This window comes from Thalassotalea euphylliae (assembly GCF_003390335.1).
In the GTDB taxonomy this organism is placed as follows: Bacteria; Pseudomonadota; Gammaproteobacteria; order Enterobacterales; family Alteromonadaceae; genus Thalassotalea_F; species Thalassotalea_F euphylliae_B.
In genome coordinates this window covers 4,036,143-4,151,485 of record NZ_QUOU01000001.1, presented here as the reverse complement: position 1 = coordinate 4,151,485, position 115,343 = coordinate 4,036,143, and the positions used below count along the sequence as shown (strand labels likewise).

At 43.0% G+C, this 115,343-nt stretch carries 93 protein-coding genes and 1 tRNA gene (2 of these 94 cut by a window edge); 50 read left to right on the top strand and 44 right to left on the bottom strand.

Features of this window, described 5'->3' with window-relative positions; genetic code table 11:
• The 5 genes from DXX93_RS18035 to DXX93_RS18015 all read right to left on the bottom strand — a co-directional run.
• Positions 1 to 840: the 5' portion of an aldose epimerase family protein gene (locus DXX93_RS18035; RefSeq protein WP_116009323.1), read on the bottom strand. It extends 303 nt beyond the left edge of the window; 840 of the gene's 1,143 nt are visible here — the first part of the coding sequence; the start codon lies at positions 838 to 840; its stop codon lies beyond the left edge, outside the window.
• Positions 841 to 843: 3 nt separating this feature from the next.
• The gene (locus tag DXX93_RS18030) at positions 844 to 2,337 is read right to left on the bottom strand and encodes a sulfatase family protein (protein ID WP_258872775.1); all 1,494 of its coding nucleotides are present in this window, start codon (positions 2,335 to 2,337) and stop codon (positions 844 to 846) included.
• Between the two features lie 150 nt (positions 2,338 to 2,487).
• The gene (locus tag DXX93_RS18025; protein WP_258872706.1) at positions 2,488 to 3,987 is read right to left on the bottom strand and encodes a sulfatase-like hydrolase/transferase; all 1,500 of its coding nucleotides are present in this window, start codon (positions 3,985 to 3,987) and stop codon (positions 2,488 to 2,490) included.
• A 129-nt stretch (positions 3,988 to 4,116) separates the two neighbouring features.
• Complete coding sequence (locus tag DXX93_RS18020) at positions 4,117 to 7,245, bottom strand: TonB-dependent receptor (RefSeq protein WP_181902262.1); 3,129 nt, start codon at positions 7,243 to 7,245, stop codon at positions 4,117 to 4,119.
• A gap of 132 nt (positions 7,246 to 7,377) precedes the next feature.
• The gene (locus DXX93_RS18015; RefSeq protein WP_116006822.1) at positions 7,378 to 8,346 is read right to left on the bottom strand and encodes an IS30 family transposase; all 969 of its coding nucleotides are present in this window, start codon (positions 8,344 to 8,346) and stop codon (positions 7,378 to 7,380) included.
• 369 nt (positions 8,347 to 8,715) lie between these two features.
• Between DXX93_RS18015 and DXX93_RS18010 the strand changes: the two genes are divergently transcribed.
• A complete protein-coding gene (locus DXX93_RS18010; protein ID WP_116007348.1) occupies positions 8,716 to 9,924 on the top strand; it encodes an IS256 family transposase in 1,209 nt (402 codons plus the stop codon).
• Positions 9,925 to 9,984: 60 nt separating this feature from the next.
• Here the strand turns inward: DXX93_RS18010 and DXX93_RS18005 are convergent, their stop codons facing one another.
• Together DXX93_RS18005 and DXX93_RS18000 are read right to left on the bottom strand one after the other, a co-directional pair.
• A complete protein-coding gene (locus tag DXX93_RS18005; protein WP_116009319.1) occupies positions 9,985 to 11,034 on the bottom strand; it encodes a FecR family protein in 1,050 nt (349 codons plus the stop codon).
• Positions 11,031 to 11,591, bottom strand: a complete 561-nt coding sequence (locus tag DXX93_RS18000) for an RNA polymerase sigma factor (protein WP_116009318.1) — start codon at positions 11,589 to 11,591, stop codon at positions 11,031 to 11,033. Before DXX93_RS18000 ends, DXX93_RS18005 begins: the two co-directional genes overlap by 4 nt.
• A 241-nt stretch (positions 11,592 to 11,832) precedes the next feature.
• Between DXX93_RS18000 and DXX93_RS17995 the strand changes: the two genes are divergently transcribed.
• Together DXX93_RS17995 and DXX93_RS17990 are read left to right on the top strand one after the other, a co-directional pair.
• Positions 11,833 to 12,801 carry an IS30 family transposase gene (locus tag DXX93_RS17995; RefSeq protein ID WP_116006822.1) on the top strand — a complete coding sequence of 323 codons (969 nt, stop codon included), beginning with the start codon at positions 11,833 to 11,835 and terminating at the stop codon, positions 12,799 to 12,801.
• 238 nt (positions 12,802 to 13,039) lie between these two features.
• Complete coding sequence (locus DXX93_RS17990; protein WP_181902261.1) at positions 13,040 to 15,829, top strand: TonB-dependent receptor; 2,790 nt, start codon at positions 13,040 to 13,042, stop codon at positions 15,827 to 15,829.
• 81 nt (positions 15,830 to 15,910) lie between these two features.
• On the opposite strand, the gene DXX93_RS17985 is transcribed toward DXX93_RS17990, so the two are convergent.
• Positions 15,911 to 17,119, bottom strand: a complete 1,209-nt coding sequence (locus DXX93_RS17985; protein ID WP_116007348.1) for an IS256 family transposase — start codon at positions 17,117 to 17,119, stop codon at positions 15,911 to 15,913.
• A gap of 161 nt (positions 17,120 to 17,280) precedes the next feature.
• On the opposite strand from DXX93_RS17985, the gene DXX93_RS17980 reads away from it, so the two are divergent.
• The 7 genes from DXX93_RS17980 (at position 17,281) to DXX93_RS17950 (ending at position 30,126) form a co-directional block, all read left to right on the top strand.
• A complete protein-coding gene (locus DXX93_RS17980) occupies positions 17,281 to 18,843 on the top strand; it encodes a sulfatase family protein (protein WP_116009316.1) in 1,563 nt (520 codons plus the stop codon).
• A complete protein-coding gene (locus DXX93_RS17975) occupies positions 18,843 to 22,055 on the top strand; it encodes a glycoside hydrolase family 2 TIM barrel-domain containing protein (protein WP_116009315.1) in 3,213 nt (1,070 codons plus the stop codon). Before DXX93_RS17980 ends, DXX93_RS17975 begins: the two co-directional genes overlap by 1 nt.
• Positions 22,056 to 22,063: 8 nt before the next feature.
• A complete protein-coding gene (locus DXX93_RS17970; RefSeq protein WP_116009314.1) occupies positions 22,064 to 23,431 on the top strand; it encodes a sulfatase-like hydrolase/transferase in 1,368 nt (455 codons plus the stop codon).
• A gap of 9 nt (positions 23,432 to 23,440) precedes the next feature.
• Positions 23,441 to 25,081 carry a right-handed parallel beta-helix repeat-containing protein gene (locus DXX93_RS17965; RefSeq protein WP_116009313.1) on the top strand — a complete coding sequence of 547 codons (1,641 nt, stop codon included), beginning with the start codon at positions 23,441 to 23,443 and terminating at the stop codon, positions 25,079 to 25,081.
• The gene (locus DXX93_RS17960; protein ID WP_258872705.1) at positions 25,081 to 26,520 is read left to right on the top strand and encodes an arylsulfatase; all 1,440 of its coding nucleotides are present in this window, start codon (positions 25,081 to 25,083) and stop codon (positions 26,518 to 26,520) included. The genes DXX93_RS17965 and DXX93_RS17960 overlap by 1 nt, the downstream gene beginning before the upstream one ends.
• A 546-nt stretch (positions 26,521 to 27,066) precedes the next feature.
• Positions 27,067 to 28,485: a sulfatase gene (locus tag DXX93_RS17955; protein WP_116009312.1), complete on the top strand. Its 1,419-nt coding sequence runs from the start codon at positions 27,067 to 27,069 to the stop codon at positions 28,483 to 28,485.
• Positions 28,486 to 28,563: 78 nt separating this feature from the next.
• Positions 28,564 to 30,126: a sodium/sugar symporter gene (locus DXX93_RS17950; protein ID WP_116009311.1), complete on the top strand. Its 1,563-nt coding sequence runs from the start codon at positions 28,564 to 28,566 to the stop codon at positions 30,124 to 30,126.
• Positions 30,127 to 30,287: 161 nt separating this feature from the next.
• On the opposite strand, the gene DXX93_RS17945 is transcribed toward DXX93_RS17950, so the two are convergent.
• Positions 30,288 to 31,444, bottom strand: a protein-coding gene (locus DXX93_RS17945) for an IS3 family transposase (RefSeq protein WP_116007661.1) whose coding sequence is annotated in 2 segments (ribosomal slippage) — positions 30,288 to 31,201 and positions 31,201 to 31,444 — 1,158 coding nt in all. Because the reading frame shifts where the segments join, the coding sequence is not laid out codon by codon here.
• Positions 31,445 to 31,899: 455 nt separating this feature from the next.
• Here DXX93_RS17945 and DXX93_RS17940 point away from each other — a divergent pair.
• From DXX93_RS17940 to DXX93_RS17925, 4 genes are all read left to right on the top strand, one after another.
• Positions 31,900 to 32,418 (top strand): hypothetical protein, encoded by a 519-nt coding sequence (locus DXX93_RS17940; RefSeq protein WP_147302716.1) that lies wholly within the window; start codon positions 31,900 to 31,902, stop codon positions 32,416 to 32,418.
• Positions 32,419 to 32,438: 20 nt separating this feature from the next.
• Complete coding sequence (locus DXX93_RS17935; RefSeq protein ID WP_116009309.1) at positions 32,439 to 33,152, top strand: hypothetical protein; 714 nt, start codon at positions 32,439 to 32,441, stop codon at positions 33,150 to 33,152.
• A gap of 7 nt (positions 33,153 to 33,159) precedes the next feature.
• Complete coding sequence (locus DXX93_RS17930) at positions 33,160 to 33,558, top strand: hypothetical protein (RefSeq protein WP_116009308.1); 399 nt, start codon at positions 33,160 to 33,162, stop codon at positions 33,556 to 33,558.
• 95 nt (positions 33,559 to 33,653) lie between these two features.
• The gene (locus tag DXX93_RS17925; RefSeq protein WP_116009307.1) at positions 33,654 to 34,418 is read left to right on the top strand and encodes a ParA family protein; all 765 of its coding nucleotides are present in this window, start codon (positions 33,654 to 33,656) and stop codon (positions 34,416 to 34,418) included.
• Positions 34,419 to 34,697: 279 nt separating this feature from the next.
• Here DXX93_RS17925 and DXX93_RS17920 read toward each other — a convergent pair whose 3' ends face one another.
• Entirely contained in the window at positions 34,698 to 34,928 is a 231-nt protein-coding gene (locus DXX93_RS17920) for a hypothetical protein (RefSeq protein WP_116009306.1), read from the bottom strand.
• 32 nt (positions 34,929 to 34,960) lie between these two features.
• Between DXX93_RS17920 and DXX93_RS17915 the strand changes: the two genes are divergently transcribed.
• A complete protein-coding gene (locus tag DXX93_RS17915; RefSeq protein ID WP_116009305.1) occupies positions 34,961 to 36,082 on the top strand; it encodes a DcaP family trimeric outer membrane transporter in 1,122 nt (373 codons plus the stop codon).
• Positions 36,083 to 36,108: 26 nt separating this feature from the next.
• Here DXX93_RS17915 and DXX93_RS21065 read toward each other — a convergent pair whose 3' ends face one another.
• Positions 36,109 to 36,684, bottom strand: coding sequence for a substrate binding domain-containing protein (locus DXX93_RS21065; RefSeq protein ID WP_258872774.1), 576 nt, complete (start codon positions 36,682 to 36,684; stop codon positions 36,109 to 36,111).
• Positions 36,668 to 37,015, bottom strand: a complete 348-nt coding sequence (locus DXX93_RS21060) for a LysR family transcriptional regulator (RefSeq protein WP_258872704.1) — start codon at positions 37,013 to 37,015, stop codon at positions 36,668 to 36,670. Before DXX93_RS21060 ends, DXX93_RS21065 begins: the two co-directional genes overlap by 17 nt.
• Before the next feature lie 193 nt (positions 37,016 to 37,208).
• Between DXX93_RS21060 and DXX93_RS17905 the strand changes: the two genes are divergently transcribed.
• From DXX93_RS17905 to DXX93_RS21155, 5 genes are all read left to right on the top strand, one after another.
• Positions 37,209 to 38,909, top strand: coding sequence for an L-lactate permease (locus DXX93_RS17905; protein ID WP_116009304.1), 1,701 nt, complete (start codon positions 37,209 to 37,211; stop codon positions 38,907 to 38,909).
• Between the two features lie 77 nt (positions 38,910 to 38,986).
• Positions 38,987 to 40,687, top strand: a complete 1,701-nt coding sequence (gene dld, locus DXX93_RS17900) for a D-lactate dehydrogenase (protein ID WP_116010028.1) — start codon at positions 38,987 to 38,989, stop codon at positions 40,685 to 40,687.
• 32 nt (positions 40,688 to 40,719) lie between these two features.
• Complete coding sequence (locus tag DXX93_RS17895) at positions 40,720 to 41,868, top strand: alpha-hydroxy acid oxidase (protein ID WP_116010027.1); 1,149 nt, start codon at positions 40,720 to 40,722, stop codon at positions 41,866 to 41,868.
• A gap of 419 nt (positions 41,869 to 42,287) precedes the next feature.
• On the top strand, positions 42,288 to 43,382 hold the full coding sequence (locus tag DXX93_RS17890) for an ABC transporter substrate-binding protein (RefSeq protein ID WP_181902260.1): 1,095 nt from the start codon (positions 42,288 to 42,290) through the stop codon (positions 43,380 to 43,382).
• A gap of 131 nt (positions 43,383 to 43,513) precedes the next feature.
• Positions 43,514 to 44,068, top strand: coding sequence for a type II secretion system protein (locus DXX93_RS21155; RefSeq protein WP_116009302.1), 555 nt, complete (start codon positions 43,514 to 43,516; stop codon positions 44,066 to 44,068).
• Positions 44,069 to 44,192: 124 nt separating this feature from the next.
• Here the strand turns inward: DXX93_RS21155 and DXX93_RS17880 are convergent, their stop codons facing one another.
• Positions 44,193 to 44,945 (bottom strand): substrate-binding periplasmic protein, encoded by a 753-nt coding sequence (locus DXX93_RS17880; protein WP_116009301.1) that lies wholly within the window; start codon positions 44,943 to 44,945, stop codon positions 44,193 to 44,195.
• 704 nt (positions 44,946 to 45,649) lie between these two features.
• Here DXX93_RS17880 and DXX93_RS17875 point away from each other — a divergent pair.
• On the top strand, positions 45,650 to 46,357 hold the full coding sequence (locus DXX93_RS17875) for a PEP-CTERM sorting domain-containing protein (protein ID WP_116009300.1): 708 nt from the start codon (positions 45,650 to 45,652) through the stop codon (positions 46,355 to 46,357).
• A gap of 443 nt (positions 46,358 to 46,800) precedes the next feature.
• On the opposite strand, the gene DXX93_RS17870 is transcribed toward DXX93_RS17875, so the two are convergent.
• From DXX93_RS17870 to DXX93_RS17855, 4 genes are all read right to left on the bottom strand, one after another.
• Positions 46,801 to 47,658: a spondin domain-containing protein gene (locus DXX93_RS17870; protein WP_116009299.1), complete on the bottom strand. Its 858-nt coding sequence runs from the start codon at positions 47,656 to 47,658 to the stop codon at positions 46,801 to 46,803.
• Between the two features lie 16 nt (positions 47,659 to 47,674).
• Positions 47,675 to 48,484: a spondin domain-containing protein gene (locus tag DXX93_RS17865; protein WP_116009298.1), complete on the bottom strand. Its 810-nt coding sequence runs from the start codon at positions 48,482 to 48,484 to the stop codon at positions 47,675 to 47,677.
• 485 nt (positions 48,485 to 48,969) lie between these two features.
• Positions 48,970 to 50,301 carry a tetratricopeptide repeat-containing diguanylate cyclase gene (locus DXX93_RS17860; protein WP_181902259.1) on the bottom strand — a complete coding sequence of 444 codons (1,332 nt, stop codon included), beginning with the start codon at positions 50,299 to 50,301 and terminating at the stop codon, positions 48,970 to 48,972.
• Between the two features lie 84 nt (positions 50,302 to 50,385).
• On the bottom strand, positions 50,386 to 50,820 hold the full coding sequence (locus tag DXX93_RS17855; protein WP_116009296.1) for a hypothetical protein: 435 nt from the start codon (positions 50,818 to 50,820) through the stop codon (positions 50,386 to 50,388).
• Between the two features lie 468 nt (positions 50,821 to 51,288).
• Here DXX93_RS17855 and DXX93_RS17850 point away from each other — a divergent pair, with 468 nt between their 5' ends.
• From DXX93_RS17850 to DXX93_RS17840, 3 genes are all read left to right on the top strand, one after another.
• Positions 51,289 to 51,846: a TetR/AcrR family transcriptional regulator gene (locus DXX93_RS17850; RefSeq protein WP_116009295.1), complete on the top strand. Its 558-nt coding sequence runs from the start codon at positions 51,289 to 51,291 to the stop codon at positions 51,844 to 51,846.
• Positions 51,847 to 51,898: 52 nt separating this feature from the next.
• Positions 51,899 to 53,326, top strand: a complete 1,428-nt coding sequence (locus DXX93_RS17845) for a coniferyl aldehyde dehydrogenase (RefSeq protein ID WP_116009294.1) — start codon at positions 51,899 to 51,901, stop codon at positions 53,324 to 53,326.
• 150 nt (positions 53,327 to 53,476) lie between these two features.
• On the top strand, positions 53,477 to 56,893 hold the full coding sequence (locus DXX93_RS17840) for an ATP-binding protein (RefSeq protein WP_147302714.1): 3,417 nt from the start codon (positions 53,477 to 53,479) through the stop codon (positions 56,891 to 56,893).
• A 78-nt stretch (positions 56,894 to 56,971) separates the two neighbouring features.
• On the opposite strand, the gene DXX93_RS17835 is transcribed toward DXX93_RS17840, so the two are convergent.
• Positions 56,972 to 57,913, bottom strand: a complete 942-nt coding sequence (locus DXX93_RS17835; RefSeq protein ID WP_258872703.1) for a hypothetical protein — start codon at positions 57,911 to 57,913, stop codon at positions 56,972 to 56,974.
• A gap of 164 nt (positions 57,914 to 58,077) precedes the next feature.
• Here DXX93_RS17835 and DXX93_RS17830 point away from each other — a divergent pair, with 164 nt between their 5' ends.
• Complete coding sequence (locus tag DXX93_RS17830) at positions 58,078 to 59,859, top strand: acyl-CoA dehydrogenase C-terminal domain-containing protein (RefSeq protein ID WP_116009292.1); 1,782 nt, start codon at positions 58,078 to 58,080, stop codon at positions 59,857 to 59,859.
• Between the two features lie 284 nt (positions 59,860 to 60,143).
• Positions 60,144 to 61,208: a response regulator gene (locus tag DXX93_RS17825; RefSeq protein ID WP_116009291.1), complete on the top strand. Its 1,065-nt coding sequence runs from the start codon at positions 60,144 to 60,146 to the stop codon at positions 61,206 to 61,208.
• A gap of 280 nt (positions 61,209 to 61,488) precedes the next feature.
• Here the strand turns inward: DXX93_RS17825 and DXX93_RS17820 are convergent, their stop codons facing one another.
• Positions 61,489 to 62,160 carry a MipA/OmpV family protein gene (locus DXX93_RS17820; protein WP_116009290.1) on the bottom strand — a complete coding sequence of 224 codons (672 nt, stop codon included), beginning with the start codon at positions 62,158 to 62,160 and terminating at the stop codon, positions 61,489 to 61,491.
• Positions 62,161 to 62,445: 285 nt separating this feature from the next.
• Here DXX93_RS17820 and DXX93_RS17815 point away from each other — a divergent pair, with 285 nt between their 5' ends.
• The 5 genes from DXX93_RS17815 (at position 62,446) to DXX93_RS20825 (ending at position 66,043) form a co-directional block, all read left to right on the top strand.
• On the top strand, positions 62,446 to 63,759 hold the full coding sequence (locus tag DXX93_RS17815) for an alpha/beta hydrolase (RefSeq protein WP_116009289.1): 1,314 nt from the start codon (positions 62,446 to 62,448) through the stop codon (positions 63,757 to 63,759).
• Positions 63,760 to 63,761: 2 nt separating this feature from the next.
• Positions 63,762 to 64,544 carry an MlaA family lipoprotein gene (locus tag DXX93_RS17810; RefSeq protein ID WP_116009288.1) on the top strand — a complete coding sequence of 261 codons (783 nt, stop codon included), beginning with the start codon at positions 63,762 to 63,764 and terminating at the stop codon, positions 64,542 to 64,544.
• A 144-nt stretch (positions 64,545 to 64,688) separates the two neighbouring features.
• Complete coding sequence (locus DXX93_RS17805) at positions 64,689 to 65,462, top strand: 1-acylglycerol-3-phosphate O-acyltransferase (RefSeq protein ID WP_116009287.1); 774 nt, start codon at positions 64,689 to 64,691, stop codon at positions 65,460 to 65,462.
• A 19-nt stretch (positions 65,463 to 65,481) separates the two neighbouring features.
• The gene (gene rraB / locus DXX93_RS17800) at positions 65,482 to 65,832 is read left to right on the top strand and encodes a ribonuclease E inhibitor RraB (RefSeq protein ID WP_116009286.1); all 351 of its coding nucleotides are present in this window, start codon (positions 65,482 to 65,484) and stop codon (positions 65,830 to 65,832) included.
• A 52-nt stretch (positions 65,833 to 65,884) separates the two neighbouring features.
• On the top strand, positions 65,885 to 66,043 hold the full coding sequence (locus DXX93_RS20825) for a hypothetical protein (RefSeq protein WP_181902258.1): 159 nt from the start codon (positions 65,885 to 65,887) through the stop codon (positions 66,041 to 66,043).
• Between the two features lie 161 nt (positions 66,044 to 66,204).
• Here the strand turns inward: DXX93_RS20825 and DXX93_RS17795 are convergent, their stop codons facing one another.
• Positions 66,205 to 69,303, bottom strand: coding sequence for an efflux RND transporter permease subunit (locus tag DXX93_RS17795; protein ID WP_116009285.1), 3,099 nt, complete (start codon positions 69,301 to 69,303; stop codon positions 66,205 to 66,207).
• Positions 69,300 to 70,439 carry an efflux RND transporter periplasmic adaptor subunit gene (locus DXX93_RS17790; protein WP_116009284.1) on the bottom strand — a complete coding sequence of 380 codons (1,140 nt, stop codon included), beginning with the start codon at positions 70,437 to 70,439 and terminating at the stop codon, positions 69,300 to 69,302. The genes DXX93_RS17795 and DXX93_RS17790 overlap by 4 nt, the downstream gene beginning before the upstream one ends.
• 177 nt (positions 70,440 to 70,616) lie before the next feature.
• Here DXX93_RS17790 and DXX93_RS17785 point away from each other — a divergent pair, with 177 nt between their 5' ends.
• Complete coding sequence (locus tag DXX93_RS17785) at positions 70,617 to 71,225, top strand: TetR/AcrR family transcriptional regulator (RefSeq protein WP_116009283.1); 609 nt, start codon at positions 70,617 to 70,619, stop codon at positions 71,223 to 71,225.
• A 127-nt stretch (positions 71,226 to 71,352) separates the two neighbouring features.
• The gene (locus tag DXX93_RS17780) at positions 71,353 to 72,057 is read left to right on the top strand and encodes a SapC family protein (protein WP_116009282.1); all 705 of its coding nucleotides are present in this window, start codon (positions 71,353 to 71,355) and stop codon (positions 72,055 to 72,057) included.
• A gap of 104 nt (positions 72,058 to 72,161) precedes the next feature.
• On the opposite strand, the gene ccmE is transcribed toward DXX93_RS17780, so the two are convergent.
• The 5 genes from ccmE to ccmA are packed head-to-tail and all read right to left on the bottom strand — an operon-like array spanning position 72,162 to position 75,135.
• On the bottom strand, positions 72,162 to 72,674 hold the full coding sequence (gene ccmE, locus DXX93_RS17775) for a cytochrome c maturation protein CcmE (protein ID WP_116009281.1): 513 nt from the start codon (positions 72,672 to 72,674) through the stop codon (positions 72,162 to 72,164).
• A complete protein-coding gene (gene ccmD / locus DXX93_RS17770) occupies positions 72,664 to 72,936 on the bottom strand; it encodes a heme exporter protein CcmD (RefSeq protein ID WP_116009280.1) in 273 nt (90 codons plus the stop codon). Before ccmD ends, ccmE begins: the two co-directional genes overlap by 11 nt.
• Positions 72,936 to 73,712: a heme ABC transporter permease gene (locus tag DXX93_RS17765; protein ID WP_116009279.1), complete on the bottom strand. Its 777-nt coding sequence runs from the start codon at positions 73,710 to 73,712 to the stop codon at positions 72,936 to 72,938. The genes ccmD and DXX93_RS17765 overlap by 1 nt, the downstream gene beginning before the upstream one ends.
• Entirely contained in the window at positions 73,713 to 74,420 is a 708-nt protein-coding gene (gene ccmB, locus DXX93_RS17760) for a heme exporter protein CcmB (RefSeq protein ID WP_116009278.1), read from the bottom strand.
• 1 nt (position 74,421) lies between these two features.
• Positions 74,422 to 75,135 (bottom strand): cytochrome c biogenesis heme-transporting ATPase CcmA, encoded by a 714-nt coding sequence (gene ccmA, locus DXX93_RS17755; protein ID WP_116009277.1) that lies wholly within the window; start codon positions 75,133 to 75,135, stop codon positions 74,422 to 74,424.
• 257 nt (positions 75,136 to 75,392) lie between these two features.
• On the opposite strand from ccmA, the gene DXX93_RS17750 reads away from it, so the two are divergent.
• The 6 genes from DXX93_RS17750 (at position 75,393) to hemH (ending at position 81,590) form a co-directional block, all read left to right on the top strand.
• Positions 75,393 to 77,363, top strand: a complete 1,971-nt coding sequence (locus tag DXX93_RS17750; protein ID WP_116009276.1) for a heme lyase CcmF/NrfE family subunit — start codon at positions 75,393 to 75,395, stop codon at positions 77,361 to 77,363.
• A 24-nt stretch (positions 77,364 to 77,387) separates the two neighbouring features.
• Positions 77,388 to 77,936 carry a DsbE family thiol:disulfide interchange protein gene (locus tag DXX93_RS17745; protein WP_116009275.1) on the top strand — a complete coding sequence of 183 codons (549 nt, stop codon included), beginning with the start codon at positions 77,388 to 77,390 and terminating at the stop codon, positions 77,934 to 77,936.
• Between the two features lies 1 nt (position 77,937).
• Positions 77,938 to 78,405, top strand: a complete 468-nt coding sequence (locus DXX93_RS17740; RefSeq protein ID WP_116009274.1) for a cytochrome c-type biogenesis protein — start codon at positions 77,938 to 77,940, stop codon at positions 78,403 to 78,405.
• A 3-nt stretch (positions 78,406 to 78,408) separates the two neighbouring features.
• A complete protein-coding gene (gene ccmI / locus DXX93_RS17735) occupies positions 78,409 to 79,713 on the top strand; it encodes a c-type cytochrome biogenesis protein CcmI (RefSeq protein WP_116009273.1) in 1,305 nt (434 codons plus the stop codon).
• A gap of 270 nt (positions 79,714 to 79,983) precedes the next feature.
• Positions 79,984 to 80,526 carry a glutathione peroxidase gene (locus DXX93_RS17730; RefSeq protein WP_116010025.1) on the top strand — a complete coding sequence of 181 codons (543 nt, stop codon included), beginning with the start codon at positions 79,984 to 79,986 and terminating at the stop codon, positions 80,524 to 80,526.
• Positions 80,527 to 80,573: 47 nt separating this feature from the next.
• On the top strand, positions 80,574 to 81,590 hold the full coding sequence (hemH, locus tag DXX93_RS17725; RefSeq protein ID WP_116009272.1) for a ferrochelatase: 1,017 nt from the start codon (positions 80,574 to 80,576) through the stop codon (positions 81,588 to 81,590).
• An 80-nt stretch (positions 81,591 to 81,670) separates the two neighbouring features.
• Here hemH and DXX93_RS17720 read toward each other — a convergent pair whose 3' ends face one another.
• The 4 genes from DXX93_RS17720 to pepA all read right to left on the bottom strand — a co-directional run bounded on the left by DXX93_RS17720 (position 81,671) and on the right by pepA (position 87,174).
• Positions 81,671 to 81,880, bottom strand: coding sequence for a cold-shock protein (locus DXX93_RS17720; RefSeq protein WP_116001511.1), 210 nt, complete (start codon positions 81,878 to 81,880; stop codon positions 81,671 to 81,673).
• Positions 81,881 to 82,217: 337 nt separating this feature from the next.
• Entirely contained in the window at positions 82,218 to 85,088 is a 2,871-nt protein-coding gene (locus DXX93_RS17715; RefSeq protein ID WP_116009271.1) for a valine--tRNA ligase, read from the bottom strand.
• A 98-nt stretch (positions 85,089 to 85,186) separates the two neighbouring features.
• Positions 85,187 to 85,621, bottom strand: a complete 435-nt coding sequence (locus tag DXX93_RS17710; protein WP_116009270.1) for a DNA polymerase III subunit chi — start codon at positions 85,619 to 85,621, stop codon at positions 85,187 to 85,189.
• A gap of 44 nt (positions 85,622 to 85,665) precedes the next feature.
• Entirely contained in the window at positions 85,666 to 87,174 is a 1,509-nt protein-coding gene (gene pepA / locus DXX93_RS17705; RefSeq protein WP_116009269.1) for a leucyl aminopeptidase, read from the bottom strand.
• A gap of 322 nt (positions 87,175 to 87,496) precedes the next feature.
• On the opposite strand from pepA, the gene lptF reads away from it, so the two are divergent.
• Both lptF and lptG read left to right on the top strand, forming a co-directional pair.
• The gene (lptF, locus tag DXX93_RS17700; RefSeq protein WP_116009268.1) at positions 87,497 to 88,669 is read left to right on the top strand and encodes an LPS export ABC transporter permease LptF; all 1,173 of its coding nucleotides are present in this window, start codon (positions 87,497 to 87,499) and stop codon (positions 88,667 to 88,669) included.
• A 2-nt stretch (positions 88,670 to 88,671) separates the two neighbouring features.
• Positions 88,672 to 89,736, top strand: a complete 1,065-nt coding sequence (gene lptG / locus DXX93_RS17695; protein WP_116009267.1) for an LPS export ABC transporter permease LptG — start codon at positions 88,672 to 88,674, stop codon at positions 89,734 to 89,736.
• 176 nt (positions 89,737 to 89,912) lie between these two features.
• Here lptG and DXX93_RS17690 read toward each other — a convergent pair whose 3' ends face one another.
• On the bottom strand, positions 89,913 to 90,431 hold the full coding sequence (locus DXX93_RS17690) for an RDD family protein (RefSeq protein ID WP_116009266.1): 519 nt from the start codon (positions 90,429 to 90,431) through the stop codon (positions 89,913 to 89,915).
• A gap of 559 nt (positions 90,432 to 90,990) precedes the next feature.
• On the opposite strand from DXX93_RS17690, the gene DXX93_RS17685 reads away from it, so the two are divergent.
• The 3 genes from DXX93_RS17685 (at position 90,991) to DXX93_RS17675 (ending at position 91,847) form a co-directional block, all read left to right on the top strand.
• Positions 90,991 to 91,077 (top strand) — tRNA-Leu (locus DXX93_RS17685).
• A 78-nt stretch (positions 91,078 to 91,155) separates the two neighbouring features.
• Positions 91,156 to 91,506 (top strand): RidA family protein, encoded by a 351-nt coding sequence (locus DXX93_RS17680; protein WP_116009265.1) that lies wholly within the window; start codon positions 91,156 to 91,158, stop codon positions 91,504 to 91,506.
• Positions 91,507 to 91,520: 14 nt separating this feature from the next.
• Complete coding sequence (locus DXX93_RS17675) at positions 91,521 to 91,847, top strand: hypothetical protein (protein ID WP_116009264.1); 327 nt, start codon at positions 91,521 to 91,523, stop codon at positions 91,845 to 91,847.
• Between the two features lie 8 nt (positions 91,848 to 91,855).
• Here DXX93_RS17675 and DXX93_RS17670 read toward each other — a convergent pair whose 3' ends face one another.
• Positions 91,856 to 92,509 carry a hypothetical protein gene (locus DXX93_RS17670; RefSeq protein ID WP_116009263.1) on the bottom strand — a complete coding sequence of 218 codons (654 nt, stop codon included), beginning with the start codon at positions 92,507 to 92,509 and terminating at the stop codon, positions 91,856 to 91,858.
• A 74-nt stretch (positions 92,510 to 92,583) separates the two neighbouring features.
• On the opposite strand from DXX93_RS17670, the gene DXX93_RS17665 reads away from it, so the two are divergent.
• Positions 92,584 to 93,613 (top strand): IS630 family transposase gene (locus DXX93_RS17665; protein ID WP_441351376.1). Its coding sequence is split into 2 segments (ribosomal slippage): positions 92,584 to 93,042 and positions 93,044 to 93,613, totalling 1,029 coding nucleotides; the frame shifts between segments, so codons are not numbered across the junction.
• Between the two features lie 134 nt (positions 93,614 to 93,747).
• Here the strand turns inward: DXX93_RS17665 and DXX93_RS17660 are convergent.
• Positions 93,748 to 94,904, bottom strand: a protein-coding gene (locus DXX93_RS17660; protein ID WP_116007661.1) for an IS3 family transposase whose coding sequence is annotated in 2 segments (ribosomal slippage) — positions 93,748 to 94,661 and positions 94,661 to 94,904 — 1,158 coding nt in all. Because the reading frame shifts where the segments join, the coding sequence is not laid out codon by codon here.
• 120 nt (positions 94,905 to 95,024) lie between these two features.
• Between DXX93_RS17660 and DXX93_RS17655 the strand changes: the two genes are divergently transcribed.
• Positions 95,025 to 95,450, top strand: coding sequence for a response regulator (locus tag DXX93_RS17655; protein WP_116009262.1), 426 nt, complete (start codon positions 95,025 to 95,027; stop codon positions 95,448 to 95,450).
• A 119-nt stretch (positions 95,451 to 95,569) separates the two neighbouring features.
• Here the strand turns inward: DXX93_RS17655 and DXX93_RS17650 are convergent, their stop codons facing one another.
• The 7 genes from DXX93_RS17650 to DXX93_RS17620 form a co-directional block, all read right to left on the bottom strand.
• Positions 95,570 to 96,469, bottom strand: coding sequence for a hypothetical protein (locus tag DXX93_RS17650; RefSeq protein WP_116009261.1), 900 nt, complete (start codon positions 96,467 to 96,469; stop codon positions 95,570 to 95,572).
• Between the two features lie 90 nt (positions 96,470 to 96,559).
• Positions 96,560 to 97,828, bottom strand: a complete 1,269-nt coding sequence (locus DXX93_RS17645) for a sensor histidine kinase (RefSeq protein WP_181902257.1) — start codon at positions 97,826 to 97,828, stop codon at positions 96,560 to 96,562.
• Between the two features lie 78 nt (positions 97,829 to 97,906).
• Positions 97,907 to 98,578 carry a response regulator transcription factor gene (locus DXX93_RS17640; protein ID WP_116009259.1) on the bottom strand — a complete coding sequence of 224 codons (672 nt, stop codon included), beginning with the start codon at positions 98,576 to 98,578 and terminating at the stop codon, positions 97,907 to 97,909.
• Positions 98,572 to 101,718, bottom strand: a complete 3,147-nt coding sequence (locus DXX93_RS17635) for an efflux RND transporter permease subunit (protein ID WP_116009258.1) — start codon at positions 101,716 to 101,718, stop codon at positions 98,572 to 98,574. The genes DXX93_RS17640 and DXX93_RS17635 overlap by 7 nt, the downstream gene beginning before the upstream one ends.
• Positions 101,715 to 102,917 (bottom strand): efflux RND transporter periplasmic adaptor subunit, encoded by a 1,203-nt coding sequence (locus DXX93_RS17630; protein WP_116009257.1) that lies wholly within the window; start codon positions 102,915 to 102,917, stop codon positions 101,715 to 101,717. The genes DXX93_RS17635 and DXX93_RS17630 overlap by 4 nt, the downstream gene beginning before the upstream one ends.
• A gap of 1 nt (position 102,918) precedes the next feature.
• The gene (locus DXX93_RS17625) at positions 102,919 to 104,328 is read right to left on the bottom strand and encodes a TolC family protein (RefSeq protein WP_116009256.1); all 1,410 of its coding nucleotides are present in this window, start codon (positions 104,326 to 104,328) and stop codon (positions 102,919 to 102,921) included.
• Positions 104,329 to 104,667: 339 nt separating this feature from the next.
• The gene (locus DXX93_RS17620; RefSeq protein ID WP_116009255.1) at positions 104,668 to 105,939 is read right to left on the bottom strand and encodes a tyrosine-type recombinase/integrase; all 1,272 of its coding nucleotides are present in this window, start codon (positions 105,937 to 105,939) and stop codon (positions 104,668 to 104,670) included.
• 401 nt (positions 105,940 to 106,340) lie between these two features.
• Here DXX93_RS17620 and DXX93_RS17615 point away from each other — a divergent pair, with 401 nt between their 5' ends.
• Together DXX93_RS17615 and DXX93_RS17610 are read left to right on the top strand one after the other, a co-directional pair.
• A complete protein-coding gene (locus DXX93_RS17615) occupies positions 106,341 to 106,553 on the top strand; it encodes a helix-turn-helix domain-containing protein (RefSeq protein WP_116009254.1) in 213 nt (70 codons plus the stop codon).
• Positions 106,550 to 107,416, top strand: a complete 867-nt coding sequence (locus DXX93_RS17610) for a hypothetical protein (protein ID WP_181902256.1) — start codon at positions 106,550 to 106,552, stop codon at positions 107,414 to 107,416. Before DXX93_RS17615 ends, DXX93_RS17610 begins: the two co-directional genes overlap by 4 nt.
• A 20-nt stretch (positions 107,417 to 107,436) precedes the next feature.
• On the opposite strand, the gene DXX93_RS17605 is transcribed toward DXX93_RS17610, so the two are convergent.
• A complete protein-coding gene (locus DXX93_RS17605) occupies positions 107,437 to 108,891 on the bottom strand; it encodes an Eco57I restriction-modification methylase domain-containing protein (RefSeq protein WP_181902255.1) in 1,455 nt (484 codons plus the stop codon).
• A 413-nt stretch (positions 108,892 to 109,304) separates the two neighbouring features.
• Here DXX93_RS17605 and DXX93_RS17600 point away from each other — a divergent pair, with 413 nt between their 5' ends.
• Positions 109,305 to 111,854 (top strand): TonB-dependent receptor plug domain-containing protein, encoded by a 2,550-nt coding sequence (locus tag DXX93_RS17600; protein WP_116009251.1) that lies wholly within the window; start codon positions 109,305 to 109,307, stop codon positions 111,852 to 111,854.
• Between the two features lie 119 nt (positions 111,855 to 111,973).
• On the opposite strand, the gene DXX93_RS17595 is transcribed toward DXX93_RS17600, so the two are convergent.
• The 3 genes from DXX93_RS17595 to DXX93_RS17585 form a co-directional block, all read right to left on the bottom strand.
• Positions 111,974 to 112,687: a substrate-binding periplasmic protein gene (locus DXX93_RS17595; protein ID WP_181902254.1), complete on the bottom strand. Its 714-nt coding sequence runs from the start codon at positions 112,685 to 112,687 to the stop codon at positions 111,974 to 111,976.
• Positions 112,688 to 112,876: 189 nt separating this feature from the next.
• Positions 112,877 to 114,115, bottom strand: coding sequence for a sensor histidine kinase (locus DXX93_RS17590; protein WP_116009249.1), 1,239 nt, complete (start codon positions 114,113 to 114,115; stop codon positions 112,877 to 112,879).
• Positions 114,108 to 114,800, bottom strand: coding sequence for a response regulator transcription factor (locus DXX93_RS17585; protein ID WP_116009248.1), 693 nt, complete (start codon positions 114,798 to 114,800; stop codon positions 114,108 to 114,110). The genes DXX93_RS17590 and DXX93_RS17585 overlap by 8 nt, the downstream gene beginning before the upstream one ends.
• 269 nt (positions 114,801 to 115,069) lie before the next feature.
• Between DXX93_RS17585 and DXX93_RS17580 the strand changes: the two genes are divergently transcribed.
• Positions 115,070 to 115,343: the 5' portion of a hypothetical protein gene (locus DXX93_RS17580; protein WP_116009247.1), read on the top strand. It continues 389 nt past the right edge of the window; the window shows 274 of its 663 coding nt (coding positions 1–274); its start codon is at positions 115,070 to 115,072; its stop codon lies beyond the right edge, outside the window.

Below are 115,343 nucleotides of genomic sequence, written 5' to 3'. Positions count from 1 at the left end.
ATGATCTAGTCCGTTCGTATCAACTAGCTCTTTTGGCTCGTTATCAAAAACGCTAGCTAGTTTGGTGGCTACAGAAAAGTCAAAAGGTGTGCCTTTAGTGCTGGAAACTATTCCTAAAGGAATAGATTCTTTGGTTAGAGGTAGATAGTTACTGCTGTTAATAGTTAAAAAATGGTCATCTACTTTATCGCCATGATTGCCGCTTAGATTAAAGTAGCTGTGTTGAGTAGGGTTAAAGATTGTTGATTGATCGGTATTTGCTTGATACTCGACTATAAATTCGTTCTTAGAGGTAACGGTATAAGTGATTGTTACATGTAAATTTCCGGGATACCCCGCTTCACCATCTTTACTTAGATACTTTAGAATTAAGCTTGCGCTTTCATTTGTAACTTTCGGATTGGCGTCCCAAACAACTTTATCAAAACCAATTGAGCCACCGTGTAAATGGTGAGGTTCTCTATTCTTTTCGATCTCGAATACGTTACCGTCTATCATGGCTTTGCCATTTTCTAACCTATTAGCGAACCTCCCTATAATTGCACCAAAATAGCGATTCCTGTGCTCGTAGTCTTGTAGGTGGTCATAACCAAGTACTACGTCATCCATTTGACCGTATTTATCAGGCACTTCAATAGAAGTAATAATACCTCCATAGTTAATTGCAGATAATCTTATCTGCGGTCCTATTAGTGTATATTTTGTTATTACTCGCCCATCATCTAGTTTCCCATAATGTTCCTTTTCCACGGTAAAGTTTGATGCTGATACGAATGGGATAAAAACCGCACTGCATATCAACAACATGCAGTGCAAAAGCCTATTGATTAACTTCGGCATTCGTTAATTACCTTGCCTGATTTCTTCCAGTCGTTTTTGTAAGTTGGATACTATTTCAGGGTGCTTGTCTGCTATATTTACTCGCTCTTTAGGGTCACTTTTCATATTGAACAACTGAGGCTCAGACATCAGTCCGTTCTCAATAGCCGTTTTATTTGCCAACCAAGCTGGTGTTGTTCCGTCAAATGGCTCAATGTACTTCCAATTAGCATTTCGAATAGAGAGCGTAAAAGACTCTTCAAGCATTTCGCTTCGTCCATTTGCTTTAGCATTTAAAAATGCACCAAGAAGGTCTTCACTATCAACTGCCTCTCCTTTATCAAGCTCAGTATTTGTTAATGAAGCTAGTGATTTATATATATCGATATGGCTAATCATTGCGTCACTATCACCAGATTCTTTTATTCCATTGGGGTAAGTTACGATCATAGGAACTCTAGTGCCTGCCTCGTAAGCGCTGTACTTACCACCTCTGAAACCGCCAGATGGATCGTGATTGCCTTTTAACTCCTCAGCTAAATCCGCATAACCATCATCCATTACAGGACCATTATCACTTGAGAAGATAATTAACGTGTTATCATAAACGCCTTGTTTTTTTAACTCGTCTACGATTTTTCCTGTCATCCAATCCATTTGAAGAATTGCATCACCTCTTGGACCCATGCCGGATTTACCCGCAAACATCTCGTGAGGAACTCTAGGAACGTGAATGTCATGAAAAGGAAAAAACAGGAAGAAAGGATCATCTTTTGATTCTTTTATAAACTCAATAGCCTTATTGGTAAATACAAATGGAAAGTCTTCATCAACCCACTCAGCAGCTTTACCACCTTTCATCCAACCGATACGGCTAATACCATTTACAATGGTCGCACTATGTTGAAGATCTGCCGTTTGCTTTAATAATTCTGGATTTTCAGTCCCGACAGGTCTATCACCAATTCTCGCTTTGTAACTCACTTCAATTGGGTCATCAAAGTCTAAACCAACGACATCATGATTTTCTAAATATACCGTTGGCACACGGTCACCAGTTGCAGGCATTAAGAAGCTGTAATCGAAGCCGAGTTCCAATGGTCCCGGTTTAACTGGTTTATTCCAGTCAACGAATCCATCACCAAGTCCTAGATGCCACTTGCCAACAACTGCCGTTTTATAGCCTGCACGCTTAAGCATTTTGGGTAAGGTAGGCTTTGTGTGGTCAATAATTAAAGGCGCATCTCCGGGAAGAATCGCAGCTTCATTTCTAAATGCATATTGCCCCGTTAATAGCGAGTAACGTGACGGAGTACAAGTTGCCGCAGAACTGTGAGCATCAGTGTAACGAATTCCTTGAGCGGCCAAAGCATCAACACTAGGTGTCTGAGTTTTAGTCATGCCGTAGCTGCTTAAGTCACCATAACCCAGATCGTCTACATAGAAAATAACGACGTTGGGTAGCTGAGCATTGCTAGATTCTTTCTGATTATCGATAGTTGGTTGTTGGCACCCCATTAATGTTAATAATGAAAGTGAAGCTAACCATTTTGTGTTTTTTATCATTGGTATAAATCGCCTTTAAACTTCTTATCCTTCTTAAAGACGATTTATATTAAGTTTTCATCTAGTCACGATGAAAATATTTTAGAGTTGCAGTGTTTAAAACTATTCCTGAAGCAAGTCTTGCAAGGGATCATTTGTCTTAATCATTGTGTCGTAAATTATTTGGCTAAATTCTTTAATTTTATTTTTATGTGCTTGTACATCCGATGATATGATGTTGAAACTTTCCTTTGAGTCATTAACCAAGTCATAGAATTCGTCTCGGTTAGGATTTATGAAATCTTTTACTAGTTTATGCTTCCCGTCACTGTACATTCTCATACCAGTAATGGACTGATGCTTCGTAGTGTAAGCTGCATAATAGTCAGTAGAAATCACCTTGTTTGGGTTTAACAAAGCAGGCATCACTGATTTTCCTCGAATATTAGTCGCGTCATATTCAATTCCCGCAACATCCATTAGTGTGGGAAACCAATCTAAATTTGATAACGTTGTTAGATTTACTGAGCTTGGTTGAATCTTTCCTTTCCACACTACTAAAGTTGGAACCTTAATTGAGTTGTCGTACATGTTAGGTTTTTGATCAGTTGGAATGTTTTTGTTGTCGTTCTTAACTTTCGTATTTAACAACCAGTGCCCATTGCCTTTATGCCAAATACCGTTATGTCCCATGTTGTATCCGTGATCAGAGGTAAAAATGATGAGTGTGTTGTCGTATAGGCTCAGAGATTTCAAATGTTCTATCAGAACACCAAGGTTTCTATCAACACTGCGTACACTTGAAAGGTACTCCTTCATGAATCGCTTATTTTTTATAGCATTCAGATTTGGATAATCAGGATCAGGAAGGATTATATCCATATTTTTATATGGAGCTTCATCTTCAGGAGCAACGGGCAACCAACGCGTATGCGGTGCTCTGTAATGAAGAGAAAGTAAGAACGGTTTATCGCTCTTGCGCGATAAGAAGTCTATTGCGTAATCAGTTAGAATATCAGCTGTTAAACCATTAACCTTCTTTTCTATACTATCGATTTCCAAAACTGGGTCTGACGTTTTAGTTCCCCCCTTGGTAAAACCGATAAATTCATCATATCCATGCAATGTTGGGTGATGCTCTGACTGAATACCTAAGTGCCACTTTCCAATTAATCCTGTGTAATAACCATTTTCTTGCAATAACTCCGGCCAAGTTATTTCCTTTTGAGACAAACCTAACTCCGGCTCTAAGCCATTCATCGCAGCAGGTTTATAATGAGTATTGATCCAGTCATCAATGCCAAGTTCAAAACCATATTTAGAAGTTAGTAATCCTGCTCTTGATGGACTGCAAACTGGAGTTGTTGTGTACCCATTTGGAAAAGATATTCCAAGTTTAGCTAACTCATCCATGTTAGGGGTAACAGCTTGTTTGTTCCCAGAACTACCAATAGCCCAAGGAGCCTGATCGTCGGTATAAATAAAAAGTATATTTGGTTTAGGTGCGTTTTCTGAAATATCGATGGAACTATCTTTTGTAGATGAACAACCAACAAGCATTAATGAGAGCGGGAAAAACAAGTACTCCATTATTTTTATGCATTTTATTTTGTTTGTTTTCACGGTCCTGCTCTTTCGATTAAATATGACTTGATTTTAAGACGAATAAAGCGGAATTTTCCTCAATCTATAACAGAGTCTTTAATAAAATAGGATAAGCAGTTCATAATTTTAAAAACGGAAAAATTTGAACTAAAGTTTAACTCTTGCTCCTAGAGCAAAACGAGAACCAGTGTATTGCAAGCGACTTAAACGCTCCTGTACATCAACATATTCATAAAGTCGTTCATTGGTAATATTAATAGCTTCAAATAGAATGGTAACATCTTCAGTCACATCGTAGGAGAAGCTGGCATCCAATTGACCATAAGCTTCAACATGCTCTGGTAATCCACCATTTCTTGTACCAGATCTAGCTAGTAGAAAATCATCCCGCCAGTTGTAAGCAAAACGTGCTTGAATGCGGTCTTTCTCATAGAAAGCGACAACATTGTAGGAGGTTTCTGAAAAGCCTTCTAATGCCACACCCGGATCGTTAATTCCTTCGATACCAATAGGCTCCGCATTTTTATCCTCAGCATCAAGGTAAGTAAAGTTAGCTTGAATACCAAAGCCATCAAATACACTCGGTAAATAATCAAAGTTATGTAAAAACGCTAATTCAACCCCCGTTATGTCTCCTCCTGCTCTATTACTTTTCTGTGTAACCAACTCAACAAGAGGACCAAATTCCGGGATATCAATTGACGCGTCTACTTCTTTTCCATCAATGTATACATTTGGTGTTGTATCAGGGGTTGTTTGAGTAGAAATAAATGAATCAAGAGTCTTGGTAAATAAGTTTAAAGCATATGAATCGCCATTTTCTGAATAATACTCTAGCGACAAATCGAACTGCGTTGCTTCGTAAGGTAACAAGAATGGATTGCCCTTAACTGTACTGAAATTTGACGCTCGTATGTCATTGTAGGTAGCACTAACACTGATATCAGAAATAGTAGGAAGTGATATAACTTTTGAACCTGCAAAACGCAAGTTATAGCCATTCTGAAAATCTAGTTTAAAATTTACGCTTGGCAATACTTCATCGTATCTGTGTTTTTTAGAAATCTGGCTCAACTCGCTGTAAAGAACGTCAATTTGAATACTATTATCATTTTTGTCTACAGCATGCTCGATAGCAATTCTGTTTTGTCCATAACCACTAGAAACTGTTTCTACATCAACATATCTAGCTCCCGCATTCCCGCTCCACGTGTAATCGCCTAGCTCACCTTTAAAGTTGAACTGAACGTAAGCGGATGTTTTTTCTTCTTCTGTTGCTGTTGAGCGTGGCCTACTCAAAAATTTATCTGTCCAATTCGGCTCCTGTCGAAGTGTACCAATTGCATCCAAGTATTTCTGAACATCTGCAACTAAAATAAATTGGCGAGGGAAGTCACCACTTTCTTCTGATAGAAAATGCGAATCATTAGTTTTAAAAAGAGAGTCATCCAAATCAAAAAATGTATTACAAGTGGAAATAGGATTAATAACGTCTTTATTCCCGCATCCACTCTGAATCCTATAATGACCAAGTGTTTTTTCACGACTAGAGTACGCTACACCCGTATCAATTGAAGTCAACGTACCTTCATCAGTTTCATAGCGTGCATCAAATTTAAGTTCAGCGACATCATCTTCAAGGCGTTCATCAAACAAAGTGTTAAAATGAGCACGCACATTTGAAGTATTTGATATATCAATATTGCTCTGGTAATCCAGAAGATTACCACCGCCTACTAAGTCATATTTGATAACATCATTACCTATTTCCTGAGTAGCATCAATTAAATTGGGAACATAGTTGTGAGTAATTATGGTTGCATCAGCTTTTGATTTGAACGCATCAAAATCGAACGTAAAATTTCCTACAACAGCATTTAGATGGTAACCAAATACTATTGTTTCACTCACTTCGCCACTTTCACCAAATTGACCATCAAGTGGGTGATTGCCAAACTTTTCTCCACGGATAGCAGTTAAGTTGTTAGACGCAACAACATTTCTCCATCCAGATCTGTGCAAAGGTATCTGCATACCTTGTCGTAGCTCTTCGCGTTTAAAATCACTGTAGAGGAAATCTACGGTGTGAGCAATGTCATCAGTTTGGGCAAACTCTATGGTTACATTAGCACCAGATCTTTCACGATGCTCCTCAGTCAAGTTAAAACGATATCGCCCCGGGTACCATAGATGTTCAGGAGTAATAACATTGCCATTTAAGTCTTTAATATCTCCCTCGATTGCACTTGCAGTTACTGTAGACCAGCGACTAGTTTCAGCGCTATCAATCCGGTTAGTGTTTTCTTGATGAGTAAAGCCTATTAAAACACCGAATCGGTTATCCATAAAGGTATTACTAACGATACCTGATACTCTTGGACCAATGTCATCTGAAAGCTCACTATATTTTGTATGAATAGAACCAACAGCTTTGAAACCGGGACTGCTTTTGGGACGTGCTGTTTTAACATTAACATAACCACCGATGCTACCTTCTTGTATGCTAGCCATTGGGGCCTTAACAACGTCAGATCCAGCAATCAACTCTGAAGGTAATACTTGAAAATCAAGTGAGCGATCTGTACCCGTAGTTGCTATGGTTCGACCATTAACTTGAACTAAGTTAAATTCTGGGCCAAAGCCACGGATAGTTAGCTTTGAACCTTCTCCATTCTGTCTTGAAATCGCAACTCCCGGCAAGCGCTGTAATGACTCTGCTACGTTCTGGTCTGGAAATTTACCAACATCTTCTGCTGCTATACCGTCCTGAATTGAACCTGCATTTCTTTTGTTTTCCATCGCATGAGCCAAACTACTCCTAATGCCTGTAATTTCGAATACTTCTATTTGAGGTGCTTCTTTTTCTTCGGATACAACTTTTGCCAGATTGTCTGCCCCTAATTCTTCTACAGGTAAAACAGAAGAGTTCGAAGAAATATGATCTTCATCTTTAACTATTGAAATAGCATCTTGCTCAAGACGGATCGCTTTCAGTCCAGTTCCATTTAAAAGTATTACAATACCTTCCAAATATGAAAATCGCCCATGTAAAGAATTAGTTTGTATACCATTTACTAACCGAAATGGCACTAGAAGTGTGAGGTTGGCTTGCTCAGCAAACTCTAAAAGTGCAGTCTCAGCATCAGAAGCGTCAATATCAAACTCCATTGTAACGCTTTCTTTTGAAGCGTTTGCATTACTTGAGAGACTAATAAAAAAGCTACTCAGAACAATTAAAAAAGCAGTCCATTCTAAGGACATTTTTTTTATATTCATTGTGGACAACATATCTAACCCTTTACATCAATACGCCTCAAATCAACTCTATTCGACCTATGCGACTTTGAACCTATAGCAAATTTACCTTATGTATATAGATTCTTGAATTCAACTAATAAGTGCAATCGTTTATGCAGCCACTAATTTCTCTGGCTGACCGGTAAATAATTCATAAGGTGTTTTATAACCTCTTGTCTTTCTTGGGCGGTGATTGAGCTTATCAACTGCCGCCTGAATTTCTTCTTCACTAAGCGCCATAAAGTCTGTGCCTTTGGGAAAGTAACGTCGCAGTAAACCGTTAGTATTCTCATTGATACCTCGCTCCCACGAAGCGTAAGGGTGGGCGAAGTACACATCCGCTTCTAGCGCTTGAGCAATTCGCTCATGTTGAGCAAATTCTTTACCATTATCGAAGGTAATCGTCAGTACCTTTTCTTTGAGTGGCATAACACTATCAATGATAGCGTCTGCTGTAATATCAGCATGTTTGCTCTCAATACGCCTAACAACGGTATAAAGTGTCTTTCGCTCAACCAGTGTGACAAAGGCGTGTTGGCGCCCTTTTCCTATAACAGTATCACCTTCCCAATCACCAAGACGAGATTTTGTGTCAACTACCGCTGGGCGTTCATCAATACCGACACGGTTCACAAGTTGGCCACGCTTACTATAGCGGCCATAGCGTTTTTGGTATTTTTTACCTGCTCTGGTGAGAGATTTATACAGTTGACCACCTTGGGCTTTATCCTGATAAATATAGCGGTAAATACTCTCATGGTGCAGGGAAAGCTTTTCTTCTAATTTAATCCGTCCAGTAATTTGCTCTGGGCTAAAGTCTTGCTCAAGCAACCACTTAATCCAACCTTGGACCTGCTCTGTGATTTTGACTGACTTAGTAGCCGATTGACGTCTTTGTTTAGCCAATTGGTGAGCTTGTTTTGGTCGATAGCCCCTCAATCCTTTATTGCGTCGTATCTCGCGTGAAATGGATGACGGACTGCGCTCTAAAATTTCAGCTATCTCTTTTTGACTATGTTTTGCTTTTAACAAAGCGTAAATCTGGTATCGTTCAGCTTGTGTCAGCTGTTTGTAGTTCATAAGGCTATTTCCTTTGGCGAGAAAGTAGCCGAACTATAACAGCTGGCCACCTAACCTGAGAAATTGCACTTATTATGCGAATCTAAGAATTTAATATCTAAGCGGAGTGTAAATCAACATGCCCGATTGAAAATAGCTCAAATGAAAGTATAGAGAGCCTTCGTTAATACGTTCAACAAGAGCAAAATTATGCTGTAAAGAAGGAAATATATAGTGTTTTTATGGAGATACTTAATTATGCCTAAGCAAGTTATATTTGAACGACAATCTTTGAGAAATTGGAAATGAAAGGCAATCACTTAGACTCTGTAACTAAATCTGTGTAACTGCCTATTATTAATACCCATATAGGGTTTAGGATAGGTAGTTATGAACAAGAAAGAACTTGAAGTCTTTGCCAAGCAAGCGGCTAAATCCATCAAAACGGAAGCAGATTTAACGAACTTTCGTAAAATGCTTACCAAGGTAACGGTTGAAGCTGCGCTTAATGCGGAGCTGGATGAACACCTTGGTTATGTTCGTCATGAGCAATCCATCAACGATAATTCACGCAATGGCTATTCGCCCAAAACTATACGAACAGAAGATGGCGAGATTGATTTAGATACACCTCGTGATAGAGATTCTAGTTTTGAGCCTCAACTGGTTAAAAAGAATCAAACCCGCTTTACGTCAATGGATGACAAGATTTTATATCTGTATTCCAAAGGCATGACGACTCGTGAAATCGTGTCCACATTCAAGGAAATGTACGATGCAGATGTTTCACCAACACTGATTTCTCGTGTGACTGATGCGGTTATCGCTCAAGTCGTCGAGTGGCAAGCCAGGCCGCTTGATGCTGTTTACCCAATCGTCTATCTCGACTGCTTGGTTGTAAAAATACGCCAAGATAAGCAAGTCATCAACAAAGCCATTTACTTAGCCTTAGGCGTGAATATCGAAGGCCATAAAGAACTTCTAGGTATGTGGATATCAGAAAACGAAGGCGCGAAGTTCTGGCTTAACGTATTAACGGAGCTTCAAAACCGTGGCGTCAAAGATATCCTTATCGCCTGTGTCGATGGCCTTAAAGGTTTCCCTGATGCAATTAATACCGTTTATCCTGACACACAAATTCAGCTTTGTATTGTTCATATGGTGCGTAATTCATTGAAGTTTGTGCCGTGGAAAGACTACAAAGCCATCACGGCTGATTTAAAGCGCATATACCAATCGGTAACTGAAGATGAAGCCTTAATGGCCTTAGAGCAGTTTGAGCAACGCTGGGACAGTAAATATCCCAATATCTCTCGCTCATGGCGAAATAACTGGCAAAACGTTAGTACCATCTTCAATTACCCTGAAGATATCAGAAAAGCTATTTACACCACCAACGCTATTGAATCGCTGAACTCAGTTATACGTAAAGCCATTAAGAAACGTAAGCTGTTCCCACATGACGATTCGGCGAAAAAGGTGGTTTACTTAGCTATTGAGCAGGCATCTAAAAAATGGACGATGCCGATAAGAAATTGGAAATCGGCCTTAAATCGATTTATGATCGAATTCGAAGACCGATTAAAAGATGTTATTTAAAACTGGCAGTTACACAAAATGTGTTACAGGGTCATCACTTAACGTAATCGCCTTTTATATTTAGCTTGATTTAAAACTCAATCTTATCTTATTTGTTGAAAGCTGCTTATGTTCAATATTAAATGTCTTTTCTAATATTGCTAGTAGCCCGCGAACATCACCAGTCTTAAATCTTCCTGCGATTTGCATGTTCCGTAACTTCTCATCATGAGCTAACTCTATTTCTAACTCCGTATATCGAGCGATTTCCTTAATGGCTTCTTCAAGCGTATCACCTGTAAACACCAGTTTACCTTGTTGCCAAGAAAGAGCTTTGGTCATCTCATTTCTATTAACTGTTTCTATAGTGAGCCGATAGTCAACAGGTGATGTATCTAGAGATACCTTTTGCCCCTCTGAGACTGACAATGAAACATGAGATAGCTTCTGAATATTCTTTAGACTCCTTTCGTCTATATCTGCAACGAGTACTTTACCATCAGTAACTAACAGCTCTACTTCATGGGTACTGTATTCAACGTTAAATGCAGTACCTACGGCTTGAATCACCTTCTCTCCTGCAACGACACTCAGTGGTCTATTTAAATCATGTGCAACTTCAATATGCATCTCACCTTTTTGCAACTCAATAATTCTCGCAGTATCTGTATAAGCAATGTTTACCAGACTATCAGTATTCAAAATCAGTATACTGTCGTCAGGTAAGTGAATCGTATTTTTTTCACCAATTTGAGTTGAGTACATCTTCTCAATAGCTGCGTATTTCGGTGTTACAGGTATTTCTTCGGTAGGAAAAAAGAAAAGTAAACTAAACATGACCAGCACTGATGCTGCAATAGCACTATGCCAATTGTAAGGTTTTTCTTTCTTAACCAAGTCTTCAGGAACTATTTCTGCAAGTCTATTTAGCTCTTCTAATTTTTCTGAAAATTTCGCAACATCCAACATGGTTTCCATATTGGATGGTTTTTCATAAAGCCATGACTGGAATGTTTGGGTTTCTTCTGAAGTTAAACCTCGATCGATTTTCGCAATCCAATCGCAGGCTACATCTAACGCGTCGTTAGACATCTGTGACGCATTGATAAAATTTACAACATTATTGTTCATTTTGCGTCTCCTTGTTTAGTTTTAACAAAGCTTTTCTCTTCTAGGCTTCTTTGGTTTTTAATAAATTGATAACATCGTTTTGTGCCAGCAGAAACATGTTTTTCTACTGTGCTTTCACTTAACCCGAGACTAGATGCAATTTCTTTTTGGCTGTGGCCATATACTTTTTTAAGCACGAATACTTTTCTACATTGCACTGGAAGCATTCTAATTGCTTCACACAGCTCTTCAAAATCTTTGTTTGAAGTGTATTTTTGAAATTCTTCATCATGAGTAGTATCTGTTAAAAGACTTTCAAAAGCATTCCAGTCATCAACATCGTCAACTAACTTAACTCTCGCTTGTTTAGCGTAATCAAGTGCTAAATTTTTAGCTGTCTTATACATAAAAGATTTAGGTGAAGATATTCCCTTTACGTCCTTTACGCCACACAAACGTACGTAAGTTTCTTGTACAATATCTTCTATATCGCTAGGCGGCACAATTCGTGCCACTAAGCGATTCAGCCCTTCTTTTGAAGAGAGAAATAATTTATGAAACATATTTTCATTAGTCATACATTAGTCATCGAATTATAAAACATTTGGACCTCATTGTGTATGACGAGTCACCATTTGTTTTCCGCTATTAAATTTAGTAACTAGTGAAAATATTTTTGTGTCGGCGCAAAGTTTCATTTTTAAATTGGCAGGTGTAGTGAAATTTTATAATCTTAGATTCGCATAATAAGTGCAATTTCTCAGGTTAGGTGGCCAGCTGTTATAGTTCGGCTACTTTCTCGCCAAAGGAAATAGCCTTATGAACTACAAACAGCTGACACAAGCTGAACGATACCAGATTTACGCTTTGTTAAAAGCAAAACATAGTCAAAAAGAGATAGCTGAAATTTTAGAGCGCAGTCCGTCATCCATTTCACGCGAGATACGACGCAATAAAGGATTGAGGGGCTATCGACCAAAACAAGCTCACCAATTGGCTAAACAAAGACGTCAATCGGCTACTAAGTCAGTCAAAATCACAGAGCAGGTCCAAGGTTGGATTAAGTGGTTGCTTGAGCAAGACTTTAGCCCAGAGCAAATTACTGGACGGATTAAATTAGAAGAAAAGCTTTCCCTGCACCATGAGAGTATTTACCGCTATATTTATCAGGATAAAGCCCAAGGTGGTCAACTGTATAAATCTCTCACCAGAGCAGGTAAAAAATACCAAAAACGCTATGGCCGCTATAGTAAGCGTGGCCAACTTGTGAACCGTGTCGGTATTGATGAACGCCCAGCGGTAGTTGACACAAAATCTCGTCTTGGTGATTGGGAAGGTGATACTGTTATAGGAAAAGGGCGCCAACACGCCTTTGTCACACTGGTTGAGCGAAAGACACTTTATACCGTTGTTAGGCGTATTGAGAGCAAACATGCTGATATTACAGCAGACGCTATCATTGATAGTGTTATGCCACTCAAAGAAAAGGTACTGACGATTACCTTCGATAATGGTAAAGAATTTGCTCAACATGAGCGAATTGCTCAAGCGCTAGAAGCGGATGTGTACTTCGCCCACCCTTACGCTTCGTGGGAGCGAGGTATCAATGAGAATACTAACGGTTTACTGCGACGTTACTTTCCCAAAGGCACAGACTTTATGGCGCTTAGTGAAGAAGAAATTCAGGCGGCAGTTGATAAGCTCAATCACCGCCCAAGAAAGACAAGAGGTTATAAAACACCTTATGAATTATTTACCGGTCAGCCAGAGAAATTAGTGGCTGCATAAACGATTGCACTTATTAGTTGAATTCAAGATTTTAAATTCTTCCCTATACATTCAAAAACTCGAATAGGCTTAATTCAATATATTTAGCAAGGCTATAACTTCCTGTTGTGACCAGTTATATAGATTAAGAAAATTTTTATAACTGGTGGTTTTTTCTACCTCAATCGTCCTACTAAAAACATCCAATGAAAAATCAGACGATGTCTACATAAAATTAAAACAAATGGGGAGAAGAGTTGTGACAAAAGCACCAAACTTAAAGCTTAGCAAAGTTGCTAAAAGCTGCTTTTTAGCATTATCAATTACAAGCATCAATAGTTTCGCTGCCGAAGAAAATTCAGATAAAAGAAAAGATAAAGAAATTGAAGTTATTGAAGTTACAGGTATTAAAGAAAGTTTATCTAGTGCAATGAACATGAAACGTAGCACAGATAATATTGTCGAGGTTATTAATTCTGAAGACGTTGGTAAGTTACCAGATAATAACCTTGCAGAGGTTTTAGAAAATATTACTGGCATACAAATTGATCGTACTTCGGGTGTTGGTAGCTCAGTATCTATTCGCGGTTCAGACCAAAATAGAGTTGAAGTTAATGGTCGAGGCACAGCTCCCGCAGAAGATGCTCGTGGTGGTATTAGCTTCGAAGACTTACCCGCATCGCTTATAGCGTCAGTAGTTGTAACTAAGGTTCCGACAGCTGATATGGTAGAGGGGTCATTAGGTGGAACAATTGACTTAAAAACTTATCGCGGCCTAAGTCTAAGTAAACCTATTCGTTCAATAACAACAAAAGCTGAATACGCTGAAAATAGAGATGAGTGGGGCCCTAGTATCTCAGGAACATTCGGTGATAAGTTTCAAACTGATTTTGGTGAAATAGGAGTTGTATTCTCTGCAAACCATCAAGTTCAGAAAGTTAGAGAGGACTCTTTAAATGTTCGTGTAGGAACACGAGGTGGGATCGATCTCGATCAATTTGGAGGGCCGGGCGACGGCACATCAGCACCAGATACATATTTACGACCAACTTTCGCACAACAGTTTTTCAGTATTGAAGACCGCACTACAGATGCGTTTAGCGGTTCTATTGAATGGCAAGCAAATGATGACTTGAAATTATTTGTCGATGCGACTCTTACTCGTGCAGAAACAGATCGTCGAGGACACGGCGCATTTCTTGGTCAACCGGGAGCAAGGGGGGAACGGGATCATCTCGACTCAGCAACTTTCGACGTATTCACTGCTAACGGTGTGTCTATTCCTATAATATCTTCAACCCAAGTTGATGGAATACAACTACGTTCTACTAATTCTAGCTTAAGCCGCGAAACTGATACAGATTTGTTTGCTTTAGGTGGTGAATGGATCATTAATGACAGTTTAGATATGTCATTTGAATTAAGTGATTCTGAATCAGATACATTCGCACCTCAGTTTAGCTTGGTAACTCAATTTCAAAATCCTGATGCATCCAATATAAACAGTGCGGGAAGTCGCCAAAGAATTAATTTCTATTACGATAACACAGGCGACTTAGCTTACGGGCCTGCCGATGACTTTACAGGTGACCTAAGTGATCCAAATAGTTACGCGGTATTTGTTGCTCGTGATAGAGCTTCATATTTTGAAAACAGTGATTCAGCTCAAAAAATAGATTTTAGTTGGTATTTTAACAATAACGTATTTTCTAATCTGGAGTTCGGTTTGAGAACCAGTCAAAGAGATTCTACTCGCGATCGCATAGTACAATCTTCTGCAAACTTTCCGGGCCTTGCTCAAGGAGACTTAGCACCGTTTTTAAGTCAAACTCCAACTGATTTCTTTGATTTTAATTCAGGTGCTTCTTACTTGGATGGCTTCTTAACAGGTGACCCTTCTCAATTAAAGAATTTAGAAGAAATTAGAAGCGCATTAGGAATTTCATTAGCTCCAGATCCTGACAGAACACAGTACTTTGGTGTTTCAGAAGATACATTGGCTGGTTACGCTAAACTCAACATAGATACTGAAATATTCGGCGATATGCAACTAACAGGTAATGTTGGTGTACGAGTAGTTCAGACTGAACAAACTGCCGATGGCTTCCGCATCAACAACGGAGTTGCTGAAGATATCTCAGAGAAGCAGGACTATACTGAAACCTTACCAAGTATGAGTTTAGTACTTGCTGTTTCTGAAGAAACTTTAGTTAGATTTGGTGCTGCGAAAATACTGAGGCGACCTGACTTTGGCGATTTATCTCCAACAGTTAACTTCCCTTTAAACAGCAACCCGGTACAAGGCGGTAATCCTCAGCTTTCACCCACAACCGCTAAACAATACGATTTGTCTGTTGAACACTATTACGGTGAAGCTAGTTACTTTAGCGCAGGTATTTTCTTTAAAGATATTGATGAAGTAGTTGGTAGTGAAGTAATCGTTGACGGGATTTACAATCCTAACGCTATAGATAGCGAGGCACCTGAAGGTTCAGAACCCGGAAACCTTGTAGATCTAATTCTTCCAGTTAATCAAACAGGTGGAGAAATTAAAGGTATAGAATTAGCAGTACAACACACATTCGATAATTTACCAAGCCCATTAGATGGATTAGGTCTTAGTGCAAATTACACTTACCAAGACGGTGAAAGAGACGCTAGCTTCACTTTACCGGGTTTCCTACAAGGTGAAGGTGAAACAGTTGAGTTGGACTTAAACTTTAGAAATTTGTCTGAAAATTCTTACAATATTACAGTATTTTATGAAAAGCATGGATTTAACGCTCGTGTAAGATATACCTATCGAGATGCTTTTCTTCGTGAAGAAGCAATTGACTTAGCCAATGGATTACCTTTCTATCAAGATGATAGAGGACAATTAAATGCTAGTGTTTCTTATGACATTAATGATAGTTTTTCGGTAACATTATCAGGAGTAAACCTCACCAAAGAAACTTTCGACGAAAGAGCCATTTTTGAAGATGGACCTTTAGTTCAACAACGAGATGCTGATAGAAGATATGTTTTAGGTGTTAGAGCACGCTTTTAAGCATTAATACTGATAAATAAACTAGAAGCCTTGTAATCACTTACAAGGGACCCTGTAACACATTTTGTGTAACTGCCAGTTTTAAATAACATCTTTTAATCGGTCTTCGAATTCGATCATAAATCGATTTAAGGCCGATTTCCAATTTCTTATCGGCATCGTCCATTTTTTAGATGCCTGCTCAATAGCTAAGTAAACCACCTTTTTCGCCGAATCGTCATGTGGGAACAGCTTACGTTTCTTAATGGCTTTACGTATAACTGAGTTCAGCGATTCAATAGCGTTGGTGGTGTAAATAGCTTTTCTGATATCTTCAGGGTAATTGAAGATGGTACTAACGTTTTGCCAGTTATTTCGCCATGAGCGAGAGATATTGGGATATTTACTGTCCCAGCGTTGCTCAAACTGCTCTAAGGCCATTAAGGCTTCATCTTCAGTTACCGATTGGTATATGCGCTTTAAATCAGCCGTGATGGCTTTGTAGTCTTTCCACGGCACAAACTTCAATGAATTACGCACCATATGAACAATACAAAGCTGAATTTGTGTGTCAGGATAAACGGTATTAATTGCATCAGGGAAACCTTTAAGGCCATCGACACAGGCGATAAGGATATCTTTGACGCCACGGTTTTGAAGCTCCGTTAATACGTTAAGCCAGAACTTCGCGCCTTCGTTTTCTGATATCCACATACCTAGAAGTTCTTTATGGCCTTCGATATTCACGCCTAAGGCTAAGTAAATGGCTTTGTTGATGACTTGCTTATCTTGGCGTATTTTTACAACCAAGCAGTCGAGATAGACGATTGGGTAAACAGCATCAAGCGGCCTGGCTTGCCACTCGACGACTTGAGCGATAACCGCATCAGTCACACGAGAAATCAGTGTTGGTGAAACATCTGCATCGTACATTTCCTTGAATGTGGACACGATTTCACGAGTCGTCATGCCTTTGGAATACAGATATAAAATCTTGTCATCCATTGACGTAAAGCGGGTTTGATTCTTTTTAACCAGTTGAGGCTCAAAACTAGAATCTCTATCACGAGGTGTATCTAAATCAATCTCGCCATCTTCTGTTCGTATAGTTTTGGGCGAATAGCCATTGCGTGAATTATCGTTGATGGATTGCTCATGACGAACATAACCAAGGTGTTCATCCAGCTCCGCATTAAGCGCAGCTTCAACCGTTACCTTGGTAAGCATTTTACGAAAGTTCGTTAAATCTGCTTCCGTTTTGATGGATTTAGCCGCTTGCTTGGCAAAGACTTCAAGTTCTTTCTTGTTCATAACTACCTATCCTAAACCCTATATGGGTATTAATAATAGGCAGTTACACAGATTTAGTTACAGAGTCGCTAAAATTTTTTATTTTTCAATATGCGGATATTGTTTTCATAGTCGTCTTACTATTAATCGGTTTTAAACAAAAAATACAACTAGAGTGAACTATGAGACTTTCATCCGCCTTATTAGCAGTATTGCTCGCTAGCAGTATCATTGGCTGTAGCCCAAAAGTTTCTGAAAAACAATCAGAAGAAAATCAATCAATACCTGCCACATCGGTAAAACCAAACTTGGTTATTTTTTATATTGACGATCTAGGTTACGGAGATGTCGGCGCATATGGCGCTAAGGGTGTTGAAACCCCTAATATCGACCAATTAGCGAATAATGGCTTTAAACTTACTGATGCACATAGTTCTGCTGCTACTTGTACACCATCTCGCTATTCTCTGCTGACAGGAGAACATGGATTTAGAAGCAATGCTTCTATTTTACCGGGGGATGCACCTGCATTGATTCGTCCCGGCAAGGCTACACTTCCTTCAATGTTGAAGAAAGCGGGATATGAAACCGCAGTTGTCGGTAAGTGGCACCTTGGCTTAGGTGACGGAAATGTTGACTGGAATGGCGATGTATCTCCCGGTCCATTGGATATTGGATTTGACTACAGCTTTCTTCTACCTGCAACTGGCGATAGAGTACCAACGGTATATCTTGAAAATCGAAATGTTGTAGGTCTGGATAAATCTGATCCAATTCAGGTTAGCTATAAAGAAAAAGTTGGTGATCGCCCAACAAGAAAGGAACGACCTGATTTAGCTCGTGTTGTAGCAGATGAACAACATAGTGACACTATTATCAACGGCGTGAGCCGCATAGGTACTATGGCAGGAGGTGAATCTGCCCTTTGGAAAGATGAGGATTTCCCTGATATATTTACTGAAAAAGCGGTGAACTTTATTCGACAGAATAAAGATAAACCTTTCTTCCTGTTTCATTCTTATCACGATATTCACGTTCCAAGGCTTCCACATCCGCGTTTTCAAGGCAAGAGTTCAATGGGGCCTAGAGGCGATGCGATCGTACAAATGGATTGGATGACTGGACAAGTTGTTAAAGAACTTGAACAGCTTGGTATTGCTGAAAATACAATCATAGTATTCACCAGCGATAACGGTCCTGTTCTAACAGATGGCTATGATGATATGGCAATTGAAATGTTAGGTGAACACAAGCCTGCGGGTCCTTTCAGAGGTGGTAAATACAGTGCTTATGAAGCGGGTACTAGAGTGCCAACTATCATCTACTGGCCAAATACTATTGCTCCTAAAGAGTCAGACGATCTTTTCTCTCAAATGGATATTTACGCTTCAATGGCGAAACTACTAGATATCCAGCTAGAAGATGGTGAAGCAATGGATAGTGTTGAAAACCTAGATTTCATGCTTGGCATGGCACCTTCAAACCGCAAAGAATTAATTGCGGAAGCTGTAGGTAATAGGTTGTCATTACGTATTGATGAAATGAAATACATAAAACCAGTAAAACGCAAAAATGAAGCGCCTTTCCTTATCCGTAAAAATATTGAAGGCGGTTTTTCAGTCGAGCCTCAGTTATATGACTTAAGTAAAGATGTTGGTGAAACTAATAACATTGCAGCCGAGCACTCAGAGTTGGTGACAACTATGGAAAATAAACTTCAGCAAATTATTAAGGAAGGCTACTAATGCTTAAACCGACTTTAATCGCAACAGCAGTTCTTTTATCAATTATTGGCCTTTCTGGGTGTAATTCTAATGAAGTTGATAATGTAATTGCTGAAACGGCTCAAGAATGGAAAAAGCCTGAAATATTTGAAGTAAATCGTCTGCCTGCACGTGCCAGTTTTTTTGCATTTGAAAGCGAAAAATTAGCTAAAAATGGTAATATAGAGCGATCTAAAAACTATTTATCGTTAAACGGAGAATGGCAATTCAATTGGGTAGATCGCCCAGCGCTCGCACCTGAAAATTTTTACACCTCAGAATTTGACGCTTCTAAATGGGGAAAAATTAACGTTCCCGGTAATGTTGAACTACAAGGTCATGGTAAACCCCATTACTTAAACATTGAGTATGTATTTCCTGCAAATCAACCACATATACCAGCAGAATATAATCCGGTAAGTTCTTACTTAAAAACATTTGAGTTGCCTGCTAATTGGGATGGCCAAAAAGTGACACTTCATGTTGGCGCTGCTAATTCGGCTATGTATGTTTGGCTTAATGGAACAAAAATTGGATACAGCGAAGACGCAAAATTGCCGGGAGAATTTGACCTCACACCTTATCTGAATAAGGGCAGTAATAACTTAGCGCTTCAAATTTTCCGTTGGTCAGATGCGAGCTATCTCGAAGATCAAGATGGATGGAGCCTTTCGGGCATTGAACGAGATGTTTACCTTTACGCCACTCCCAAAAGCAATATAGCTGATATTACCGTCGGCTCTAGCCTAGATGACTCATATGAAATTGGTGAGTTCAAACTAGACTTAGATTTGGCTGAACCTGAAGGTATTTCTGAAATTGAAATAGAGCTTAGTTATCAAGATGAAATGGTATTTTCTGACTCTAAGGAGGTTACAAATAAGCAACAAGTAAGTTTTGTTCGCACCGTTTCTGACGTTAATAAGTGGTCAGCAGAAACTCCTGAATTGTATCAGTTATTTGTAACGACAAAGGATAGCGAAGGCCAAATTATTCAAGCTATTAATCAAGATGTAGGCTTCCGACGTTTAGAAATGGCGGACGGGTTGTTCAAGGTGAATGGCCAAGTAGTGACTATTCGCGGTGTAAACCGAGTCGAGCATCATATGCATGGCGGACGCACATTGACAAAAGAGTCGATGCTAGAAGATGTGCTTCTTATGAAGAAGAACAACATTAATGCTGTTCGTACCGCTCATTTCCCTAACGATACTTACTTGTATGAATTAGCGGATAAATACGGTTTGTATGTTATGGGTGAAGCAAACATCGAAGCTCATAAGTACATGCAGATGGGCAATCAGCCAGAAAGAAAACAACAAATTGATGATGAAGATCCAAAAACGCAAAAGCCTAAAGGAAAATTTGATCGAGCTGCCAATCAGCGCAAGTACCATCTAGGTTTTAAACCAGAGTGGCACGGAGCACATATGGCACGAGTAACCCGAATGGTTGAAAGGGATAAGAACCACCCTTCCGTAATTTTTTGGTCTCTGGGTAATGAATCAGGTTTAGGCCCTGTATTTGATGACGCTGCTGCTTGGATAAAAGAAAATGATCCTAGTAGACCTGTTACTTACGGTGGTTGGGGTACGAAAGATGGTCATACTCAACTAGATTATTCTGAAATATATACACCTATGTATGACTTTATATGGGAGCTTAACGACTATGTTGCTGGCAAGCCAGATAGACCCCTTATACTGGCCGAATATGCGCATGCAATGGGGAATAGTGTTGGTAACTTAGATAAGTATTGGAAAACCATTTATGCCCATGAGCAATTACAAGGTGGGTTTATTTGGGACTGGGTCGATCAAACTATCTTAAAAACAAACGATAAAGGTCAGCAATATTGGGCATTCGGTGGCGACTTTGACGAAGGTAAAAGTAACACCAACTTTTTAGCTAACGGTTTAATTCAAGCAGATAGAACGCCTAATCCACATTTGAATGAAGTTAAGAAAATTTACCAACCTATATTATTTGGTGAATTTGATATAGAAAGTAGAAGACTTCAGGTAAGCAATAAATATAACTTTAATTCAACGAATGGTTTGAATTTTAGTTGGCACTTTTTAGAGGATGGAGTCGAAGTTAAATCAGGCTCTATGAAGGGGATAGATGTAGCTGCGAATAGTGACGCTTGGGTCGAATTGGATCTACCTGACTTCGAATTAAATAGTGATAAAGAGTACCACATTAGGTTCAATGCTAAATCAGCTAAAGCGAGCAATGGATTAGAGAAGGAACATCTCGTTGCATGGGAGCAATATGGTTTAAGTGAGCCAATATTTGAGGCGACTACAAACAACCAAAAAATAGTAAATATTGGTAAGGACAAAGGCGCGATTTCAGTCTCAGGAGATAATTTTTCAATTACCTTTGATGATAAATCAGGTTTGATATCAAACTACATGTACAGCAATGTCGAACTTTTTTCCGAAGGGATTAGTGCCAACTTCTGGCGGATACAGACAGATAATGATCGTGGTTTTGGTTGGAGATACAATACCAAGGATTGGCTGAAAGCCAGTCTTAAGCAGGAACTTAAAAGTATTGATTTTGAACGCTTAAATCCACATCAAATTGCGGTTAAAACCATTCATAATTTAGCCAATCAAATAGGAAGCTTTACCACTACATACACAATCAATGGCTCTGGTGAAATAACCGTTAAAGGCAATTTGAATGTCGAAAAAAGTAAATTGAACTTTATGCCTCGAATCGGGATTCATTTTGAAATGCCTGCGGGATTCAACGATCTTTCTTGGTTTGGTCGCGGACCACACGAAAACTATGTTGATAGAAAACAAAGTGCTGCTGTTGCTGTTTATAATTCCACGGTAGATCAACAAGTTCACGACTATACAAGACCACAAGAAACGGGTGGTAAAACTGATACGCGTTGGATGTCGGTGGTTAATCAAGCAGGAGTTGGTATAAAGGTTCAATCAAATCAACTGTTCCATTTTTCTGCTCTCCCTTACGCCAAATTTGATCGCTATGACATTAAATCATTGCCCTTGCATACAGTCGAAGTGCCATTCAAAGACGTCACTAGTGTCCAGCTTGATTATAAACATTTGGGCGTTGGGGGTGACAATAGTTGGGGAGCAAAGCCGCACAAAGAATATCAAATTCCAGCGAAAGACTATGAATTTGAGTTTTTAATTTCACCATTTAAGGGCTAAAAAACACTATGAAAAATATATTATCAGTAGTTTTAGCCGTATTTAGTGGTTTTGTTTGCTCAGCAACAGCTCAGGAAAAACCCAACCTGATTGTTATATTAACAGACGACCAAGGCTATGCTGACGTTGGCTTTAACGGTAGCAAAGATATTAGGACTCCAAATATTGATCGACTAGCACAAAGTGGTGCTCGATTTACAAACGGCTATGTAACTTATGCCGTTTGTGGACCTAGTCGAGCTGGTCTTTTAACCGGACGATATCAAGACCGATTTGGGTTTGGCCGGAATCCAGTGATTGATCCGAATGACGCTACTTCGGGTTTACCTTTAGATGAAAGTATGATTTCCGAAGTACTAGAGCCTGTAGGTTATACATCAGGCATTGTGGGCAAATGGCATATGGGGACGCATCCTAAATTTAGGCCTAACAAACGCGGATTTGATTATTTCTATGGGTTTTTATCTGGCGGTCACAGATATTTCCCAGAAGAGCTAACAGTGGAGGACATCTATCAAGCGGTTGATAATTGGTCTTGGTACAAGACAAAGTTACTTGAAAATGAAACTAAAGTTGAGCTTGATAAATACTTAACTGACAAGTTATCTGACAAAGCAATTGAGTTTGTTGAAAGAGAAAAGGACAACCCATTCTTTTTATATCTGGCATACAACGCTCCTCACACTCCACTACAAGCGACGCAAGAATATCTTGATAGAAACAAGCATATAAAGAATAAAGAAAGACGTACCTATGCGGCTATGGTCACATCTGTAGATGACGGGGTTGGCCGACTCTTGAATAAGTTAGAAGAATTAGACATCTCTGAAAACACTATTGTTTTCTTCCTATCAGACAATGGAGGAGCAGGAAACAATGCATCAGATAATGGGCCATTAAGAGGACACAAGGGTAAATATACAGAAGGAGGGATTCGGGTTCCTTTTGCAGTGTCTTGGCCCGGAACTATACCTTCGGGAGTAGATTATGATAATCCTGTGAGTTCTATGGATATCATGGCGACTATTGCTGAGATTTCTAAAGCCCCTGTTTCAGATAAAAAACCTTTAGATGGCGTAAATTTAATCCCGTTTTTAACTGGTAACAAGCAAGGTCAACCTCATGATGCCTTGTATTGGCGTAACTTCGATAAGAAGGTTTTCGCTAGTCGTGAAGGAAACATTAAAACAATATCATCGCCAAAAAGTGGTATGCAAATGTACAACCTTTCAAATGATCTCGCAGAGCAGCACAATATTTCTCAAAGCAAAATGATGAAATATTTAGAGCAAGATAAGAAAGTTGAAAACTGGAATGAAGGATTAATTGCACCAATTTTTAAACCCCTTCAAAAGTCGAAAAACAAGAAAAATTAGGGTTAAACCGTGACGATTTTTAAATATGCTGTGTTGTTATTAGCTTTTTCGTTAAACGCAATTGGTGCTGACTATTACCTTAGTCCAAATGGCAATAACACCAATAAAGGAAGTGCCCCAAGTTCTGCTTGGAAAGAACTATGGAAATTACGCAAAGTTCAACTTATGCCGGGTGACAATGTGTATTTTGAGGAAGGAGCGTCGTTTACTGGCCAATTGGTTATTGAAGGTGTTAGAGGAACTGAGCAGAGTCCAATATCGATTGGCACTTTCTCTGTAAAAAATGGAAAAACGTCAATCAATTCAGGCATGGCACATATTGATGCTGATAAGCATCTTAGCGCTATAAAAATAGTCGATAGTAGCTATATTAAAGTTTCCAATCTCGAAATTACTGCTAATACCCCAATTTCGGATAATTTGTCTGGGAAGAAAAAGGAAATGAGAGTTGGTGTGTTAATTCGTACTTATTCGACGGGGAGTTACCAATCAATCTCATTAGATAACTTGAACGTACACGATGTGTTCTACTATTCCAAAGGTATAAAACGAAGCAGCAAAGAAACTAAATCTGCAAATGGAACGCAAAACTATGGTTGGGGCATCAGAGTTATAAATAACCTGCCAGACGCAACTATTAATGATTTAAAAATCACAAACTCAATAGTAGAAAATGTAGCGCATACGGGTATTAAATTTACGTCTAAACATAGAAGAATCTTTGACGTAACGGTTCAAGGAAATAAAGTTTATAGAACAGGTGGACCGGGTATCCAATTAAGCGGAGTTATTGGTGGATTGTTTTCTGATAATCAAGTGAATAAATCAGGTAGTCATGATGATCCTAGGAAGTGGGGACGAGGATCTGGTCTGTGGACATGGAGCAGCGAAAAAATAATTATCGAACAAAATCATTTCACTAACGCTAATGGCCCGGGTGATTCGGCTGGAGTGCACATTGATTTCAATTGCAAAGATGTCATTGTTCAATATAACTACAGTGCAAATAACGCAGGCGGTTTTTATGAAGTTTTAGGCAACAACTACAACACTGCTTATCGCTATAACATCAGTTATAACGATGGCCATCGAGTTAAAGGTAAAAATGGCGCTTTTCAAGAAGGAAAAACGTTTTGGTTAAGCGGTTTTAATGGCAAAAAGAAGCGCAAAGGGCCATTTAACAGTTATTTCTACAATAATACTATTTACGTCGATGCATCTATCGTTTCTAAGGTTGCTATAGACAAAGCAACCGATGGAGCATTAGTTGCCAACAATATTTTTCATGTGATCGGCGACGCAGGATATGTATTAGGCGATCAATATACACCTGAAAAAAATGGTAAAAGTAACACTAAGAATTTTGAATTTTCTAATAACTTATTTTTGCATTCAAAAAGTTGGCCTCATGCGGCACCTGTTAGTGATGCTGCGCCAATATTTGGTGATGCTGGCTTTGAATTAAGTGAAACACCAGTGCCTGAAGAGTTTGAGCCGAAAAATACTAATATTGTGAAAGATAAGGGAGTTCTAATTAGCTTTATAGAAGGTGATGTACTGGGATTATATGTTGGAATGGAACCTAGAATGGACTTCTTTGGAAATCCAATTGTTGGTAAGCCTGACTTGGGCGCTATTGAGGTTAACTAATGATTATAATGGTTCGGTTGCTGAGTTGTTTTCTTGTTGTTTTATCTCTTTTTTCAAATGCAGAATTGAATAGTACTGATGCAAGACCTAATATTCTATTGGTGTTAGCTGATGATCTTGGATATGGTGATTTAGGTAGCTACGGGCAAACTAAAATCAGGACGCCTAATATAGATTCATTAGCTGAGTCAGGAGTTCTATTCACACAACATTATGCTGGTTCTACAGTTTGTGGACCATCTCGCGCGAGCCTGCTTACGGGTTTTCATACTGGTCATAGCCCCATTCGAGGTAACCCAAAGTGGACGGCTAGCGGCAATCCAGTAGAAATCTCACCTAGTTATCCCTCTCTGGGGTTAGTGATGCAAAATGCTGGATATCAAACTTCATTGATTGGTAAGTGGGGAATGGCTGACGGTAAGGAATTCAACTTAGACGCTATGCCAAATCAAAATGGCTTTGATTTCTTTTATGGGTATAAAACTCATCTTGCAGCACATCATTTTTACTGGCACGAAATGTATCGGAATAATGACAAGGAAATCATTCAAGGAAATGGTTATTTAACCAATACAGGGGTTTATACGCATGACTTATTCACTGATGAAGCGTTGCACTATTTAGATGGAGTTGATGCTAGCTCGCCCTTTTTTATGATGCTATCTTACACCATTCCTCATAAAGCCATTACGGTGCCTGACGATTCTAAATCACAGTACCTAAATTTAGGTTGGCCAGAAAGAAAGTTGCAAACCAATGGTCATTATAAAAATGATCCAGAAGGTAATGTTAGTTACGCAGGAATGGTCTCTCGACTAGATAGAGATATAGGTAAACTCGTTTCAAAGCTAAAATCTGAAGGGCTTTACGAAAACACGTTGATTATTTTTACCAGTGACAACGGGCATGAGTATGACAATGGTTTTTTTGATAGCAATGGTCCCCTAAAAGGAATGAAAAGAGATCTGTATGAGGGAGGGATCCGGGTTCCAATGATAGTTCTCTGGCCAAATGCTATTAAGCAAGGTAGAAAATCTGAGCATGTTTCAGCGTTCTGGGATTATATGGATACATTTTGTGAAATAGCAAAAACCGCATGCCCTGATTCTGATGGTATTTCTTTTTTACCTACTTTGTTAGGTGATAAAGAGCAGAAAAAACATGAATATTTGTACTGGGAATTCAATGAGGCTAAAGGGCCTACACAGGCATTGCGGGTTGAAGATTACAAATTAGTTAAACGTTACAAGATGCCGATAGAGTTATATGACTTGTCTCGGGATATTAGTGAAGAAAGCAATTTGCTAGCGACTAAAACGGATAGCGAGTACCTTGAAATAGCAATTAATATGGAAAAACAACTGAAAGAAGCACGGACACATAATCCTGAATTTATTCTAAAAAAACTTCCTAATCCTTGGAAAAAAACACCTAAATAAGATGTTGATTGCCAATTATTCGGATTACTGATTTGTTCGAGAAAAATCTAGCCTTTTGTTAGTTTTCTACCTCATCATTGTGTAAATACATTGAGAAAGTGAAGTAACTGCTGCTTTCTCGAATTGAGGGTTTTACGTTGGCACTTATCCATTAGCAAAAAGGTAGTTCCATCTTTTATCAATCCCCAAAATTATCAACTTATTGTTAATTTTCTGGAAGTAAGGGGTGGACTTGCGAGCGATTCAATGTTGGGAGTTTCTATTCCCTTGTAGCTATATAAAGTCAGGTAATCTTTTGAGTTGTCTTTAGATATCAACCAAACAAAATTTGGCTTTGTGGATTCTGCTTGCGCTAAAAAAAACTAGTCATACCAAGTGCCAAAACTGCTAATCGTTTTAGTGTTTTCATTTGCTGTTTCATATCCAAGCTTTTTCATATAGACGAACCAAATGCAAGTTTCCTCAATCATTACTAGCGGAAAAAACTTCCCTAGTCGTCTAACTAAAAAGTTGCCTTGAATTATCAAAAGTCTAAAGAGAGCTAAAATGGGAAAGTTAAAATTTATCTCTGATAAATTTCTGTTGGTTAAATTAAGTGTATTGTTGGGGTGCTTTGCTGCGTCATCAGCATTCGCTAAAGAAAAACCCAATATTTTAGTAATTATGAGTGATGATGCTGGATACTCTGACATTGGTTTCAGTGGCAATAGATTAAATAAAGCCAATTTCCAAACGCCAAATCTAGATAAATTAGCGGCTTCTGGAGTGGTATTTGAACAAGGTTACGTATCAGCTTCAGTTTGTAGTCCGTCAAGAGCAGGAATGCTAACAGGCCGTTACCAACAACGATTTGGTCATGAGTATAATTTGCCTGTAAGGCCAGAACCGGGGGATGTTGAGGAGTATAGTGGGCTAAACGTCGAAGAGTTAACTATAGGCGACCATTTAAAAGCAGCAGGATACAATACTGGTATTATTGGTAAATGGCATCTAGGAAAAGCCTCACAATTTCACCCTAATTCTCGTGGATTTGATCATTTTTATGGATTATTGGGTGGAAGTAGAAGTTACTGGGAAGGCGACGGCCAAGATACAGACTATCGTCGAATTTATAGGAATAAAACCGCAGAGAAATACGAAGGTTACTTAACTGATGTACTAACAGATGAAGCGATTAATTTTATTGATCAAAGTAAAGAAAAGCCTTTCTTTCTATTTCTGTCACACACTGCCGTTCATGCTCCAATGGAAGCAAAGGCAGAATATTTAAAACAGTTTTCTCATATCAAAGACACGCAACGAAGAACACTTGCTGCTATGACACTTTCACTAGATGAATCTGTTGGAAAAGTTATGACTGCACTTAAGGAGAAAAACTTACTCGATAATACCCTTATTGTATTTCTAAATGACAATGGTGGTCCTTCAGATGCAAACTTCTCCAGCAACCTCCCTTTAGTAGGTATTAAAGGTACGTTAGCCGAAGGTGGCGTGCGCGTGCCTTTCACAATGAGTTGGCCGGGTAAAATTAAGCCCGATACTTATTACGACAATCCCATCTCTGCGTTAGATATTTTACCAACAGCGTTAGCGGTCGCTAGTGCAGACAAACAAGGTAACAAGAGGTTAGATGGCGTTAACCTAATGCCATTCATTTCTGGAGAAGAAACAAGCACTCCTCATAAAACACTATATTGGAAACGGGCTGGCTTTGCAGCAGTAAGAGATGGCGACTTCAAATTGATTCGATTTCCAGATCGACCAGCAGTTCTCTACAACATAAAGCAAGACCCATATGAATCGAAGAACCTAGCTGATGATAACCCACCAATCGTAAACAAGCTTCTAAAGAAACTGTTTTCATGGGAAAACGAACTTCAAACTCCTTTGTTCATGACTCATTCAAAGTGGGTTAAACAAAACAGGGAACGATACACCAAGTATACGAATGTAGATAAAGAGTAGCGCTTTAACGCATTCAGTATTTAATCAAATAGATAAGAGAACATAATAATAAATTTGGGGTAAACCCAGAGGAAAGATATGAAGTTAGAAATGTTAGATATAGGTGTGTTTATCGCCTACGTTTTGGGGCTGTTAATTTTAGCCCTTTGGATTTCACGAGAAGATAAGCAAGAAGGAAAGAATACAGAGGATTACTTCTTAGCAAGTAAGGCTCTACCTTGGTGGGCGATAGGAGCTTCACTTATTGCTTCAAATATCTCAGCGGAGCAGATTATCGGTATGTCAGGCTCTGGTTACGCAATTGGTTTAGCAATCGCGTCATATGAATGGATGGCGGCAATTACCTTGATCATTGTTGGTAAGTATATGCTTCCCATTTTCTTGAAAAATGGCATATACACTATGCCTCAATACCTAGAACAACGCTTCGACTCAAAAGTAAAAACAACTCTAGCGCTATTCTGGCTAGCCGTTTACATCTTCGTCAACCTGACGGCTGTTTTGTGGTTAGGTGGCCTAGCAATAGAAACTGTTGCTGGTGTTGACTGGATGTTTGGCATGATTTTCCTTGCTGTGTTCTCAATTGCTTATTCACTTTATGGCGGCCTTAAAGCGGTAGCTTATACAGATATATTACAAGTTGTTTTACTGGTATTTGGTGGATTATTTCTGAGCTACTTAGCGTTAGATGCTGTTTCTGATGGTCAAGGTATATTAGCAGGTTTTGGCGTGCTTACAGAGCATGCCCCCGAACACTTTGACATGATTTTGAGTCCTGAAAATGAGCATTACATGAGCTTACCGGGTATATCAGTATTAATTGGTGGTATGTGGATTATGAACTTCAGCTATTGGGGCTTTAACCAATATATTATCCAGCGTGCATTGGCAGCGAAAGATGTTAAAGAAGCACAGAAAGGTATTGCTTTTGCTGCTTATCTTAAACTATTGATGCCAATAATTGTTGTATTGCCCGGTATTGCGGCTGTTATCTTGTACCCGCAGCTAACTACACCAGACCAAGCGTATCCTTCAATGATGTCGTTAATGCCTGTTGGCATTAAAGGGCTAGTATTTGCTGCATTAGTCGCTGCTATTGTTTCTTCACTGGCATCTATGACCAATAGTATTTCTACTATTTTTACTATGGATATTTATGCCAAGTTAAAACCGGGTAAGTCGCAACGTCACTATGTACATACAGGTCGAATAGCAGCTTTGGTTTCTCTAGCCATCGCATTAGTAGTTGCGGAGCCTTTGTTAGGCAAATTCGATCAAGCGTTTCAATATATTCAAGAATTTACTGGTTTCTTCACTCCGGGTATTGTTGTTATTTTTGTGATGGGCATGTTCTGGTCTAAAGCTACCTCAGCAGGTGCGTTATCCGCAGCGATAGGCTCAGCCGTATTCTCGTTAGCACTTAAGTTCCTATGGCCAGAATTGCCATTCATGGATCGCGTAGGTCTTGTTTTCTTATTATGTCTTGCACTTTGTATATTTGTTTCGCTTGCTAGCAAGAGCCAGTCAAGTAATGAGAGCGTAGATTTAAGCGAAGTTAGCTTTGATACAACTAAAGGCTTTAATACTGCTGCGGTTGGCGTTATCTTGATCTTGATTGCATTATACGCGACTTGGTGGTAAAGACCGACAAACCTAAATTACTGGGGCCATTTGGCCCCTTTTTTGTCAAAATTAATCGACAACTGATCAACCCTTCTATAATCAAAAACGACGACATGCTAGATTAGGTAACATATCGCCGAATGTGTAGAAGTTCAGACCTGATCTAACGATTGTTCTGGTCAACTCCAGCCGGACACTTTTCTAAAAGAATTTTCATACTCTACTGGTGACAGATCACCATTAGCTGAATGCAGTCTTTCTAAGTTGTAATACTTCATATAATCGACAACATCATTTTTCATATGCTCACGCGTAGGTTGAGCCACTTTAAGTAACCAATCATGTTTCAAACTGCCAAAGAACCTCTCCACTACTGCGTTATCCCAACAGGCTCCCACATCACCCATACTCGCTCGAATACCAAATTGTTCGAGCAGCTGACGGTAACGCTTACTGGTGTATTGAGAGCCTCGGTCAGAGTGGAATACTAAGCCTTTAGCTGGTTTTCTCAGGTTATAAGCCCTAATCATGGCTTTCATCACTAAGTCAGTCGTCATACGTTTATCTATATGCCAACCAACAATGCGTCGAGAATATAAATCCATCACAACAGCAAGATACATCCAACCTTCGCCTGTTTTTAAATAAGTCACATCACCAGCCCAAATCTGATTTGGCCCCAACGGATTAAAGTTCTGATTAAGCAAATTATCTGCAACTGCATCAGCATGCTTACGCTTCGTTGTTACCTTGTAGGCAACTCGCTGCTTTACTTTCAGGTTCAACGCTTCCATGAGCTTTCGAGTTCTGTGCTTACCAATTTCAAAGCCTTCTTTGCGTAAGTTTTTATGTAGCTCGCGATAGCCCAAGCTTTCACGACTGCGTTTAAACAGCGCTTTAGCTCGCCGATATAAATGAAGCTCTTCTGCCGTAATTAACTTGGCTGGCCGTTTGAGCCATGCATAGTAAGCAGAGCGACTGACTTGCATCACAGCACACATCTTGCGGACGTCATGAGCCTGACTATTGGCTTTGACGAACTCGTACTTTACTTCATTTCTTTCGCAAAGAAGGCGCTTGCCTTTTTTAAGATCTCTTTCTCCACTTTGAGTTCTTTAACTTCTTTTCTCAGTCGTTTTAGCTCTGCTCGTTCACCTTCACTTAACGCATTGCCAGCTTGTTGTTGTTCAAGTTTCGCTTTCCAGTTATAAATGAGTTTAGTTGTAATTCCCAAAGAGGCTGCGGCTTGTGAGACCGTATAGCCTTGCTCAGTCACTAAAGCTACAGCTTCTTGTTTAAATTCGGTTGTATAGGTTTTGTTTTTTCGTTTTGTCATTTAACACCTCAATATTGGAACATTGTCCTTTATTAAAGTGTCCGGCTCAATTAAACCAGTTCATGGGGTGGTGCGCAGCCGTTTAGCGTCATTTGCAGAAGAAAACTTGTAGTTTTCTTTGGACGATAAATTAAAGTAGCTGGTCAGCATGAGCAGCAGCTTTGCTAACTAAAATTTCGACTCAACTTTCTTTAACGGCAACATTTTCCTTTTGCTAGGCAATAAGTTGCGGCCTGCTCCCCTATCTTTTTTTGCCACCCCCCTGCTGATGGCACCGAGCGCCAATAAAATTGTAACAGCGTAATTGGCTGGCTTATTGCTATGTTAATCGTGGTCTATTGTGACCAAGTGTGTCAGTTGTGGTCATGTGTAACCAAGTATGACTTTATGCACGGTAATAAAATTAATTTCTCACCAACTTATTTTCTGTTAGACAACATTGGATGTAGATGTCTATGAATTCAGTAACCTTCTATAAGACAAACAACCCGGCAATGGTATTTGAGCGCTCTCAAACACAGTCAATCACAGCAGATACCGTTAACACCGGACACAAGGCGGAGCAGAGCACTGCTCGAGATAGAGTGTCAATCTCCATTCAAGCCTATCGGCAACTCGAAAGCACGGCTGATCACGACGCGGCTCAGCAAAATAATGGTGATATTAACCGGCTTAAATACGGCGATCTTAATACTTATGAAAATCTGAGCTTTATGGAAAAAGTCCAGCAAGCCATGATGGACAAAAGAATGGGGCTGGATAGAGAAAAAGTAGAAGAAATCAACGAAAAAATGGACATTATCATTAAGGATGAGACGATCCCGCCCGAAGAGAAAGAACAGTTACTCAAGCAACTTGCCAAAGCAAAAGACGCAGAATACGAAAAAGCTGCTCAACTCACTGAGCAGCAAGCAGAGTCAGCAGCCGTTAGCAAGGCTGCTGAAGGACAAAACGTGGAACAAAACATTGCCTAGCACTATCCAAGGAGTCATCGGTGGAAATCAACCAAATTACTAACCATAGTCATACACCGTCGAATAAAGTTCAGCAACCCATCAACAAAGCGTCAGGAACGACCTTTGCTGATGTGATGTCATCGCTTACTCGAGCACAAGATACTAAAAGCGAGCAAAGCGTAAAGCCGGGTGTTGAATCAGAATACAAAATGCACACCAATAAGGGCGATCAGGTTATCGATCTGGAAAAGTATTTGTCTCCTAAGATTGTACCGGGCCATAATAACTTGCTCGATGCGCCTTTGTTATTGCCAACTGAGCACAATGTCAATGTCCTCTCTAAATACTCACAAGAAGCTGTTCAAGCACTCATGCAGGAATACAATATTCCCGCAGCGCCAAGTTCGATAAGTTTTGATCCTGAGGGCAAACTCCAGTTGCCGGCAGATTACCCTCATGCGGCTGTTTTTCGACAAGCGCTGGCCGAGCATCCACACGTTGAGCGCGCGCTCAGTACTACCGCTGCGGTGGCAAGCCATTACGCCGGTATGATGGAAGCGCGGGCGTTTAGCGATGAAATGTCAGTTGCTCGAACCCAAGCCGATCGCGATCGGGTTGCCGAAAAATATAGCTATTTATTTGATCCAAACCGTCCAGACAAGGAAATAGTCTTAGTGTTTCTCGAAAATGGCGACCTAGTTTTAAAAGAGAAACAAGCTCAGCAGCCGTTAGTCAAACAGAGCCCTCGATAACAATGATATGAGGGAGTTTAAATACCAAAATGAATCAGGTACCCAAGTTGGCAAGTGGTACCTGAATCGCCTTGATTACTTTGAGTTTCATCGTTTTGAAGGTTTTTTTCTGTGGCAAGTGAAAAGCGTCGCTGGGGTTGTGTTAGCTGTATTTTTACTAGGCCAGCTATCACTGTTGTTTTGGTTGCCATTGATATGGCTGGCTTATGTGTCTGGTCTTACCCTTTGGATACTAAAGCAGCAACGCTGTAAATTTAAAGGCTATTTTTTGTTTCCTCACTCGATAGTGACTAACTTAAAAAGCTATAAAAAAGAACATGACCTGTTAGATTTTGATAGCTTGGCAACGCTAGCGCGCGGTGGCGCGAGTAAAGCCGTGGCGTCAGTTAAATTGAATGATCGATAGTCTCATTTAAATCATCTTTATATTGGCAAGTGGCGTTTTTATTTGCGCTAATATTTGATAACGTTGGATTTTCAGTTGAGAGAATAGGGACGTTAATGATTCGGGTACTGTTCAATAAAAAAGGTGGTGTCGGCAAATCTAGCCTGACGGTCAATTTAGCAGCGATTTCGGCAGCACAAGGGTTGAGAACCCTAGTGTTGGATTTAGACACGCAGTGTAATACAACGTCTTACTTGTCTGCGCTGACACTGAGTGAAGAGGACTCAATCGCTGCGCTGTTTGAACAAACCATCACCTTTCATCTACGCAAACGCCCCATTATTGAGTATTGCCAGCCGACCCAATACGACAACCTATTTATTATTCGCGGCTCTGAACGCATTAAAGAAATGGAAAGCGAGCTTGATTCGCGACACAAAATCTACAAGTTGCGCGATGCCCTGAAAAGTATTGAACAAGACTTTGACCGCATTTATATCGACACGCCCCCCGCACTGAACTTTTACACCCTATCCGCGTTAATTGCCGCCGATACTTGTCTGATTCCGATTGATTGCGATGATTTTGCAAGACAAGGTTTATATAGCTTGCAGCAACAAATTCAGGAAATTAGCGAAGATCACAACCAAGCACTCACTATCGAAGGGATAATTGCCAATCAATACATGGCCAATGCCAACCTGCCTAAGCAGATTATTCAAGAGTTAGTGGATGAAGGGCTGCCAGTGGTGACGGAATACATTCCGCAATCGGTGAAAATGCGCGAATCTCACCAACTTAAAGCACCGCTAATTCATATGGCGGCCAAGCATAAATTAACCCAAGCACTTTTGGCGTGCTATCAGCAGTTAGAGCGCTAATGTTGAGGGTTAAATTCCCCTTTTTCCGTTGTTGCTTCACCTGCTCAAATCGCAAATTAAGAGTACAAGCTGCAAGCAAAGCGCAATAGACTAAAAGACAGAGGCAATGAAACTATTAACGCCCACTCAACTAGCGACTTGCTGTTGTCTGAGTAGAGTATCGATAAACGGCTCGCACAAGGTGGCGATGCGCTAAGTTGTCGCCAATGGTCGTTGTGTTTGAGTTGGTGCAAGTACCTGTCGTTGAAAATTATCAAGGCAATCATTTTAATTCCCACTTTACTGCTTTTTTAACGGACTGAGTAAACGGGATTCCGTGATGGTGTTCCTCGGCATTTTGGTCTGTTGCTCGAGCACAATATCAATACCATGTGCTGAGAGTAAACGCCCCAAGCGTAACCATTGATTAGTTAACTTTTGGAAAAAGTCTTTCGTTTTTATTGCATTTATCCGCCCAGCGGTTACCACTAAATTACCCCGCCAATCGATCTGCACTCTCAGCAGTACCATTCAAGATTATTACAAATATCGGGTGAGAATTAATGAAAGCTATTAAACCACTTATGTGTAGCCTAGCTATGACTAGCCTTGGGCTTAGCCAAGTGCATGCCGTGGAATTACTAACCGTTAACACTAACGGAACTGACACAAAGGTGTCGTTAGGTGGCTACGCCAAAGTAGATGTTCGTCATGTGGAAGGTGATATTGCCTACCAAGACTATTGGATTGCTAACTATCCTGCTGGCCGACCAATTGAAACATCACATACGGGCTTTAACGTTAAAGAATCCCGCGTGAATTTAAAAGTACAGCACGGTGAAGTGACAGGTTTTGTCGAAATGGACTTTTATGGCGGCGGCGGTAATGAAGTGGTCAGTAACTCTTCTAATCCGCGATTGAGACATTATTTTATCAAGTATAAAAACTGGATGGTGGGACAAAACTGGACCACGTTTATGCCACTACATGCTTTGCCTGAAACACTAGATTTTGGTGGACCTCATGTCGGTGAAGTATTCGCTCGCCAAACACAGGTGCGCTATACCCATGGCAGTTGGCAATTTGCGATTGAGAACCCAGAGACAAATGGCGACGGTGATGTCGGTGCGGCGGCAAATGGCGTTGGGGTAACGGGTCAGCAAGCAGACCAAGACGAAAGCACCCCAGATTTCGTTGCTCGTTATAACCACAAGGCTGATTGGGGCATGCTCTCTGCTGGTGCGCTAGTGAGAAAAATTGACCAAGGCGGCTTAGATGAAACAGGTGTTGCCTTTAATATCGCGGGTAAAATTAACACTTTCGGTAAAGATGATATCCGTTTTCAGGTAAGCGCTGGTGAAGCTGGCCGCTATGTCGCTGCGGGTTTAACCTCAGATATCGTTGTTGACCCTAGCGATGACCGCCAAAAAGTGGAAAGTACCACAGCGTTTACCCTTGCTTATCGCCATTTCTGGTCAGAAGGAATGCGCTCAACCGTATTTTACGGCGGTGCAAAAACTGACGAGTTGGAGCGTGAACGCAGCCATTGGGGTATTAATTTAATGACAAGTGTGTCAGCAAACTTAGACGTTGGTGGTGAATTTGGTAACTATGCTATCGATGACAAAGGGATTGAGGCAATCGATTCTAATTACCTACAATTTTCTGCCATCTACAAATTCTAAACCGCAGCAGCCTTGCCCGACAAGGCTCAATAAAAATACGCTTTTTCCCGTTGAAAGGCGTCGCGAAAATGCTCAACCAATAGGTTGAGCTTTTTATCCGGCTGACGGGAGCGCGGGTAAACCGCATACACACCCAAATTCTTCGCGGTGTGATCTTTGAGTAATGGTACTAAACGCCCGCTTTGCAACTCTTCGTGAATTAATATTTGTGGCAAGTAAGCAATACCAAAATCATTCAGCACTGCCTGCTTAATCGACTCTAAACTATTGGCGTGAAAACGCCCCAATACTTGCACAAAAAAGTCTTGTTCATGCTCGCTAAATTGCCAGTGATCTGGACCGACACCTTCGTATTTATAAATCAAACATTCGTGTGCTTTGAGGTGTTCGGGGTGCGTTGGAGTGCCATATTTAGCAACGTATTCTGGGCTGGCGCAGACTACCCAGCGGGAATCAATTAAACGGCGAGCGATAAGCGAAGAGTCTGCCAAATCTGCGGTGCGAATCGCCAAGTCAAAACCGTCGTTGATGATATCAACCATGCGATTAGTGACAATTAGCTCAATTTCGACTTCCGGGTGGTGTTTACAAAATTCGGCAATTGAGGCGCTTAACAGAACGTGGGCTGAAACAACGGGGGACGGTCACCTTAATTTTGCCCCGAATGGCATCACCGTAGCCTGTTACTGTGTCTTGTGCATCTTGCAAAGCTTGTTTGGCAAGGCGCGCTTTGCCGTAAAGTGCATGACCCGCTTCGGTAAGGTTTAACGTGCGTGTCGTGCGATAAAGAAGTTGTACGTTGAGCTCTTGCTCCAGTCGCGTTATCCGTTTACTGACCACAGAATTGGTCATTTCTAACTTCTCGGCCACTTTTGAAAATGACCCCTCATCAACTACTTGTACAAAAAGAAAAATATCGTCTGCTTTAACCATGCGTTAACCAAATAAAGAGCGGATTATGTCAAAAAAGGAAAAAAAGATTCTCTTTTATCAATATATATTAATTATTCCGTTAATTGTACAGTCCCGCTAATTTTGTTTGCCAAAACGATCACGACAGCACTTATCAAAAGTACGCAAAAAGGCAAACGATAGTCTAAGAATATATCGATTAGGAGACTTGAGAGTGAGTGAACTTACTCTGGGCTTTTTGGCGTTGATGCCAATTGCTCTTTCAGCATTATTATTGGTTGGTTTACACTGGCCAGCAAAAAAAGCCATGCCAGTAGTACTATTGGTGACCGCTTTACTGGGTTTATTCGTTTGGGACATGAGTGCCAATCGCGTGATTGCCTCTATTTTACAGGGGATGGGGATCACCGTCTCTGTACTATGGATTGTCTTTGGCGCCATTTTCCTGCTTAATACCTTAAAACATACCGGTGCGATTGCCGTTATTCGTCAAGGTTTTACGCAAGTATCCCCTGATAGACGTATCCAGGCGATTGTGATTGCTTGGTGTTTTGGTACTTTTATTGAAGGTGCTTCTGGCTTTGGCACACCTGCTGCGATTGCCGCGCCACTGCTTGTCGCCATTGGTTTCCCAGCCGTTGCTGCGGTATTGATGGGGATGATGATCCAAAGCACGCCAGTATCATTTGGTGCGGTGGGTACGCCCATCGTGATCGGTGTTAACAAAGGTTTAGACACAGTTGCGATTGAAGCACAATTAGCTAGCCAAGGTTGGACGTGGGAGCAGTACCTACAGCTTATCACGGCTGACGTTGCCATTATTCACGCCATTATTGGTACTTTGATGCCATTGTTTATGGTGATGATGCTAACTCGCTTTTTCGGCAAAAATAAAAGCTGGAAAGAAGGCTTAGAAATTTTACCGTTCGCATTATTCGCGGGTATCGCCTTCACCATTCCTTATGCGCTCACAGGCATTTTCCTTGGGCCAGAATTCCCGTCACTAATCGGTGGTTTGGTTAGCATGGCCATTGTGGTGAGCGCTGCCAAAAAAGGTTTCTTAACCCCTAAAACTCATTGGCAATTCCCAGAAAAATCGCAATGGCCAGAAAACTGGTTAGGTAAACTGGAAATTGCGGATAACGATCTGAAAGTGACTAAGTCAATGTCACAAGTGGTTGCTTGGACGCCTTATTTGCTCGTGGCGGCACTATTAGTGTGTTCGCGTGTATTTGGCGACTTTAAAGCACTACTTAACAGTGTCAGCATTGGCTTTACCGATATTCTTGGTGAAGCCGGCGTGAGTACAGCCTTTAGCCCGCTATACTTGCCGGGCGGTTTACTGCTAATTGGCGCGCTAGCGGCGGTATTGTTGCAAGGTAGCACAACCACGCGCGGTGATGCGTTAAGCAAAGCCTTTAAAGAATCGAGTAAAACCATTTTTAGTGCTGGCTTCGTGCTGATTTTCACTATCCCTATGGTGCGTTTATTTATCAACTCTGGCGTTAACTTGGCTGACCTACCGAGCATGCCAATGAGCAGCGCGCAAATGTTTGCCACTTGGTTTGGCGATGCCTTCCCGCTGATCAGCCCAACGATTGGCGCACTAGGTGCCTTTATCGCTGGCTCAAATACTGTGTCGAACATGATGTTTAGCCAGTTCCAGTACGAAGCGGCAGTCAGCTTGCACCTATCGCCTGCGATTATTATCGCCGCCCAAGCGGTTGGTGCCGCAGCAGGTAACATGATTGCCATTCACAACGTGGTTGCAGCCAGTGCCACCGTTGGTCTGCTTGGCCAAGAAGGGGCAACTTTAAGAAAAACCATATTACCAACCATCTACTATGTATTGTTTGCTGGCGCGCTCGTGATGTTCGCGCTATACGGCTTGCAACTCACAGGCCCGCTTAGCTAGCAGGCAACAGGTTAATGGGTAAAGGGCTAGCTGGTAAAAGGTTAGCCTACTCTAGCGATCATCAACTTGAGATTGATATGGATAAGAAACAGCTTATTTCAGATTTAACCAGTGCACTTGGCGAAGACAAGATTCGCGTTGGCGAGAAAAGTACCGAGCACTTTCGCACCGGCTGGCGTTCGGGTGGTGGCAGCGCATTAGCGGTTGTCTTTCCTGAAACTCTGGTTGAATTTTGGCTGGTGTTAAAACTTTGCGTGGCTGCTGACTGCATTATGATCATGCAGGCGGCGAATACTGGCCTGACAGAAGGCTCAACCCCTAGTGGTGATGACTATGACAGAGACATTGTCATCATTAATACCTTAGCGATGAATAAGCTCTTGGTATTAGGCGAAGGTGAGCAAGTGATCAGTTTCCCGGGAACGACGTTACATACCTTGGAAAAAACACTCAAGCCACTTAACCGTGCGCCGCATTCCGTGATTGGCTCTTCTTGTTTGGGCGCATCGATTGTTGGTGGTATTGCGAATAATTCTGGTGGTGCACTCGTCAAACGCGGCCCTGCTTATACTGAATTGTCACTCTATGCTTGGGTGAACGAGCAAGGCCAACTGGAACTCGTCAATCATCTGGGTATTGACTTAGGTGATACACCAGAGCAAATCCTGGCGAACTTAGAAGCGGAAAAGTTCTCGCTGGCAAGTTTAGCAACCCAAGAAAAAGCCAGTGCTAGCGACTACTTAGAGCGTTTGCGCGATGTCGATGCTGATACGCCAAGTCGCTTCAATGCCGATACGACTCGTCTTTATGAAGCCAGTGGCTGTGCGGGTAAAGTCGCGGTATTTGCGGTGCGTTTAGACACGTTTGAAGTCGCTAAACAAGAGCAAACCTATTATATCGGTACCAATAATCCCGATACCTTAACCCATTTGCGCCGCCATATTCTTAGCAACTTTAAGCACCTGCCAGAAGTCGGTGAGTATATGCATCGCGATATTTTTGATATTGCCGCGAAGTACGGTAAAGACACCTTTTTGAGTATCGAACATTTGGGCACCGACAGGCTACCTAAACTGTTTGCCTTAAAAGGGCGTGTAGATGCCACGTTAAACAAGGTGCCATTACTGCCCAAGTATTTAAGCGATCGCGTATTGCAAGTGGCAAGCAAGTGCTTTCCACAGCACCTACCTGAGCGTATGTTGGCGTACCGTGACAAATACGAGCATCACTTAATTTTGAAAATGAGTGATGAAGGGATTGCTGAAGCGTCTAGCTTTTTGGCGAGCTATTTCAAAGCAAACCCTGAGGCAGGTGATTACTTCGAATGCCAGCCAGATGAAGCCGCCAAAGCTTATTTACAACGTTTTGCTGCTGCCGGTGCAGCCATTCGTTATCAAACATTACACGACAACTCGGTTGGCGATATCTTAGCGTTAGATATTGCGCTTAGGCGCAACGATCCACTGTGGCAAGAGCAACTGCCAGCGTCGATCGCCAGCCAAATCGATAAGTCATTATATTATGGACATTTCTTCTGCTATGTCTTCCACCAAGACTATGTCCTAAAAAAAGGTGCCGATGCCAAAAAAGTGAAAAAAGAAATGCTCGCGCTACTCGACTCTCGCGGGGCGAAATACCCTGCTGAGCACAACGTCGGTCACCTTTATGAAGCAGAGCCGGGCGTAAAAGCCTTTTATCAACAGCTAGATCCAACCAATAGCTTTAACCCGGGCGTTGGCCAAATGGACAAGCACAAACGCAACTGTGCTTGTTGTTGATCAGTAAAGAATTAAGTGATGAGGAATTGCCAATGATGCGATTAAGCCAATGCCATAACTTTCAAGACTTTAGAAAGTTAGCGAAACAGCGCCTGCCGGGCCCTATCTTTAACTATATTGATGGCGGTGCCGACGACGAAACTACCTATCGTCGCAACACAGATGCGTTTGAAAGCTGTGACTTACTGCCAAGCGTGCTTACAGGTGTTGAAGATGTGGACTTATCGACTACCGTGATGGGGCAAAAGCTGGACATGCCAGTGTACTGCTCACCAACCGCTCTGCAGCGCTTATTCCACCATAAAGGTGAGCGCGCGGTAGCGCTAGCGGCAGAAAAATACGGCACTATGTTTGGTGTTTCTTCACTAGGTACGGTTAGCCTTGAAGAAATCGCTGAATTGGTAGACACCCCGCAAGTGTACCAGTTCTACTTCCACAAAGATCGCGGCTTGAATAAAGCCATGATGGAGCGTGCCAAAGCCGCTGGCGTTAAAGTGATGATGCTAACGGTTGACTCTATTACCGGTGGTAACCGTGAGCGTGACTTGCGTACCGGTTTCTCTATTCCGTTCCGTTTAACCCTTGCGGGCATGATCCAATTTGCCATTAAGCCAATGTGGGGCATTAACTACGTTACTCATGAAAGCTTTAGTTTACCTCAGCTCGATGCACATATTGATATGGGCAATAGCAGTAGCTCAATTGGTGATTACTTCACTAAAATGCTTGACCCATCAATGAACTGGCAAGACGTTGAAGAGATGGTGAAGTTCTGGGATGGCGAATTCTGCTTAAAAGGCATTATGACGGTTGAAGACGCAAAACGCGCCGCTGATATTGGTTGTACCGGTATCGTGATCTCTAACCACGGTGGTCGTCAACTTGACGGTTCGCGCAGCTCATTTGACCAACTCGCGGAAATTGTTGATGCTGTGGGTGACCGCATTGATGTGCTGTTCGACAGTGGTGTGCAGCGCGGTACCCATGTGCTTAAAGCCTTATCACTCGGTGCAAAAGCGGTTGGTATTGGTCGCGGTTACTTATATCCATTAGCCGCAGCGGGTCAACCGGGTGTAGAGCGTATGCTTGGCCTAATGAAAGAAGAGTTGTTACGTGATATGCGCTTAATGGGCTGTAACTCACTTGATCAACTATCGCGCGGTAATCTGCGTTTTAGATAACCCTAGTTGATGGGCTTAGGCAGTGTATGCTGCCTTTGCTAATCTGCTCAGTTATTGCCATTTTTTCAACATTATCAAGACAACCCCCTTAAAATTCCGATACATGCTAAAGAGTGAAAAAGTCGCTTTAACGTATCGGAATTTCATGCAAAATGCTGCACGCTGGCATAACTACTTTTCACCTAGACTCCTGAAAGCATTGCTTTCCCCATTGAATTAATTGAGCAATTATCAGCACCGCTGGCACGCTCCCCAAGGTCGAGATAAAAATATTCTTTGCCTTCTATGCTAATCTTGTTGCAAGTACTGGCAATGATGGGGCATTGCATATCAACACTCTTATTCACCAAGTTGTTCACTTATTTTTGCATGCTTTATTACTCTTATTCTGTGTAAGCCTTAATGTCAACGCGAATACCTTGGCACTTAGCAAAGGAGCAAACGAACAAGCCGAAAAAACTGGTGCTGCGCTTGTTCAAAAGAAGCCCTCGATTGCCTTAATTTTACCGCAAGCTGCTGAGCACAGCTTTTGGCGAATCGTCGAAGATGTCGCGTATACGGTGGCTGCTGATCTCGGTATTAATATTCAAACTTATACCTCAATTGAAAGCCGTTTTTCGTTGCTGAGCACAGTTGAACATTTGCTCCGTCAGGACAATAAACCCGATTATGTCATTATTCGCCCCTACCAAGGTAATGCCAGGGCATTGTTTGATCTGCTTCACCAAGCAAACGTTAAATTTATCACCTTAGAAGATACCGATTTTGATAATCAAGATGGCATTATCCAATACCCCACTGAATCTTATCCTAATTGGATAGGGGAAGTTGTTTATGATAATCAACAAGGTAGTCAACTGTTGCTGGATGCGTTGCTGCGTGAGCATAAAAATGCATATCCAAATAAGCCAATAAATGTGGTGGGTTTGGGGGGCAATTTTAATTCCGTTTCCAAGCAGCGCGAGCAAGTACTGGTGGATATGGACGCTAAGCAAAAGCTCCAGCTAAAGCAGGTATTTTCGACCAACTGGGATAAGCAAATTGCGCAGGACAAATTACCGGAGATTTTGCGTCGCTACCCACAGGCTCGATTAATTTGGTGCGCTAACGATGACTTGGCACTGACTGCGTATCAATTGGCTAGTAAGCAACATAACCAGCCATACTTTATTGGTGGCTTTGATTGGCTGTCAGGCGCGATTGAGAGTATCGAGCAGGGCAAGCTCACTGCGTCAGTCGGCGGACACTTTTTAATGGCAGGACAAGCCGTGTTGCAAATTGCCCAATATCAGCTTGCTGATGCCCCTCAGCGCTATCAGGATTCATTAGGAAAATATAATTTTGAGTTAATCACACAAACGAATGTTCGTCAGTTTAGTCGCTTTATCAAGCGCAAAGGCTGGCAATTTTTATCTTATCAACACTACCTTCACCATGGCGTAGGGCTCGCGCCACAAAGGCTTTCAATAACGAGTATGATTAAGCTTTACAATGAGTTAGCGAAATTTGACTAGTTTACTCGCTGGTATTACGTTAGTATCCAGATGAGGAGATTACGCCGTCATATGGTTATCTCGTTGTTTAACGCTTGAGCTAAGGATTAGCAAAAGATCCTTGTCTTTTTAACAAAGTCGCATGGAAAAATATGAATAGTAGTAAGAAAGTGAATACTGGCTTCACTTTAATAGAGTTAGTGGTTGTTATTGTGATTTTGGGGATCTTAGCGGCTGTCGCTGCCCCGCGTTTTATTAATCTCGCTTCTGATGCACATGAATCAGTATTTAATGCCACCTTTGGCAACTTTCGCTCTGGTATGGACCTCGCTCATTACAAATGGCAAGCATCCGGCGCGCCAACCGGTGCTGGCGCCATCGATTTAGTCGATGATCTGGATTTTAATAGCTTAGGTTATCCAGCAGGCACAGATGATGGTACGCAAGTCTCTTCGCCGCAAGACTGTTTAGCGGTTTTTAACGGAGTACTCAACACAGATTTAATCGCTGCAATTCCAGCAGGTGATGGCAATGGCATCAAAAATTTAGCGGCTAATGTAGATGTTGCTGTGACCAACAATGCCGATACTTGCTACTACACCTTTGTCTCTGAATCAAAAGCGGTTGGTTACAACGCACGCCAGTTTAGATACTTATACACAACTGGCGATGTGGTTGAGTTTCCCGCAGGATTTACGATTCCTTAATCGCGAAAGCTAATGCATACGAGCCTATGGATTAACGGTAATCTTGTATAAGTCGTTGGTAAATAGATTCAAAAACGCCCATACAAATTGAGTTTGTATGGGCGTTTTTATCATTAAGGGCAGGTTACTTATTGTTAGTACCTTTGTAGTGGACTTGCCTAATTTCAAGAAACTCGCCATTAGCAACTCCTTGCTCAATAATTCCTTCTAACTCAGCTCTACGGTGAAAGAGTTGTGAGTTTGGTGAAATGACAAAATGCGATTGCTTTCTCAAGTATTTGGGTTGCCAAGCTGATTTAACTATTTGTGCTGCTAAGCCCATTTTTTTCAGTACTGCCTTAGTGCTTAGGTTCGTATGAAAGAAGCCATCAATGCGTTTGTGTTTTAAAAGCAGGACCTTTTGTTCTAGGGTATTAACGGTGATTTTTTTTGATGCCTCATCGTTATCAAAAATTGGGAATACTCCTGAGCCTGTGTTTAAACCAATGGTAGCGTTAATGAGTTGCTGGTAATTGGTGATTTTATTTTTGTCGTCGTGATTGACGAACAGGTATTCGGTGATCGGGCTATACGCGGGTTGCAAAAAGGTTAGTGCAGGGTTTTCTCGGTAATTGAGAATAATAATATCGATAGTTCCTTTTTCAAGCTCCTTGATCCGCCGTGCCAATGGCATAGGTTTGATATTGACTTGCAGATTAAGTTGTTGGCTTAGATAACGCATATATTGGGCGTGTAAACCTGTGGGAAAGTCCGGCGATACCGATGCGGTAATCGCATCATTTTCGGCATGTGAAACAACATCTTTAGCAAGCAGAGAAATTGGCAGTGTAAAAAATGCTGACACTAGTAGGGTTTTTAAATGGTAACTTATAGTCACAATACTGACAGCCTTCTATTAATCTTGGTTTGAACATCCCTTATTGCGATAAAACGCCAGCCAACTTGGTCAGACATTGTAACTGCAACATTCAGCTAGGTACTTTGATTAGGTTGAGTTGAAGTCCCGACACAGCTTTGCTTTCAGTGCTTTGCTTTGGCTTTCAGTGCTTTGCTTTGGCTTTCAGTGCTTTGCTTTGGCTTTCAGTGCTTTGCTTTGGCTTGAGTGATTTGGTCTAAGTACTAAGGTTAAAGTACGCAGCTTTAAGTACGTAGGTTTACGCAGGGTGCTTTAAGTATAGTGCGCTTCACTCAAGGCGACTGTTTTTCTTTGATGGCAGTATTTTTAATTTTGAAGTCGGCAATTTTGCCACCGCAATTGGCTAAGCGCGTTAATTTAGCTTTGCTTTTTCCTGTGCCTATGCGTGAGATAGCTAAGTTGGCAGATATTTGGCTTTTACTTCGTTAACTTATTGAACCGTAAAATGATTCTTATTGAGTGTCAGAATATTTAACACTTTACCCTTTTGAAACAAGGATGTTAATTTAACTGTATGATAAATAATGGCTTTTCAGGGTGGTGTTTTTCTTGCTTAAACCTCGGTCAAGTACAATGTTAAATATAGTAACTAATTGTTTAGCATAGAGAATATAAGTATTACTGTATTCATTTTTTAATTAACTTGTTTTAGTTTAGGTTGTAGCATGTTGAAGTCTATTAAAAGCCTTTCGTTTTTATCTCTATTCCTTATTTTTACTGATGCGCAAGCCAATATTATTGTTGATACCAGTTTGTGGACATTAGCCGAATCCCCCGCTCGTGGTGGCTCGCAAGGTATTACCAGTGCAAATGGCAATCAAGCGATACAAAATAACAATGCCAATGGCGCTTTAATTAGTGATTTTATCTTTGATGGTGATTTTGTCTTTAGTGGCTTTATGACACCAACATCGGATTTATTTGATGATGACGATATTCTCGGTGTTGTGTTTGGTTGGCAAGACGAGCGAAATCATTACCGCTTGGGTTGGGAGCAAGGTGGCCTGAACGATCGTGGTGACCGTGCTGACGGCCGATACGCCGTTTCAAGTGGTATGTTTTTAGTTAAAGAAGTCGATGGTGTTTCAAGCACTTTGTTTGAGCAGGAACTGTTTTGGCAAGATGATGTTAATTACCGCTTTAGCGTTGCACGAGCAGGTGAGCAAATTTCATTTAGCTTAGGTGGTGTGGAGCAATCGTTTATCGACAACAACTTTACCCGTGGGCATGTTGGTTTTTACACTGAGAGCCAAACCGCACGCTTTGCGAGCTTAACTGGTAGTTCAACTAGCGCTCAAATTCCAGAGCCAGATACCTTAGCCTTGCTGGGTTTAGTGTTACTTGGCGTCGCGGTGCGTAAATCTCGTCGTTAAGCCAGTAGTCATGGTGTAACGGCTGACTTTTCTGTCACTATGTCATAAATCAGCTAACGACTGAGTGGTTTCAATATAACTAGTGTCGGCGCACGTTTGTGATAGCTGTTAATTGTTCGGAATACTTGAGTTTAATTAGCCTGCTAGGGGTAGCGGCTATTTATTAGTGGTGGCTCCGGGCGTTTAAAAAATTAGAAATTGAATTAGACCGTTGTTACAAAATGTATAAATTGCACAATGCACTAGCAGCTCTATGTAACGATTGTGACCGTATCGACATCGACACACCATCCGCGCCGAGTTTATTGAAGAGCAAGCACCAACGAGTGTTAGTGAATAATACATAGGGCAATAAAAAAGGCTTCCATTGGAAGCCTTTTTTATTCTACTTATGCCGCTAAGACATTATTTGAGGTTAACGCTTTTAGGTTTAACGAGTGCGTTTATCGAGTACGCGTGATAGTGACTTTCGCCGTTGGATTATCCCAACGGTGTCCCTCTGTCAGAACAGAAGTACTCAAACCTTCCATGCTAGGGTCAGTAGCGTTTGCACTGGTCGTTGCACCGCGGTGGAAGTGTACGCGATCAAATAAGTCATCACGCGTTGCATCGAAACCAGCTGCTGCACCGCCGCCGCCAGCTGCTGCCGCCGCAGGACCAGGCATAGTGTCGGCCGTTTCCGTATTCGCTTCTGTGCCTGAGTCCCATGTTGGTGTCATAAAGCTTGCGCTTTGGCCAACCGTCATGTTGCTCACGTCCATCGCATTTAATGCAGTGAAGGCATCATTGGTGTTAACTAGCATGGTTGCAAACGATAGGCGAAGATTATCTACGTCTAACGCTGGTACAACGAGTGTGTAAGTATTACCAATTGAACGCGGTGGAATCGGGCCACTACCTGATTGTGAGTCAAGGTAATAAACAGAGCCCATCGCTTCGCTTAGTAAACTCGCGTTGCTGCCGCCTTCTGCTAATTCTTCAATCGCTACGCTCGCTGGTTCACCATCGGTGAATGCGCTGTAACCGGCCTCATGCAAAATAATTGCTGCTGGTGAGAACGGTTGCGCGTAAGTTAAGTTAGTAATTTGTACTGTGTAGACTGCTGTGTTGCCATTGCCGTCCTGACCATCTTGGCCATCTTGACCCGCAGGGCCTGCTGGACCAGCCGGACCTGCTGGTCCTTGCTCACCTTGTGGGCCTTGAGCACCGTCAGCGCCATCGTCACCGTCATCAAAACAGCCACCTAGGCCTAGTGCCAATGACAAAACCAGGAGTCTCACGCTAAGTGTTGACTTTCTCATGATTTACTCCTCCAACTTATGGTGCTGGTACAGTAATAGTAACGCGAGCAACAGGGTTTAACCAACGGTGTACAGTAGAGTCTAGATCGCTTGCGCCACCTGAATCGCTTGTGTCACCTAAAACGTTACGGTGAATGTGTACTGGGCCGTCTGTACCATCTTCAACTTGACCATTTTCGATAACCGCACCAACACCTGTGCCACCTGTGCCTAATGGCACTGGAGAAGCACCGCCACCAGCAACACCTGGTACACCATAGCCGCCTAAGGCATTACCTGTACCGGCTTCGGTTACATCGGTGCGTGCACTGTTTAATTCGTCGTTTAATTCGGTACCTGCGTCATATGCGTTCAGGTAATAAGTGTAGGTGCCCGGCTCTGTTGGGATCATGATTGAGTCTAAACCGACGAAAGCATCGTTAGTTGGTACCAACATAGATAGTAAAGATAAGTAAGGCTTGTCCATGGTATCGAACGGGTAGCTAAGCGTCATTGATGGCGCTAATAAACCACCAAAACGGTGCCAAGTGTTTGAGCCATTGTCAGTATCTTCCGGCCCTAGCACAGCTTCGAAGTTTTGACCGCTAGAAGCTGCATTTTGTTCGTCTTCAATAACGCCAGCTTCTGCTAACCATGCTAGTGCTGTTGAAGCTGGTTGACCCACTTCAAACGCATCAACTGTATCGTCGTGCGCGATCACTAAACGCGGTGTGAAGTTTTGTGCGTGTGTTAAATTGGTGATACTAATATCGATTGTTTGCGCATTGGCGAAGCTTGAAGCTGCGAGCCCAAACGCAAGGCCTGTTACAACTTTGTTAAATCTCATCTCTGTTTCCTCTTAATTTTTTTATGCTGAGCAGCAATATAAAAGTAGAGGTTTGTTCCTCGCTAATCTTCACAAAATTATAACGAATTGATTACAAAAGTATCTGAGGCTTGAAATAGTGGTTCGCAAACAGCAAATTTTTTGGTGTGACGGTAGGTGCGATGGCGTGAGAGAGCCTTGCAAAAACTGTTTCTCAAACGAGTTCTGTGGTTAACATAAATGCATTTTGAACAAGGAGATTTAACATCACAGTGTGTTATGACTGTATTACGAACTGACGAGATTAGCAATCTTGGCCAGCGTTACGTGAAATGGCAGCGATTGTGTCATTTCTTTTTCAACTTTTAATTTATCGCAGCGCTGTGATAAATATAGCGGTGATCATCAACTATACCTGACCCAAAAAGTCTGACGTCAATATTGGTTCGAAGTAGATAAGCTAGCTAACCCATTGCCCCTTATATTGCCGCTCATATTAGACAAAGTTAAATGCTAGCGAGGGTTAATTGATCGCGTCCCTGTGCTTTTGCGTTATAGAGGGCGCTGTCAGCGCGCCTGATCACATCGTCGAGTTCATTATCATCCGCCTTTATCGCAGCCACCCCCATGCTAAATGTCACCGGGTGAGTTGATGGCACACCGGCCATATGTTGGTGGTTTAATGCCTGTCTTATCCGCTTGAATGCATCTGTGATGTTTTGTTCGCTCGCAGCAGGCATGACTAATAACCACTCTTCACCACCAATTCTGCCAATCTTGTCCGATGCCCTGATACTCTGTTTACACGCTTGATAGAAGGCTTTGAGTACGTTGTCGCCAGCCTCATGACCAAAATTGTCGTTAATGGTTTTGAAGTTATCCAAATCAATCACCGCGATCGCCAGCGCAGTGGCATTTGTTTTCGCTTGAGTAAACATTACGGCGCCTTTTTCACGAATGTTGCGGCGATTAGGGGCGCCGGTCAGCTCGTCGCTTAGTGCCAGACGAATAAACTTGCGACGTGATCGAATTTGCTGATACAAAATGACTAGCATCACTAATACCAAAGCCACAACAGTGGTGGCGACAAGGTAGACTAGCTTTTGTTGCAAATCTTGCTGCACAATACGTTGTTTTTGCAGTTCATTTTCTTTTTTTAGTAATTCGTTTTTTTGTTGTTCGTGCTGAATATTCATCTGCGTTTGAATTTTCTGCAGCGATTCTTTGTTGTTTTTGCTCGCGGTTTTTTCAATATGGGCAATGGCCGCCTCATACTGTTCAGCTGCTTGGTGAAACTGGTGACTTTGTTGGTAGCTGCGTGCTAAAGCAAGCAAATAGCCTTTGCTATGGGTATCGTTGTTTAAGTTAGCGATGTCACTTTCAATGGCAAGCAACATATTTAGCGCGGTGTGATGATCACCTTGTGCTAGCGTTATTTTCGCTAAATTTAATTTAACTAAAGTGATCGACTGGTTAATTTGGGCTTGTTCAAAGACTGGCAGTGATTGCTCTATGTGCTTTAAGGCGCGCTGGTAATCACCGCTTTCATAGGCAATAGTGGCAAGTTGGCTGTGCACGTAAGCAATACCTATTTTGTCGTTTAAGGTTAAGCTCAATACTAAGCTTCGTTGCAAATATGCTTTGGCTTGCGCAAAGTCTCGTTTGTATATGTGAAGCGCCCCGATGTTGTAGAGCAAAATAGAGGTGCCAAATTTGTCTTTTTCGGCATCGATAAACGTCAGTGCTTCTTGAAAATAACGAATGGCTTCATCAAATTGACCAAGATTTTGATGCACCAAGGCAATGCTATTCACGATTTCCGCTAAAATGAGCTTCATATCGTGCGCTTTGGCAATTTGATAAGCCGCTAGCATGTCTGCTAATGCTTGTTGGTTCTGGCTTGACGCCCGTAACCCTCGTGCTCAGTTGTGAAGAAAGTGGGCGATCATTTGTGGCATATTGGCTTGCTCAGCAAGCGCTAATGCGTGAGATGACAGTACGATCACCTGCTGCCACTGGCCACGTTCATGAGCTAGCAAGATTTGATCACGTAAAAATTGCAGTTTGAGCCAGCTTGAGCCTGCGTGGTCAACGCGCGCTAGCCCTTCGTTAATGACCATTTCTGCGTGATCAAGTTGACTGGTTGCAACCAAGGCGCTACTCAATACTGCCATAGCTTGCAGCTCGTTATAGCGTTGATGCTCTTGCTTAAACTGTTGTTGCAAACGGCGCGCTTTTTTAATAACAAGGTTAGGATCTTCTTTAATGCGATCAGCCAGCGTTTGCCAATATTCTTTACTTTGATAATCATCATTGTTGGCAAGACCATGCTGGCAAACAAGCAAGATAGTTAGCATGAATAAAAGTCGATAAAAACTATTGATACTTTAATCTCCTCGTTATATTCGGCACGCATTATTTCCCGTGTGTAATCTCTCCGGCATGCAATATACATAAAACTTTAGGCAGCTTGGCATAACAAGCTACCCGATATTGGTTTCCTCTTGCGAGAAAAAGTTAACAATACAGAAGTTTGCGTGATCCTCGTCAAGCCAGCGAATTTAGCATAACCAACCTCACAGGGTTTTGTCTGCCTGCTTTTAGCTTTTAAATTTATCGCATAAACAGTTAATTAGCTTTGAATTACTACTAAAGCTAGCTTTTTGAAGAGCGCGGTATCGCTTTTAATTAGCTCAATTACATTTGACAATGTTTACATATTTAATTCTTTTTGTAATCCTTTGGTTGACATGTCCTTATTGTGGTGTATTATTAGCCACCGTCAAATTTGTTATTTATGTCTGTAATCTATTGAGGGTTAGACGTTGTCTGCTGTACTTACTAAAGAACAAGAAAGTGCCAGAAATATTCTGGAAACATTTGCCCGTTATGGGGTCCGCAAAACATCGATGGAAGAAATTGCCAATGCCGCGGGAGTGTCAAGACAGTCGATTTATAAAAAGTTTGGCTCTAAAAAACGTTGTCATGAATGGACAATAGATACCTACCTTTCGGTGATGTATGGCCGAATATTTGCGGCGTTAACTAATGATCAACAGCCACCACTGCAAACCTTGCATCAAGTGTTTGACATCTTTATCGGTGATGCGATCGAAATCGTCAGTAATTCGCATGGTACTGAAATACTAGACGATGTATTTCAGTCAGAAAAGTGCTCAGGGGACGATTGGCCATTGCGTTTAAAAACGCGACTTGCTGATTTTTTAGCGCGCCATCACTTAGTATCCGATGAACATGCTGATGGTATCGCGTTTACTTTGATTGCCGCAGGCAAAGGATTGTTACTGGAAGAGTCATCTCGTGATCAGTTTCGTAGGGAGATGAGCATAATTATCGACAGTGTTGTTGCTGTTAAGAATTAACTATTTGAAGTTAAAAGAATTCAAGATTTAGCTACCGTGAGTGGAGAATATTATGAGTAATGTTGCAAACCTTGCCGAGCATCAAGATAACCTAGCTCAGCTTAATAATGACTTTGAGGCGATGACCTCAAACTTTAAACAAACACCGTACCCAAGTTTACAAGCGCGTAAAGATGTTTTGTTAGCACTGAAAAAATCATTGATTGCGCATGAGCAAGAGATTTACGACGCGCTCAAGCAAGACTACGGTTACCGCAGTGAGTTTGATACCTTAATTTCTGATTTACTCTCAACGGTTATGGCGGTGAACTACTCACTGAAAAACGTTAAGAAGTGGATGAAACCGTCAAAGCGTCACGCAGGTTTAATGTTGGCCCCGTCAACCGTTAGAGTGCATTACCAACCACTTGGTGTTGTCGGTATTATCACACCATGGAACTTCCCTATTTTCCTTGCACTTAGCCCAGCGATTCAAGCGATTGCTGCAGGTAACCGTGTCATGATCAAGATGAGTGAGTTCACGCCACACGCTAACCAAGCATTGCGCAAAGTGGTCTCTGTGATCAGTGATCACATCAGTATTATCGAAGGTGAAGCCGATGTTGGTGCAGCATTCTCGGCATTACCATTTGATCACTTAATCTTCACCGGTTCAACGAATGTTGGTCGCATGGTGGCGAAAGCGGCTGCGGAGAACTTAACCCCGATCACCTTAGAAATGGGCGGCAAGTCACCGACGATCATTGATGAAACGGCGAATATGAACATTGCCGTAGACGCCGTCATCGTCGGCAAGTCAACGAACTCTGGACAAATTTGTGTTGCGCCTGATTACGTATTCGTACCGGAAAGCCGAGAGTTAGAATTTGTTGAAACGTTTGTGAAGCGCTACCGCGAGTACCACTTTGAAACGAAAAACAATAACACCCAAACGCATATTGTCAGTGACCGCCAATTTGCTCGTATCGAGCGTTTTCTCGAAGATGCGAAAGCAGAGGGTGCTAATATTCATGCCGTTAAAGAGCGACAAGAAGGTGATGGCCGCCTGATCTACCCACACCTATTAACGAATGTGCATGATGATATGCAGGTCATGAAAGAAGAAATTTTTGGTTCTATTTTGCCCATTAAAACGTACCAAAACATTAGTGAAGTCATCAGCTTTATCAATGACCGTCCGCGTCCATTAGCGCTGTATATCATGTCGAAAGATGCACAGAAAATTGACCATATTTTGAAAAACACCCACAGTGGTGGTGTGTCAATTAACGATACGGCAATGCACGTAATGGCCGATGATGCCCCATTTGGTGGCGTAGGGAATTCCGGCATTGGTCACTACCATGGTCACGAAGGCTTCTTAACCTTCTCCAAAGCCAAAACTGTTTTGCATTCAAAAGCTTGGTTGCCTAAGAATCGCTATATCTTGAAGTATCGTGATTTTATGTTTAAAGCGCTTCGCGGTTTATTTTTAAGATAAATCAAAAACAACAATGACGAGTAAATAGCCGACAGTTGTCGGCTATTTTTTTGTGCTTTGCACATTCCCTTGATACGCATTAGTCGTGCGTCATAGCTGAGTTACGTATATACTGCCAAAGATATTGTTTTGCATCGTAAAGACAGCTCAGTGAACCGAAACATCTCACCAGTAAATTTATTTAGTCGTTATAACTTCGCGGTATTTACACTGTTTATTTTGTTGGCTTGCATCGCCATTGGCGGTGGTGCATATCGCTATCAGCACGAGCTTGCTTCGCAACTAACGCGCAGCCAACAGGCGTTGGCAGAGCAAGCTGAAATGATCAATCACAGTTTGGCGCAAAGCCAGCAAAGCTTGTTGGGCTTAAAGCAATTTGCTCAGTATTATTTGAGCCATCCCAAAGAGCTACACACTAAACGGCCATCACTTGTGCAAGACGGCGACAGCTACTACTTAGCGCGCCCCGTTCGAGATGAGCTAAAAGATCGCAAGCGACTGCAAGGTAACATTACCGGGCGCGGTGAAATAGCTGAGTTCGACAATGCCATGTGGCAGGAGTTAGCAATGGCTAGCGCGCTGACACCGGGGTTTGTCACCGCTAGCCACAATAATCCAGACGCTACTTGGTTTTACTACCTTTCACTCAACCGCTTTGTCAGTATTTTTCCGTGGATTGGCCACCAAGCTTGGCGTTATTCGGATCACATGCTCAACGAAACATTTGTTTGGCAGGTGCGCCAACAAAACCTCGCCGGAGAGCCATTTTTTTGGTCGCAACCTTATCAAGATGCCGCTGGCAAGGGGCTAAAAGCGGCAATTGGCACCGGCGTTTTCCTGACGGGAAGTTTTAAAGGGGCACTGGTTATCGACGTTGATTTGGCAAGTTTGCAGCAAAAATTACCTCAAGTTGATACTCCCGGGCATGGTTACGTCTTGGTTAATCGCCAAGGCAGCGCATTGGTGCATCAAGTGGCGGAAGAGCGGGAGCTGACGGCAAATAGTAAGTGGCGAGATATTGTCCCCGATGGCCTACAAACGTTAACTCAGGCCAATTTAATGAGCTTTAAAGGGGAGTTCATTTACCGAGATTGGTTGTTGCAAAAGCAGCATTTAGCGATAAACGGTTGGAGTTTGATCCACTACCAACCTTACAGCGATTTTGCGCAGCAATTGCAAAACCGCATTATTTATACTGTGCTCTTGTTTATTGTCGGTTTAATGGTGTTTCTTGGTTTAGTTTATGTGATGACACGTAAAACGTTTATCAAACCTGCAACCGAGTTTATTAGCCATATTGAATACTGCGCACAAGGGAGTCCGGGTGTGGTCAAGCCAACAAAAGAGTGGCTGCCTTGGTTTCGTTTGGTGGAAAATATTTTTAGTGAGAACAGCAGCTTACTGCTACAACTTAAACAGCAAAACGCCGAATTAGATTCTCGCGTCGAAGAAAAAACACAAGCCTTAATTGAGCGTAGTGAAGAGCAGCGCAGCGCCTATGTATTATTGCGCTCGGTGATAAACGGGATCCCCGAATATATTATTTTTTATGATGATCAAGACTTATTGACGGGCTGTAACAAATCGTTTGAGCGTTACATTGGCCAACAGGAAGCGCAGTTACTGGGTCAGGATATTCACACCTTATTGTTACCGCCAATCCTGCACACATTGAAAAAGTTTGCGAGCAACTTACCGCAAGCACAAAGCTTTTTTGGTTACCAAGATATTGTTGAAACCAGCGGTGATACTTATGAAGTGTTTTGTACGCGCTACTTTAACGATGCCGGGCAGTCGCTAGGCTCAATCGCAATTCTGCGCGATGTTTCAGTGCAAACCGCAGTGCAGTCGACGCTGCAATCCGCAAAAGATCAAGCTGAGCAAGCCAACCAAGCAAAAAGCCAATTTCTCGCCAATATGAGTCATGAAATTCGCACACCGATCAATGCCATACAAGGGATGATGGCGTTATTACAAAAAACATCGTTGAGTGCGTTTCAGCAACAATATTTATCGAACGCGCAAAATGCTTCTTCGGCACTGTTGCACTTGATTGATGAACTACTTGATTTATCAAAAATAGAAGCTGGCAAGCTCAGGCTCAATGAAAATGATACGGTTTTTGATGGTGTGATTGAGCGTGTATTACAGCTCAACACGTTAGCTGCTCATCAAAAAGGTTTAGCACTTTTAGTGGAGTTGGATGCCGACATTCCTAGCCATGTGGTAGTGGATGAAATGCGACTCACGCAAGTGCTGACTAATTTGATCAATAATGCGGTGAAGTTTACGCACAAAGGTAAGGTGTCATTAACGGTTAACGTGGCCGGTAAAGACGAAAAAAATGTCTTGTTAAAATTCGTGGTTGCCGACACAGGCATTGGTATTGCCAAAGAAAAACAAGCGAAGCTATTTGACGCCTTTATGCAAGCTGATGCTTCAATGACGAGAGAGTACGGCGGCTCTGGGCTAGGGCTTTCCATTAGCCAGCAAATCGTGGGATTGTTTGGTGGCCAGATAAAAGTGAACTCAACGCCAGCAAAGGGCAGCGAGTTTAGCTTTGTTATTCCGCTGCGCTTAGCGCCTGAAAATGAGCAAGAGCTTCGTTCAATGGTGACGATTGTCACTTTGGGCTTTACGCTGCCGTCGTCTGTACAACACGCGATTCAAAGCTATCACTGGCGTTATCAGGCGCTAGAAAATATTGCTCAATTAGATACGCTGGAAAGTTCTGGCGACATTGTTATTTTGGTAAAAACCGATACATTGGCAGGCAATAAGCCCGAAGGTGAACAGCTGAACGACGAACCAAGCCATCAGCCATTTAACTTAGCCGCGATAGAGTCCCGCTGTTCCAATGTCGCGCTTATTGGCCTTTGCCAGCCGATAATGGCAAGTATTTCAGAAACCTTGTTTAGCCAATTGAGTGAACTAAACACGCCTTACTTATTGTTCGACAATCCGCTTTACCGACACACATTGACCAAGATTAACCAACATTTATTGTTAGGTGCCAATACCCGCGCTATGTTGGCCAATAAAAGTGCTGAAAATCAGCCTGAATCAACTACGCCTAATGGCGTTAGTGGCAACAACGATAATGCGCTAAAAACGGGGCCAGCTACCAAACCTTCCGCTACAGCAAGCGCAAGTAAAGTCGATGCGCCACTTGCGGGAACACTCGCCAACGTAAATGTCTTGTTAGTAGAAGACAACATCGTGAATCAGATGGTTGCAAAAGAGTTACTCGCATCGATGGGCGCACAGGTGATCGTTGCCGAAAATGGCCTGGTTGCGCTGGCGTTACTTGCTGAACACGTCTTTGATGTTGTGCTAATGGATATACAGATGCCTGAAATGGATGGTTTGACGGCAACGCAAAAAATTCGCGAGCAAAGCCAGTTTGACACTTTACCCATTATCGCGATGACCGCGCATGCTCGTTCGGAAGACAAAACGGCAAGTATTGCCGCGGGCATGAACCTTCATATCGCCAAACCTGTCAGTGCTGAGGTGCTGAGTCAAAGCATCGTGGACGTGTTATCACTCAGTGAAATCAATTCCTGAATGTTTACCTTGCCACTTTAAACATAGCTACTTCAACTAAAGGTACTGTATAGCTAGGGCAGTGTTTGCCAAATTGATTTATTCAAATAACTCAACGGTGTAGTGTTTGGCTCTGACGGCTTGCTCCGCTTCAAATGACAATTGCCCCAGTGGCATTAGGCGTGGCCCCGTTGGGTCACCTAGCACAAAAGTACGACCGCGATAATTGAGGGTCACATCGCCTGCCTCTGGCAGCATTTCTAACCCGATGAACGCATGCTGATCGATATACACCATCACCATGTTAATACGTGGCATTAAGGCCCGTAATATCGCGATGGTTAAAGTCATTTTACTGTCGCAATCCCCCTGATTTTCCCATAGCACTTTGGTGGGCACGTTAAAGCCAGCACCAGATGACGTTAACCGTGACGCTAGCGGCGAGTACGGGATGTTTTGCACAAACCCCAACACATAATTGGTGACCAAACGGATATTTTTGACATTTACAATGTCTAAAATGATGGGCTTGGTAGGAGCCAATGTTTGCACAGAATCGCGCGCAATTCTTACATGATCTGGCTTTATGCCTGCGGTGCCTGAATGGTCGGTAAATTGATGATAATACTGACTGCGCAGGTATTCGTTGAAAAAAGTAAGCTCTTGCGCCTTGATAACCTCACTTGCGTGATTAACGTCTTGTGGGTTTCGTCCGCTAAGGCGAATATCACTTAGTGCATTGCCGAATGTAACGTTGACCCCGGCTATTGGGTTTTGCTTGAGGTATTGGCGAATTTGACGTTGTACGTGCTGGGCTGCAATGTCAGTGTTGTATGCTCTAAAGCGGCGAAAGGGTGAAAACAGCGCTTGTTTCGACAATGAGAATTGCATGGCCTGAGGCTGCTGGTTATGGTCGCGCCACTGATAGCTAAATTCATAGTTGTCGCCACGCTCGCGCTTATTGAAGCTTGTTTGCTCAGCGGCTGCAAGGCCCGCAAGCCCATAAAAACAAATGGCTAAAAGTAATAGTCGTTTTTGCAAAGCGCCTTACCTAGATTGAAACAGTCAGCTAGGGGCACTATAGCGCGAATTATGTGGCGGTGCCAAAAACCAGTATTTTTTGCAGTTTTACTTTACTTTCAGTATGAATTCACTATATTTAAACGCGTGTTTAAATTGCTTGTTTAATATTATCGAGGTGTACTGTGGCTGAATATCAAGTGCCGTTAAAAGACATGAGTTTTATTTTGTATGATGTGCTAAAAGCGGATCAGCTATGGCAGTCCTTGCCTGCACTTGCTGAAACAGTAGACCGCGATACAGCTGATGCCATCTTACAAGAGTGTGCAAAAATCGCTGAGCAAGAAATTGCGCCATTATTGCGTGTTGGTGATGAAGAAGGTGTCAGCTTTGACAATGGTAACGTCACCACGGCAACGGGTTATAAAGAAGCCTTCCAAACATACGTTGAAGGTGGCTGGACTGCGTTAGGTGGTGATCCTGAGTACGGCGGCATGGGGATGCCAAAAACCATTACTGGTTTACACGAAGAAATGATGTGTTCAGCTGATATTTCTTTCTCACTTTACCCAACGCTGACTGCAGGTGCTGCATTATCTCTAGCCAAGCACGGTAGTGATGAGTTAAAAGAAAAATACCTAACTCGCATGTATGCCGGTGATTGGACAGGCTCAATGTGTTTAACAGAAGCACATTCAGGTACTGACCTTGGCATGATCCGCACAAAAGCGATCCCACAAGAAGATGGTAGTTACCGCATTACGGGTAACAAAATCTTTATCACCGCAGGTGAACACGATTTAGCCGAAAACATTGTTCACTTAGTATTGGCTAAACTCCCCGATGCTCCTGCTGGCCCTCGTGGCATTTCATTATTCTTAGTACCTAAAATCAATGTTAACGACGATGGTAGCTTAGCTGAGCCAAACGGCGTTAGTTGTGGTTCGATTGAACACAAAATGGGTATTCACGGCTCAGCAACATGTGTGATGAACTTTGATGATGCTCAAGGTTTCCTTGTTGGCGAGCTGAACAAAGGCTTAGCCTGTATGTTCACTATGATGAACTACGAGCGTATTGGTGTTGGTATTCAAGGTATGGCCGCTGCTGAACGCAGCTACCAAAATGCCGTTGAATATGCAAAAGAGCGTTTACAAGGTCGTGCGCTAACAGGTGCTAAGTCACCAGAACAACCTGCGGACTCTATCATGGTTCACGGTGATGTTCGTCGCATGTTATTAAACATGAAAGCACTAACTGAAGGTTCTCGTGCGCTGTCTTCATATGTGTCAATGAAACTTGATACGTCAGCATACGGCGAAGGCGAAGCCCAAAAAGAGAGTGAAGCACTAGTTGCGCTGCTAACGCCTATTGCCAAAGCTTTCTTCACTGATCTTGGTTTAGAATCAACGATTGCAGGTCAGCAAGTTTTCGGTGGTCACGGCTTCATTCGTGAGTGGGGACAAGAGCAACTTGTTCGCGATACTCGTATTACGCAAATTTACGAAGGCACTAATGGCGTTCAAGCAATGGACTTGTTAGCACGAAAAGTTGTCGCTTCAAAAGGTGCACTTTTCCAACCGTTTGCTCAAGAAGTAAAAGCGTTTATTGCTGAAAATTCACAAGCGGACCTACAAGAATTTATTGCGCCACTAGCGGAAGCACTAGGTGATTTAGAGTCATTAACTGCGCACCTTATTGAGCAAAGCCAAAATGACATTAACATTTTAGGGACAGCGGCAAACGACTACTTACACGTGTTCGGTTACACCGCGATGGCTTACTTGTGGGCCATGCAAGCAAAAGCGGCACTAGCTAAGATTGACAGTGGTGACGATTTCTACACGTCAAAGGTTAAGACGGCACGATACTATTTTGCACGTATCTTACCGCGCCGCATGTCTTTAATCGAAACTGCACGTCAAGCAAGTGACGTATTATTCGATATTGAAGACGAGTTGTTCTAGAACAACGCAATGGGTGCTACGTTGGATTAGCACCGCAAGCTATTGAGCATCAGGGGTGACACGTTCACCCCTTTTTTGTGCCTGAAATACAACAAGCAATGCCACTTGATGAGCGTAATGAATAGAAATAGCGCTAACTTGGGTCTGATATTATCTAGATTAGTATGAGTGCTATATTGATAAATTTAGTAAATACTTGCGAGTATCTTTGATAAATACGAGGAATACGGTAGGCTAATTAGTAAGCGAGTGTGCAAACTTATGGAATGCAAAGCAGAAAACTAATGACCGAAACTGATCTCCAGACCATTTTAGTCGTTGACGATAACCCCGATAATATCGATGTACTATCAGGTATTTTGCGTCCGCACTATAAGGTTAAAGCGTCTGTCTCTGGTAAGTTAGCGTTGAAGATCGCAGCAGGTAAGCAAAAGCCTGATCTGATCTTACTCGATATTATGATGCCGGAAATGGATGGCTATGAAGTTTGTGCACAGCTTAAAGCCAGTCCTATCACACGTGATATTCCCGTTATTTTCGTGACCGCCAAAAGTGAAGCAGAAGATGAGCAACGAGGCTTTGAACTGGGCGCAGTTGATTACATTACCAAGCCGGTAAGTATGCCAATAGTACTCGCCAGAATTCGCACCCATTTGGCCTTATATGACCAGCAGCGAGTGCTCGCTGCGCAAGTTAAACAGCGTACGCTGGAAATAGAGGAAACTCGCCACGAGATCATCAAGCGCTTGGGAAGAGCCGCTGAGTACAAAGACAACGAAACGGGTATGCACGTTATTCGTATGAGCCATTATTCACGTTTTTTGGCGGAGCAAATAGGGGCCGATCCACAATGGACAGAATTATTGTTTAATGCAGCACCAATGCATGACATTGGCAAAATAGGTATTCCAGATCACGTATTGCTAAAAGCGGGTAAGTTGGATCATGATGAATGGCTAATTATGCAAAAGCACGTAGAGTTCGGTGCTGACATTTTAAGTAATCACAATTCTGAGTTACTCTCGCTAGCTCGCGAAGTTGCCCTCACACACCATGAAAAATGGGATGGTACGGGTTATCCAAATGGCCTAAAAGGCGAAGAAATTCCACTGAGTGGCCGGATTGTTGCGATTGCGGATGTGTTTGATGCGCTCACTTCGACGCGACCTTATAAAAAACCTTGGTCTGAAGAAGCCGTAGTTGAATTTCTGCAAGCGCAAGCGGGAAAACACTTTGATCCCAGCCTGATCCCCGAATTTCTTGCATGCCTACCTAAAATTCGCGAGATTAAAACAAAGTTTTCTGATGAACAAGAAGCCCTAACCTTTAGTTTGTCACCCCACACCTAACATAACCTCCGCTCTGGATAACTAATGTGCTTCTAGCGGCTATTTTTACTGCTACCAGCGTTAAACTTACTTGCAATAGGCCAGCTATTGACGCGCAAATTTGCCTTGGTATCAGCAAAAATTTCTCGCTAGGAGATAGCGATGAACATAAGTATTTGAATTAATTGTTATTCACTATTTCTTACCCAAACCTGAGGTTAACATACAGCGCTTGTTTTTAAGCGGGCAGCGCCTCAAGTTGAGCTGCGCTCTCTAGCAGTGTCGTGGCTTTAAAAATACATTAAAACGAATAGGTCGCACCGATCAATGCCATATGCGCTAGGTCGTCGGCACTTGGCGTTGTCAACCGTGTTTCATCGCCTACGGTTGTAGTGGTTAAGGCGCCGATAATTGACCAGTTAGGCGTTAACTGATAATTGCCAATGATGCCCAGCGTCGTACTCGTAATATCTTTGCGAATCACATATTGGGTTGCTAACTGCTTTGGATCGATGGGGTAATAGTAGGTCGCTGTAGTCGTGTCTAACTGCTCAATTTTTGCGGAAAGTGCAATGTCCAAGGAGCGAAAAGAAGCAATGACGTAACTGGTTTGCAAGTATGCCATGCTGTGTTCGTTTGCACTGCCAGTCGTCGCTGACCGTTGAGCAAGGGATAACTCCTGTGTTGAAGGGAAATTCATAAATGAATAGGCGCTTATCGCAGGTGATAAAAACTGAGCATTGGCAGTAAATTCAGGTATTTCAGCATAGTGTGCTGAGGAGTAGTTGGCTAAGGCCACGGCTTTTAAACTAAGTTCATAGGCATGTTCGTTTGCAACACCTGTTTGGACTTGTTGGTGGCTCGTTGTATTACTATCGGCGACATTATTTCCCGTCGCATGATTGGCCGCCACACTTCCTGCAAGTGTGGCAAAAAAGAGACAAATTACTGAGGTAAACAAACGCTTAGGCATACCTTCTCCCTAGATACTTCAATTGTCAATTAGCCTTTACTGCAACCGATGTTGATATCGCTCTTCATCGCATCACACTAATTTCGCTTGGTAGTGTTTACTCTTGTTATTTTTAAACGAGTATAGTCACTATTTTTTCAAGCGTAGGAAATTTTGAGCGGGCAGACGTAAATTACTCAGTTAATCTACCTTCAAACTCAGTATCATTAATATTTTGTTACGTTTACGCGGTGAATTCTGCTAAGTTTAGTGCTCGCGCGAGTCAATGATCACTGAGGGGGATATGTGCGACACCTACTATGGCTAACGTTGGTATTTGCAGTCATCGGCTGCAGTCAAACACCGGATGAGGAAAGTGCGGCAATTGCAAATGCTCAACAGCAAAAAGTTTGTGCCTTGCCATACACCAAATATCAAGCAACGGTGACTGGCTACTGTCAAGAAGTGGCTGCGCAATTACCCGCAGATATTCCCTCGAAAACTATGTCTTTGGAATTTCGCCCATTGGAACAAATTCCAGAGGTGTTTTGGTTCAATAAAAAGCTCGCTTATACCCTGAATCAGCAACCGAGTGCTGCGCCACTTGCGTTTGTGATTGCAGGCACTGGAGCTGCTCACAACAGCCCTAAAATGGTGACATTGCAAAAAACCTTGTTTAGTCAAGGTTATCACGTCGTCTCGCTGTCTTCGCCGACCTACCCAAACTACATTATCAATGCTACAACACGTGCCGATATGGTCGGGGATTTAGCCAAAGATGCGAAGTCACTTTATGCCAAAATGGAGTCTATTTACGCGCAACTACAACTTAGCCACAATTTGCAAGCGACGAGCTTTTCTTTGACAGGGTATAGTCTGGGAGGTGCGCATTCTGCTTTTATTTCTCGTTTAGATGAGAAATTGCAAGTGTTTAATTTTGAAAAGGTCGTCCTGATTAACCCGCCGGTAAGTCTGTACAACTCGGTACAGATCCTCGACAGCTACTTGGATTTAGAGCACAACAGAGCTAATGCCGTGGCTATGGTCGAGCGTATTTTTGAGCGTTTAGCCGAGCAGTACGCCTTGCAAGAATCTTCAGAATTAACCGCTGACAGTATTTACTCGCTGTTCGCCGGTACCAACATGAGTGAAGCAGAGCTGAAACTCTTGATCGGTGCATCGTTTCGCATGTCATCAGCCGATATGATGTTTGCGATTGATGCAACGTACAACATTGGTGCTTTGATCTATAAAAATCATCCAATTAACAAGTTTGAAAGCATTACCCATTCGATGCACCGAGCCGACGATATCACCTTTACTCGTTATTTTGATCAACACATGTTGCCATGGACGCAAAAGCTGGAACCCAGTGTCACCCGAGAAGATATGATCGCTCGACTCGGTTTAGTGGCGATAGAAAACTATTTAAGCGCTGCTGAAAAGATCAGTGTCGTCACTAATGCGGATGATATTATTTTGCAGGCTGGCGAAGTTGATTATCTGCGCCGTGTGTTCGGCGCGCGCGCGCAAATATTCGAGCGAGGTGGCCACTGCGGCAATATGGATCGCAAGAGTTTTGTTGCCTATATGCGCAATCAGTTTAATGGGGTGCAGTAGCCATGAGTCAGTTATGCCAGCAAAGCCAAAGAAGCCAATTAGGCCAACGCACAAAATTTGTATGCTCTGCGTTTATCGCCATTTTACTGAGTGCGTGTTCAGCACAGCCCAAGTTAAGCCAAGACGCGCTGCCCCCTAGAGTAGAAATTGCTGAGGACATCAAAGAACACTCGTTATTCGAGCGCTATGCAGATCCATTTGAAGGTTTCAACAGGCGCATGTACTACTTCAATGCTAAAGCCGATGAATATGTGCTACTGCCAGTAGTTGCTGGCTACAAGGCGATAACGCCGGATCCGGTTGAACGCGGAGTGAATAACTTTTTCAGTAATTTAGGTGAGTTACCAACCTTGGCTAACGCCTTATTACAGCTCAAGTTCGACGTTGCACTAACGACATTCAGTCGATTTACGCTAAATTCTACTATCGGGTTAGCCGGTTTGTTCGATGTCGCCTCGAGCATGGGGATAGCAGAGCAAAATGAAGATTTTGGGCAAACACTTGGCTACTGGGGTGTAGGCTCGGGCCCTTATTTAGTGTTGCCGTTGCTCGGCCCATCTTCAGTGCGCGACGCTACTGGCCTTGGTTTAGATACACTGGCTTACAAAGCGTTAGTGAGTGAGCTAGGACTAACCCCCGAAGAAGAGTTGATACTTGATAGTTTGCGAAGCATTGACGCGCGAGCAAATGTGCCATTTATGTATTACCAAACCGGCTCAGCGTTTGAATACGATCGCGTTAAACTGCTTTACATGAAGTTTAGAGAGTTACAAATCAAGCGTTAATTGACTAACTGCTAATCACTCAGTGTGGCTCTGTGCACCTGCTGAGCCGCATTCGCAATAATTCTTATCTGCCGATTAAACATTGACCTAAATCCATGTATACTTGCGCCCCTTGCTTTATGTTAGACCAGATTGGGGCGCCACTTGTTAGCAGTCATCCGTATTTTTATCTTAACAATCGCGTTAGTCGTGATCTCTATTTATGCATGCGTGTTTAGTTTGTTACGACCATTTCATCGCAATAATGTTTGTCATGCCGCTCATCTCTTAGGCAAGCTCTCAAAAGTGATTGGCTTAGACGTTGAAGTTCGATTGCCATATCAAGTAAGTGAGCATGAGCCGGTTGTCTATGTTTGTAATCATCAGAATTCTTACGATTTATTTACCGTTGCCGCTTCTGTGCAACCGCACACCGTGAGTATTGGTAAAAAAAGCTTAAAATGGATTCCGTTTTTTGGGCAAATGTACTGGCTAACTGGCAATATATTGATTGACCGTAAAAACACCAATAAAGCCATGGGTACTATTTCATCGGCAGCAGATAAAATGAAAGAAAAAGGCTTGTCGGTATGGTTATTCCCAGAGGGTACACGTAGCTATGGCCGTGGTTTACTCCCCTTTAAAACGGGAGCATTTAGAACGGCTTTGCAGGCCAACGCCCCCATTGTTCCGGTCTGTGCGAGTAATACTCATGGCGTTGTGAACCTCAACCGCTGGAATAACGGCAAGATGATCATCGAGTATTTACCACCTGTGTATTTTACCGATGAAGACAAAAAGAACGTACGTGCCATGGCTGATCGCGTGCGAGCAAGTATGCTAGAGAAAATCCAAGCGTTGAGCTTGGAAGCAGGTACAACATTACCGACGAGCGATGTAAGTGCAGCGCGCAAAAGTGTCAATAGTAGTAAAGGTTAAAAGTTAAAAGGTAAAACAGATGACAAATGAAGAGCTAAGCCACTGGACCGAATACACGGAATCTTTGGTCAATGAGTTGTTGGAAGATGGCAGTAATGACGAGGTTTACCACACCATTGAGCATCACTTTTCGTCTGCTGATTTTAACTTACTTGAAAAAGCGGCAATCGCCGCCTTCAAAATGGGCTTAGAAGTTGAAGAGCCTGAGGAAGCTGAGTTGGAAACGGGCGAAAAAGTATTTGCCTTTGACATTATTACCGAGCAATACTTAGACGCTGAATTAATTTTGGATGAAACACAAAAAATGGTGCAGCTAGCGCAGCAATGCAATGTTGACTACGATGGCTGGGGCACCTATTTTGAAGAATAGTTAGCCCGGTTTTAGGGAGATTATTCTTAACTGATAGATAAGGAGAGTACCGATGGAGTGGTTTGGTCAGTTATTACAACCGCAAGTTTTATCATTATTGATACCCATAGTGGCGATTGTTGGGGCGTTTGCCGTTGCTGCGCTCAATGCTCATCACAAACACCAAGAGCGTATCGAAAAAATTAAGCAAGGGTTTAATCCCGAAAAATAACCCTGCTTTTTTACTTACTAGCGTTCACTTACTCGTGTTGATTAACCAACACGAGTAAGTGAAAACGCGTAATTAATGAGTACACGCTAGTTCATTCATCTCACCAACGCTTTTTATCCGAATACACCAATCAATTCAGACGAGTGCACTATTTATTGCTGTTACGTACTCGCAATTGCTTGTTCGCCGTGGGTCGACAGCTCAAAGGGCTTTTTACAGCTAAACAGTGAGAATGCCGCCGGTACGAAGTAAAAAGACAGTAAGGTGGTCAGTACTGTACCGCCCGCAATAGCGATAGCAAATGGTGGCCAGAACCCCCCACCGGCGAGGATCAAGGGCAAAAATCCGCCTACGGTTGTGATCGTGGTTGAAGTAATGTGGCGAGTACAGCTTTGAACACCTGTGATAATAGCCTTGGGGTCGCCTTGTACCGCCAGCGGATCTGCTTTTAACTCCGCAATGATAACAATCGACGCGTTTATCGCTAAGCCCATCAAGCCCAATAATCCGACAATCACAGTGAAGCCAAACGGGTGGTTAAATACATAAACACTCAGTAAACCTAAACCGATGGATTGAAATGCTGACAGGAAAATGATGGCACTGATGCGAAATGAATTAAACGATAACACCACCACAGTGATCAGTAATGTCAGAATAACCCCGACACTGGCCAGTAATTTACTCACTGCGGTATTGCGCTCAGCCGATTCGCCACCCACTTCAATGCGATAACCACTAGGCAAGGTAAGATCTGCAGCAGCCATGTTCGCTTGAATGCGGTTAAGCACGACCGAAGGTAATATGCCAGCGCGTAAGTAACCTTCAATGACATTCACCCGCATACCTTCTCGATGCGGTATCGCCCCACGAGAAGGTTTGATGGTTAACTCAGATACAGCTGTGAGTGGCACCATTTCCGTGCCATTACCTGCGAGTAAATTCACATTGGCGACATCAACGAGCTCGTTCCGTGCTTCATTGCTAATACGCACTCGCACAGGAATTGATTCTGTTGCTTCAATCACAGAACCATTGATTTGGCCAGACAGTGATTGGCTCATTTGCTGCGCAATGTCGACCAAGTTCAAGCCGGTTAGTGCCGCTGCGTATTCATCAGCTTGTACCCAAACTTTTGGCGTACCCGGTTGCAAGGTGGCGCGAGTGTGAACAACATCTTGGGTCGTGCTCATAATGCGGCGCACTTCATCACCAATCGTTTTCAGGGTATCGAGATTTGGCCCAAATATTCTAAATTCGACGGGAGCGTTAAACGGCGGGCCTTGCTCTAGCTTGCGCACTAAAATTTGCGCGCCAGGTAAAATATCGTCTAACTCTCGCTGTATTTTCGGGATTAGCCTATTTGCCGCTTTAAAATCCACTGCTGTGATCATGCCTTGGGCATAGTTTTGCAGGCCATCGCGATTGGGGATCATATTGTAGTAAAACGAAGGGGCATTTTTGCCAATAAACCAACGGACTTTGCTGATCCCTTCTTGCTGGTACAAATATTGGCTCACGGTATCAGCGGTTGTGCGCGTGTTTTCGATACTGCTTTGGGCAGGCATAAAGAGCTCTATTTGGAACATGTCGCGATCAGATGGTGGGAAAAATTGCTCAGTCAGTTGTCCGGCAGCAATAAAACCCAATAAGGGTAAACAAAATACCGTCACTACCGCGGTTTTGCGGTAATTTAATGCGAACTCAAGCGTTTTTTCAAAGGCGTTGCTGAGCTTAGTTAACTGAATGCCCGAGTTATACCAAACGTGCTTGCCATCTATTTTTTTAGCGACAAATCGACCGGCTAGCCCTGCCACTATGGTGTGAGAAATGAGGTAAGAGCCAATAAGTGAAAAAATAACACTCAGTGCAATGCCGCCAACAAACTCACCTGCGGGGCCTGGCATCAAGACAATTGGCATAAAGGCCAGAATCGTCGTAATGGTCGAGCCCAGCAGCGGTAACCACAAATGCTTAACGGCATAGGCAACACTATCGAGGCGACGCATGCCTTGTTGGCGCTTGTACTGTATGGTGTCGGTCATCACAATGGCGTTATCGACCATAATCCCCAAAGCGACAACTAAGCCGGTTACTGACATTTGATGGATCGGTAAACCGTAAATATTCATCAAGGCTAAGGTAAAAAATACGGTGAGCGGTAAGGAAGTAGCCACAATAGCGGCGCTGCGCCAACCAAGTGTAACCAATAACACCAGTGAAATGAGCACAAACCCCAGTGCGATATTGGCGACTAACTCGCCGAGGCGAGTTTCCGTGTAAGTATTTTGATCAAACAGTACTTCTAAGGCGATTGAGTTGGGCAGTTGTGGGGTAAATTCCGCGAGCGCTGCTTCAACATCGGTTGTCCATTTATCAATGCGCAAATCAGGCAGCATACGAGTAGCAACAACGAGTGATGCTTGGTTGTTGACTAAGGTAATTTCACGAGCGGGCCACGTCAGTGTTTTACTCACCTCGGCAATATCTCCCAAGGTGATCAAACCGCCGTGCTCATTGGTGCGCAGTGGAATCGCACGAATACGCTCAACGGTATTCAATGCGCCCGTTAACTCAACTTGCATTTGGTTGTTGGTGTTAACTAATTGACCAGCCGCAACTTTGGCATCGGCCATCAGTATTTTTTGTGAAATTTGCGCGCTGCTGAGTTTGAGTTGTGCACTTTGATTGTCGTCTACTTCAACCAATATTTCTTCTTCACCTTGGCCAAATATCGAGACAATATCGGTACCGGGGATTAGCCTTAGTCGGTTTTGTAACTCGTTGGCGTAGCGGCCAAGGCTGGCGATGTCGGGTTCGCCTTGGTGTTGCCAGTTCAGGGCAATTAACTGCGTGTAGGCATAGCCGCGATCGTCTTCCAGTGTTGGTGAGCGCGCGCCGACTGGCAATTCTGGCTCGACTTCGGCAATTAAATCGCGAATGCGCGACCAAATTGGGCGCGTATTGACGATTTCATCCTTGAGCTTAATTTGTACCACCGACAGACTAGGGCGAGATTTGGAGGTGAGCAAATCAATTTCCGGCAGCTTCCTCAACTTTTGCTCTATTTTCTCAGTGATCAATACCTCAATGCGCTCAGCACTTGCTCCCGGCATTTGCGTGAGCACACTCGCATTACGGTTTTCAATACGCGGATCTTCGGTTCTCGGTAAAGTAGAAAGCGCTCCCAAGCCGGATACTATGAGTAGGGCAATGACCAAAGACATGACGCGGCCATTGCGCACAAAAGAGCGGATCATTGGCCAGCTCCTGCCGCCCTGACAAGTTGCCCGGGTACATAGCGGTGTAAGCCTTCACTGATAATTTCCATCTCTGGCGATGTCAGCCCAGCAATAAATGCCATAGTGTCAGTGGTGTGCAGCACATTTACCGTGAATGGTTTGATCACATAATGGTTGTCTTGCGCAACTGCCGCGTAAATATTCCATTGCCCTCGAATACCATCCGTCAATGCGGTTAATGGTAACCAATAACCGGGTTTTTGAATGTCTTGCGCTATCGCCACGCGAGCAATTAAGCCGCTGATATTTCGCTGATCGCCATCGACGCCTAAGCGGATATTAACGGTACGCGTGGCAGGGTTAATTTGCTGGCCAATCGCTTTAATGGTTGCGGTATGAGTTTGCTCGGCGATAGTGACGGGAAGTTGCGCCCCTAGCGTCAGCGTTTCGGCAACTTTGGCAGGAACCCCCAGGGTTATTTCTTGCTGGCTTTGTTTGATCAGGGTAAAAGCCGGTGTGCCAGGGTTAACCAACTCCCCTTGCGATGCAATGCGTTCATTAATAACACCGTTATAGGGGGCGCGTAATTCTGCTTTGGCTATTTGGTAACTGAGCGCATCATAGGCGGCAACGAGCGCGTCTTTGTTGGCGGTTAGCACACCAAACTGGGCTTCTAACTCATCTATGGTTTGCGCAGAGGCATATTGCTTTTTGATCAGTGATTTGGTTCTGGCGAGATTTGCTTGGTTGAGGCTGAGCTGAGCTTCCACTTGAGCAATTTGGGCTTTTAGCTCATAGGCGCGAATATTTAACAGTTCCACATCTAAACTGGCCAGCAGTTCACCAGCTTTGACGGCATCACCGCTGTCTTTGACGACCGATAGCACGCGACCGCCAAACTCAAAGCTTAGCTTGGTCTGCTGTTTAGCAGCGATTTCACCTATGTATTCTCGGGTTACCGAGTAACTGGCTTGTTGCGAAATTGGGCTAATAGTAGCGGCGTGGATATAAGGACTATCGTCAGGTTGCCCAACCGCTTGCTCTGAGCAGGCCGAGACACTTGATGCTAAGGTGATTACTGCGACCAGTTTTAGCCAAAATCCATGCTTAATCGCTAATTTAAACAAACTGTTAGCCGAATACGCAATCTTCATAACTGTCTTTTTCCGTGTTGATATGTCAGTCAAATAATGTACGTTATGTCAATTAATTATGCATTACTGGACTGTGTAGTCTATTTAGTCTAGATGAACTGTACTGGACTGTCTAGTCTACTTTGGCTACAGTAGTCAGTAAGACAACCAATACGATGGCAAGCTGATTTAAGCGCAATGACAAAAACTCGCATCAAAAATCAAATTAAACGTCAGCAAATACTCGACGCAGCAACCAGTTTGTTTACTGAGCAAGGTTATCATTCCACGAGTATGGCATTTATTGCTAAATATGCAGATGTGTCAAAGCAAACGGTATACAGTCACTTCGGCTCTAAAGAAGAGCTGTTCTCTGCTGCCATTGAACAGAAATGTGATACCTCAGGTTTGTTGGACTTTGAAAATCTCGACCTGAGTGCACCGAAAAGTGCCTTGTTTACCATTGCTAAGCGATTTTTCTTGATGGTGACCTCGAAAGAGGCGCTGGCGGTTCATAAAATTTGTGCCTATGAGTCGAAAACTTACCCACAATTGTCAGAGCTTTTTTATCGCGCAGGGCCAGAGCGATTAACCGCTGATGTTGCCAAGGTATTAGCCGAACTACATGAACGCAAGCTGCTTAAAGTGGATAGGCCAGATATCGCTGCAGTGCAATTTTTGGACTTAATGAAAGGGGAAGCCTGGATGCGTATTGAGTTTAATACGCAAAAGCAACTATCACCCCAAGAAATAGAGCATTATTTAGAGCACAGCGTTGACTTTTTTATGCGTGGCTACGCTTGTTAACGAATTTACCTAAGTTCGACGGTTAATCTCACCCGCTAAGCGTTACAAATTCTATGCATTTTGATATAACCCTATGCGTAAATTTTTCCTCAATGTAAAGTTCAAACAATAATTCCAAGGATCCCTTATGCCAGCTCCTATTAGGCCGCTTAATTTTGTTGACCACGGCAAAGTAAAAATCAACCCTTCGCGCCACTTTGCTCATGTTGAAAACGAGCAAATTGTACCGCTAATTGTGCATGAATTTGCCAGTACTGCAGCAGAAATGCCAATTGTTTTTGTCAAAAATTCAGAAACAGGGGAGTTCACACCTGTTGCAGTGTTAGGCTTTGAAAAAGGTGAGAACTTATTTTACGGTCAAACGTGGCGTGGCAGTTACATACCGGCTGTGATTATGCATCACCCCTTTGCTTTGATGCCTGCAAAAGACGATCCTGAGCAAATGCAATTGATTATTTCAGAAACTGACGAAGTATTAAATGGCACAGCAGGCGAAGCGTTATTTAACGAGTCAGGTGAAGAAACGGCATACTTAACACAACGCAAAAATGCGCTCGGTAAGTATTTTGAAAACACCTTTGTTACGAAAGGGTTTGTTAATTTTTTAGTTGAGAAGGCGTTGCTTGTTGAGCAAACTCTGAATCTAGAAATTAACGGTCAGAAGCGTCAGCTAAGTGGCATTCATTTAATTGATGAGAAAAAGCTCAATGCGCTTTCAGACGAAGATTTTTTGGCGATGAAAAAACGCGGGTATCTATCACCGATTTACGCACATTTGTTGTCGATGCAGCAATTCAACCAGTTAGCAAAGTTGAAAAATACAACGGCTTAATTGCTGAATATAAAATAAAAAAACCGGCATCTCGCCGGTTTTTTGTTGGATGATTTTCGATGGGGGATTAGCAAATCCTCATCGCGCTCAGCACGTGGCTGTGCTTAATTCGTGCTATCTAATTGCTGACCGCTATAGCTTGGCTTTTGATGCTTTGTGCCAGCGGCATCCGCCAGCTCTTTCGGCATGTAGTTTTCATCGTGCTTAGCCAGCACTTCTGAGGCTTGAATAATCAAGCCGTCACTCAATACCCCATTGGCGACAATCCCTTGTCCTTCACGGAATAAGTCCGGCAATATGCCGTCGTATTTGACCGTGATCATCGGGTCTTTGGCGTCAAAACTAATGGGCATTTTCATGTCAGCGAGTCTAAAGCTCACTTTCAGGCTGTCGGGATCGCGTTGAACACTTTCTGGCACAACCAAGCCGCCAACGCGTAAGCGCTGACCAATTTGTGCTTTTAAGCCTGTGTCTGCTTTACCGAAATGAATTTCTGATGGTTTGTAAAACAAATCAATATTTTGGCTGAGTGCATACAGGATCAAGCCTGCAACCACACCTAACCCCGATAACACGGCGACGACAATAGTGAGTCGCTTTTTCCTTCTAGGATTCATTCTCTACCTCTTGATGCTCCGCTTTGGAAGCTTGTTGTGCCCTCTTATTTGCCTGCTGTGCGGCTTGTTGCTGCTCGGCGGCAAGTTTTAACTTTTGTTCGCGCTTTATTTGGCTTGCGATTTGCCCTTTGATTGATTTACTGGCGTTAATGCTACTTAAAATCAGTAAGATAAACAGTGCAATTGACGCGCCGTAACTTAGCCATACGAAGAAACCGTAACCACCCATGTCGATAAAAGCAGAAAAATTGTCAAACTGCATTAGTTGGCTCCTTTGTCTAATGAGTTGTTTAGCGCTGGGTTATCTGTGGTCACGAGTTGGCGCACCCATGGGCGCATTTTGTTACGCGACAAAACCTCGGTTTGAAACCGCACACAAGCGATATAACCAGCTAAACAACCGAAACCAAAGAAACAAAACAAGAAAGGCCAATACATGTCAGCGGCCATTGCTGGCATCCCCAATTTTGACACGGTAGCCCCTTGATGAAGCGTATTCCACCACTCGACTGAGTATTTGATAATCGGAATATTAATAACCCCAACCAGTGCTAATATGCCAGCCGCTTTACCTGCCATTTGCTTATCGTCAAAGGCGTTGTGCAAGGCAATCACGCCCAAGTAGAGAAATAGCAGAATAAGCTCTGAGGTTAAGCGTGCGTCCCATACCCACCATGTTCCCCACATCGGCTTGCCCCAAGCGGCACCAGTCAGCAGGGCCATAGCGGTAAATACCGCACCAATGGGGGCCAATGCAGCAGCCGAGGCATCAGCGAGCTTCACTTGCCAAACTAAACTGGAAAGGGCGGCAATCGCCATTGCCACATATAAGCTCATCGACAAAATGGCTGCTGGTACATGTACGTAGAAGATGCGGAAGCTATCACCCTGTTGGTAATCAGCAGGTGCGAATAACAGTGCCCAAATAAGGCCGATCGTTAGCAATAAAAAACTGGCAAAACCAAACCAAGGTTTAATCTTTTCGGTGAAGTGATATGACACTTCAGGATTTGCGTATGGGTGTAACCATTTCCACATTTAGTTAGTACTCACTTTTAAGGCGGCTCCAACGGCAAAGGGTGCAAGCGTTAGTGAACCAAAAAACAGCGCGGCAATTATAGCAAGTTGTCCATTGTAGGGTAAACTCAAGCTTGCAGTATCGATGGCACTCGTCGCGAAGATCAGCACTGGAATATACAGAGGTAAGACAATCAGGCTCAACAACACGCCACCTTTTTTTATACCAACCGTTAGTGCTGCGCCAATCGCGCCAATAAAGCTTAGTACGGGCGTGCCGAGTAGCAGGGTTAACATCAGTGCCGAATAACTTTGCTCAGGCAAATGCAGCATTACCGCCAATAGTGGCGCGATTAAAATGAGTGGTAGGCCCGTTAATAACCAGTGAGCGGTAATTTTTGCCAGCGTAAAAATAAATAGTGGTTGCGGGCTAATTAGCATTTGTTCCAGTGAGCCGTCACTGTGATCCGCCTTAAACAATCGATCCAGCGATAGCAAAGTCGCCAATAGTGCAGACACCCAAACGATGCCGGGCGCAATTTTGGCCAATGTGTTTGGCTGTGGGCCAATACCAAGGGGAAATAGCGTGATGACAATCACGAAAAATAGCAGCGGATTGATCATCTCGTCTTTGTGACGAAAAGCAATGATTAAATCGCGTTTTAGTGTCAGCATAAACGCTTGGCGATAAGACAAACTGACCGCTGTTGAATGTGATGCGCGTGTCATATCAATACAACCTATAGCTCAGTTCGATGGTTTTCACCAAGGCAGGGTCAATGGCGAGGTCTTGGTGAGTAGTCAAAATAACGCAACCACCGCGCTTGGCGTGTTCAACAAAAAGTGCCTCTAATGCGGCAACCCCTTGCTTGTCGATAGCGGTAAACGGCTCATCTAAAATCCACACTTTGGCATTGTTTTGCCAAAGTCGAGCGAGCGCGATACGGCGATGCTGTCCGGCACTTAAATGTGATGCGTAGCAGTCTTCAAAACCTAACAAATTCACGTTTGACAAGGTTTCTTCAGCGAGCGCAGCATCTTCGCCATGTAATGCTAAGTTGAATGCTAAGTTTTCGTGCGCACTAAGTTCACCTTTCACCCCAGGCATGTGGCCTAGGTAAAGCAAGTCTTGAAAATAATATTCCGATTGTTGATGAATAGACTGATTTTTATAGTAAATGTCCCCTTCAAACGGCATAGATAAACCCGCAAGAATGCGCAGTAAACTGGTTTTCCCTGCGCCATTAGGACCGGCAATTTGGACAATTTCTCCCGGCTTAATCGCGAACGACAGATGCTCGAATAGTACGCGGTCTTCACGAATGCAGGTTAATTGCTTGGCTTGAATCAAAGATGGTGTGTCAGACAAGATAACTTCAGTAGGTTGGGGCGATGCACAACTTTTTTGGCTAAGTCGCCGTATTTGATAACGAGCGTTAATCATACTACAAATTGACGCCGACAAAACAGTCTGACGTATGCTGAGCATGGCTTTTGTTGTGTTAAATCATAAAACGATGCGATTAGTTGCGAATTGTTACGGTGAAAAAGCTGATTTAAAGCAAGAATTAGTGGTAAAATCGCCGAGTTTTTCAACGGCGCATAGCCGCTAGCAACTGGCCTGTAAAGCCGTTGGTTTAGTGTGGTTATTGATGGGCAACAACCTGCGCTGAGAAATTAATAAAGAGCTTGGAGTTATACATGATCCCAGAACTTGGGCATTTTTCCCTGATCATTGCCATGGCCTTTGCCATGTGCTTATCCGTAGTGCCGCTCATTGGTGTCTATGCCAACCAGCCGAAACTGGCCGGTTATGCCAAACCACTCACCTTTGGCATGTTTATTTTTACCGCGATTAGCCTTTTTATTCTGGGATACAGCTTTGTCGTTGACGATTTCTCGGTGCGCTATATCGCTGGTCACTCCAACAGTCATTTACCTTATTACTTTAAAATCAGCGCCGTATGGGGTGGTCACGAAGGCTCGTTATTACTTTGGGTATTCTCATTAACCGCGTGGACGATGGCGGTTGCCACTTACAGCAAGAATATTGAACAAGCCTTTATTGCGCGAGTACTTGCGGTGATGGGCATGATCGCAGTTGGCTTTATGGCGTTTACTTTATTAACGTCAAACCCGTTCGAGCGCCTGTGGCCGAATGTGCCGATGGAAGGCCGCGACCTTAACCCGCTATTACAAGATATTGGCCTGATCCTTCACCCACCCATGTTGTATCTCGGTTATGTCGGTTTTTCTGTGGCCTTTGCCTTTGCTGTCGCGGCATTAATGTCAGGCAAGATGGATGCCGCGTGGGCGCGTTGGTCACGCCCATGGACGGTTGGGGCATGGATATTTCTGACCCTAGGGATTGCGCTGGGCAGCTGGTGGGCATACTACGAGCTTGGCTGGGGCGGCTGGTGGTTCTGGGATCCGGTTGAAAATGCATCGTTTATGCCTTGGTTAGTCGGTACTGCATTAATTCACTCGCTTGCGGTGACCGAAAAGCGCGGCACGTTTAGAAACTGGACGGTTTTATTAGCAATATTCGCCTTTAGTTTGAGTTTACTCGGGACGTTTATTGTTCGCTCTGGGGTGATTACTTCGGTGCATTCATTCGCCGCTGATCCAACCCGTGGTGCCTTTATCCTGCTATTACTCGCCATTGCCGTGGGCAGTTCGTTAACGCTTTACGCGTTTAGAGCGAGCAATGTGCAGAGCTTTTCGCGCTTCTCGTTTTACTCGCGGGAAACGGCGTTACTTGCCGCCAATGTTATCTTGGTCACGTCTGCTGTTACCGTCATGTTAGGTACTCTTTATCCATTGTTTATTGATGCCATGGGCTTAGGCAAAATCTCTGTCGGACCGCCATACTTTAACGCAGTATTTGTACCTATGATGTGCTTATTGTTTGTGGTGATGGGCATTGGCCCATTGATTCGCTGGAAAAAAGCCAAGCAAGGGGAATTGCGTAAACAATTAAACCCCATTACGGTACTAAGTTTAGCGGTTGGTTTTGCTTTCCCATTTGTTTATGCCGGTAGTTTTGACTGGTTAGTGAGCTTAGGGATTGGTTTAGCTATGTGGGTTGCTTGCGTGGTGATCAAAGAAGCCATTAACCAAAAGCAAAAAGCGGGCAAACTCACCATGAGCCAACTGGGGATGACCTTGGCGCACTTTGGTATTGCCGTCACCATTGTTGGCGTAACTTTAGTGTCTGTTTATGAAACCGAGACCAACGTGCGCATGGTGGCAGGCGAAAAGGTCACCGTTGATGGTTACACCATTGGCTTTAACGGCATTAAGCCAGTGCAAGGGCCAAATTACTCAGCAGAGCAAGGGCAATTGGAAGTGTTTGAAGGCGATGATTTTGTTGCCTTGTTAAAGCCTGAACGACGTACTTACATGGTGCAAACCATGGGGATGACGGAAGCGGCAATCGATCCCGGTTTAACTCGCGATGTTTATTTAGCGCTAGGTGACCCGCTAGGCGATGGTGCCTGGGCGATTCGTGTTCACATCAAACCCTTTGTTCGCTGGATCTGGTTAGGCGCCATTTTCATGGGGCTGGGTGGTTTGATTGCCATGATGGATAAACGCTATCGCCAGCGCCGTAAACAAAAAGCAGCATCTCATGCAGATGAAAGTGCGCCGTTAACACAACAAACAGCATAAGCAGTAGGCCAAGAAGTAGATATTATGGGCAAGATTATTCGTTTTTTACCCCTCATTGTTTTTATTGCGTTGGGCGCTGTGCTCTATCGCGGCCTGTTTCTAAAGCCGCAAGAGTTGCCGTCGGCACTGATTGGCAAACCTGTACCCGCATTTAGTTTACCTGGCCTTAAAAACGCCGAAGCTGTGTTAACTCCAGCGAGTTTAAAAGGTCAAATCGTATTGCTAAACGTGTGGGCAACTTGGTGTCCTTCCTGTCGCTACGAGCACCCTTATTTGATCGACTTAGCAAAGGGCGGCCAAGTGAGTCTTTATGGTTTGAACTACAAAGATGATCGCCAAGCCGCGTTAAAATGGCTAGACGACTTAGGCGACCCTTATCTGCTTAATGTGTTTGATGAAGCGGGTCGATTAGGGTTGGACTTAGGGGTTTATGCCGCTCCAGAAACCTTCGTGATTGATCACCATGGTATTATTCGCAAACGCTTTGCCGGTCCTATTGATGCGAAAGTGTGGCAAGAGGAGTTTGCCCCGTTGGTGAAGATGATTCGCCAAGAGCAGGCGCGAGGAGAATAAGATGCTAAACCGAATATTGTGCGCAGTCGCTTTACTGTTTGTCGGCGCAACGACTGTATTGGCCATGCCAAGCCAAACGCAGGGCTTTGACGACCCTGTGATGGAAAAGCGCTATCAATCATTAATTAAAGAGCTGCGCTGCCCTAAGTGCCAGAATCAAAACTTGGCGGATTCAAACTCTCAGATCGCCGTTGACTTGCGTAACGAAGTGTATGACATGCTCAGCCAAGGCAAAGCTGATATGGAAATTACCAGCTATATGGTTGATCGCTACGGCGAGTTTGTGCTTTATCGCCCCAAAGTGAGTCAGTTAACCTACATTTTGTGGTTTGGTCCGGCAATTATCTTGTTTATCGGCGTGGTCATTGTTGTGATTGCAGCTCGCCGTAAAGCAGCGACCAAAAAAGAGCTAAGTTTGTCGAGTGAACAACAGCAGCAACTTGATGCCATTTTAAAAGAAAAAGATTAACCCATGTTTGAAGTATTAGTTTTAATTGTTGGATTTATTATTCTGCTACTGGCGGTGATCTGGTGGCACTTTATTCGCAGCAGCAAGCAGCAAGCCGTTGCGATGACAGGCGCACATCGCGAAGACACCAATATCGCCTTATATAAAGAGCACAAAGCTGAAATTGAGAAAGACTTCAATGATGGCAAAATTGATGAAGAAAGCCATCAATATTTGCTGGCCGAGCTCGATAAGAGCTTGTTGCAAGATATTGAGCAAAACAAGAAAGCACAAGCGACCAACGAAGCCAGTACACAAAAGTTATCGGTACTTTGGCCAATTGGTTTAAGTGTGTTTGTGTTGATGTTCAGCTTAGCCATGTATAGCCAACACGGTGCGTACGAGAGACTGGCACAGCCGCGCATTGTGGCGAGTAATGATCAGGCACAACAAGCGCAGCAGGAACAAATGCATGCGCAGTTGCAGCAACTTCAACAAGCCGTTGCTACAGACCCAAGCAATGCTGATGCCTGGTATGGCCTAGGTCAGCTGTATGTTACTGGCGGTCAATTCCAATTAGCGGTTGAAGCATTCGATAAAGTGATTGCTATTGAAGGTGAGCAAGCCGACTTGGTTGGGGCGAAAGCCCAAGCGACTTACTACGGCGCAAACCAAACCATTACGCCAGCAGTACAAGCACTGATTGATCGCGCTTTAGCATTAGATGCCAACGATCCATCCACTAATATATTGCTTGGTATGCATAACTTTATCAATCAGTCTTACCAGCAAGCAATTGATTACTGGCAAAAAGTGGTAGATTCAGGGCGTCAAACAGTGAATGTGACAGCCCTTAACGAAGCCATTAACGAAGCGAGAAGCCGTTTGTCATTAACGCAAGGGAGCGGCCAAGCTGAGGGGCAAGCGAACGATCAAAGGAAAGCGGCTACTGACAGTGTTCAATCAGCGGTGTCAGGGCCTCAATTAACCCTTGCTGTTGAACTCGATGAAAAATTTGTTAGCCAGTTAAACCAAGGTGAAGACAAAGTCGTATTCGTTTATGCTGTGCCAACTAACGGCGGACGTATGCCTGTTGCAGCGGTAAAATTAATGGCATCAGACTTACCTACACAAGTGGTGTTAAACGATGCCAGAGCGATGAGCCCACAAATGAAACTCAGTATGGTTGATACCGTTAACGTCTATGCTGTTGTCTCCCAGCTTGGTGGCGCGGGCATTCAATCGGGTGACTTTAAAGCGGAAGTGACTAACGTCAAAGTGAGTACCACAGAGCCGATTACTGTGAGCATCAATACCTTAGTGCCTTAATGCCCATCGTTAACAGTATTGCTGGGTGCATTTTTAGGTATCACAGTAATGAAAAAGTGCTGAGATTACTCTGTAAGGATCAATAGAGCTTATGGCAGTAGTATAGATAAGTCGCTTGACATCGTTGCACAATAATTTTTGAAAAAGACCTGCTTATGAGCAGGTCTTTGATTATAGTTGGTTAGCAAATAAGACAAGAATATACTAGCAGAAGGACAGAACGTGAAAAAATTAACGCTTACCTTACTTTCGACAATTGTTGGTGCAGCGATGTTTGCACCGAGTGCCATTGCTACTAGCAGTGGTTCCGTTGACGCCACTGCCAGCAAGCAAACGGCGCAATGTGCACCTTTTTTAAATCATAGTTTCCGCAAGCTACACGCCCAAGAGCAAGTCGACTTATGTGAACTTACCGCAGGCAAGCCGGTGTTAGTGATCAACACGGCATCAAATTGTGGTTTTACCCCGCAATTTAAGGCATTAGAAGCGCTGCACAAGCAATACAAAGAGCAGGGCCTAGTGGTGGTAGGCTTCCCGTCAGACGATTTCTTCCAAGAAGAAGATGATGAGAAAGACACTGCGGAAGTGTGTTTTGTTAACTACGGCGTTACCTTTACCATGTTGCAAACCTCACCTGTACGCGGTTCAGATGCCAATCCTGTATTCAAACACTTAGCCGATGAAACCACTGCACCCAAGTGGAATTTCTACAAATATTTAATTAGCAAAGACGGTCAGCAGGTCAAACACTTCAATAGTCGTGTAAAACCTGACGAAGCTGAGTTTATTCAAGCGGTTGAAGCGGTGCTGTAAGCACCGCTTTGACTCTTAATCAATAACAAAAGAGATAAGGTAGCCGTATGTCTCGATTCCTCGGGCTTGATAAAAGCATCCATGACAAGCGTCTAAAAACCGGTGTGTTACTCGTTAACTTGGGTACACCTGATGCGCCAACGCCTAGCGCCTTGCGCCGTTACCTCAGGGAATTTCTGTCTGATCCGCGCGTGGTTGAAATACCGCGTTTGGTGTGGATGATTATTTTGCATGGTATTATTTTACGGATTCGACCTGCTAAATCAGCGAAGCTGTATAAGAGCATTTGGACGAAAGATGGCTCACCGCTATTAGCGATTAGTAAGCGTCAAATGGGCAAGGTAAAGCAACGTCTGCATCAAACCTATGGCGAAGACGTGACGGTGGATGTCGCCATGCGTTATGGCAATCCAAGCGTTAGCTCAGTACTCAAAAAAATGCAGCAGCGCGGCATCAATAACTTGGTGGTATTGCCTTTATATCCGCAATACGCCGGGCCAACAACGGCTTCTGCCTTTGATGCGGTGGTTAAAGAGATTCAGCAATGGCGTTGGATCCCAAGTGTGAACTTTATTGGCTCCTATCACGATCACCCGCTGTATATCAAAGCGCTTGCTAATAGCATTCGTGAGCACTTTGAGCAGCACGGTAAACCTGACAAACTGGTGTTGTCCTACCATGGTATGCCTAAGCTATTTCATGATAATGGCGACCCTTACTATTGTTTCTGTGCCAAAACCACAAGATTGCTGGCAGAAGCACTTGAATTTAACGAAGATGAGTTCGTGATGACCTTTCAATCGCGTTTTGGTAAAGCAGAATGGTTAAAGCCATACACTGACGCTACCTTGGCGGAGTTAGCTGAGAGCGGCACTAAGCATGTTGCGATTGTAAGTCCTGCATTTAGTGCTGATTGTTTGGAAACTTTGGAAGAGTTAGAAGAAGAGAATCGCGAAGAGTTTATGGCAGCTGGTGGGGAAACTTATCACTATATTCCGGCGCTCAATGATCGCGATGATCATATCGATGTGCTTGAAGATTTGGTCAAGCCACATATCGTGTAGCTCACAAAATTTAGGTAATAAAAAAGCAGCCAATTGGCTGCTTTTTTTGAATCTGGTGTTTAACCCACACTAAGTGAAGATTAAAGAGCTGTTACGTTCTCAGCTTCTGGGCCTTTTTGACCTTGCTTAACGCTGAAAGAAACAGATTGACCGTCAGTTAATGTACGGAAACCTGAACCTTGAATAGCACTGAAATGTACGAATACATCTGGGCCATTTTCTTGCTCGATGAAACCAAAGCCTTTCGACTCATTAAAGAATTTTACTTTACCAGTTACTGTGTCTGACATACCTAATTTTCCCGTAGTCAATAAATTTTAAATAATGACGTTACCGTCGCTCACGGAGTAAATGCCCTCTACCCAAAAGTACAGACAGAGGAAGGTATATCCATTAACACAAAACGCGTCAGGTGACTTAACTTACTACACAAATAGCTAATTAAAACCTTCATCCGAACGCAAAAACTCAACGCGAAATAAGCTTAACACACGAATTAGTATTAAGCATGTAAAAAATAAATAATTTATGTTGCAAATCGATGACAAAAAAAGAAAAGGCCATCACAACGAGTGATGGCCTTGAGGTCTTACCAGATATGGGCTATCTCAAAATCGTATTCGCGATTTAAAGGGCTTTGATTTGAAGTTTTTGCTCTAACATTTTCGCTAAGGTAGACTCAGCGTCGGCCAGCTTCGCTTTTTCTTTTTCGATAACCGCTTGAGGTGCTTTACCAACGAAGTTGTCGTTGCTTAATTTACCTTTCACGCGTTGTACGTCTTTTTCTAGCTTTTCAATGCCTTTACTTAAACGCGCAAGCTCAGCATCTTTATCAATTAAGCCAGCCATTGGGATAAGCACCGTCATTTCACCAATAACCGCCGATGCAGAAGCTGGGGCTTCACTGGCGTCGCCTAGTACCTGAATTGACTCAAGCTTAGCCAGTGAGCTCAAGAACTGCTCATTGTCGTCTAAACGGCGTTGATCTTCTGCTGAGACGTTGGTTAGTAATACTGGCAATGGCTTGCTTGGGGCAATATCCATTTCACCGCGAATATTACGAATAGCAACGATAAACTGCTTCACCCACTCAACATCAGTCAGTGCTTGTTCATCAACAGCGCTTTCGTCAAATTGCGGGAAGCTTTGGATCATAATGCTGTCACCCTTGGCTTCAAACGCAGAAAGCGGTTGAACTGATTGCCACACCGTTTCAGTGATAAATGGCATAATCGGGTGCATTAAGCGTAATAGCGCTTCTAGCGTGTTTACGAGCGTGTAACGTGTGCCACGTTGTTGTGCTTCACTGCCTTTGAATAGTACTGGTTTAGTGAGCTCTAAATACCAGTCACAGAATTGGTTCCAAGTGAATTCGTATAATGCTTGCGAGGCTAAGTCGAAACGGAACGTGTTAAACGCTTCGTGCACGGCTTTTACGGTTTGTTGGAATTGGCTTGTGATCCATTTGTCAGCAAGTGAAAATTCCATGTCGCCGCCCTTTCCTTGAGGTGAAGAGCTACCGCAGTCGTGCTCCTCGGTGTTCATCAACACGTAGCGGCTAGCGTTCCATAACTTGTTACAGAAGTTGCGGTAACCGTCTAAACGCTTCATATCCCAATTGATGTCTCGACCAGTTGAAGCAAGTGCCGATAAAGTAAAGCGCAACGCGTCAGTACCGTGTGCTTCAATACCTTCTGGGAATTCTTTCTTGGTGCGTTTGGCAATCTTTTCCGCCAGTTGAGGCTGCATCATATTGCCAGTACGTTTGGTCAGCAACTCATCTAATGAAATGCCGTCAATCATATCGATAGGGTCAATAACATTACCTTTCGATTTCGACATCTTGTCGCCATGATCATCGCGAATTAGACCTGTTACATACACTTGCTTAAAGGGTACTTGTGGCTTGCCATCGTCATCTTTAACAAAGTGCATGGTCATCATGATCATACGGGCAACCCAGAAGAAAATGATGTCAAAACCCGTCACTAACACATCAGTAGAGTGGAAGTCTTCTAGCTCTGGTGTTTTTTCAGGCCAACCGAGTGTTGAGAAAGTCCATAGGGCAGATGAGAACCATGTATCTAATACATCATCGTCTTGGCGAAGGGCAACGTCATCAGCTAAGCCATTTGTCGCGCGTACTTCCGCTTCATCGCGCCCTACGTATACATTGCCGTTGTCGTCGTACCATGCCGGGATACGGTGTCCCCACCATAACTGACGTGAAATACACCAGTCCTGAATGTCGCGCATCCAAGCGAAATACATGTTTTCGTATTGCTTAGGAACAAACTCGATATCACCGTTCTCAACTGCTTCAATGGCAGGTTTTGCTAGCGGTGCAACACGTACATACCATTGATCAGTTAACAGTGGCTCAATCACTACGCCTGAGCGATCACCGTATGGCGCGACTAAGTCGTGATCTTTAATGCTTTCTAATAAACCTAACTCTTCAAACTTGGCAACAATAGCTTTACGGGCGGCAAAGCGGTCAAGGCCAGCAAATTCAGCAGGTAAGGCAGTATCGAACGCATCAGAAGCCTCACCGTTAGTGTCGTACACTTCAGCTTGTGCGAGTACTGCTGCATCTTTATCAAAGATGTTGATCATGGCCAGGCCACAACGCTTACCGACTTCGTTATCGTTAAAGTCGTGCGCTGGGGTGATTTTTACACAACCTGTGCCTTTTTCCATATCCGCGTGCTCGTCACCAACAATAGGAATGCGGCGGCCCACTAATGGCAATTCAACGAATTTGCCAATCAAGTCTTTGTAACGTGGATCTTCTGGGTTAACCGCAACGCCTGTGTCACCCAACATCGTTTCTGGGCGAGTAGTGGCGACCACTAAGTGGTCTTGGCCTTCACTGGTTTTTGCACCATCCGCTAGTGGATATCGCAAGTGCCACATGTGGCCTTTTTTGTCTTTGTTTTCAACTTCAAGGTCTGAGATAGCTGTGTGAAGTTTAGGGTCCCAGTTAACCAGGCGCTTACCACGATAAATCAAATCGTCTTGATATAACTGCACAAACACTTCTTGCACGGCATGTGATAAGCCGTCATCCATGGTGAAGCGTTCACGTTGCCAGTCAATGGAGTTGCCTAGGCGGCGCATTTGCTGGCTGATGTTGCCACCAGACTCTGCTTTCCATTCCCAGATTTTATCGATAAAGGCATCACGGCCGTAATCGTGGCGGGTTTTGTCTTCTTCCGCACCAATTTTACGCTCAACCACCATTTGCGTCGCAATACCTGCGTGGTCAGTGCCTGACTGCCATAAGGTTTTTTTGCTTTGCATACGTTGGAAACGGATCAAGGTATCCATAATGGTTTGTTGGAAAGCGTGACCCATGTGCAGGCTGCCAGTAACGTTTGGTGGGGGGATGGCAATTGAGTAACCATCGCCTTCACCTGTTGGGCTAAAGTAGCCTTTTTCTTCCCAGCTTTGGTAAAGCTGCTGTTCGATATCAGAAGGATTAAATGTTTTTTCCATCTTTAAAGTCTGTCTGCGTAAATTGTGTTCGTAATATGTTTGGCATTTGTACTGTGCTAGTTTGCTAAGGCTAACTTGCTATGTCTAACTCACTAAGGCTAAGTCGATACGGCGTGCGTGTCGACTTGAAAGCCGAACTGGCGACAAGTTTTAAAGCGCTCGCGGGCAAGCTGTTTTTCTTGCTCGGGTGCTGGTACAAAGTCCATTACATGTGAAAATTGGTTGGCAAACACAGGCATGTTTTGCGCTAAATTGATTAGCACTGCGCGTCTTCCGCGTGGTGGTTGCCAGCCGATTTCAACTGGCGACCCCTGCTTAGGGCCTTCGCCCACTAGGTTGTGTGGTACAAAACTGTCAGGCTCAAACGACCACAAAAGTTCATCAACATGATGCGCCAACTGCTGGTCTTCGGTGAAAATATACACCTTTTGTTGCTGGCGAAAGTAGTTTGCCGCTAAGCTACAGGCATAATGTAATCTTGCTTGTTCGCTACTGCCATCAGGCATCAAATGAAAAACTGCTTGGGTTTGCATTCGCGAGTCAACCTAACGTTTTATTGAGTGTTAAAGTAGGCGTATTACTCGCCTTGCTCGGCACCACTTTTGTTGAGTAAAAACTGGGTTAGCATGCTAACCGGGCGACCCGTAGAACCTTTGTCTTTACCACCGCTGCGCCATGCCGTGCCAGCAATATCTAAATGTGCCCAGTGGTATTTCTTAGTAAATTTCGCTAAGAAGCAACCGGCAGTAATAGCACCTGCAGCACGACCACCTAAGTTAGTGAAATCCGCAAATGGGCTTTCTAATTGCTCGTGGTAGTCATCCCACAAAGGTAAACGCCATGCGCGGTCACCACTTTGATCAGAAGCATTAAGTAGCTCATGTGCTAATGGGTTATGCGTACTCATCAAGCCCGTTGCGTGTTTACCTAAGGCAACGACACAAGCCCCTGTTAACGTGGCGACATCAATCACGGCTTCTGGCTCAAAGCGTTCAACGTAGGTCAATGCATCACATAGCACTAAGCGGCCTTCGGCGTCAGTATTTAATACTTCAACGGTTTGACCAGACATGGTCGTTAAAATGTCACCCGGGCGATAAGCGTTAGCATCTGGCATGTTTTCACAGCCCGCTAATACACCAATCACATTAATTGGCAGGTCTAATTCCGCTAGTGAGTGCATCGCACCTAAGACACCAGCTGCGCCGCCCATGTCGTATTTCATTTCGTCCATGGCTTCACCTGGCTTGATGGAAATACCACCAGAATCAAAGGTTAAGCCTTTACCAACCAATACGATTGGTGGTTGTTCAGCATCGCCGCCTTGGTAGTTGATAATGCTCATCATCGACTCGTTAGCCGAGCCGCGACCAACGGCAAGGTATGACCCCATACCAAGCGCTTCCATTTCTTTCTCGCCAATAATTTCGGTGCTTACTTTGTCGTAATCGTTAGCAAGAATGGTCGCTTGTTCGGCAAGGTAAGCAGGGTTACAAATGTTCGGTGGCATGTTCGCCACGTTTTTACAGGTTGTAATACCTTCAGCAACACCTAAACCATGAGTGATCGCGCGCTCGCCGATAGGTAATTCACGGCGCGTTGGTACGTTGAAAACAATTTTACGCAACGGGCGGCGAGGTTCTTCTTTGCGGGTTTTTAAACTGTTAAAGCTGTAGAGGCAGTCTTGCGTTGCTTCTACCGCTTGACGCACTTTCCAGTAGGTGTCACGCCCTTTAACATGCAGCTCAGATAAGAAACACACCGCTTCCATCGAACCTGTTTCGTTTAAAGTATTGATGGTTTTACTGATAATTTGGCGATATTGGCGCTCGTCTAATTCACGCTCTTTACCACAACCGACAAGCAACACGCGCTCGCTTAAAATATTTGGTACATGGTGAAGTAAAAGCATTTGGCCGGATTTACCTTCTAGGTCACCACGGCGCAGCAAGTTACTGATGTAACCTTCACTAATTTCGTCTAGTTGTTCAGCGGTAGCTGATAAGCGGCGAGGCTCAAATACGCCCACGACAATACAGGCGCTACGTTGTTTTTCAGGGCTACCACTTTTTACACTAAATTCCATGAATTCTCCTACTGGATTGCTTGCTTTATTAGTGTGAAATCTTATTTCACTTATGTTTACCCGCCTCTGACCTTAACAAATAACCCAAACAAAGCGTTGGAACTCTACTTTAACGACAGATAAACTAGCTAAAATATCTAATTAACATATTAGTTTACTATGAATTAGATAGGGCTAAGGGCTATAATTATAGCCACATTCAACGGGTTTGCTATGCGCAAGTACGTTCAATTATGTATAAAAATAGCAATTTTACTTAAAAATTGTCCCATTGTCAGAAAAAAACTAAGTTTTTAATCTTGGTTATCCGTTTGAGGTTTAAGTGATTGTATTTCGTTATCTATTAAAGGAAGTGGCCAAAACTCAGCTGGCAGTTTTCTTTGTGTTGATGACCATTTTTATTAGTCAGAAGTTTGTTCGATTACTCGATGATGCCTCAGAAGGCGGCATTCCCGGGCATCTAGTCATGATGTTTATCGGCTTAAAAATGCCTGATTTAGCCGGTATGTTATTACCGCTGAGTTTATTCCTTGGTGTCTTACTCGCCTATGGGCGAATCTATGCCGACAGTGAAATGACGGTATTGCACGCTTGTGGGGTCAGCGAATGGTATGTGGTGCGCGTTACCTTAGTGCTGAGTTTGATCACTGCGATTTTTACTGGCCTCTTTACCTTATATCTGGCGCCGATGGCGGCAGAATATGAATATCAAGTAAAAGAAAAGCTAGCCGCCGATTCCGGCATCAGCGCTATGGTCGCCGGCCGTTTCCAGAAAACTGGTAACAAGAAAGCGGTAGTCTTTATTCACGATAAAGACAGAGCCGATAGCTCGCTTAATAAAGTCTTTGTGGCTCAGCTGCCCAGTGAAGTGGGCGGTACCGAAAGTGTGATTAACTCAAGCTTAGTGTATGCCGATAAAGGGCGCGTTGTGGAAGAAGAATCTGGCTCACAGCGCTTAGTGCTGGAAGATGGCACTCGTTATCAAAGTGATATTAATTCAGGCGAGTTTCGCGCCGTCGCTTTTGATAAATACTACATTCAAATTCAAGATCAAAAAGTGGAGCATAAACGCCGAAAAATCAGTGCGATTGCTACCGAAGATCTCTTGCTTGATGACTCGCAAGATGCGCAAGCGGCGATTCAATGGCGTTTAGCCTTTCCGCTCGCTTGTCTTATTTTAACCTTAGTCGCGGTGCCGCTGTCTGTGGTTAACCCAAGGCAAGGCAAGTTTGCCAAACTACTCCCTGCACTTTTATTGTTTTTAGCCTACTTCCTGCTGCTTACTGCGATGCGCTCTGGTGTCGAAGGTAATGCCCTACCTTATTACGTTGGCTTGTGGCCTGTTCATTTAATTGCGCTAGCGCTTGGTGCGAGCTTATTAATGAAGAGTCGAACTAGTGGGCTGCGCTTGAAGGCAAGGCTACCCAAAGCTTCAAAAAATAGGCGAGAAACCGACGTAAAACCAGCAAGTAACAGCGGTGTAGGGGAGCAATAGTTATGCGTATTTTAGATGCTTATATTGGTCGTGTTATTGCTTCTACCACTTTTATCACGCTGATGGTTTTTGTCAGTGTGAGTGGCATTATCAAGTTTGTCGAACAGATGGGCGATGTTGGCCGTGGCGATTACGAGTTGGCACATGCGGCGCTTTACGTGCTTTACGCCGTGCCGCGAGATATTGAAATATTCTTCCCAATGGCGGCGCTGATAGGTGGCTTGATTGGCATAGGTATGCTGGCGAGCAACAGTGAACTGGTGGTGATGCAGGCCGCTGGCTTGTCAAAGCTGGCGATTGTCAAATCAGCCATGAAAACGGCTGTTTTACTCATTATTGTGTCGATGGCTGTGGGGGAATGGTTAGCACCTGCTGGTGAAGCCTCGGCACGGGAATTAAGGGCTCAGGCAATCTCTGGTGGCAGCTTAATCTCCGCGAAAAATGGTGTTTGGGCGAAAGACGGTGATTATTTTGTGCACATCACTGAGGTTGAAGACCAAGGCACGCTAAACAAAGTGCAGGTCTATCGCTTTGACGATGCCCTCAAGCTGGAAAGCTGGCTATCGGCCGAGTCGGCAACATTTGCCAATGGCGCGTGGCAGCTGAGCAATGTTAAAGACACGAAAGTCACAGAGCGTGCCGTGGTTGAGCAGCAGTTCGACACCTTGGCTTGGCAATCAAGCCTGACCCCAGAAAAACTTGGTGTCGTAACAGTAAAACCTGAATCGCTCTCCGTACAAGGGCTTGTCAGTTATCTGGAATACTTATCACAAAATGATCAAGACCAAAGCCGCTATCTGTTAGCCTTTTGGCGCAAGCTCGTGCAGCCGCTGACAGTTGCCGTGATGCTGTTGGTGGCCTTGTCGTTTATCTTCGGGCCGCTGCGCTCGGTATCAATGGGCGCTCGTATTATGATGGGGGTGCTTACGGGCTTATTGTTCCACATCACTAACCAGATGTTTGGTAGCTTGAGTTTAGTGTATCAATTACCGCCAGTAATTGGTGCCGTGATGCCGAGTATAGTGTTTGTCGGTATTGCCCTGTTTTTGATGAAACGAAAAGCCTAGGCAGTGCTCGAATAGCTACGCCATAGAGAGTTATTTTTAATGGGTTAAGCAATACCTTCAAGCTACTATCATTCAAATTAAGCCCTTCCAAAACCAAAAGAGCAGCTAATCGCTGCTCTTTTGGTTTGCTGCCCGAGTAAAATCGCGTGAAAGTACAAAGGCAGGAAATAAAAGACTTAACGTCGTGGTTCGTTTGCCGCCAGTGATAAGACGACCACTTCGGTTTGTGTTAATTTGTCTTGTAGGCTGAGTTTGTTTTTCCAATCAATAAATAACCACAAGTTGCCCAAGCCAAGTAAGGTAGGCACTAAGCGTTGCCAACCTGTTTTTTTGCTAATGACACTGCCATCCAAGTTTTGAACGCGTAATCGCCATGCTTTCATGCCGATGGTTTGACCGTTTCGCGCCCAGAAGTAAACAAAGAAAAAGGCAACCCAACCGAGGCTCCAACCATCGACAAGGAGTTGATACACAATGGAGCTGTCTTTCACATCAATTAAGTGTTCAAAGCCAGCGGTATCAACAATGCCGATATTGGCCGCTAGCGCAAATAAGCCAAAACCAATAGCGCCAGCTACCATGTATACGGCAATCGCGATAAGCGCATCGTAAACCCATGAACCGAAACGGCGGAAAAAGCCGGCGCGTGGAAATTCGGTGTAGCGGACAAAAGTGGTTTCTTCGTTTTTAGCCATAGCTTATATAAAAGTATAATCGTGTATATTCAGAGAGGCGCTAGTATACCTTGCCTTACTGGCAAGCCAAAATGGTAGGTGCTATATGGAATTTGCATTAACGGTAGTGATTGCGAATTAACAAGTGTGTAGTGCTCCTTGAAGTGACTCTTGAACAGGTACTTGAGATGACACACGCATAAATTATGTGGGAATTACAGAGCGATAGAATTGCATTCGGGTAATTTATCACCACTTAAACCAAGCAATGAATAAAAAGGATTGATTCATCAAGATCTTTTCGTATAATGCCAAACACTTTCGTTAGTTAACGAAACGTCACGTGTTGCCGGAGTGGTGGAATTGGTAGACACGACGGATTAAAAATTGAAAACGTCTACAGCTAACTAGTTGATATTAAATAATTACATTACTGTTTTCACCTTGCAAAGATTTGCAAAGAATTTTGAAAAAATATAAACTTGCTGACGTAAAATTTAGTAAGTTAGTTTACAAAGAAATAAATTTTTAAGCCGAAAATAGATTTCTTTGCAAGCTTAAAACGCTGCTACACCCCTTTGCCGGAGTGGTGGAATTGGTAGACACGACGGATTCAAAATCCGTTGCTTTTGCGAGCGTGACGGTTCAAGTCCGTCCTCCGGTACCATTGATACGAAAGCCCTGTTCTTAATCGGACAGGGCTTTTTTGTTATATTAAGCCTAAAAATTTATACGAGACTTTACTATGACAATTGAACGAATTGAAACTAAGCAGCGAATGAGCCGTATCGTTAAACACAACGGTGTCATTTATTTATGTGGTCAAGTTTGTGCCGATGCCACTAAAGATATCACTGAGCAAACTCAAACTATGCTGGATAAAGTAGATGATCTTTTAGTTAAATCAGGTAGTTCTCGTGAGCATATTTTATCAGCGACGATTTATTTAAAAACAATGAAAGACTTTGCTGAAATGAATGCTGTTTGGGATGCTTGGGTGCCAGAAGATCACGCACCAGCTCGCGCTTGTGTTACCGCTGATATGGCGCGTGAGGCGCTACTTGTAGAAATTTCGGTGGTTGCTGCTGAGAAATAATAAAGGTAATTGATATGCACGACTTTGTTGGTAAGTGGCGGATCACTGAAATGGAGTTGTGGTCGCAAGATATGGTTGATATGAATGAGCAAGGCCATTTTGACTTTTATCAAGATAACCAAGGCCGATTTGCCTTTTGTGCTGTTGAAGGTTGGCTTGATGTAAGAGTCAGTCACCGTATCCCTGAAATGGAATTTTCTTGGGAAGGCACTGATGCTGACCATCGTGTTAGCGGCAGAGGTAAAATAGAATTTGAAACGCCGTTTGTTGGTTATGGTAAGTTATTTATCCATAACGGTGACGAATCTGAATTTAAAATTGAACGGATGCAAGTTCGTTAACCTAAACTCTATTTCAAAAACACCCGCTGCATCATAAAAGTTTGAATGTGTTTCTTCTTTTTAAGCGCATACCGTTTAGTGATTTTCAGCTCAGCTTTATTGCCGAGAATTTGTAGCAATACACCCTCGGCAATCACTTCTTTTTCTGAATTACACCTTACTTCAACGATTTTACCAATAGCCCCTTGAAGCCTGAGCTTCGGAAAGTTGGGATTATCAATAGGCATCATCTTTTCTTGTTTAGTGAACAAGTTTAGGCAGAACTCTTTTGCTTCATACGTCACATCTTGCGGCGTGTTGATGATATCGACATTGTTGATAAAGTGCATAATCGCTGATTTTCGGCTATCAAAGTCAGCTGATACAGTTGGCAACGTTTTATTTTTCGCCCATTGCTTGATAACGACATACTTTTTATTGGCGATACGTGCGAGACTGGTAGATGCACCTGTCATGCGGCTATACCATTCGATACGATATGCCGAAGTACCTAACGAATGTAAGTGAATGGTAATGTTACCAAACCTCTCGGTAAGTCCTTCCATTACTGAAATTTTGCTTACTGCTTCGATAATGATAGCTGTTTTATCTTCATCACTATTTTCAGCAGCCTTGGCTGGTTGATGACATATCGTAGGTTGTTTAGCGGCTGTAGCGATCATATCCGTGACTGACTAATACCAATTGAAATAAACATGTGATCTAATAGCCATGACTTTTCAACCAGTAGATCAGCATGCATCACCCAACAGAATTAAAAAAGCTCGCCCAACAAGAAAGTAACGCGAGAGTCCGAATGAGGTTGCTCGCCATTTATCACTTTTCACTTGGTCAAAATAGAGCGCAAATAGCTCAATTACTCGGTGTTGCTCGAGGCAGCGTTAATAAATGGGTTAACAGCTACCTATCGGCAGGGCTTAAAGGGCTGCAATCCAAAGTAAACAAGGGGAGACCCTCCAAACTCTCACAAGCGCAACTGAATCAGCTGTCAGCATTTGTGTTGTCCCATGCAGAAAAAAACAGTGGCGGTAGACTGATTGGGGAAGATATTCAACAGTTCATTGCTCAAGAATTTGATGTGACTTATTCACTACGCAATATCTATCACCTGCTCCATGCGCTCGGCTTTAGTTGGATAACGAGCCGCTCCAAGCATCCTAAGCAATCCGAACAAGCCCAAGCGGTTTTTAAAAACCTTCCGACTGGAAACGATCCTTAACACCCCATGGCATGTCCAGCCCGAAGACGTTGATGTGTGGTTCCAAGATGAGGCTCGTTTTGGCCAGCAAAATCAAGTAACAAGAACGTGGGCGAAAAAAGGAAGTCGTCCACGGGCGGTTAAACAACAGCAGTTTGACTACGGCTATTTATTTGGTGCTGTTTGCCCTTCGACAGGCCAAACCGAAGCGCTAATTACGCCGCTCGTCAATAAAGCGATGATGACAGAGCACTTGTCTCAAATATCCAAAGCTACACCTCAGGGTAGACATGCGGTGGTTATCATTGATGGTGCGGGGTGGCATACAATGGATACAGCTAGTCCATTTTCTAATCTTACGCTAATCAAGTTGCCACCCTATTCACCAGAGCTAAACCCAATTGAGCAAGTGTGGCAATGGTTACGCCAGCACTGTTTATCTAATCGTGTATTCAGCGGGTTTGATGAAATAGTAGAACAAGTCTCAGTGGCCTGGAATACATTCATTTCGGATATTGATAGGGTGAAAAAACTCTGTACTCGCGATTGGATCAAGGTGGTCAGATAATTATTTCAATTGGTATAAGAGAGCATACCAATATGATAGAAAGTCACTGAATAAGAAAAAATTACTCAATTTCTTAATCAGTTAAGAAAATTTCTTAGACGAGCGTTGCAATAATTTTGTTACCATTGTTCTGGTCAACTCCAGCCGGACACTTTTCTAAAAGAATTTTCATACTCTACTGGTGACAGATCACCATTAGCTGAATGCAGTCTTTCTAAGTTGTAATACTTCATATAATCGACAACATCATTTTTCATATGCTCACGCGTAGGTTGAGCCACTTTAAGTAACCAATCATGTTTCAAACTGCCAAAGAACCTCTCCACTACTGCGTTATCCCAACAGGCTCCCACATCACCCATACTCGCTCGAATACCAAATTGTTCGAGCAGCTGACGGTAACGCTTACTGGTGTATTGAGAGCCTCGGTCAGAGTGGAATACTAAGCCTTTAGCTGGTTTTCTCAGGTTATAAGCCCTAATCATGGCTTTCATCACTAAGTCAGTCGTCATACGTTTATCTATATGCCAACCAACAATGCGTCGAGAATATAAATCCATCACAACAGCAAGATACATCCAACCTTCGCCTGTTTTTAAATAAGTCACATCACCAGCCCAAATCTGATTTGGCCCCAACGGATTAAAGTTCTGATTAAGCAAATTATCTGCAACTGCATCAGCATGCTTACGCTTCGTTGTTACCTTGTAGGCAACTCGCTGCTTTACTTTCAGGTTCAACGCTTCCATGAGCTTTCGAGTTCTGTGCTTACCAATTTCAAAGCCTTCTTTGCGTAAGTTTTTATGTAGCTCGCGATAGCCCAAGCTTTCACGACTGCGTTTAAACAGCGCTTTAGCTCGCCGATATAAATGAAGCTCTTCTGCCGTAATTAACTTGGCTGGCCGTTTGAGCCATGCATAGTAAGCAGAGCGACTGACTTGCATCACAGCACACATCTTGCGGACGTCATGAGCCTGACTATTGGCTTTGACGAACTCGTACTTTACTTCATTTCTTTCGCAAAGAAGGCGCTTGCCTTTTTTAAGATCTCTTTCTCCACTTTGAGTTCTTTAACTTCTTTTCTCAGTCGTTTTAGCTCTGCTCGTTCACCTTCACTTAACGCATTGCCAGCTTGTTGTTGTTCAAGTTTCGCTTTCCAGTTATAAATGAGTTTAGTTGTAATTCCCAAAGAGGCTGCGGCTTGTGAGACCGTATAGCCTTGCTCAGTCACTAAAGCTACAGCTTCTTGTTTAAATTCGGTTGTATAGGTTTTGTTTTTTCGTTTTGTCATTTAACACCTCAATATTGGAACATTGTCCTTTATTAAAGTGTCCGGCTCAATTAAACCAGTTCACATAATCGACACTTTCAGCGTTTAACAAAAAGTTGTAGCAAGGAGTCACTTTAAAGGATGAAACTGGCGTTAATTGATGATCACAAACTGGTACACGATGGCTTTAAACGGCTTATTGAAACGGAAAAAGACTGGCAGGTGATATGTCAGGCCGATAGCTATCAAAGCGCCATTGACGTTTTACATCAGCATCAAAATGAACTATCGATTGCTATTGTTGATATTTCTTTACCTGATAAAAACGGTATTGAGTTAGCGAAATACTGTGCAGCTCAGTTTCCCGCATTAAAGATTATCGTCGTCAGTATGTATGATCACAATCCATACGTTGCCAACGCGCTTGATGCTGGCGTAAAAGGTTATATCTCTAAGCGTGCCGCTTCAGATGAGCTGCTAACGGGGATTGAAAAAGTGGCTGCTGGTGATACTTATCTTAGCCAAGATGTTATTAATAAACTTCACTTTAATGATGGTAATAGATGAGGCCATTGCAGTGGGTAAAACAGCGAGCTTAGTCTAGAGCTGTTGAGTACTTGGGGCCTATGCTCTAATTTTTCGATTAAATTGCTTGAGTCAATTTAGTACACGATAGACGCAAACAACTAATCTATAGCATTTCTTAGTTCCAGTGAGGTTTCAATTGAGTGCGATTGGATTTTTAACCTTACAATTTCCTCTGAGTTATACATTACTTCTTCTAAGTTCTCTATGTGTCTCTCTATGTGCTCTATTGTTGAATCTGCAACTTCCCCAATTAAAAGTAAGGATTTAAGGCCTTTAATAACATTATCTTTTTGTGATTCATCGTTAATAGCTTTATACACAAGTAAGTCAGCAAACCTTAAGTAAGTTGTATTAGAGTCAGATACATTTAGAAATTGGACTATATCTGATATCCCCATTTTAGCAGCAATATAGAACAGGCTATTAATTTTATCAAAGCCAACCAAAGCAGCTCTTCCATTTTCACTTTTGCGTAAAACAAGGGATGCCACAATAAAAACAGACAACGTTGGAATTAAAAAGCCTAGCACCGAAAATTCGGAGCTATCCTGAGTATGAATTATTAAGTTACCTAAAACTTCATCGCTTCGCAAAGCTATCTTAGGGTGTATAAGCCTAGAGCTAGACGTTAACATTAATGATACGGTAAAAAAGTCATTCGAGTGCATTCTATTTACTCGCAGATTAAGCCCGTTTTCTCGATCAATTTGAGGCGATAGTCCAGATGATTTAGTTAGTTCGATGGCCTCCAGTGTATCTGAACTCTCAATATGCGCGACTACATTTGAAAGAATCTTTTTACCTGTATTTTCGACTTTAACCATTACAATCCATTTATTCTGACCACTTACTTCAACAGATGGACCTCTAAGTACCGAGTACTCTAACTTAGCTTCAGGCTCACTCACTTCATCATAAATTTTAGGTATCAAGGTAAATAGCCCTGCAATTAACGCAGGGATAACTGCATAAAAAATAATATTTTTATAATCTAGCATTCTAAAAAAGCTTCCTCTAAACTTATTTACAGCCACAACATAATAACACTTAACCCATTGCTATTTATAACGTTTCCAAGAGCAATTCGTTCAACCAAAATCAATCACAACTTTATGGTTTTGCTCTTCAATCTGCCGTTGATATTGCCAGTTAAATTTCTTTGCCAAGGTCGAGGTCAATTTTAACCCCAAGCCAAAGCCGAGTTCAGCGTTAACATTAACTTGTTCAGCTTCTAGAGAATTAGTGATTTCAACTCGGCCTGCTTGTTGTTGAATAAATACCTCACCACTAAAACTGTGCTGAAAAGCATTTCGGATCAAGTTAGTCAGTAAAATCCGACACGCGACTTTCGATGCAGTAACAGTAAATGACTCAGTATTTAGCTGAACAGAAACTTCTTTGCCTTGCAGTAAATAAGCGAGTTCATTGCCCAGTAATTCAATCAATTCAGCTAAATCAAACGCTTCTACGGGTAAACTTTCTTCTTGCTCTCGACTAAGCCACAACAAGGTTTCAGTCATATCTTTCATGGTCAAGCTCGCCCGTTGCAAGCGCTGACGAATCGCCAGTTCTTGCTGCGATGGTTCGGGAGTCACTTTTTCTAGCAAAGCACAGTTGCTGCGGATAATGGCTATTGGCGTTCTTAGTTCATGGCTGGCGTAACTCAAAAATTCTTGTTCGCGCTGTAAGGTTTTTTTCACCTTTAAAAATGCAGCTAAAATAATACTGGCAAGGCTATTGAGTTCACTATAACGAAAGTCAGGTAAAGCTTGTTGAGTAGAGCTATCACTTAAGTCTTTGGCGCTTAAATTTTTCGCCCAATACTGTAAGGCAACAATCGGTTTGCCAATTGAGCGCAACATCATTAACAATAACAGCCAAAATACTAAAACAATGCCAATGCCCCACAACAAAATTTTCACCATAGGATCAATACTGCCGAATTGGCGTGGTTGCTGCGGTGGCTTATCTCGATAACGATAAACGTAACGCAGCTCACCGTTTCTTAACTCAACCATCATCAGTAAATAGAACTTTTCTGGCGGGGCAAAATATATCCAGTCGTCGAATTTTTTTAGCAAAGTACCTGACTGTTCAGGCTGGTTTGGAAAGTGAGCTTTAATTGCTGGTGGTATGTGCTGCCAGTTATTAACCACGCTATAGCCGATTATTTTGTCATAACCGCGCTCGTTTAACTGTGCTTCGCGGGCAACATTGCGCATATTCGACTCAGTAATCACATCAAAACCACTGAGAAAATGAGTCGCCGCTTGCCAAGAGAAAAACGCTGATATTGCTACCATTAGGGTTAATAGCAGAGCAAGCATATACCAGCGCAAGCTAACATTAATTTTCATCGGCTTAACCTTATTTTCACTGTATTCATTCTGCGCAGACATCTAGGGCGAATACTTCAGGGATAATTATTCAAGAACTCATTCTTCAGGAGCAATAGCAAAGCCAAAGCCAGTCACAGTGCTAACCAACTCTTTGTTAGCAACTTGGCTCAATTGCTTACGCAGGTGGAACATATGAACTTTAAGACTGTTGCTGTCGGGCTGTTCTTCGCCCCAAACTGATTGACTCAACGCTTGCCGCGAAACCGGATCTGGACTGGCACGCATCAACTGCTCCAAAAGCTTAAACGTGGTTGGCGTAAGCTTAACCAGCTGCTGTTGATAAAAGCCCTGCTTGCTGTTTAAATCAAGGCTTAAGTCACCACACCTGAGCTGTTTAACCTGACCGCTGCGGCGTTTAGCCAGTACTTGAATGCGCGCGCAAAGCTCCTCAAGTTCAAACGGCTTCACTAAGTAATCATCGGTGCCAGCGTCAAAGCCAGCGAGTTTATCTTGCAAACTGTCTTTCGCGGTCAGCATTAACACAGGTAAATCTTGGCCTTGCTCGCGCAACTTTTGGCAAACCGAAAGGCCATTCATTTTCGGTAAATTAATATCGAGCAATAAAACTTGATAGGAATTTTTTGCTACCAACTCAATGGCGGCAACGCCATTAGTACAATGATCACAAGTGATATTATCAAGCGCTAAGTACTCAACAATGGTGAGCGCTAAATCGATATCATCTTCTACCAATAATACACTTAACATTGAATTTGCTCTTTTGGTTGTGACTTAGCACTCAACAGTCGAGTTAAAAACTGCTCAGCATCGTGGTGAATAAGTAACAATGATGGCACTAAAATTAGGGTAATAACAGTAGCAAATAAAATCCCATAACCCAATGAAGCCGCCGCTGGAATAATAAATTGCGCCTGCGCCGAAGTTTCACTAAGTAGTGGCATTAGGCCAGCATAAGTGGTGATTGAAGTCAGTAGTACCGCCCGCAAACGACCAGTACAGGCTTCAGTAATCGCGGCGCTAATTGCCAAGCCCTGCTTTTTCAAATCATTAAAACGCGAGACCAATAACAAGCTGTCGTTAACTACAACACCACTCAGGGCTACAATACCGTTAAACGATAAAATACTTAAAATCATATCATTCATCCAATGTCCTAAAATGGCACCGACTAAACCAAACGGAATCGCGGTCATAATAATTAACGGCTGAACATAAGAGCGCAATGGAATTGCCAGCAAAATGTAAATCGCTAGCATGGCCAAAATAAACAGCTGAGTCATTGAGTTAGTGGTTTCAGCCTGCTGCTCGGCTTCGCCGGCAAAGTGAATCGACAAATCAGGGTATTTCGCCAGCAGCTCAGGTACTAAACCCGCTTGTAACTGCTGTACTAGCTCATTGGATGAAATAATGTCTTTATCGACGCTGGCAGCAACGTAAACCGCAGGTAAACCGCCAATCCGCGTAATTTCATTTTGTTGAAATTCAGAACTAACACTTGCCACCAACGACAACGGCACTGAATCACCATCAGGCGTCCGTACTCTCGCTTGCATTACGTCAGCAACGGTTTGGCGGGCGCTTTCTGGGTAGCGTACCCGTACTTTGACTTCGTCTTTACCGCGCTGATAGCGCTGGACAATTTCACCACCAAAAGCTTGTAATAACTGGCGTGACAACAGTGCGGTATTCATACCCATGGCTTGTCCTGCTTCAGTCAGCTCAAACTTTAGTCGCGACTGACCAGAGTCAAAGTTATCGTCGATACCGCTAACGCCATTAATTTGCTGTAACGCTTGCTTAAACTCAACGCCGGCTTGCTTTATTGTGCTGGTATCCCACGCTTTAAGTTCAACTTTAAAATTGTCGCCACCGCCAAAGCGGGCTTTAATATCGAGTTTTTTCACTCCTGCCATAGTTTCGGTGCGCTGACGCCACAGGTTGGCAAAATCGCGCAAGCTGTAGCTGGCATCAGCATTTAGCTCAACCACTAGTGAGCCTGTTAAGTCGTCGCTGGCAATCACTTCAATAGTGCCAATACCAAGCTCGTTGCTGCCGCTAAGCTCTTGATCAATCTCAATGGCGGTTTGTTCAAGACGCAACAGGTTTTCGCGGGTTTGACCATAGCTGGCATCGTTCTGCATGGTTAAACTACCTTGCACTACGCTACCGGGGATTTCTGGAAAGAACGCGACCCGCACTGCCCCTGTTTGTGGCATGCCAGTAACAATAATAAAAATAGCGATAAATAACAGCACTACGCCATAACGAAACTCTAGCGCCAGTGCAATTACAGGTCGATAAACTTTATTGTTGAACCACTGCAAGCTGCTGTCTGCCGCCGCTTGCACTTTTGCCCATAATCCACGCCAGCCCGACGTTGGCTTTTTATGGGTGTCGAGATGCGCCAAATGCGCTGGCAACACCAGTTTCGATTCAACCACCGAGAGCAACAAACAAATAGTGACGATGACGGCAAACTGAGCATAAACCCGACCCATACCGCCTGAAACATTACTCAAAGCAATAAAAGTAGCGACCGTGGTTAAAACACCAAAAATAGTTGGCACCGCGACCCGCTGCGCGCCGCGAACGGTGCTTGCGAGAGTATCGCCCTCGCTTCGGCGGGTGCTGTAAATACTCTCACCAACCACAACCGCATCATCGACAACAATACCAAGCGCCAAAATAAAACCAAAAGTGGTCATTTCGTTAATCGACATATCGGTCCAAGTACCGGTCATAAAATACAGGGTGCCACAGAAAATAAACGGCAAGCCCGCCGTTACCCATAGCGCTACTCTCAAGTTTAAAAACAGCGCTAACACAATAAATACTAAAGCAATGCCCGATAGCGCATTTTTCATTAGCAGGCTCAAGCGGTCTTTAATCAAAACACTGCCGTCGTACCAAGTTTCAACGCTAACCGCTTGTGGCACTATCGCTTTGCTTTTAAATTTTTCGACAATTTGCTCGGCTTGCTCGACAATTTTGATAACATCGCCTTGTTCATCAACCTTGATTTCAAGGCCAATTCCCGGTTGACCGTTGTAGCGAGATAACACAAAGCTGTCGTCGGCAAAAGTGTCGCTAACATCGGCAACATCGCCTAAACGAACAACGCCGCCATTACTGGTGGTTTTTAGTGGGATTTGGGCAAAATCACCTTGATAATAGGCCTGCTCAGCGGCTTTTAAGCGAATCACTTTATCGGCGTTGCGCAAACTCGATTGCAGTGCCGTGCCCGACTCGTTATTAATGACCGTTGAAATATCACTTAGGCTTAAACCATAGGCTTTAAGCTTAGCTTCATTAATTTCAATCGAAATCATCGGCTCGGCTTCACCGCTAATGGTCACACTGCTAATTTGGCTATTGGCGAGCAATTCAACTTTGAGGCGCTGGGCGAGATTTTGCAGGGTTTGGCGATCGCTATCGCCGTAAATTTTCACCGAATAAGCGTGATTTAACCTTTGCTGTTTAGCAATTACTGCGTTTTCAGCCTCACTAGGAAAAGCGTAAATCGCATCGACTTTCGCTTTAACATCGCGCAGTAGCGTATCTAAATCGTAACCACTTTGGCCTTCAATACTCACCCGAGCGCCACTCGCATTTGACACCGACGTGACCCGTTTAATACCGCTGACCGAAGCTAGCGCTTCTTCAATTTTTAAGGTAATACCCTGCTCAGATAAAAAAGCATCGCCGCTGTTATAACTCATGCTAACGGTAACAGTATCCGCTTCTCGGGTTGGAAAAGCTTCTTTGCGGAGGCCGTCAAACGACATTAGGCCAAGTGTAATAATAGTGAGCATTAACAGATTAGCGGCAACTGGGTTACCGGCAAACCAAGCGATAATTCCGCGCTGATGTTGTCGCACTGTACTCATAAGGCCACCTCAGCACTTGTCTTAACTTGAGTCTTGGCTTGAACACTAACTTGAGTGTTAACTTTAGCGCTCATTTTCATCCCCGGTAAATAACTACTCAAGGGTTTAGCGACAATATTAAGCTCAGTATTCTCGGCAAATGGCGCGATATAAATGGCATTGCCCTGACTAAATTGAATTTGCGGAACAAAGTGCTGGAGCTCTTGATTGCCATCGACATACCAAATATTGCCCTGCTGGGTCAGTGCTGATGCCGGTAACTGCCAGACCTGATCGAGAGCTTTACCTTGAATTTCAACATCGACAAAAGTGCCGTCGTGCAACGGGGTTGCTTGTGCCAGCGGTTTTGAAACCGAGACAATAATTGCCCGTTGGCGGCTGTCACTGTCTAAATGCGCTTCGGCACGAGTCACTTTCGCAGGCCAGCGCTGAGCACTATTCGGGCTTGATAACTCGGCAGCAAGCCCTAAACCTTGTTCACGGGTTGGCAAGTTTTGCCACTGCTGCTCAGAGAGCAAAACTCGTACTTCGGCTAAATCAGTACTGTAAATACTGGCCACTTGCGCGCCCATTTGCAGATAACTACCCGGCTGCACATCGCGACTGACAATAACACCATTGAACGGCGCGCGAATTTCGGTTTGGGCTAAATCGTACTTAGCTTTGTTTACTGCGCGACGGGCTGACTCTACTTGCGCTTGCATTGCTTTTAGCTGAGGCTTGCGCAGTACCAAATCAGACGCGCTTTCAGATTCAGCTAAGCCTGAACGCTGCCATTCAGCCAAGGCTTGATTGCTATTGCGCTGCTCTTGAATTAAAGCAAGTTCTGCATTTGCCAGCGTTAACTTGGCGTCGGCCAATGCCTGTAAATAAGGCTGTTGATCTAAAGTGACTAAAACATCGCCCTCGTTAAACAGTTGACCAGTGGCAAAATGGTCAGCCAAGTGATTAACTTTACCACTGACTTGCGCGGTTAAATTTAAGCGATAATGTGCTTGTACTTCACCATAGCCTTTAATACTGGCTTGTACTTGTTGTAGTTGGGCGCGAACAACGGCGACTTCTGGCACTTTAACTTGCGCTTTAGGTGGCTGACGATTAGGCCCACCAGTACTTTGTACTTGATTAAAAGAAACTGCCGCGAAAATACTGGCCGCACCAATAAAAGCGACAAGCACACTAATAGGAAATTTTTTCATTTTACACTCCTAGTCCGAGGGCAAGCCCCAAATTGATACGATTGGTCAGCCCTTGGTAGGTAAGCTCAGTCAATTGGCTTTGCAGGCTAAAGCTTTGTTGTTGAATTTGCAGTAGAGCGAGCAAGGTTACTAAGCCTTGACGATATTTTTCAAGATAAATGGCACTGCTGCGCTCGGCGTTTTCGAGCGCTAAATGGATATGCTGCTGTTGCTGAACAAGCGCGCGCTCTTGCGCTAAGGCATTTTCAATTTCATTAACCGCGGTTAGTAAAATTGATTGATATTGCCAATAGCTTTGCTCCTTGGTTAGGTCGGCAATTTTGGCTTGCGCTTTTAATTTGCCCCCTTGAAATAACGGCGCGGTTAAGCTCGATAACACCGCCCAAACCGGATCTTTAAACAGCGCTTGCGATAAGTTGCCATCGCTATCGGTTAAGCTCGCTTTAATGCTCAGCTCAGGTAACAGCGCTTTGTAGGCAACTTTAGCTTGGTATTCATTGCTAATAATTTGTTGATAAGCTTGTTGTAAATCAGGACGACGAGCTAAGTCTTGCTTCGGTAAAGTGGTTAGCGGTGCCATTACTGCAGGAAACTGCCCGGCTTGGTTAGCTTGAAACGCTTTGGCAGCGAATGCTTTATCTCCAACTAAGAGGCTCAAGCTGCGCTTGGCGACCGCTAAATTTTCAATTAGTGCAACTAAGCTTGCCCGACTTGATTCAGTATTAGCACGGGCAGTATCTAGCTCAGCTAAGGTGCCTAAACCTTGACGATAGCGCTCAACCACTGCTAATTCATTTTGTTCTAATACCTTGAGTTTACTGCGCTCAATCGCAATCAGTTGCTGTTCTCTGGTTATTAACAACTGAGAGTTAATAATATTGGCCGCCAATAAATCGCGAGCACCTTGGAAGCTAGCAGCCGAAGCCGCTAATTCAGCTTTACTGGCAAGCTTGTTATCGCGCAGTTTCTGCGATAAATCTAGCGTCCAACTCACCGAAATTGACGCGCTGTATTGCTTGGCTTGATCTTGCCTTGCGCTGTGCTCTAATCCTAGATTGGCAGTTGGCAACTGGGCTGCTCGACTCACTCCAACTTGCGCCTCAGCAATTCGCAAGGCTAATGCGGTTTGTTGTAAATCTGGATTGTGTTTAAGTGCTTTTGCCAGCGTGCTTTCCAAACCATCAAGCTGAACTAAGTCAGTTAACTTGGTGGTAGCAATGGTTGATGTAGCAAAAGTTGATATTGGCTGATTAGCCTGAGATTCAGAACTAGCTGCTAACGGCTGCCAATTTTGGGGAACATTTGAATTATCTAAAATCAGTTGCTCAGCTTCTGGCAAACTACTGCAGCTTGTTATGACTGAAACCATCGCCAGTAATAACGATAGTAAAAGCAAACGCGTTAATGTCATTAGATGCTCTCAATATAGAAAATTGACAGCAAGATAAATTAGGCGTGGTTAAGCCGAGGTTAAAAGTAGTTAACTGTTGGCATGGGTTTAATAATGATAGGTTTCCTTTAAAATATAACGAGACGACTTACAGATTAAATTTTGTAGAAGAGGTTGCTGATGATTTTGAAACTACGATCAGGACGCTGTTTTATGAGATTAAATAATACTCCAACGTGCAAGGTTGATGCTTCAGTGAGACAATGCCCGTATTGGAAACTGCGAATGCTTGCTAAAATAAACTTTTGCGAGAGCGTTGAAGTTAGATTTATTTTAGTTTTTTTACCATAAACTATTAAACTAAATACAGCCACGTTGCTTGAGTTCAGCTTCCCAACTTTTATATTTTTTGGCTTGTTTAGCTAAAGCCTTATCGTTCAATTTACGTTCTTTCTTTGGTTTTTTGGAAAAAGCTACGCCGGATAATTCTTCTTCGAACATTGACGGGACAACATGTGAGTAGTGCTGCTCGATCATAGCAACGCTAGTTCCGCATTGTTTAGCTAAAATATCAAGGCGCAAGTCACGACGAAGTAACTGCCAAGTGATGTAGGTATGGCGAAGAGAGTAGAGGGTTCTAGGCCCATCTGATGAGTCTTTTAAGCCGCATGCCTCCAATGCTTTTCTAAACGTCGTACCCAATTCGTTAGTTGTTTCACCATCTTCAAGCTTGAATACTTTATCTGTTGGTTTACGATTGGGAAATCGGTCACGTAACCCGTGTAAGCAATCCCATATCTTGTCTCTGGCGACTACAGTTCTAGTACCTGTGTGCTTAGTGGTTTTTCCTTTGCGAATTTTTATTTTGAAGCGAACTTTATGCTCTTGACGCGACATTTCTATATCACCCCAAGTGATGGCTTCCATTTCGGTTCCTGGCCTGATGCCAGTATTCACACAAAACTCCATGTAGCTGAGTAATAGATCCCTAATTAGCCGTGTTTTCTCTTTACGACTACTTTCCATCATTTCTAAAACAGTATCGTAAACCTTGTCGTATTCTTCTTCTGTAAATGAGGCGCGGCGCTTGCCACTTTCGCCTTGTGCCGTTAATACAGGTACTTGAGCAGCAATCATCCACTTGTGCTCTATAGCTTCTTTAAACACTTGGTTCATTGCGGCATTGTGTGTGAGCAATGTTGATTTGGCTGGCACTCGACCAAACTTTTCTAAACGCCATTTATTGAACTGTCTGATTTTATCTTGGTCGATAGACGTCACATAAGTTCTATCAAAGAAAGGAATATGGTATTTATTGAGCGCTTGAATATAGTCGCGGTAGCTTACTTTTCCACCGCCGTTATCAAGTTCATGTTGCATCTTCTCGATAGTACGGTTAGCAACATCTTTAAATCGTTTACTATCCACCAATAGGTTATTATCAGCTTTGACTTGATATTCCATCAGAAGAATACGAGCACGGGCAATGGCTTTGTTTAATTCTTTTTCTTTAGTGGCTTTGCTATACCATTTACCGTAAAGTACGAAACGAGCGTACCAACGTAAGCTGTTGTTTTGTTTGTAGACGTATAGGCCGTCTTGGATATCGTGGCGTTCAGTTTGAGTCGTCATGAGCGCTAGTATTAAACAAAATCTTACGATTTGCAAAGAATTTGCAAAGTGTCTTTTTTGGTTTTTAATTTATTGATATTGCTTAGTAAATTTAAGCGTGTACTTTTCAAAATCCGTTGCTTTTGCGAGCGTGCCGGTTCAAGTCCGGCCTCCGGTACCATTTATTGTTTATCGCAAACAATAAAAAAACAATAAACCAGCGTAAATGCTGGTTTTTTTGTACCTATCAAATTTGAAAAATTCTCTTTAACCCTATTATTTTCTCTAACGAAAAGATCAATGAAATAAGCAATACCTGCTGCTTTTTAATGACTTAGGTAAGGAGGCGTCAGTTTAAATTTTGCTTCTGTGGTACTTATAGTCCGTAGACTTATAATCATCATAATTATTTAATTGGCGATATGCAAAAAAACAATTATCAAGTTCAGTTTGGTATATCTGTTCGCAAACATAGAAATGCTAAAAACCTGACTCAAGAAGAACTCGCTAATCTGGCTGAGCTAGATCGGACATATATTGGCAGCGTAGAGCGAGGGGAGCGAAATGTGGGGCTAGTTAATATCCACAAAATAGCTAATGCGTTGAAAGTGGAAGTAAAGGAGCTATTTTGTTGAATTACTTACAGTTAAAAGTAGAAATATTTGAATATTTTGAGATGTGTTTACAAGAACCTACTCGAAAAATAACATCAAGCTTAGTGGATAGAAGAAAGCAATCGAGCATGATGAATCAAGCCATTGAACAGGTTAAAAGTAATTTAGCTGATGGTTTGTTACAGAAATACCCCAATTTAGATCGCTCAAAACTATTTATGCTGCTTCAATATTGCTATTCGGTCGTTAGCTTTGAGTATAGAAATATAGTTTGGCCGTACGAATTTATGGCATTTTCACGCCGAAATGGTGAGCTGTGGGAGCGTTTTTGTAAAGCTGCTTGGGATCATTCTCAATTACCCAATCTATACAGGATAGAGGCGCCTAACTTTTCAGAAGTTAGAAATAACTTTAGAAATGGAATTATAAACTACACTCATGGAAACCAATTTCAAGACAAAATCGTTGCTGATATAGATAGTATTTTCGAATTGGTTGGTGAAATAAATATGAAAGAGGATGAAATGTTCAACCTCAATAATACTAACCATATTATTGACTTTAAAAGTGGCTTTGGCTCAAACGAGAAAGGAAATACTTTAAGGCTACTTGCTGTAGGAAAAGCTTATAAGCATTGGGATTCAAACGTTGAGCTACTATTCCTTGTCAGGCAAAATGAAAATAATCATTACCTAGAAAAGATCAGGGAAAGTAACCTTTGGCAGGTTCATTGTGGCAATGATGCCTATATGAAAATAGATGAACTGACACATGCTGGAATATGTGAAGTGCGACAACAAGCCGTGGATTTTAAAAGTGACTTGTCGCCTAATTTCTGGAACTATCTAGTTAAGAATAATTTACATCATTATCTAGACTGGTAATTGACATTGCGCATCTGTCTTTACAAGACAGATGCAATAAACTCTTCTCTCATCTTTTTAGTCTCATACCAACCCGTTTCTCTAGCTTGATTGACTATTTTAGAGGCTTGGTCTAATTCTTTATCGGAAAGCGCAGGAACTTTAATTTTCTTGAGATAATTTGCTGAATTATTGGCGCCAGGAGCAATTAAAGACTTTTGTTTAGTTGCAAAAGGATCATTGAGGTAAATCAGAAGGAAGTCATGGTATACATCTGAGAACACGCCAACAACGCCTTGGTCGAAGATACTATCCTTCATTTCAGAAGCTGACAGTCGACCCGAAGTTACCATGGGAATAGCGAGCCCCGTCCTAAAATAAAAGTCTCTATTTTGTAATCTGGCTTTTTTGTCGTTGTCGTAAAAGGCTATCGCGTCAATATCCCAGCGGATACAGCTGTTAGCCGATTCAAATACTTTTCTGTGACCACCTCTAACGAAAGGAACATAGGCTACATTCTTATCAATCCCAGTTTTTCTTTGCCTATCCGATGGATGAATTGTCACATCATCCCAATTTACAGGGTGCCCATTAACTCTTTTAGGTGGCTTATTTACATCATATCCGCAAAACATCTGATTATTGCCAGTGTAAATACCTGTTCGACATTCGGCGATCTCTCCTAAAGAGACGGTTTCTCGCGAAAACTTAATCTGCTCTGAACGAGTTGGACTAATCCAAGCATCTTGAGCGTTATTAATTAAGTATTCACCTGTAACAAGCTTTTTCTCATGCGCTAAAAGATCCAGTAAAGGCTGGTCTGATGAAACCGCATCAACCCAAACTACCTCAGACTCTCTCGTTGTTGCCGCTCTATTACCTGCAATGATACACATATTGCCGTACCCAAAATTCACCGAACCAAATCGCTTACTCTTAAATTGAAATACATGCGTTGGCTTTGCCTCAGCTATGATAAAGTCCCTCATATAGCGCAGATGCGTGCTCGTCATAAAAGTGTCAGGGATAATAAATACATACCTTCCATCTTTTTTTAATTGCTGAATGGCAAAATAAAAAAACAGTGCATAAGACTCTTTTGCATAGGTATTGGGAAATGATTTTTTGATTAATTTACGATAATCCTTTGTAAACTTTAAACCATAGGGAGGATTACAGATTGTTGAATCATAAGCTAATTCGGGCAGTAAATTGTTTCTATTATCAGGTCGAACAAAGTAATCAATATAATCAAGGTGGTAGTAATTACAGTTGTTTACTGTCAGGTGATTTTTGAAATGTGATTCATCAATGTCAATCGCATCTATCTGACTAGGAGTACCGAGCAAGTTTTTTATGAAGGCGCCCTCTCCAAAACAAGGCTCTAAAATAGTTTGCTCACTAACATCCCCCAACAGATGAATCATTGTATTTCGAAGATCTTCTGCGTCAGTGAAATAGCCTTGGAAAGATTTATCAGTAAGATGTTGATTCATAAAATATAACTTAAGTATGATACTTTTAGTCGTCATTTTATGCTTTCTGCTACTTAATTACAATTCTAAGCACAGTAGCTGCTTTAGCAGAAACATGCGATTGACATTGCTTTGTGGACCTAATGATGCAATCCATAACGTCATCAACGGGGAGGGTGTTTTCTACCTTTTTCTTCTTTTCCGCCTATCCTTGTCCTCTGCGCAGCAATTACTTTTAACGTTCACGAAACAATTCGTAATTTATTAGTCCATCTGGTTCTAAATACCTGTGGTCAACCAATGTTAAAATATATCCATTGCTTGACGGCTACTTCTTGTGTCTTCTACAACTGCTGATCAAGCGCAGTTTTATTAATAGCGTTAACTAGCGCGTTAGCGTTTCACAATGTCCCAGACTTTTTCTAGGTAGTGTTATGACTTATTTTAAGCCTTCTTTGGTTGCTGTGGCTTTGGCAGCCGCAGGTGCTGTGAGCAGCATCGCGACAAATGTTGCTGTAGCTGAAACAGCAAATGAACAAGAAATTGAAAAAATTAGTATTATTGGTTCGCGCCGTCTAGGTCGCAGTATCGAAGATAGCCCAGTGCCAATTGATATTCTTGATGCTGATACCTTGGCAGGCACCGGGTTAACTGAAACCAACCAATTATTAAATAGCTTATTGCCAAGCTTTAACTTCCCACAACCGTCGTTGACTGACGGCACAGATCATGTGCGTCCGGCGCAACTTCGCGGTTTAGCACCAGATCACACGTTAGTATTAATCAACGGTAAGCGCCGTCATACCAGTGCACTGTTAAACCTCGGTGGCTCAGCAGGTCGTGGTTCATCTGCGGTTGATCTTAACGCAATTCCAGTCAATGCGATTGAGCGCATTGAAGTTTTGCGTGATGGCGCGGCCGCACAATATGGCTCTGACGCCATTGCTGGTGTAATTAATATTGTATTGAAGAAAGCACCAAGCGGTGGTGAAGTGTCAGTAACTTACGGCGGCAATGTCACTGAAATGGAAGGCGTACCTGATTTAGAGGGCGTAAGCGTTGGCGAAGACGGTAACTTAGCGTTTCAAACGGGGGGCGATCGCGATGTTACAGATGGCCAAACGTTAACATTACGTGCTAATTCAGGCTTTGCATTAGGTGAAGACGGTTTCGTTAATGTCTCGTTGGAATACCGCGACCGTAACACGGCTAATCGTGCAGACTTTGACCCACGTGAGAACTACGACCGACAAGCGGACGGCAGCCTAGATCCAAGAGAATTGACCATTAATCGCTACAACCATACTTTTGGTAACGGTGAAGTAGAAGATATCGCGCTTTTTGTTAATGCGGGCTACTACTTAAACGAAGATACTGAACTTTACGCATTTGGCTCATACAGCGGCCGTGAAGGTGAAAGTGGTGGTTTTTATCGCCGCGCCAAAGACAGCCGTAACGTACTAGCTATCTACCCTGACGGTTTTGCACCATTAATTACTTCTGAAATTAATGACTACTCGTTAGCCGCTGGCGTTAAAGGGGATTTGCTAGAGGAGTGGAACTATGATGTTTCTGCCGTTTATGGTCGTGATCAGTTCCAATTTGGCGTTGAAAATAGCTTAAACACGTCGTTTGGCCCCAATAGCCCAACAGATTTTGACGCAGGCACATTAATTTACGATCAACTGACTTTGAACGCAGACTTTAGCCGAGTATTTGACTCAGCATGGTTTGAAAATGGTTTGAACGTAGCGTTTGGTGTTGAATATCGTCACGAAAGTTATGAAATTGAAGCCGGTGAGCCAGCTTCATACGCACGCGGTGAATTTGGCCGTGGTGGTGCGGTACGCACCTCAGATAGCGATGCTTTTGGCGCAGCAGGTTCACAAGTGTTTGTTGGTTTTAGCCCAGTATCAGCGGTTGACAACAGTCGCCATAACGTCAGTGTATACCTAGATTTAGAAACAGATATTACTGATTTCTGGAACTTTACAGTGGCAGGTCGTTATGAAGATTACTCTGACTTTGGCTCAACGTTAAACGGGAAAATTGCCAATCGCTTTAGCCTAAGCGATGAACTAGCGTTGCGTTTGTCGGCATCAACGGGCTTTAGAGCGCCATCACTACAGCAACAGTTCTTCACTAACATTCAAACTACCTTTGTGGACTCTGTGCCAGTGGAAACGGGGACTTTTGCACCGGGCAGTGATGTCGCGCAAGCCTTGGGCTCACCTGGCCTGGATGCTGAAGAATCAGTGAGTATTGCTGGTGGTATTACTTGGACACCTGTACCAGCGTTCAGCTTATCTGTTGATGCTTACCGCATCGATATTGACGATCGCATTGTGTTATCAAACAACCTGTCTGGTCCGGGTATCGAAAGCTTGTTGGCGGGCACTGGGGCTACTCGCGCGCGCTTTTTCCTAAATGCCATTGATAGCCGCACAGAAGGCGTTGATGTGGTTGCCACTTATTCGTTGGATCTTGCTGACTATGGTAACGTGTTATTTAATGCAGGCTACAATTACAACGATAATGAAGTCACCAACATTATTGAGCCACCAGCTGCGCTGCAAGGCGCGGGCGTAGAGCAGGACAACTTGTTCTCGGGCACTGAAATTTTGCGTTTTGAAGTCGGCTCACCAAAGAACAAGCTTAACTTGAGCGCGACTTGGAACTTTGAAGATGTGAAAGCCACCTTGCGAACAACGCGTTACGGCGAAACACAAGATCCATCGACGAATCCAGCGCGCAATGAAGTTATTCCGACCGAATGGGTGACTGATATTGACGTTGTCTACCAGTTAACTGACGGTTTATCACTGAGCATTGGCGCAAATAACGTATTTGACCAATACCCAGATGCCAGCCGTAACTTAATTGACGACGTGACGACCTTCACTCGTATTTTTGCTTATTCATCATTTGCACCATACGGTTTCACTGGTCGATTTGTCTACGGTAAAGTGAGCTACACTTTCTAGCATTAGTCGCTAATAGCCACTTGGTCAGTTAGCAAAAGCCCGAGCACTGCTGCAGTGTTCGGGCTTTTTTAGTATGAAATAGGGCTAGCGGAATTAAGCGTTGTTTCCTGGGGAATTTATCAATTTTTACTTTGGTAATGTTGCTGGCGAATTTGAATAAACTTGCCTTCGTTTTTTGCTTGCTGAATTATCTGCTCCAACTGAGCTTTGTATTTAAAGAGTCGAGATTTTTTCGATATGACAAAATGCGACAAGCGCTTTTTTCGCCCCGGTTGCCAAACGGAAGAGACGATTGCATCGCTCGCTCCCATCTCATTTATCACCAAATTGGCACTGGAAAACGTGTGAAAGAAGCCATCAATTCTCTTGCGTTTAAGCATCAATACTTTTTGCTCTAGCGAATTGACCTCTACCGTGTTGGCGAGTTCTCTATTGCCGACAAACTGCGGCAGGTGCGAACCGTGACTCACGCCAATAAGTGCTGAACGCAACTGCTCTTGGTTTGAAATGCGATGTTTTTCGCTTGCGCGAACAAATAAGTTCTCATCAATTTGGCTGTATGAGGGCATTAACGCAATGAGTTCGGGATTGTCACGCTTGGCGAGCACAATAATGTCAATGTCGCCTTTTTCCAATTCCTTGATGCGCCTTGCCAGTGGTATCGGCTTTATCTTGAGTGCCACATTGAGTTCTTTGGCGAGAAACCTTAGGTATTTAGCATGTAAGCCATTTGGAAATTCAGGTGATACTGAAGCGATAATGGTTTCTTGTGCCGCCAGCTTCACCGGGCACACAAGCAAGAGCAAGGCTAATAAATAGCAAATAATCCGCAACTGAAATTTCTCCTTAATACATCAGCCAACAAAGGTAAGTCTGGGTTTTATAAAGATAGTATAACCTAGCTTACTATTCCTGATAAAAATCAACTAGTCAGACTAAAAGTCTAGTGAATACAAAAGTGCAAGGTGTTCAAGTCATCGTTATGCGATGAAGACGTTCAGTGTTAAATTTGCAGCCTAATATCAGCTTGCAGCCCAACTTAATCTCACACAGTAATGAGCTTGAACAGGTGTTATCGCCATCGTCCAGCCCATTTCCTCAACGATTCGCTTGGTCAGATATTGGCCATGGCCTAGGCCGTCATAATTAACATCGATGTTGTTTGGGCGCAGTGGATTTTTGAATATAAGTTGATGATCCTCGCATACTATGGTCATTGACTGTTCACCGCTATGGTAGAAAGCGTTATTGATCAAGTTTTGAAACAATAAGGTTATCAAATATGGGTTGCCTATTGCTGCGACATTTGGCGGGACCTCAAGCGCTACATCAAAGCGAGTATTGGGGTGGGAATAAAGAATATTAAGCACAGTTTTTTCCAGAATAGGAAGTAATTTGTGTTCGCTGAACTGCAAATTTTCTTGGCGTGCTAGTGCCAGTAATACTTCGACAGTTTGCTCTAGCTCTCGTGCTGCATTGTTAATAGTTTCAGTGGCTTGTGTTGTTAATAGCTGTTCATTGTGCAAAGCCAGTGTATTTTTAATTAGCGTGATTGGCGTTCTTAGTTCATGGCTGACATCGCGCGTAAAGTTTTGTTCGCGTATCAGGAGCATTTGAATCTTGCTGTACGAATGCTCCAGTGCGTTAGCAAGCTCGCCAATTTCGTCGTTGCGCAACAAACCGGAAAATTTTTGTTTTGGGGCGTTGTCATGCGCTTTAACTTGATAATCTTTGCTAAGTGCCAGCGCACTGCTGCGCTCAACATCGGCCGTTAGTTGATTAATAGGCTTGGACAACCACTTCGCAAGATACCAAGAACTCAGTAAACTGAGCAACATAACGCCTATCGAGATGCTGTATAGGAAAACACTTTTAAATGCCGTTAGTTGTTGGTTTGCCAATAGTTTATTGGTGTTCATCACTAGGGTATAACGACCATTGTCACGATTAAAGCGGTGAAAGATGAAGTGTTGATTATTGGTGGTAAACTCGCCATGCGATTGGTGACTTATTTTTTCATTAAATTCTGCTGGTAAGCCGTCATTGGAGCCGTAAAGCTTGATGTAGTTGGCGAGTTTTACTTCGTGTAGATTCGTCACTTGGGGGTGAGTGAGTTCGGCTTGCACACTGAGCAGCAAAGCTTGATAGGCATTAGTTTCTGCGGTGCTAATAAACAAGGTTGAAAGGCGAATAAACAGCAGACACACGAGCAAAGATAATCCCGCAAGTGCTAAAAATAATCGGGTTTGCAGTTTAAACATCTAAATCCTTTAATTGATAGCCGATATTGCTAATGGTATGTAAAATCGGTTTATCGACACTGCTTTCTAATGACTTACGTAGCGCGTATATGTGAGATTTTAAGGCATTACTTTGTGGTGGTTCATCGCCCCAGATATGCATACTTAGCTCTGAGCGACTCACTGGGTAAGGATATTCTTTGAGTAATTTATGCAAAATAGTAAAGCCAACTTTTGTTAATTTTATCGGTTGCTTGCCCCATTTTGCCTCAAACGCGCGAATATTCAGGTGCAGTTGACCTTGCGCTACGATAGTATTTTCATGCAGTTTAGGGCGGCGAGCCATTGCTTCACAACGCAGTGCCAGCTCGCGAAAGTCAAAGGGTTTTGTCAGGTAATCATCGGCTCCTCGGCCAAATCCTCTTGCTTTGTCTTCAAAGGCATCACGCGCCGTTAACATTAAAATGGGTGGGTTGTGGTTGCTGTTTGCTTTGATTTGCTCGCACACCTCAAGACCGTCAATGTCGGGTAAATTGAGATCCAATATGACAACATCAAAATACTCGCTCAGTGCCAAATCAATACCTTGTCGACCCGTGGCAGCAAAATCTACTTGCCACCCGTGGTTTTCAAGAAAGCTGGTGATTTGGGTTGCGATGGTATGATTGTCTTCTATTAAAAGAAGCTTGATGGCCTTTTTTATCATCTAGCGTTTGCCTGCTATTGCTCGTCCATTAACATTAGTGATCTATTTTTAGCATGAATTAGGTGATTTCAGGGTGAAATCTCACTTTTATTTTTGCGTTGAATTGCTTTTGCTGGCGTTCTCTGTGCTGTTGCTAGGTATCAAACCCAAACAGGGGCTTTCACAGCACTTAACCTGAAAAACGCCATACCCTCTAACAATACACTTTAGTTGAGCTTATACCGACATTTTCATAGCATAGCTATTAATTGCAAATTTCAGGGACGATCATGAACACTCATTCGTTACTTGCCGCTATCAGTGCTGTCATCTGTGGAAGTGTTTTCCTATTTGGCTACTGGTCTATTCGTCTTCTCTACCCTGATTTTTGGTCTGACATCAGTGTTCGTGTATACGTTGTTCAAACCCATAGCATGCTGATTCAAATGTGGTATTTTGTCGTTTGGATTTTATTTGGCGCCGCGTTATTGGTGTTCAATTATGGTGTGCTGCGCACTGCTCGTCATCGCCATGGCGTCGTTGAGGGGATCATTACACTGGCGA

What these genes read in the sequence shown, in the direction of transcription:
- DXX93_RS18030 (WP_258872775.1), bottom strand. Translation starts at nt 2,337, where the DNA reads ATGGGGTGCCAACAACCAACTATCGATAATCAGAAAGAATCTAGCAAT.
- DXX93_RS18020 (WP_181902262.1), bottom strand. Translation starts at nt 7,245, where the DNA reads ATGAATATAAAAAAAATGTCCTTAGAATGGACTGCTTTTTTAATTGTT.
- DXX93_RS18015 (WP_116006822.1), bottom strand. Translation starts at nt 8,346, where the DNA reads ATGAACTACAAACAGCTGACACAAGCTGAACGATACCAGATTTACGCT.
- DXX93_RS18010 (WP_116007348.1), top strand. Translation starts at nt 8,716, where the DNA reads ATGAACAAGAAAGAACTTGAAGTCTTTGCCAAGCAAGCGGCTAAATCC.
- DXX93_RS18005 (WP_116009319.1), bottom strand. Translation starts at nt 11,034, where the DNA reads ATGAACAATAATGTTGTAAATTTTATCAATGCGTCACAGATGTCTAAC.
- DXX93_RS18000 (WP_116009318.1), bottom strand. Translation starts at nt 11,591, where the DNA reads ATGACTAATGAAAATATGTTTCATAAATTATTTCTCTCTTCAAAAGAA.
- DXX93_RS17995 (WP_116006822.1), top strand. Translation starts at nt 11,833, where the DNA reads ATGAACTACAAACAGCTGACACAAGCTGAACGATACCAGATTTACGCT.
- DXX93_RS17985 (WP_116007348.1), bottom strand. Translation starts at nt 17,119, where the DNA reads ATGAACAAGAAAGAACTTGAAGTCTTTGCCAAGCAAGCGGCTAAATCC.
- DXX93_RS17980 (WP_116009316.1), top strand. Translation starts at nt 17,281, where the DNA reads ATGAGACTTTCATCCGCCTTATTAGCAGTATTGCTCGCTAGCAGTATC.
- DXX93_RS17975 (WP_116009315.1), top strand. Translation starts at nt 18,843, where the DNA reads ATGCTTAAACCGACTTTAATCGCAACAGCAGTTCTTTTATCAATTATT.
- DXX93_RS17970 (WP_116009314.1), top strand. Translation starts at nt 22,064, where the DNA reads ATGAAAAATATATTATCAGTAGTTTTAGCCGTATTTAGTGGTTTTGTT.
- DXX93_RS17960 (WP_258872705.1), top strand. Translation starts at nt 25,081, where the DNA reads ATGATTATAATGGTTCGGTTGCTGAGTTGTTTTCTTGTTGTTTTATCT.
- DXX93_RS17955 (WP_116009312.1), top strand. Translation starts at nt 27,067, where the DNA reads ATGGGAAAGTTAAAATTTATCTCTGATAAATTTCTGTTGGTTAAATTA.
- DXX93_RS17950 (WP_116009311.1), top strand. Translation starts at nt 28,564, where the DNA reads ATGAAGTTAGAAATGTTAGATATAGGTGTGTTTATCGCCTACGTTTTG.
- DXX93_RS17940 (WP_147302716.1), top strand. Translation starts at nt 31,900, where the DNA reads ATGAATTCAGTAACCTTCTATAAGACAAACAACCCGGCAATGGTATTT.
- DXX93_RS17930 (WP_116009308.1), top strand. Translation starts at nt 33,160, where the DNA reads ATGAGGGAGTTTAAATACCAAAATGAATCAGGTACCCAAGTTGGCAAG.
- DXX93_RS17925 (WP_116009307.1), top strand. Translation starts at nt 33,654, where the DNA reads ATGATTCGGGTACTGTTCAATAAAAAAGGTGGTGTCGGCAAATCTAGC.
- DXX93_RS17920 (WP_116009306.1), bottom strand. Translation starts at nt 34,928, where the DNA reads ATGGTACTGCTGAGAGTGCAGATCGATTGGCGGGGTAATTTAGTGGTA.
- DXX93_RS17915 (WP_116009305.1), top strand. Translation starts at nt 34,961, where the DNA reads ATGAAAGCTATTAAACCACTTATGTGTAGCCTAGCTATGACTAGCCTT.
- DXX93_RS21060 (WP_258872704.1), bottom strand. Translation starts at nt 37,015, where the DNA reads ATGGTTAAAGCAGACGATATTTTTCTTTTTGTACAAGTAGTTGATGAG.
- dld (WP_116010028.1), top strand. Translation starts at nt 38,987, where the DNA reads ATGGATAAGAAACAGCTTATTTCAGATTTAACCAGTGCACTTGGCGAA.
- DXX93_RS17895 (WP_116010027.1), top strand. Translation starts at nt 40,720, where the DNA reads ATGATGCGATTAAGCCAATGCCATAACTTTCAAGACTTTAGAAAGTTA.
- DXX93_RS21155 (WP_116009302.1), top strand. Translation starts at nt 43,514, where the DNA reads ATGAATAGTAGTAAGAAAGTGAATACTGGCTTCACTTTAATAGAGTTA.
- DXX93_RS17875 (WP_116009300.1), top strand. Translation starts at nt 45,650, where the DNA reads ATGTTGAAGTCTATTAAAAGCCTTTCGTTTTTATCTCTATTCCTTATT.
- DXX93_RS17870 (WP_116009299.1), bottom strand. Translation starts at nt 47,658, where the DNA reads ATGAGAAAGTCAACACTTAGCGTGAGACTCCTGGTTTTGTCATTGGCA.
- DXX93_RS17865 (WP_116009298.1), bottom strand. Translation starts at nt 48,484, where the DNA reads ATGAGATTTAACAAAGTTGTAACAGGCCTTGCGTTTGGGCTCGCAGCT.
- DXX93_RS17860 (WP_181902259.1), bottom strand. Translation starts at nt 50,301, where the DNA reads ATGAAGCTCATTTTAGCGGAAATCGTGAATAGCATTGCCTTGGTGCAT.
- DXX93_RS17855 (WP_116009296.1), bottom strand. Translation starts at nt 50,820, where the DNA reads ATGCTAACTATCTTGCTTGTTTGCCAGCATGGTCTTGCCAACAATGAT.
- DXX93_RS17845 (WP_116009294.1), top strand. Translation starts at nt 51,899, where the DNA reads ATGAGTAATGTTGCAAACCTTGCCGAGCATCAAGATAACCTAGCTCAG.
- DXX93_RS17825 (WP_116009291.1), top strand. Translation starts at nt 60,144, where the DNA reads ATGACCGAAACTGATCTCCAGACCATTTTAGTCGTTGACGATAACCCC.
- DXX93_RS17820 (WP_116009290.1), bottom strand. Translation starts at nt 62,160, where the DNA reads ATGCCTAAGCGTTTGTTTACCTCAGTAATTTGTCTCTTTTTTGCCACA.
- DXX93_RS17810 (WP_116009288.1), top strand. Translation starts at nt 63,762, where the DNA reads ATGAGTCAGTTATGCCAGCAAAGCCAAAGAAGCCAATTAGGCCAACGC.
- rraB (WP_116009286.1), top strand. Translation starts at nt 65,482, where the DNA reads ATGACAAATGAAGAGCTAAGCCACTGGACCGAATACACGGAATCTTTG.
- DXX93_RS20825 (WP_181902258.1), top strand. Translation starts at nt 65,885, where the DNA reads ATGGAGTGGTTTGGTCAGTTATTACAACCGCAAGTTTTATCATTATTG.
- DXX93_RS17795 (WP_116009285.1), bottom strand. Translation starts at nt 69,303, where the DNA reads ATGATCCGCTCTTTTGTGCGCAATGGCCGCGTCATGTCTTTGGTCATT.
- DXX93_RS17790 (WP_116009284.1), bottom strand. Translation starts at nt 70,439, where the DNA reads ATGAAGATTGCGTATTCGGCTAACAGTTTGTTTAAATTAGCGATTAAG.
- DXX93_RS17785 (WP_116009283.1), top strand. Translation starts at nt 70,617, where the DNA reads ATGACAAAAACTCGCATCAAAAATCAAATTAAACGTCAGCAAATACTC.
- DXX93_RS17780 (WP_116009282.1), top strand. Translation starts at nt 71,353, where the DNA reads ATGCCAGCTCCTATTAGGCCGCTTAATTTTGTTGACCACGGCAAAGTA.
- ccmE (WP_116009281.1), bottom strand. Translation starts at nt 72,674, where the DNA reads ATGAATCCTAGAAGGAAAAAGCGACTCACTATTGTCGTCGCCGTGTTA.
- ccmD (WP_116009280.1), bottom strand. Translation starts at nt 72,936, where the DNA reads ATGCAGTTTGACAATTTTTCTGCTTTTATCGACATGGGTGGTTACGGT.
- DXX93_RS17765 (WP_116009279.1), bottom strand. Translation starts at nt 73,712, where the DNA reads ATGTGGAAATGGTTACACCCATACGCAAATCCTGAAGTGTCATATCAC.
- ccmB (WP_116009278.1), bottom strand. Translation starts at nt 74,420, where the DNA reads ATGACACGCGCATCACATTCAACAGCGGTCAGTTTGTCTTATCGCCAA.
- ccmA (WP_116009277.1), bottom strand. Translation starts at nt 75,135, where the DNA reads ATGATTAACGCTCGTTATCAAATACGGCGACTTAGCCAAAAAAGTTGT.
- DXX93_RS17750 (WP_116009276.1), top strand. Translation starts at nt 75,393, where the DNA reads ATGATCCCAGAACTTGGGCATTTTTCCCTGATCATTGCCATGGCCTTT.
- DXX93_RS17745 (WP_116009275.1), top strand. Translation starts at nt 77,388, where the DNA reads ATGGGCAAGATTATTCGTTTTTTACCCCTCATTGTTTTTATTGCGTTG.
- DXX93_RS17740 (WP_116009274.1), top strand. Translation starts at nt 77,938, where the DNA reads ATGCTAAACCGAATATTGTGCGCAGTCGCTTTACTGTTTGTCGGCGCA.
- ccmI (WP_116009273.1), top strand. Translation starts at nt 78,409, where the DNA reads ATGTTTGAAGTATTAGTTTTAATTGTTGGATTTATTATTCTGCTACTG.
- DXX93_RS17730 (WP_116010025.1), top strand. Translation starts at nt 79,984, where the DNA reads ATGTTTGCACCGAGTGCCATTGCTACTAGCAGTGGTTCCGTTGACGCC.
- hemH (WP_116009272.1), top strand. Translation starts at nt 80,574, where the DNA reads ATGTCTCGATTCCTCGGGCTTGATAAAAGCATCCATGACAAGCGTCTA.
- DXX93_RS17720 (WP_116001511.1), bottom strand. Translation starts at nt 81,880, where the DNA reads ATGTCAGACACAGTAACTGGTAAAGTAAAATTCTTTAATGAGTCGAAA.
- DXX93_RS17715 (WP_116009271.1), bottom strand. Translation starts at nt 85,088, where the DNA reads ATGGAAAAAACATTTAATCCTTCTGATATCGAACAGCAGCTTTACCAA.
- DXX93_RS17710 (WP_116009270.1), bottom strand. Translation starts at nt 85,621, where the DNA reads ATGCAAACCCAAGCAGTTTTTCATTTGATGCCTGATGGCAGTAGCGAA.
- pepA (WP_116009269.1), bottom strand. Translation starts at nt 87,174, where the DNA reads ATGGAATTTAGTGTAAAAAGTGGTAGCCCTGAAAAACAACGTAGCGCC.
- lptG (WP_116009267.1), top strand. Translation starts at nt 88,672, where the DNA reads ATGCGTATTTTAGATGCTTATATTGGTCGTGTTATTGCTTCTACCACT.
- DXX93_RS17690 (WP_116009266.1), bottom strand. Translation starts at nt 90,431, where the DNA reads ATGGCTAAAAACGAAGAAACCACTTTTGTCCGCTACACCGAATTTCCA.
- DXX93_RS17680 (WP_116009265.1), top strand. Translation starts at nt 91,156, where the DNA reads ATGACAATTGAACGAATTGAAACTAAGCAGCGAATGAGCCGTATCGTT.
- DXX93_RS17675 (WP_116009264.1), top strand. Translation starts at nt 91,521, where the DNA reads ATGCACGACTTTGTTGGTAAGTGGCGGATCACTGAAATGGAGTTGTGG.
- DXX93_RS17670 (WP_116009263.1), bottom strand. Translation starts at nt 92,509, where the DNA reads ATGATCGCTACAGCCGCTAAACAACCTACGATATGTCATCAACCAGCC.
- DXX93_RS17655 (WP_116009262.1), top strand. Translation starts at nt 95,025, where the DNA reads ATGAAACTGGCGTTAATTGATGATCACAAACTGGTACACGATGGCTTT.
- DXX93_RS17650 (WP_116009261.1), bottom strand. Translation starts at nt 96,469, where the DNA reads ATGCTAGATTATAAAAATATTATTTTTTATGCAGTTATCCCTGCGTTA.
- DXX93_RS17645 (WP_181902257.1), bottom strand. Translation starts at nt 97,828, where the DNA reads ATGAAAATTAATGTTAGCTTGCGCTGGTATATGCTTGCTCTGCTATTA.
- DXX93_RS17640 (WP_116009259.1), bottom strand. Translation starts at nt 98,578, where the DNA reads ATGTTAAGTGTATTATTGGTAGAAGATGATATCGATTTAGCGCTCACC.
- DXX93_RS17635 (WP_116009258.1), bottom strand. Translation starts at nt 101,718, where the DNA reads ATGAGTACAGTGCGACAACATCAGCGCGGAATTATCGCTTGGTTTGCC.
- DXX93_RS17630 (WP_116009257.1), bottom strand. Translation starts at nt 102,917, where the DNA reads ATGAAAAAATTTCCTATTAGTGTGCTTGTCGCTTTTATTGGTGCGGCC.
- DXX93_RS17625 (WP_116009256.1), bottom strand. Translation starts at nt 104,328, where the DNA reads ATGACATTAACGCGTTTGCTTTTACTATCGTTATTACTGGCGATGGTT.
- DXX93_RS17620 (WP_116009255.1), bottom strand. Translation starts at nt 105,939, where the DNA reads ATGACGACTCAAACTGAACGCCACGATATCCAAGACGGCCTATACGTC.
- DXX93_RS17615 (WP_116009254.1), top strand. Translation starts at nt 106,341, where the DNA reads ATGCAAAAAAACAATTATCAAGTTCAGTTTGGTATATCTGTTCGCAAA.
- DXX93_RS17605 (WP_181902255.1), bottom strand. Translation starts at nt 108,891, where the DNA reads ATGAATCAACATCTTACTGATAAATCTTTCCAAGGCTATTTCACTGAC.
- DXX93_RS17600 (WP_116009251.1), top strand. Translation starts at nt 109,305, where the DNA reads ATGACTTATTTTAAGCCTTCTTTGGTTGCTGTGGCTTTGGCAGCCGCA.
- DXX93_RS17590 (WP_116009249.1), bottom strand. Translation starts at nt 114,115, where the DNA reads ATGTTTAAACTGCAAACCCGATTATTTTTAGCACTTGCGGGATTATCT.
- DXX93_RS17585 (WP_116009248.1), bottom strand. Translation starts at nt 114,800, where the DNA reads ATGATAAAAAAGGCCATCAAGCTTCTTTTAATAGAAGACAATCATACC.